Source organism: Ideonella azotifigens, assembly GCF_021043325.1.
Taxonomy (GTDB): Bacteria; Pseudomonadota; Gammaproteobacteria; order Burkholderiales; family Burkholderiaceae_C; genus Ideonella; species Ideonella azotifigens.
The window spans coordinates 55,123-168,539 of record NZ_JAJNKD010000011.1; the positions used below are offsets into that span (position 1 = coordinate 55,123).

Genomic DNA, 113,417 nt, shown 5'->3' on the forward strand with positions numbered 1-113,417 from the left:
TCCACGGTCTGGCTTGCGACCACACCGAGATCGAAGCCCAGCTGGGCCTGGAGGACGCCCGCAAAGTCTGGGGCATGACGCTGGAAGCGCTGGACCTGCTGCGCCAGCGCATGCGCCATCACCAGATTGATTGCGACTGGCGCGACGGTTACCTGGGTGTGGCCACCAGTGCACGCAAAGGCGCGGCGCTGGCCGAATGGGCCGAGCGCATGGCGCGGGTCTACAACGCCAGGTTCACACCGGTGCCGCACGAGCGCATTGGCGACTGGATCGCCAGCCCGCGCTACCACTCCGGCCTGCACGACCCGCACTCCGGCCACCTGCATCCGCTCAAGTACGCGCTGGGCATTGCCCGCGCTGCAGCCGAAGCCGGTGTGCAGATCTTCGAGAACTCACCCGTCACGGCGATGACGCCCGGCGCCACGGTCACGCTGCACACCGCAGGCGGCCAGGTGCGCGCGCCGCAGGTGCTGCTGGCTGGCAATGTCTACCTGCAGGGCGTGGCCCAGGCGCTGGAGCAGCGCATCATGCCGGTCGGCACCTACATCGTCTGCTCAGAGGCGCTGGAACCTGGACTGGCCGCGTCGCTGGTGCCTTCGGGCTCGGCAGTCTGTGACACCAACTTCGTGCTGGACTACTTCCGCCCGACGGCCGACCACCGCATGCTTTACGGCGGCCGCGTCAGCTACAGCACCGTGACGCCGCCCAACCTGGCCGAGACGATGAGGAAGCGCATGGTCGGCACCTTCCCGCAGCTGAAAGACGCCAAGGCCGAGTTCGCCTGGGGCGGCTTCGTGGACATCACGATGAACCGCGCGCCCGACTTCGGCCGCCTGCCGGACGGGCACCAGAACGTGTACTACCTGCAAGGCTTCTCCGGCCACGGCCTGGCGCTGACTGGCCTGGCTGGCCGGCTGGTGGCCGAAGCCATGACCGGCGACGCCAGCCGCTTTGACGTCTTCGCACGCATCAAGCACCATGCCTTCCCGGGCGGGCGCTTGTTGCGCACTCCGGCGCTGGTGCTGGGCATGGCCTGGTACCAGCTGCGGGACTTGCTGGGTTGAACCCCACTCATTCAGGAACATCGGCATGAACGACATGACCTTGCCCTCCTCGATCACCGCCGCCCACGACGCCGCGGCCGCACCGGCACGCAAGCCCGTGGTGCTGGTGCCCGCGTGCAACCGCATGCTGGGCGAGCACCCTTTCCACATCGCCGGCAAGAAGTACCTGGATGCCGTGCGCCTGGCCGGCGGCCAGCCCTTGATCGTGCCGTCTGCCGAGGCCGATGAGATCGACGCGCTGCTGGATCTGGCCGACGGCGTGTTCCTGACCGGCTCGCCATCCAACGTGCACCCCAGCCACTTCGGCGAAGAAGTGCTGAACCCGGCCCTGCCGCTGGACCCGCTGCGCGACAGCTGGACGCTGCCCTTGATCCGCCGCACGCTTGCGCGCGGCATCCCGCTGTTCGCAATCTGCCGCGGTGCGCAGGAGACCAATGTGGCGCTGGGCGGCTCGCTGCACCAGGCCGTGCACGACGTGGCCGGCCACCATGACCACCGCGCGCCCGATGGCGAACCGGCTGCCGTGCAGTACGGCCCGGCGCATGCGGTGCAGGTGCAGGCCGGCGGCGTGCTGGCCAGCCTGTTCGGCAGCGGCGACTTCCCGGTCAACTCGGTGCATGGTCAGGCGGTGAACCGGCTGGCGGACGGCCTGCGGGTCGAAGCCCGCGCGCCGGACGGGCTGGTTGAAGCGTTTTCAGTCGAAGGCGGCGCTGGCTTCAGCCTGTGCGTGCAATGGCACCCGGAGTGGCAGGCTGCGCAAAACCCGCAATCGGTCGTGATGCTGAACGCCTTTGGCGATGCTTGCCGCCAGCATCAGGCTGCACACCATCCGGCCGCCATTCAACCGGGCGCAAACAAGGCCTGACCCAACAGAACCCCGGGGCCCGCGCGGCCCGGCGCCGGGCGCAGCAGTCTGCCAGGCGACATTCCGCGCGCAATGCAAAAGTCAAAGCAGGTGCCACCATGGCCAGCAGAGAACAATTCAATTTCAGCGAGCTGGAGAACTGGCTCAACCAACACCGTGTCACCGAGATCGAGTGCCTCGTGCCCGACCTCACCGGTGTGGCGCGCGGCAAGATCCTGCCACGCCAGAAGTTCACCGAGGACCGCGGCATGCGGCTGCCCGAAGCCATTGTGGCGATGGGCGTGACCGGGGAATTCCCGGAAGAAGGCCCGTACTACGACGTGATCCACCCGACGGACCGCGACATGCACCTGCGGCCTGACCCGGCCACCGTGCGCATCGTGCCCTGGGCCACCGACCCGACCGCGCAAGTCATCCACGACTGCTACGACCGCGACGGCAACCTGGTGCCGTTTGCGCCGCGCTCGGTGCTGCGCCGCGTCTGCGACCTGTTCGCCGCCGAGGGCTGGGAACCCGTCGTGGCGCCGGAGCTGGAGTTCTACCTGGTCGCCCGCAACACCGACCCCGACATGCCGCTGAAGCCGCCGGTCGGCCGCAGCGGTCGCAGCGAAACCTCGCGCCAGGCCTATTCGATCGACGCGGTCAACGAGTTCGACCCGCTGTTCGAAGACGTCTACGACTACTGCGAGAAGATGGAGTTGAACGTGGACACGCTGATCCACGAGGTCGGTGCCGGCCAGATGGAGATCAACTTCTTCCACGCCCACCCGCTGGGCCTGGCCGACGAAGTCTTCTTCTTCAAGCGCACGGTGCGCGAGGCCGCACTGCGGCACGACATGTTCGCCACCTTCATGGCCAAGCCGATTGCCGGTGAGCCCGGCAGCGCAATGCACGTGCACCAAAGCCTGGTCAGCAAAATGACCGGCAAGAACATCTTCAGCAATGAAGACGGAACTGCCAGCGACGAGTTCTATTGGTACATCGGCGGCCTGCAGAAGTACATCCCGGCGGCGATGGCGCTGTTCGCACCGTACGTCAACAGCTACCGCCGCTTGTCGCGCAACACCGCCGCGCCGATCAACATCCAGTGGGGCTCCGACAACCGCACCGTCGGCATCCGCTCACCGGTGGCTTCGCCTTCGGCACGCCGGATCGAGAACCGCGTGATCGGTGCCGATGCCAACCCCTACGTGGCACTGGCCGCCACGCTGGCCTGCGGCTACCTGGGCATCAAGAACAAGATCGCACCGGCCGCGGAATGCAAGGGCGACGCCTATCTGGGCGAATACCAGCTGCCACGCAGCCTGGGCGAAGCGCTGGAGCTGCTGCGCCAAGACACGGACCTGGCCGAAGTGCTGGGCAAGGACTTCATCACCGTCTACACCGAGGTGAAAGAGATCGAGCACGCCGAGTTCATGAAGGTGATCTCGCCGTGGGAACGCGAGCACCTGCTGCTGCACGTCTAAGAAGCTGCAGACGAACCGAACGGGCCCGCTCATGCCGCCAAAACAGACTCACTCGTCGTTGCAAATGCTCGCTGTAGCCCGAGCTACAGCTGCGCTTTGCGCCTAGATTGAGCCCGTTTTGACGACCCGCTCGAACCCGCCCGGTCCGCCCGCAGCTTCTGCCCAAAAACACTGCACGGTCGCCTCACGAGGGCGGCCGTTTTTCAAGGAGCCTCCCATGCAAAACAACATCGTCATCCAGGCGCCCGCCGTGGCGCAAAAGCGCACGACGCGCGAATGGCAGCAAGCCGATTCGGCGCACTTCCTGCACCCGTTCACAGACCACCACGGCCTGAGCAGCAAGGGCTCGCGCATCATCACTAAGGCAGAGAACATCTACCTCTGGGACAGCGAAGGCCACAAGCTGCTGGACGCCATGAGCGGGCTGTGGTGCGTCAACGTCGGCTACGGCCAGCAGGCGCTGATCGACGCGGCCACGCGGCAGCTGAAAGAGCTGCCGTTCTACAACGCGTTTTTCCAGACCGCCACGCCGCCTTCGATCGAAGCGGCCGAGCTGATCTCTTCGGTCACGCCGCCCGGTTTCGAGCATGTGTTCTTCACCGGCTCGGGCTCCGAAGGCAACGACACCGTGGTGCGCATGGTGCGCCGCTACTGGGACATCCTGGGCCAGCCGGAACGCCAGGTGATCATCGGCCGCGTCAACGGCTACCACGGCTCGACGATGGCCGGCGCCTCATTGGGGGGCATGAGCGGCATGCATGCACAAGGTGGGTTGCCGATCCCCAATATCGTGCACATCGACCAGCCCTACCAGTTTGAACACGGCCGTGGCATGGACCGTGACGCCTTCGGCCTGAAGGCCGCAAGCTGGCTGGAAGACAAGATCCTCGCCGTCGGCCCTGAGAAGGTTGCGGCCTTCATTGGCGAGCCGGTGCAAGGCGCTGGCGGCGTGATCATCCCGCCGAAGAGCTACTGGCCCGAGATCCAGCGCATCTGCGACAAGTACGGCATCCTGCTGGTGTCCGACGAAGTCATCTGCGGCTTCGGCCGCACCGGCAACTGGTTTGGCTGCGAAACCATGGGCAGCAAGCCCGACCTGATGACCTTCGCCAAGGGCGTGACCTCGGGTTACATCCCGCTGGGTGGCGTGGCCGTCGGCGGGCGTGTTGCCAAGGCGCTGATCGAGCAAGGCGGCGAGTTCCAGCACGGCTTCACCTACTCGGGCCATCCGGTGGCATGCGCAGTGGCCGTGGCCAACATCAAGCTGATCCAGCAACTCAAGCTGGTCGAGCATGTTCGCGACGACGTCGGCCCGTATCTTGCACAGCAGTTTGCAAGCTTGCGCGACCATCCATTGGTCGGCGAAACGGAGACATGCGGACTGATGGGTGCGATGCTGCTGGTGAAGGACAAATCCACCGGCACGACCTTCCCAGGCGAGGTGGACATTGGCATGGTGTGCCGTGGCCATTGCTTCGCCAACGGCCTGATCATGCGTGCGGTGGGCGACCGCATGATCATCGCGCCACCGCTGGTGATGACCCGCGCTCAGATCGACGAAATGATGGCGCTGATCCGCCGCTGCCTCGACCTGACGCTGGCCGATGCCACGAAGAACGGTTGGATCTAAGGGTGCCCCCAAGCCTGTCGCTTCGCGTCAGGCCCCCCTGCCCCGGGCGTTACCGCGCCCACGTGCTGCGCCAGCTTTTTTCGTGTTCGCCCGGGGCGTCACTGCCCTGTTCGTCTCCTAGACTGCAAGCTGAAGCTTGTGCACCGCTGCCCCACCGGCGTGTGCCCTGAGTTTGACAACCCGCATCTGTGACCCCCGGAGGAATATCTTCATGAAGTTCAAGTCTGTGCGTTCGGTTCTGTCGCTGGCCATGGCCGCGCTCTCGCTCTCATTGGTCGGCGGCGCCGCCATGGCCCAGGAAGAGGAAAAGGTCCTCAACATCTACAACTGGTCCGACTACATCGCCGAAGACACGATTGCGAACTTCGAGAAGGAAACCGGCATCAAGGTTCGCTACGACAATTTCGACAACAACGAAATCGTCCATGCCAAGCTGGTTGCCGGCAAGACGGGTTACGACGTGGTCGTGCCTTCGTCGAACTGGGCCAAGCTGCAGGCCGAAGGCGGCCTGCTGCGCAAGCTCGACAAATCGCTGCTGCCCAACCTGAAGAACCTGGACCCGGCAATCCAGGCCCAGCTGGCCAACATGGACCCGGGCAACCAGTACATGGTCGACTGGCTCTGGGGCTACACCACCGTGGGCATCAACGTCGACAAGGTCAAGGCCGCGCTGGGCAGCACGCCGATGCCGGACAACGTCTGGGACCTGGTCTTCAAGCCCGAGTACATCTCGAAGATGAAGTCCTGCGGCGTGTCCTTCCTGGACTCGGCCACCGAAATCGTGCCGGCCGCGCTGCACTACCTGGGCAAGCCCTCGTTCAGCAAGAACCCTTCGGACTACGCCGCTGCCACCACGCTGCTGAAGTCCGTGCGCCCCTACGTCACGCTGTTCAGCTCCTCGGGCTACATCAATGACATGGCCAACGGCTCGGTCTGCCTGGCGCTGGGCTGGTCGGGTGACATCAACATCGCGCGCCAGCGCGCCATCGAAGGCAAGACCGGCCAGAAGCTCGAGGCCCTGATTCCGAAGACCGGCGGCCTGCTGTTCTTCGACGTGATGGTGATCCCGGCCGACGCAGCCCACCCTGGCAACGCGCACAAGTGGATCAACTACATCATGCGCCCCGAGGTCGACGCCGGCCTGACCAACAAGGTCTTCTACGCCAACCCGAACAAGGAGTCGCTGAAGTTCGTCAAGCCCGAGGTCGCGAACAACCCGACCGTGTTCCTGTCACCTGCCGACCTGCAGAAGATGGCCGCACCGGACTCGTTGAACAACGACCTGCGCCGCCTGATGACGCGCACCTACACCTCGTTCAAGACTGGTCTGTAAGGCGTCCGCCCGCATCATGACGAACTCCCCCGCCAGCGTCTCTCGCCCGACCAGCACCGTCAGCACTTCCGCTGCCGACAGTACCTACCTCCAGATCCAGAATGTGGTGAAGGACTTCGGTGGCTACAAGGCCGTCAACAACGTCAGCCTGGACATTGCCAAGGGCGAGATCTTCGCGCTGCTCGGCTCGTCGGGCTGCGGCAAGACGACCTTGCTGCGCATGCTGGCGGGCTTCGAGACGCCCACGTCCGGCCGCATCATCCTGAACGGCCAGGACCTGGCGGGGCTGCCGCCTTACGAGCGGCCACTGAACATGATGTTCCAGTCCTACGCGCTGTTTCCGCACCTCACGGTGTGGGACAACATTGCCTTCGGGCTGCGGCGCGACGGTCTGCCCAAGGAGCAGGTCGCCGAGCGCGTGGAAGCCATGCTGAAGCTGGTGCAACTGGGCAAGTTCGCCAAGCGCAAGCCGCACCAGCTCTCCGGCGGCCAGCAGCAGCGGGTGGCGCTGGCTCGCAGCCTGGCCAAGCAGCCGCAGATGCTGCTGCTGGACGAGCCGCTGGGCGCACTCGACAAGAAGCTGCGCGAGGAAACGCAGATCGAGCTGGTCAACATCATCGAGCAGGTCGGCGTGACCTGCGTGATGGTGACGCACGACCAGGAAGAAGCCATGACCATGGCCTCGCGCATCGCGGTGATGAGCGAAGGCCGGTTCCTGCAGGTCGGCACGCCGGGCGAAGTCTATGAAACCCCGCAGACCCGCTTCGTCGCCGACTTCATCGGCAACGTGAACCTGATGGACGGCACGGTCGAGGTCGACGAGGCGGACCACGTGATCATCGCCAGCCCCGACTGCAAACACTACGTCGGCCACGGCATCACCGGTACGCTGGGCATGCCGGTCACGGTGGCGCTGCGGCCGGAGAAGATCGTCATCGACCGCAACCCGCCGCCCGATGAGTTCAACCGCGTGCAGGGCACCATCGAGGAAATGTCCTACTTCGGCAGCTTCACTGTCTACCGGCTCAAGCTGGCCAGCGGCGAGATGCTCAAGGTGAGCATGGCCAATACCGTGCGGCAGCGCGAAGACGCGCTGACCTGGGGCGACAGCGTCTGGGCGCACTGGTCGCGTTCGTCCCACGTGGTGCTGACCCAGTGAGCGCCGCCGTGTCGACCCCTGCCGCCGCCCCAACCGCGCCTGCCCGCAAACGGCCCAAGTGGCTAACCGGCCGCTTCGGCGTCATTGCCCTGCCCTACGGCTGGCTGCTGGTCTTTTTCCTGCTGCCCTTCCTGATCCTGGTCAACTTCAGCGTGTCCGAAATGGGCGCGGTGGTGGCCAAGGACCTGGTCAGCTACAAGGACGGCCTGCTGACGCTGACGCTGAAATTCGGCAACTACGTCTTCATCACCGAAGACGAGCTGTACTGGATGACCTACGTCGCCAGCCTGAAGTACGCGGCCATCACCGCCGTGCTGTGCCTGCTGATCGGCTACCCGTTCGCCTACTTCATGGCCCGCGCCAAGAGCACGCTGCAGCCCACGCTGCTGATGCTGGTGATGCTGCCGTTCTGGACCTCGTTCCTGCTGCGCGTCTACGCCTGGAAAGGCCTGCTGAGCGAACACGGCTGGGTCTCGGACTTCCTCATCGGCACCGGGCTCGATCAGGTGCTGGCCTGGGCCCACCTGATCCCCGCGCCGGGCAAGCTGATGAACACGCCGTTCTCGCTGGTGCTGGGCATGGTCTACACCTACGTGCCCTTCATGATCCTGCCGCTGTACTCCAACCTCTCGAAGATGGACGTGCGGCTGCTGGAAGCAGCGGCCGACCTGGGTGCCACCGCCTGGGTCGCGTTCTGGAAGATCACGGTGCCGCTGTCCAAGGCCGGCATCATCGCCGGCACGATGCTGGTGTTCATCCCCTGCGTCGGCGAGTTCGTCATTCCCGAACTGCTGGGCGGCCCCGAGACGCTGATGATCGGCCGCGTGGTGTGGGACGAGTTCTTCTCGAACAACGACTGGCCCATGGCCTCCAGCGTGGCCGTGGTGATGATCCTCTTGATCATCGTGCCGCTGGCCTTCTTCAGCAAATACCAGGCAGAAGCCCAGGAGGCCCGCTGATGCTGCGCACCTCTCCTGCTTTCAACCGCGGCTTCGGCCGCGCCTGGCTGGTCCTCGGCTACGCCTTCCTGTACCTGCCCATCCTGGCGCTGGTGCTGTTCTCGTTCAACGACTCGCCGGTGGCCAACGTCTGGCGCGGCTTCACGCTGAAGTGGTACAGCGCGCTGGCCCGCGACGGCGAGATGCTCAGCGGCCTGTGGCTGTCGGCCAAGATCGCGTTTTTCACCGCCTGCGGCTCGGTCATCCTGGGTACCTTCGCGGCCTTCGCGCTGGTCAAGTACAAGCGCTTCTTCGGCCGCACGCTGTTCTCCGGCATGGTCAACGCGCCACTGGTGATGCCCGAGGTCGTGGTCGGCCTGTCGCTGCTGCTGATGCTGGTTTCGGTGCAGCGCATCACCGGCTTTCCCGAGCGCGGCGCCAGCACCATCTGGCTGGGCCATTTGCTGCTGGGCATGGCCTACGCCACGGTGGTGGTGCAGGCCCGGTTGCAGGAGCTGAACCCCTCGCTGGAAGAGGCTGCGATGGACCTGGGCGCCCGCCCGCGCCAGGTGTTCTTCCTGGTCACGCTGCCGATGATCTCGCAGGCGCTGATGTCGGCCTGGCTGCTGACCTTCACGCTGTCGCTGGACGACGTGGTGCTGTCGGCCTTCCTGTCCGGCCCCGGCTCCACCACCATGCCGCTGGTGATCTTCTCGCGTGCCCGGCTGGGGCTGAACCCCAGCGTCAATGCGGTGGCCACCTTGATCGTGCTGGTGGTCTCCATCGGCGTGATCGCGGCCAGCTACCTGATCGCCCGAGGCGAGCGCCGCCGCCAGCAGGAGATGGCCGCCGCGGCGCGCAACTGAACCTTTGCTTTTTTCGCCGGTTGGCCGCTGCCTGAGGAGGCATGCCAGCGCGGCCCGGATCGGTCCCACCCGGACCTGCAGCTCACGTCGAAAACCCAGATAGAAGGAATCCACGATGAACGTTCTCCGCCCCTCCCTGCTGGTGCTCGCACTGGCCGCTGCCTTCCCGGCAATGGCGCAGTCCAACGAGGAACTGCTGAAGGAACTGCAAGCCCTGAAGGCCCGCATCGGCCAGCTGGAAGCCAAGCTGGGCGCCACGCCGGCGCCGGCTGCGCCTGCCACGCAGCCGCAATGGGGCATGACGCCCGAGCAGGCGGCCGAGTTCAACCGCATTGCCGCCAAGACTGAAGCCATCCAGGACAACCTGCAGGACAAAGGCTTCATGGGCCTGAAGATCTCCGGCTACATCGAGCCCACCTACGTCTGGAATCAGCGCCAGAACCGGGCAGGCTTCCAGTTCCTGAACCAGCAGTCCGACGGCTACGCCTACGACACCTCGTACTTCGGCGCCGCCTCCATCGACTTCCTGAAGGAAACCGACAGCGGCACCATCTGGCACCTGACGCTGGCCCCGAACCGCGGCGTGGGCGCGGCCATCGACGGCGCCAGCATCGTGCAGGAAGCCAGCGTCTCGGTCGCGCTGACCGACCAAAACACCCGCTTCATCGCTGGCCAGATCCCAGACTGGTCCGGCTACGAGTACCAGCAGCCCACGCTGAACCCGCTGACCAGCCACAACCTGCTGTATGACTTCACGCTGCCTGTCGGCTACACCGGTGCCGGCCTGGACTTGAAGGACGGCAAGTGGTGGGTGCGCACCGCCATCGCCAACCTGAACGCGCCTGTCCACCAGGCGGGCGACAAGTCCGCCGTGTGGGCGCTGCGGCTGGACTACGCCAAGGGCGAGTACGACGGTTGGGGCTTTGCCAGCGTGGTCGGCAAGACCCCGAACTTCAACACCGGCACCAACACGATGTCCTTCATCGCCGAGGCGGATGGCTACTTCACCCGCGGCGACCTGACGCTGCAGGGCCAGCTCGCCTATGGCCAGCAGAAGGAAGGCGCCATCACGCCGGCGGCCGATGGCAGCTGGCGCGACTCGCGCTGGTTTGGCGCTTCCGGCCTGGTCGGCTTCATGTTCACGCCGCGCCTGCAGGGCCTGGTGCGCGCCGACTACATCTACAACCGCAAGAACGGCGGCGGCCTGTTCGGCTACAACGGCTACTCCGGTGCCGACGAAAACGGCGACCTGGCCTATGGCAACGACGGCCGCAACGGCCTGGGCCCGGACCTGAGCGGCGACCTGGACAAGGGTGCCAACCGCTACGCTGTGACCATCGGCGGCAAGTACGCGGTCGACACGGCCACCACCGTGAAGCTGGAATACCGCCTGGACGGCGCCGACCGCCCGGTCTTCGAAGACGTGCGCAACGGCACGTTCAAGAAGACCAACAACATGATCGCCACCTCGGTCGTCGTCGCGTTCTAAGCTGCACAGAGCGCAGGGCGAACACACCGCCTCGCGCCTGCAAGCCATACAAAGGCGGACCACCGCCTTGCCTGCAGGGCCGCTGACTTGGCAGAAAGCCGACGGCGGCCCTTTCTTTCTCGACACTCCGGAGACTTCAGATGAGCACCCCCATCAACTGGACCGAACGCGCCACCTCGCTGCAGTTCGACGGCCGCGCCGTGATCAACGGCCAACGGGTCGCCGCTTTGGATGGCCAGACCTTCGCCAAGCACTCGCCCGTGGACAACCGCCTGCTCGGCGCCGTCGCCCGCGGCCAGGCGGCCGACATCGACGCCGCCGTGAAGGCCGCCCGCGCCGCCTTCGACGACCGCCGCTGGGCCGGCCAGCCACCCGCCGCGCGCAAGAAGGTGCTGCAGCGCTTCGCCGAGAAGATCCTGGCCGCCGGTGAAGAACTGGCGCTGCTGGAGACGCTGGACATGGGCAAGCCGGTGCAGTATTCGCTGGGCGTGGACGTGTCGGCCACCGCCCGCTGCATTGCCTGGTACGGCGAAGCCGTGGACAAGGTCTACGACGAGATCGCCCCGACCGGCGACAGCGCGCTGGCCCTCATCACCCGCGAAGCCATGGGCGTGATCGGCGCCATCGTGCCCTGGAACTACCCGATGATCATGGCCGCCTGGAAGCTGGGCCCGGCCCTGGCCGCCGGCAATTCCGTCGTGCTCAAGCCCAGCGAAAAGAGCCCGTACACCGCCGCCCGCCTGGCCGAACTGGCCGTTGAAGCCGGCCTGCCGCCAGGCGTGTTCAACGTCGTGCCTGGCTACGGCCACGAGGCCGGCGAAGCGCTGGCGCTGCACATGGACGTGGACGCCATCGGCTTCACCGGCTCGACCCGCGTGGGCCGCCGCATGCTGGACTACGCAGGCCGTTCCAACCTCAAGCGCGTCTACAACGAGCTGGGCGGCAAGTCCGCCTTCCTGGTGTTCGAAGACTTCAAGGACATCGCCCGCGCCGCGCAAACCGTTGCCGGCAGCATGTTCTTCAACCAGGGCGAAAGCTGCAACGCACCCTCGCGCGTGCTGGTGCACGACAGCGTGGCCGACGAGTTCGTCAAGCTGGTGGCTACCGAGGCGCCGAAGTACGCCGCGGGCGATCCGCTGAGCGGCAAGGCCGAGCTGGGCGCGCTGGTCGATGAAACCCAGATGCGCACCGTGCTCGGCTACATCGACGCCGGCAACACCGAAGGCGCACGCTGCGTGGCCGGCGGCCGCCAGGCGCGCAGCGAAACCGGTGGCTACTACGTCGAGCCCACGGTGTTCGACGGCGTGACCAACGACATGAAGATCGCCCGCGAGGAAATCTTCGGCCCGGTGATGAGCATCATCCGCTTCAAGACCGAAGCCGAGGCCGTGGCCATGGCCAATGCCTCCAGCTACGGCCTGCAGGCCAGCGTGTGGAGCGACAGCCTGAACCGCGCCCACCGCGTGTCCCGTGCGCTGCGAGCCGGCACCGTGCACGTCAACCAGTACGACGAAGACGACATCACCGTGCCCTTCGGTGGCTACAAGCAGAGCGGCAACGGCCGCGACAAGTCGCTGCACGCGTTCGACAAGTACACCGAACTGAAGACGACCTGGATCCGCCTTGACTGACCTCCACCAGCGCCTTGCCACGCAGGGCGTTCACACGCTGATCGCCCAGTTCGCAGACGTGCACGGCACGGCCAAGGGCAAGTACGTGCCCTTGGCGCATCTGGACGATCTGCTCAAGACGGGCGCTGGCTTTGCCGGCCCGTCCATCTGGGGCACGGCCTTGCCGCGCACTGGTGCGCGGGCCGAGTACTACGCGCGGCCGACCGAGGACAACATCCAGGCGCTGCCGTGGATGCCCGGCTACGCGCTGGCCACCAGCAGCGGTTTCGTCGACAACCAGCCTTTCGAGGCCTGCCCACGCCAGGTGTTGCAGCGCGCCACTGGGCGGCTGGCCGAACGCGGTTGGAGGCTGAAGACCGGCATCGAGCCGGAGTTCTTCCTGCTGAAAGCAAAGGACGGCCGCTGGCTGCCGGCAGATGATGCGGACCGTCTGGACAAACCCAGCTACGACCTGAAGTCCATGCCGCGCCAGGCCGCCTTCCTGCAGGCGCTTGGCCAGGCGCTGACCGACGCCGGGCTGGACGTGTTGCAGCTGGACCACGAAGACGCCCACGGCCAGTACGAGGTCAACTTCGCGTTCGACGAAGCGCTGGCCAGTGCCGATCACCTGATGCTGTTCAAGCTCGCCGCGCACACGCTGGCCGAGCAGCACGGCACCGTGTTCTCGATGATGCCCAAGCCGTTTGCGAACCAGCCGGGCAGCGGGCTGCACTTCCATGTGTCGCTGTGGGATGAGGCGAACCGCTGCGTGTTTGCGCCGGTGGCGGACGAGCCCGGCGCGCTGCTCTCGCCGCTGGCGCGCCACTTCATTGGTGGCGTGCTGGCGCATTCGGCAGCGCTGTGCGCGCTGGCCGCCCCCACGGTCAACAGCTACAAGCGGCTGGTGGTCGGCGAGTCGCTTTCAGGCACCAGTTGGGCGCCGGCCTACGTTGCGCACGGGCCGAACAACCGCACCGCGGTCGTCCGCACCCTGCCCGGCCGTTTCGAATGGCGGCTGCCGGACGCCAGCGCGAACCCGTACCTGGCAACGGCTGCGCTGATCGCCGCCGGGCTGGACGGCATCGATCGCCAGCTGGACCCGGGCCCGGACTGCACCGAGGACTTGTTCGCGCTGTCGCTGGGCGAGATCCGCGCGCGTGGCATCGCGCTGCTGCCGCAGTCGCTGGACGAAGCAGCCGACGCGCTGGCGGCAGACGAGATCGTCTGCGCTGCGCTGGGCCCGGTGCTGAGCGCAGAGTTCATCCGGCTGAAGAAAGCCGAGTGGCTGGCCTACGCCCGCCACGTCAGCGACTGGGAACTGCAGCGCTACGCGACGATGTTCTGATCGCCGCGAAGCGCGACGCGATGCAGCCTCACTTGATCGTGCTGAGGTAGGCGATCAGGTCCGCCCGCTCCTTGGCGTCTGGCAAGCCGTCGAACTTCATCTTGCCGCCGGGCACGGCCTTCTTGGGCAGGGTCAGGTAGGCGTCCAGCTGTTCCTGCGTCCAGGCGATGCCGCTGGCTTTCAGCGCGTCCGAATAGGCGAAGTCCGGCAGGGCGGCCGCCTTGCGCTGGAAGCTGCCAAACAGCGACGGGCCCTTCTTGTTGCGCCCTTCCTTCACGCTGTGGCACTCGGCGCAGTTTTCGGCGTACAGCTTGCCGCCCACCGCCATGTCGCCAGCGGCCCGGGCGGCCGGCAGCATGGCGGCCAGCGCCAGCATCGCGGCCGGCGCCGCCCATGAGGAGAGATGTCGGGTCATGTTGGCGGCTCTCACGTCAGAAACTGGTCCAGGCGAACAGGAACAGCGTGTTGTTGTCCGAAGCCTTGCGGCCGCTGCCGTCGTAGTTGCGGGCGGCACCGTTGTACTCGCTGTAGGCGGTGTACTGCGCACCCAGCCGCAGGTTGGCCCACGGCGCCAGCCACGAACCTTCCTTGCCCCAGGGCGTCCAGTCGGCCTGGAAGGTGGTGCCCTGGGTGTTGGGCTTGTTGTGCGCGTTGGCGCTGTACAGCGTGGCGTCGCTGTCGCCCGTGGTCAGGAAGCGGCCGACCGAGAAGCCCCAGGTCTGCAGCCAGGTGTACGAGGCATTGAGCTTGGTTTCGCGCAGGTAGCCACCGGCATGGCTGGCCTCGCCGGCTGCGAGCATCGCGTCGCGGCTCTGGCGCTCCCAGATGTGGCTGCCCTGCACGGTGAAGATGTGGTCCCGCGTGCCCAGGAACTGGTACTGCGCGTCCACGCCCAGGTCGTGATAGCGGTTGGTTGGCCCACCTGACAGGCGGTCAGGCTGGATGCCGGCATTGAAGCCGAACACACCCGCCGACCAGGCCTGGCGCTTCAGGTCCTTGAACCAGGCCAGGCGCCAGTAGGCGGTGTTGCCGGCCACGCGGCCAGGGTCGTCCGCAGTGCCCAGGCTCATGCGCTCCTGCGCAGTGCGCGAGAGGCCGCGGTAGGCGCCCAGCTCGGCATACCAGCTGTTGTCGTAGAAGGCATAGCCGGTGAGGCCCAGCACATGCTGCTCCAGCCCGCCATTGATCAGCGTGCCGGTCTCCACGCCGCCGAAGCCCAGCGGCGAGCCGGCATACGGGAAGCTCCACACCGGCAGGGTGTTGAACGGGTCCTGCACGCCGGGGTTGTTGTTCAACGTGGCGCCCAGGATCAGGTCCTTGCCGCCAATGTCGGTGACGTGTGCAAAGCGCAGGTCCATCTGGTCCAGCGAGCTGCTCTTGCCCACGCCGTCGTAGGTGATCTGCATGAACGAGCCCAGCTGGTCGGCCAGCTTGCCGGCGATGAACAGTGAGGCTTCGTCCAGCGTGCGGTTGTCGTTCAGGCGCGAGCCCGGCGCGGGCGCTTCGGCCTGGTCCTTGCCGGTGTGGGTGAACGAGCCCACCACCATCCCGGACAGCGGCACCTTGCCGGACTGGCCGTCGGTATCCGTGTAGCCGCCCATCTTGAACTTCACGCCAAACGGCGTGAGCTGCGGGCCGAAGCCGCCCACGTGGCAGGCCACGCAGTCCTGCCCGGTCTGGCGGGCATAGCTGGGCACCGCCTGGCTGCTGCCGGCGGCCATCAGCCCTGCAGCCAGGCCCAGCAAGGCCGCGCAGCGGCGAAACGAACTTAACAAGGTCATGGAGACTCCCGGAGGTCAGGCAAAAGATGGGGTGGCCTCGGCCTGCGCCGAGGCATGAAGGTGTGCAGTTCGCGCCGACTGCGCAGCCGGGCGCTCAGCTGCGAGCGCGCGCCCAGGGCCACATGGCGCGCAGCACGCCGTCACGCAGCGCCAGGTGGTGCCACAGCGCCGCGGCAGCATGGGCGCCAACCATGGCGGCCAGGATCCAGGCCAGCGTGCCGTGCCAGTCTTCCAGCGTGTCGGCGAGATCGGGGTCAGGCGCCAGCAAGGTGGGCAGCGTGCCCAGCAGTGGCAGCACCACCGGCTTGCCGGCGGCATTGGTGAGGGCCCAGCCGAGCAGCGGCAAACCCAGCAGGAAGACATAGAGCAAGCCGTGGATGCCCGAGGCCAGCCAGACCTGCCAGCGCGGCCGATCGGGCAGCACTTCCTGCAGTCGCCAACGGCTGCGCATCACCAGCCGAGTCAGTGCGAGGGCCCAGACGAGCAGTCCCATGACCCGGTGCAGTTGCAGCCAGGTCGCGCGCACCGCCTTCTCATCGATCAATTCCCGGCCGAGCACCAGCGCGAAGACGGCCAGCAAGGCCAGCGCGGAAAGCCAATGGGCAGCCGCCAGCGGACGAGGTTGGCGCGCCAGCGGTGCCGCGGCGGCCCGCTGTTCGGAAGACGGAAAGGCCATGCAGGACCCCTGAATCGGACAGAAGCCCTAGGCTAAGAGGGGCCGCCCTTCAAAAGCCTGACAGTCGCGCCTGCCGCAGGAATGACTCAGTCGTGCAGCGGCGGGAATTCCAGCCGCACCCGCAGGCCGCCCGCGGGCCCGGTCTCGCCCAGCGCCAGCGTGGCCCCGTGCCGCAAGGCCACTTCGCGCACGATGGCCAGGCCCAGGCCAGATCCGCCCCGGGCTGCGCCAGGCGCCTGGTAGAAGCGTTCCAGCACCCGCTCGCGTTCCTCGGCGGGGATGCCGGGGCCATCGTCTTCCACCACCAGCCAGGCGCCACCGCCCTGCGCCACGCCGCAGCTGGCGGTGACGCGGCCACCGGCAGGCGCATGGCGGATGGCGTTGTGGACCAGGTTGCCGATCAGCTCGTGCAGCATCCAGGCCGAACCCTGCACGGGCGCCGAAGCGGCGTCGAAGCCCAGGTCGATGCCGGCCTGCAGCGCCGGGTCCAGCCAGATCGAGGCGTCGTCTTCCAGCAGGTCGCGCAAGTCCACGCGATGGAAGGCTTCGGGCACTGCGGCCTCAGGGGCCGAGCGGGCCAGGGCCAGCATCTGCTGGGTGGAACGCGCCATGCGCTGCAGCGCGCCCGTCACCGCGGCGAGCCGGCTGCGTTGTTCCGGTGTTGCCTCCTTGCCGATCAGCTCCACCTGGGTCTGCACGCCAGCCAAGGGCGTGCGCAGCTGATGCGCGGCCTGCGACAGGAAGGCCTGCTGCGCCTGCGCCGCGGCGCGCACATGCGACATCAGCCGGTTCAGCGCCGCCACCAGCGGGCGCAGCTCCGCGGGCAGCGTGGCCTCGGGCAAGGCGCCCAGATCGTCCGGCGAGCGCTGCCCCACGGCCTCGCTGAGCCGGTCCAGCGGCCGCATCGCCGCGTCCACGCCCAGCCACACCAGCGCCAGCGTCAGGCCCAGCAGGACCAGGTTGGGCATCAGCGTGCCGAGCAGCACCTGCCGGGTCTGCGCCTGGCGGCGCTCGGTGGTTTCGGCCACCACCACCATCACCGGCCCCAGCGCCGAAGGGTGAGGAAAGCTGATCACCCGCACATCGTGGTGGTCCCAGCGCCGGTCGGTGTAGCGTGGCTGGTCGCGCTCGTCGCGTTCCACCAGCGCCGCCTGCGCCGGGTCCCCGCTGATCACGCCACCGTGCTCGTCCAGCACCAGCGCATACAGCCTGTCCTGGCCGTCAACCCGCTGCATCGCCTGCACGGTGCGGCTCAGGTGCAGGCCCAGGTCGTCGTCCCGGGCGTCGTCGGCATCCACGTCCAGCCGTGTGGCCAGCGCGATCGCCACGCGGCGCAGTGCCAGGTCCTGGTTGTCGCGCGCCCGGTTCAGGGCGCTTCGATAGTCATATGCCGCGCTGAGCACCAGCACCACCAGCAGCGGCCACCACAGCAGCCTCAGCAGGCGGCCGCGCAGGCTGCGCGGAGAGGCGGGCCGCAGATTCATTCGGTGTCCATGCGGTAGCCCACGCCACGCACGGTGCGGATCGAGACGCCGCTGCCGGCCAGCTTGTTGCGAACGCGCGAGACGTAGATCTCGACCGCGTTGTCGGTGATCTCCTTGTCCCAGCAACTCAGGCTGTCGGCCAGCTTGCGCTTGGGCAACACCCGCGGCATGGCCAGCATCAGCGCCAGCAGCAGGTCCCACTCGCGGCCGGTCAAGGCCAGCGGTGCATCGGCCAGCGTGGCCTCGTGGGTGGCAATGTCCAGCAGCAGCGGCCCGGCGGCCACCCGCGAGCTGGCGGCGGACTGGCTGCGGCGGATCAGCGCCTGCACGCGGGCCAGCAACTCGGGCAGCAGGAAGGGCTTGATCAGGTAGTCGTCGGCCCCATCGTTCAGGCCGCGCACCCGGTCTTCCAGGCCGTCGCGCGCGGTCAGCATCAGGATGGGCACCTTGTTGCCGCTGGCGCGCACCCGGCGCAGCAAGGCCAGGCCGTCCATGCCCGGCAGCCCGATGTCGAGGATGACCAGGTCGTGCACGCCGTGGGCCAGCGCGTCGAGCGCGGGCTCTGCCGCTTCCAGGTGGTCCATCTCCATGCCGGCCTGGCCCAAGGCCTCGCGCAGGCCCGCGGGCAGCAGTTCGTCGTCTTCCACCAGCAAGATGCGCATGCCCGGCATCCTATTCCTCCGGCCGCAGGCGCCGCCTTGGCCTGGGTTAACCTGCCGCGCATGTTCCTGAAGTTACCTGTGCGCGCGCTGGCGTACGCCAGCCTGGCGTCCAGCATGGTCCTGGTGGGCAGCTATGTGGGCCTGTCGAAATCCCTGGTCGCCGTCTTTCCCGTGTTCCTGCTGGCCTGGCTTCGCTTTGGCATTGCCGCCGTGGCCATGGCCGGTTGGGTGCGGCGCCCGCACGCCGAGCAGCGGCTGAGCCGGGGCGACCGCAAGCTGCTGTTCTTCGAGAGCTTCCTGGGCAACTTCCTGTTTTCGATCTGCATGCTGTTCGGCGTGCAGGCCACCTCGGCGGTGGCGGCCGGCGTGGTGATGGCGGGCATCCCGGCAGCGGTGGCGCTGCTGTCGCGCTTCTGGCTGGGCGAGAAGCTGCAGTCGCGGGTGATGGCCGGCATTGCCTGCGCGGTGGCCGGCATTGCGCTGCTGGCGCTGGCGCGCGGCAGCCAGCCGGCGCAGCAGGCGCCCTGGTGGGGCTACGCGCTGCTGCTGGGCGCGGTGTTCTGCGAGGCCTGCTACGTGGTCATCGGCAAGCGGCTGACGGCCCAGGTCTCGCCCAAGCGCATCAGCGCGCTGATCAACCTCTGGGGCCTGGTGCTGGTCACGCCGCTGGGCTTGTGGCAGGCGATGCGTTTTGACTTCGCCGGCGTGGCGGCTTCGGCCTGGGGCCTGCTGCTGTTTTACGCGGTGGCTGCCAGCATGGTCACCGTGTGGCTGTGGATGGTCGGGCTGCGCCATGTGCCGGCCCAGCAGGCGGGGGTGTTCAGCGTGATGCTGCCGCTTGCCGCCACCGCGGTCGGCGTGTTGTGGCTGGGCGAGTCGCTGGGCCTTGCCCAGGCACTGGCCCTGGGCCTGGCGCTGGCTGGCCTGCTGCTGGCGACCTGGCCAGGGTCTTCCCCAGGTAGTCGCCAGCCCGCGGGGTGAGGAAACCTGACTGTCAACATTGACAGCTGTGTTCTCCCAGCATGCTCTGCTGTAATAAGGCATGACTTCTACGGGTGCTAGCGCAACACCCAACACCTTGAACGCCAGGTCCGACCCAAGCCTGCAGCCCACTTCGCTGGCCGGCTGGCTGGCCAGCCACAGGGAGCGCCGCATGGCGCTGTCCCTGCTGTGCATTTGCGCGCTGCTGTTCGCTTGCGCGGTGCCGTTTGCGAAGGAGCCGCTGGGGCAGCTCTGGCCCTTCATCCCGGCCTATGAGGCGGCGCTCGTCGTCACCGACCTGATCACCTTCGTGCTGCTGCTGGGCCAGTTCCGGCTGACCCGCTCGCGTGCACTGCTGGTGCTGGCCTGCGGCTACCTGTTCACTGCCAGCATCACCACGCTGCATGCCTTGACCTACCCCGGCGTGTTCAGCCCCGCCGGCCTGCTCGGTGCGGGGCGCCACACCACGGCCTGGATCTACATGTTCTGGCACGGCGGCTTTCCGCTCTATGTGCTGGCCTACGCGCTGCTGCGCGGCAGCCGGCGGGAGGCCTTGCCGCATGGCCGCTCACCGCTGCTGGCCAGCCTGGCAGGCTCTGGCCTCGCACTGCTGGCGGCCGGCCTGGCTGTTGCATGGACCACGCTGGGCCAGGACAGCCTGCCCGCGCTGATGACCGATCAACACAGCTACCTCTCCAGCCTCACGCTGGTCGTCAGCACCGTCTGGCTGATCTGCCTGGTCACACTGGGCACGCTGATCTGGCAGCGCCGTCCGCTCACCGTGCTGGACCTGTGGCTGGTCGTGGTGATGGCGGTATGGCTGCTGGACGTGGGGCTGTCGGCGCTGTTCAACGCGGCCCGCTTCGACCTGGGCTTTTACGCCGGCCGCATCTTCGGCCTGATGGGGGCCAGCTTCGTGCTGGGCCGGTTGCTGCTTGAAAGCAATGTGCTCTACACCAAGCTGGCCCATGCCCATGACCGCATGCGCAGGCGCAGCGCCGAGCTGAACGCCTTGACCGAGCAGCTGCAGGCGGCCAACGCACAGCTGGCCGCGGGCAACCGGCAGCTGGAAGAACAAAGCCGCTTCAAGTCGGATTTCCTGGCCAACATGGCGCACGAGCTGCGCACGCCGCTGAACGCGGTGATCGGGTTCTCCGAGATGCTGAAGGCCAGCATGGCCGGGCCCTTGAGTGACCGGCAGCGCACCTTCGCCACCCACATCTTCCAGAGCGGCCACCACCTGCTGGCGCTGATCAACGACATCCTGGACCTGTCCAAGATCGAGGCCGGCAAGGTCGACATCGAGCTGGAAGCGGTGCCGCTGCAGGCCTTGCTGACCGAAACCCTGGCGATGGTCGATGAACGCGCCCGCGCCCGCCAGGTCAGGCTGCTGCTGGCCAAGCCCGGCCCGCTGGGCATGCTGCAGGCCGACCGCCGCCGGCTCAAGCAGCTGCTGCTGAACCTGCTGTCCAACGCGATCAAGTTCAGCCCCGATGGTGGCCAGGTCAGCGTGCAGGTGCAGTGGGCCGACGCCGACCGCGCCAGCAGCGCCCTGCCCGGCTTCCGCGAAGGCCTGCGCATGCAGCCGCCGGTGCAGACCGAGGCCGCTCCCGCGCGCCCTGCGCGCTATGTCGAGATCTCGGTCACCGACAGCGGCATCGGCATCAGCGCCGCCGACCTGCACAAACTGTTCAAGCCCTTCACCCAGATCGCCAACTCGGTGACCCGCCAAGCCGAGGGCACCGGCCTGGGCCTGGTGATGGTGCACCGGCTGGTGGAGCTGCACAACGGCATGATCGCCGTGACCAGCGAGGCCGGTCGTGGCAGCTGTTTCACCGTCTGGCTGCCGTTGCGGGACGAGACGGCCCATGCGGCGCAGCAAGCCTGGGCGCCTGGAAGCAATCGGTCCAGCGACACGGTTCACCGGCTGGCACTGGTGGTGGAAGACAACGCCGATGCCGCGGCGCTGATGCGCGTGCAGCTGGAGGAACAGGGCTTCGAGGTGCGCTGGGTCCATTCAGCCGAAGAGGCGCTGACGCTGGCCGCCGAATGCACGCCGGACCTGATCACGCTGGACATCATGCTGCCCGGCATGGACGGCTGGCAATTCCTGGCCCACATGCGCACGCTGCCGGCCTGGGCCAGCGTGCCTGTGGTGGTCGTCTCGGTCGTGGCCGACCATGGCCGCGGCTATTCACTGGGCGCCGCGTTGGTGCTGCAAAAGCCGATTGCGCGTGACGCGCTGGCCCGAGGCCTGGAGCGCATGGGCCTGGCGGTAGACGCCGAGCGCAAGGCCACGGTGCTGGTGGTGGACGACGACCCCATCGCCGTCGAGCGACTGGCTGGACAGCTGCGCCAGCGTGGCTGCGTGGTGCTGCGCGCGCTGGGCGGGCAGGAAGGCATCGAACTGGCGCAGCGCTTCCGGCCGGACCTGATCGCACTGGACCTGGCCATGCCCGAGGTCAGCGGCTTCGACGTGGCCGAGGCATTGAAGAACCACCCGGCCACGCGGCACATCCCGATCGTTGCGGTGACCGCGGGCGACCTGAGCCTGGCCGACCGGCAACAACTCAACGGCCGCATCCAGGGCCTGGTGACCCACGCCGACTTCGCGCATGGCGAGTTTGTCGGGGAAGTGCAGCGGGCCTTGGCCCGGCCGGCACTGTAGAGGTTCTGCCGCGGTTGCTGGGCTTCGACAGGCTCAGCCCGAACGGTGGGTGCTATCCGAACGGGGGACTTTGAACCGTTCGCCCTGAGCCTGTCGAAGGGTAGCGATGAGCATCCACAGCCCCCGCCGCTCAAACAAAACCCAAGGACCTTGCGCTGCCGTAGTTCACCAGGTTCGGCAGGATCTTGTCGAGCTGCGCGTCCTTTGCGCCGAACCAGTGCAGCAAGGTGGCGGCGTACTGGTCCACAGAACTGCTGGGGATCCAGCGGCCTTGCAATTCCCAGCTGTCCACGCCCACGTCGTCCGGTCCGCCCAGCACCAGCTCCGGATACCGGCCATAGGCCTGGCCGCCCTTCACTGCCCCGCCCAGCACCAGCTGATGGTTGCCCCAGGCATGGTCGGTACCCGAACTTGCGTTCGGCGCGAAGGTGCGGCCGAAATCGCTTTGCGTGAAGGTGGTGACCTTGGGGCCCAGGCCGATGGCGGTGATGGCCGTCTGGAAGGCCGCGAGCGCCACGGCCAGCGTCTTCATCAGGCCGGCGTGCGTGCCGTCCAGCGAAGTCTGGCCGATCTGGCCGTTGTGGTTGTCGAAGCCGCCCTGGGTCACGAAGAAGATCTGGCGATTGCCCTGCACCACGGCATTCTGCGCAATCAGCCGGGCCGTCTGGTACAGCTGGGCAGCCAGCGGTTCGCTGACCACGCCGTTGACCATCAGCGCCGCGAATGCGCTGTCCACCGCCGGCACCGAGTTCGCGTCGCCCGGCTTGGAGGCGACCAGCGTGCCCAGTCGCTGCGAAACCTCGAAGGCATCGCGCTGCTGGCTGCTGTAGGCATCGCGCAGGCCCACGCCGCTGGTCTGCGCGTACAGCGCGTCGATGGCCGCCTTGCGCAGCGCGTTGGGCTCCCACGTGAGGTCCGAGGGCTGCAGGCCGTAGGCACCGAAGACGTTGCCTGCCGTGGGCAGCACCAGTGGCGTGCGGGTGTCTTCCACGCCGAAGCGGCCGTTGCTGCCAATGGCAATCACCGGGTTGATGGTCTTCAGGACCTGCGAGCTGCGGCCGCCCCAGCCGGTGCGGTAGTCCGAGTCGCCGGTGCCGGTTTCCCACAGGGCCTGCTGGTCGGAGTGGGAGAACAGGCTGTCGGGAATCAGCGAAGAGCCTTCGGGCTCGGCGCGGTACTGGTCCTTGGTGAGCGGGCCCACCAGCGGGCCGACGTTGACCACAGGCGCCAACTGGCCCTTGGCCCACCAGGGCTGCAGCGCGGCCATGGCTGGGTGCAGGCCGTAGTCGCTGCCGGTCAGCGCCACCAGCTGATCCTTGGGCAGCGCCAGCTTGCCGCGCACGCCAGCGTACTGGTTGTAGCGGCTGGTGTCGCTGGGCACGACCATGTTCATGCCGTCGTTGCCGCCATAGAGGAAGACGCAGACCAGTGCCTTGTAGTCGGCCGCATAGGCCGGGCCCATGCTCAGCAGGTTGGCCACGCTGCCGGCGCCCAGCGATGCAGCCAGCATGCCGCCGGAGCGGCGCAGCCATTGGCGGCGGGCGGGAGAAAAGGAATCGTGATGATCGTGCGACATGGGGATGTTTCCGGATCGTTGACGGGGCCGGCTCACAGGGCCACCTGGTAGTCGGGCGAGGCCATGATCAGGTAGGCGGCAGCGCGCACACGCTTGGACTGCCAGTTCTGGCTGTCGCGCTGCGAGGTCCACCAGCCCACGGCGTCGATCACCTTCTGCCGCGGCGTGGCGGCCAGCGGCTGGCCCAGCATCACCAGCGACATGCGGTCGACCAAGGCGGTGGCATCAGATGCGCTGGTGAGGAAGGCATCGACCTTGATCTTGGTGCCGATGGCGTTCGGGATCGTCGCGTCCGGCGTCGAACCGTCCCAGTCGAACAGGTAGGTCAGGTAGTTCAGGCGGTTCAGTGCGCCATTGGCGTTGTGGATGCCGAACTCCGGGCCGACCAGCTTGCTCGTGCCGGCCACCGGGTAGCGCGGTGGGTAGTAGCTGAACACCGAGGGCGGGTTGAACATGTGCTGCTTGAGCGACTCGCCCCACCACCAACTGAGCGACGCGCCGTCGCTGAAACCGTTCATCACGCGCAGCGCGCTGGTGAAGAACAGCGCGGGCGAGCGCAGCTTGCCGCCATTGGCCGGGTTGACCGTGGTGTCGCGCGCTTCCGGGTCCAGCAGCACCGCGGCCACGGTGGCGGCCAGGTCGCCCTTCACGCCGGCGCCGAAGCTGATGGTCTTGTCGCCATCCACGTACTTGAACTTGCCGTTGTTGAAGGCGGTGGCCACGTGCTGCACGTACAGCGGCGTCGGGTTGCTGCTGACGAGTTGCTGGATCAGCTGCTTGGCCAGGAAGGGGCCGATGTTGGCGTGGCCCATCACGCTGTCGAGCACGCGTTCCAGCGCGGTCGCGGCGTCGGCGCCTGCCGGCACGGCCACACCGCCCAGCAGCGTGCGGGCGCTGCTGTTGCGCAGCGCCGGGGCCGGCACCATGTCGCCGCCGTAGTACTGGCAATTCGCGCCGGTGGGCCAGCAGCCCCAGCTGGCGCTGCCGCCCACCGGGTAGGTCCAGCCGGTCAGGGCAAAGGCGTAGTTGCGCACCATGTCGTTGTCATAGACCGGCTGGCACTTGCCGCCCACGTAGTTGCCGTTTTTCTGCAGCTGGCAGGTGCCCAGCGAAAACAGCTGCAGCATCTCGCGCGCGAAGTTCTCGTTCGGTGCGGTGGGCGAGTTGTTGACGTGGTCCAGGTAGTCACCCATCACCGGCGACAGCACGACCTTGCGCAGCACGTCGCGGTAGTTGCCGAAGGCCAGCGTCAGGAAGTTGTTCTGGTAATTGCGAATGCCGTAGGTGCCGCTGACCTCGTAGCCGCTGACCACCAGGATCTGGTGCAGCGCCAGCGCCACACGCTGGCGCAGCTGGTCCGTCTGGCCGGTGGCGTTGCGGTAGAAGTCCCAGATCAGCGGGTCGGTCGAGTAGTAGTCGCGCCAGCAGTTCGGGTTGCCGGACTGGGCCGGCTGGTCGCAAAAGCTGACCTCGCTGACGTTCTTGTGGATCGCATCGCCGTTGGCAGCACCCGAGGTGTAGCGCGAGCTGGAAAGCGCCATCTGGTCCTTCAACCAGCCCGGCAACCCGCGGCTCTGCAGCGTGGTGATGAGGGCCTCGTTGGCGCCCATCGTCGCCTGCTGGGCGAAGCGCACCGCGTCCAGCTGCGAAGGCGCGGTCAGCTGCGAAACGGCCAGCGCGCTGCGGCGGGCTTCGGCAGCAGCTGCCTCGTTCGAACTGCCCTCGCTGGCACTGCCGCCGCAGCCGGCGAGCCCCCAGCTGATGGCGACGGCACCGAGGACGGCGCTGGCGCGGCGCCATGGCAACTTGGAAAGCGCAGGCGAGCGCCGGCACACGCTGGCGTCTACGCCAGCGTGGCGAACAGGAGTCGGCATGTCAAAGTCCCTTCGGGCCGTGCAAAGCAGCCCGTTGTCAGTGGCAAGGTAGGCGGGTCAGGTCACCGGAAAAGCAAACCCGGGCAACAGACAAAATTCTGCCGGGGTCGCCTTCGGGAAGCTGTGAGCAGTTGATGCGCCGATCGCATCAACTGCCCCGCCAATCAGCAGTTTCTGTGCCGTAAGGAAACTGACGATTTATGTCAGGCCACCAGAACCTCACGGCCCCGTGCTGCCCAGCACGCGGCCTGCAATGCCTTGCAGCTTCGCCACCATCGCCGGGTCGCGCACCGCAGGCGCGGTGATCAGCGCGTGGTCCAGTGCCCGTCGGCAGGCGCATCCCGCGCCGTGGCTGTCGCCGGTGATCTGGCCGGTCAGTGCGGCGACCAGCGAGCGTGCCGTGTCGGCGTTGCCCAGCAGCACCTTGACGATGGCGTCCACCGTCACGCTGTCGTGCTGCGGATGCCAGCAGTCGAAATCCGTCACCATCGCCACCGAGGCATAACAAAGCTCGGCCTCGCGCGCCAGCTTGGCCTCTGGCTGGTTGGTCATGCCGATCACGTCGCAGTTCCAGCTGCGGTACATGCGGCTTTCGGCCAGCGTGGAGAACTGCGGACCTTCCATCGCCAGGTAGGTGCCGCCATCCGCATGCGGCACGCCTTGCGCCGCCAGTTGCGCCAGCACATGCCGGCCCAGCCGGTGGCAGGTCGGCCTGGCCATCGCCACGTGCGCCACCAGGCCGGTGCCGAAGAAGGACGATGCCCGGCCCACGGTGCGGTCGATGAACTGGTCCACCACCACGAAGGTGCCCGGCGGCAGGTCCGCCCGCAGCCCGCCCACCGCGCTGACCGACAGCACGTCGGTCACGCCCAATTGCTTCAGCGCCGCGATGTTGGCCCGGTAGTTGACCTCGCCCGGCGGCACGCGGTGGCCGCGGCCGTGGCGCGGCAGGAAGACGAGTTGCGCGCCGTTCAGGCGGCCGGCCAGCAATTGGTCAGAGGGCGCCCCCCAGGGCGTGTCGACCGTGACCCAAGCGGTGTCCGTCAGGCCAGGCAGCTCGTAGAGCCCGCTGCCACCGAGCACGCCGAGCACCTGAGCGGTCATGCGGCCTCCGTGGCCAATTCCGGATGTGCAATGCGCAGCACTGCCTCTGGCGTTTCGCCCTTGAGCTTGTGGTCCGACCACACCTGCCGCCAGCGGCGCGCGCCCGGCGTGCCGTTCCACAGTCCCAGCATGTGGCGGGCAATGTGCGCCCACGGCGTGCCGGCTTCAGCATGGCGCTCGGCCATGTACAGCGCCATCGCGCGTTCGATGTCGATGCGGTCGCGCTCGGCTGCCGCTTCGCCGAAGAAGCGCCGGTCCCAGTCGGCCATCACCCAGGGGTTGTGATAAGCCTCGCGGCCGATCATCACGCCGTCCACGAACTGCAGCTGATGGGCGATCTCATCCGAGGTTTTCACGCCGCCATTCAGCACGATGGTCAGCTGCGGAAACTCGCGCTTGAGCTGGTGCACCAGTTCATAGCGCAGCGGCGGAATCTCGCGGTTTTCCTTCGGGCTCAGGCCCTTGAGCCAGGCATTGCGCGCATGCACGATGAACACCTCGCAGCCGGCCTCGGCCACGGTGCCCACGAAGTCGCGCACAAACGCATAGCTCTCTTCCTTGTCGATGCCAATGCGGTGCTTGACCGTGACCGGCAGCGCCGCCTCACCCGCCCGCCGCGGCTGGGCCGCCTCCACCATCGCCCGCACGCAGTCCGCAACCAGCGGCGCCTCGGCCATCAGGCAGGCACCAAACGCGCCGCGCTGCACCCGCTCGCTGGGGCAACCACAGTTCAGGTTCACCTCCTGGTAGCCCCACTGCCGCGCCAGCTCGGTGCTGTATGCCAGCTCGCCCGGCTCACTGCCCCCCAGCTGCAAGGCCAGCGGCTGCTCCGCCGCATCAAAGTCCAGGTGCCGCGGCTGGTCCCCATGCCGCAAAGCCCCGGTTGTCACCATCTCGGTGTAGAGCCGGGTGTGGCGGGTCAGCAGCCGATGGAAGACCCGGCAATGCCTATCGGTCCAGTCCATCATGGGCGCCACCGAGAGGCGCCAGGGGCTGTGAGTTGCGCCGGGCTCGGCGCTGGTGTCGCGGTTCGTCATGTGGGTGTGATTATCCAAGCAACGCCTCGGCGCACTCGGCCTGGCTCGACTTGCCCGAGGCGAATGCCCGGTTTCGCGGGCTCGTGGCCCGTGCGTGCGCAGATGACTGCCGCCACAAACCACCCGCGACCGTCACAGTCTGTTCATGCTGGAGGCGGACAGTCGGAGCATGCAATACAGCCCACCCACGCCTGCGGACCTGCGCCGCTTGAAGGAAGAACTCGGCATGACCGGGGTCGAGATGGCCGAGTTGTTTGGCTTGGCCGGCGGCCAGCAATGGCGCAAGTACACCGGCGGCCAGGCGCCGCGCGGCATGGGCCTGCACATGCTGTTCTTTGCCGCGGCCAGGCTGGCGCTCACGCCCGAGGAACTGGAACGGGTGGCCAGCCGCATGCACGCGGCTGGCGCCGAGATCAAGCTGGGTGCCGCGCCAGGCGCTCAAGCCGAGCCGGCCGCACCTGACACGCCACCCACGCTGGCAGCCCAGCTCGCGATGCTCGCCTGCACCGCAGACTGATCGGGATCCGGGTTCAGCCGCTCAGCTCCGCCCTTCCCGGTCGTCCGGGTTGTTCTCGTTGGCCCAGGTCATCGCCGCCTGCAGGCCGGCATCTGCCGCCTCTTCTTCGGTGCCATACAGCATGCCGGTGTCGCCGGTGGCCGAGGCGTCGGCCTCAGGGTCGTCTTCGGTGACGCTGAAGTGGGCCTCGAAACGCCCGTCCGGCTGCGCCTGGCTGAAGCCACGCAACGTGAAGTGGCCGAGGTAGCCAGTCTGCAACTTTTCCATTTGACGCTCCCGTTTTGACTTTGGCAGCCACCAGTATGCGACGCCGGTTGGCCCACCAAGGTGACAGCCTCGGCGCCGGCAGGGACGCGTGCCACCGCATGGCCGGGCGCGCCGATTGCCCGCCTCCGCCACATGCCTACGGGGAGCCGATCAAGCCATGCACTGCCAGCAAGACCTCGCCATTTCCCGCCGTGACCTGCTGATTGCCGGCGCTGCGTCCACGGCCAGCGTGGTGCCCGCGGCAGACGCCGCTGCCGTGCCCACGCCAGCACCCTCGCCGCCCGCCTCCGGCGTGCCCATGTCCAAGGTCAGCTTGCAGGTCAACGGCCAGACGCGCACGCTGGAACTGGACAACCGCACCACGCTGCTGGACGCGCTGCGTGAGCACCTGCAGCTGTTCGGCACCAAGAAAGGCTGCGACCACGGCCAGTGCGGCGCCTGCACGGTGCTGGCGGATGGCCGCCGGCTGAACTCGTGCCTGACGCTGGCGGTCATGCACGATGGCGCCAAGGTCACGACCATCGAAGGCCTGGGCACGCCGGAGCGGCTGCACCCGCTGCAGGCCGCCTTCGTGAAGCACGACGGCTACCAGTGCGGCTACTGCACGCCGGGGCAGATCTGCTCGGCCGTCGGCATGCTGGACGAGGTGGAACGCGGCATACCCAGCCACGTGAGCGCCAGCCTGACCGAGCGCCCGATGCTCTCGGCCGAGGAACTGCGCGAGCGCATGAGCGGCAACATCTGCCGCTGCGGTGCGTACTCGAACATTGCCGATGCGATCACCGAGGTCGCGCAGCAGCAAGGAGGCCAGCCATGAAGCCCTTCACCTACGAACGCGCCCGCACCGCCCCCGAAGCGGCAGCGGCCGCGGCGCACCACCCCAACGCCAAGTTCATCGCCGGTGGCACCAACCTGCTGGACCTGATGAAGCTGCAGATCGAGGTGCCTTCGCACCTGATCGACGTCAACGGCCTGGCGCTGGACCAGATCGATCCGACACCCGAGGGCGGCCTGCGCATTGGCGCGCTGGTGCGCAACACCGACCTCGCGGCCAACGAACGGGTGCGACGCGACTACGCCGTGCTGTCCCGCGCGCTGCTGGCCGGCGCCTCAGGCCAGTTGCGCAACCGCGCGACCACCGCCGGCAACCTGCTGCAGCGCACCCGCTGCCCCTACTTCTACGACGCCGCCCAGCCCTGCAACAAGCGCCAGCCCGGCAGCGGTTGCAGTGCCATTGGCGGCGTGACGCGGCAGCACGCCATCGTGGGCACCAGCGCGGCCTGCATCGCCACGCATCCGAGCGACATGGCCGTGGCCATGCGCGTGCTGGACGCGACGGTCGACACCGTCCGCCCCGACGGCCAGGCCCACCACATACCGATTGCCGACTTTCACCGCCTGCCCGGCGACACGCCGCAGATCGAAACCGCGCTGGTGCCGGGCGAGTTGATCACCAGCGTCACGTTGCCCAAGCCGCTGGGCGGCCTGCACGTCTACCGCAAGGTGCGCGACCGGGCTTCGTATGCGTTTGCGCTGGTCTCGGTCGCTGCGGTGCTGCAGCCGGACGGCAGCGGCCGCGTGGCGCTGGGCGGCGTGGCACACAAGCCCTGGCGCGTGGAAGCCGCCGAAGCCGCACTGCCGCAAGGCGCCAAGGCGGTCACTGCCCAGTTGCTCGCCGGCGCCAAGCCCAGCGACGACAACGCCTACAAGCTGCAGCTCGCCGAGCGCACGCTGGCCGCGGTGCTGGTCCAGGCCAAACAAATGGGAGGCTGAGCGATGAAATTCGACACCCCTGCGGGCACCAACCCGATCGACCAGCTGAAGGTCGTCGGCCGTCCGACCGACCGCATCGACGGCCCGCGCAAGACCACCGGCACCGCGCCGTATGCCTATGAGCGGCCCGACGTGGCCGCCAACCCGGCTTACGGCTACCCCGTCGGCGCCACCATTGCCAAGGGCCGCATCACCGCGATGGACCTGAGTGCCGCGCGGGCCGCGCCCGGCGTCATCACCATCGTCACCGCAGGCAGCGCCGGCCAGCTCGGCAAGGGCAAGCGCAACACGGCCAAGCTGCTGGCCGGGCCCGAGGTGCAGCATTACCACCAGGCTGTGGCGCTGGTCGTTGCGCAAAGCTTCGAGCAGGCCCGCGCTGCAGCGCAGCTGGTCAAGGTCGAATATGAAGCCGCCGAAGGCAGCTTCGACCTGGCCGCCGCCAAGGACTCGGCGAAGAAACCCACGCCCAAGCAGGACCCGGAGCCGGACAGTGCAGTGGGCGACTTCTCTGGCGCCTTCGCCGCCGCGCCGGTCCAGCTGGACGCGACCTACCGCACGCCCGACCATGCCCACGCGATGATGGAGCCACACGCCACGCTGGCCGCCTGGAAGGGCGACGAACTGACCGTGTGGACTTCGAACCAGATGATCGACTGGGGCCGCACCGACCTGGCCGCCACGCTGAAGATGCCCAAGGAAAGAGTGCGCCTCATCTCGCCCTACATCGGCGGCGGCTTTGGCGGCAAGCTGTTCCTGCGGGCAGACGTGCTGCTGGCCGCGCTGGGCGCCAAGGCCGCAGGCCGGCCGGTCAAGGTGATGCTGCCGCGGCCCTTCATGTTCAACAACACCACGCACCGGCCGGCCACCATCCAGCGCATCCGCATCGGTGCCGGGAAGGACGGCAAGATCAACGCCATTGGCCACGAAAGCTGGTCCGGCGACCTGGCCGAAGGCAAGCCCGAAACAGCGGTCAACCAAACCCGCCTGCTCTACGCCGGCGCCCACCGCATGACCGCGATGCGACTGGCCGTGCTGGACCTGCCCGAGGGCAACGCCATGCGCGCGCCCGGCGAGGCGCCGGGCCTGATGGCGCTGGAAATCGCCATGGACGAAATGGCCGAGAAGCTGGGGCTGGACCCGATCGAATTCCGCGTCATCAACGACACCCAGGTCGACCCCGAAAAGCCGGACCGCCGCTTCTCCCAGCGCCGCCTCACCGAATGCCTGCGCACCGGAGCCGAGCGCTTCGGCTGGGCCAGGCGCTCGGCCAAACCCGGCCAGCGGCGCGAAGGCCAATGGCTGATCGGCATGGGCGTGGCCGCGGCGTTTCGCAACAACCTGCTGATGAAGTCCGGCGCCAGGGTGAAACTGGACTCGCGCGGCATCGTCACCGTCGAAACCGACATGACGGACATCGGCACCGGCAGCTACACCATCATTGCGCAGACCGCTGCCGAGATGATGGGCGTGCCGCTGTCGCAGGTGAACGTGCAGCTCGGCGACTCGGCCTTCCCGGTCTCGGCCGGCTCAGGTGGCCAGTGGGGTGCCAACAGTTCCACCGCCGGCGTCTATGCCGCCTGCGCAAAACTGCGCGCCACCCTCGCGGCGCGACACGGCTTCAACCTCGCCGAAGCCGTGTTCACCGACGGCGAGATCCGTGCCGGCAACCGCCGCATGACGCTGGCCGAGGCCGCGGGCAAGGACGGCGCCGTCGCCGAAGACACGATGACCTACGGCGACCTGGACAAGCGCTACCAGCAGTCCACCTTCGGCGGCCATTTCGTCGAAGTGGCCGTGGACGCCGCCACTGCCGAAATCCGCATCCGCCGCATGCTGGCCGTCTGCGCCGCCGGCCGCATCCTGAACCCCAAGTCCGCCCGCAGCCAGGTCATCGGCGCGATGACCATGGGTGCAGGCGCCGCGCTGATGGAAGAACTCGCCATCGACCACCGCAAAGGCTTCTTCGTCAACCACGACCTCGCCGGCTACGAAGTCCCGGTGCATGCCGACATGCCCCACCAGGACGTGATCTTCCTCGACGAAACCGACCCCATCTCATCGCCGATGAAAGCCAAGGGCGTCGGCGAACTCGGCATCTGCGGCGTGGCCGCAGCGATTGCAAACGCGGTCTACAACGCGACGGGTGTGCGGGTGCGGGAGTATCCGGTGACGCTGGACAAGTTGCTGGCGGGCTTGCCGGGGGAGGCATAGTGCGGAGGGCAAGCCAATCTGTCTGGCTGCATGACCTGCGGTCGAATCAGGCCCGCGGCTTTGGCGTAGGCGCCACTCGCTTGCGGGATGCGGGGGCTGGCGTGACCGCCGACGATAGGCAGCGCGCGACATTGGCTGAGACGAGGTCGCCGATGGTCTTGCGGGTGGCGCGGCGGACGCCGTTGCTGTCCAGCAGGGACTCCAGGGATTGGGCGACGCCGCACACCTGGTCGATGGTGCGCAGCGCGAATGCCGCGTCCACGTCGCAGGCCTTGGCCAGTGCAAGCAGCGATGCGCGCGATGGGTGGCGGGCCTCGCCCATCACCGATGTCTGGTGGTAGCCGCCAGGGCCCTGGTTGAACGTCATGTTGGCAGCGCATCGGCAATGAAGCCGGGCAGTTGCAACAGGTACTGCGGGAACCCTGAGTAGGTTTGCGGCGTCAGCGGCACGTTCAGTCTGGAAAACTCGATCCGCTTCTCAAGGGCAGCCCGCGAGTATTCAAACAAAACCTGGGAGCCGTTTTGCGCGAGCGTGCCCAGCGCCCACTCCTGCCCCCAACCGCGGAAGAAGACTTCGACCTTCTTCATTGCGGCCTGGCCTTTCGCACGCGAACACGGGTGGCACCGGCCACCCGCTCCAGCTCGGCAATGGTGACATTTGCCTTCGGCGCAAACGCCTGTGCCAGGTCGCCGATCACACCCAGGGTCTGAGCCACCTTCACCATCGAGGTCATCGTGGTGTTGCCACCCGACTCCAGCGCCTTGACGGCGTTGAGGGCGACGTGAGCCCGCGTGGCGAGCTCTTGCTGGGTCCAGTTCAGGGCCTGGCGCTGCTGCCGCAGCCGCGCGCCAAGCTCATCGAGCACCTGGCCGGCTGAAGCAAGGCGAAAATCGATCATGCTTTGGCCATATATGGGCCCATAAAGAGGCCCTTATCTTCAAAATATGGCCAATTGTAGACCTTATATAGGCTGTATGGCCAAGGCGAGCGACATTGGCACTCGCCTCGGGCTCACAGATACCTGTTGACCAGGTTCTCCATCGCTTCCTGCCGGCCCGAAACCGGCAGCACGTCCTGGTTGCGCGAGAGCACATGTTCGGACAGCGCCTCCAGCGTCACCTTGCCCTCCAGCACCTGTTGGCCAAACGGTTCGCGCCAGCCGGCATAGCGTTGGTCGACGGCGCCGGCCAGGCGGCCTTCCTCAAACATGCGGGCTGCGATTTCCAGTGCGTGGGCGCAGTGGTCCATCGCGCCGACGTGGCCGTGGAACAGGTCGACGGCGTCGATGGACTGGCGGCGGACCTTGGCGTCAAAGTTCAGGCCGCCTGTGGTGAGGCCGCCGCCCTTGAGCACGTGGTAGAGCGCCAGCGAGGTGTCGGGCAGGTTGTTGGGGAACTGGTCGGTGTCCCAACCGAGCTGGGCGTCGCCGCGGTTCATGTCCAGGCTGCCGAAGATACCCAGCGCCTGCGCGGTGGCAATTTCATGCTCGAAGCTGTGGCCGGAGAGCGTGGCGTGGTTGGCTTCGATGTTGACCTTGACCTCTTTCTCCAGCCCGTAGCGGCACAGGAAGCCGTAGACGGTGGCGACGTCGAAGTCGTACTGGTGCTTGGTCGGCTCGCGCGGCTTGGGCTCGATCAGGATGGTGCCTTCGAAGCCGATGCGGTGCTTGTACTCGACCACCAGGTTCAGGAAGCGGCCGAGCTGGTCCAGCTCGCGCGGCAGGTCGGTGTTGAGCAGGGTTTCGTAGCCTTCGCGGCCGCCCCAGAGCACGTAGTTCTCGCCGGCCAGCAGCTTGGTGGCGTCCATCGCGGCCTTCACTTGCGTGGCGGCCATTGCGAAGATTTCCGGGTCCGGGTTGGTGGCGGCGCCAGACATGAAGCGCCGGTGGCTGAACAGGTTGGCCGTGCCCCACAGCAGTTTCACACCGGTGCGCTGCTGGTGCGCCGCGAGCTTCTCGACCATGCGCTCGAAGTTGGCCAGGGTTTCGCGCGGCGTGGCACCTTCGGGGGCCACGTCGCGGTCATGGAAGCAGTAGTACGGCACGCCGAGCTTGCTGAAGAACTCGAAGGCGGCCTCGGCCTTCAGCGCGGCCAGCTCCATCGGGCTGCCGCCGCTGAACCACGGGCGCTGGAAGGTGTCGCCGCCAAACGGGTCCAGCCCGGTCCAGACGAAGCTGTGCCAGTAGCAGGCGGCAAAACGCAGGTGCTCGGCCATGGTCTTGCCCAGCACCAGACGGTCCTTGTCGTACCAGCGGAAGGCCAGCGGGTCTTCGCTGGCAGGGCCTTGGTAACGGACGGGCGCCACGCTGGCGAAGTAGGAGGAATCGGTGCTCATGGTGGCTTGCTTTCTGCCCGCGGGCGGACGTGAAGGAAGAAGGACGAAAAGGGACGGTTCAGTGCGTCGGCACTGCGGCATGCAGCGCCGGGTACAACGAGGTGAATCGCGCGTAGCGGGCCAGCAGGCGCTCGCGTTCTGCCGGGTCCGGCAACCAACGCTGGGCCACGGGCGGCGCGATGCACACCTGCGCCTCATCCCCGCCCGCGGCCAGCCAGCCGAGCCGCGCGGCGCCCAGTGCGCCACCGGCTTCGCTGCCCGCATGGCCGACCAGCGGCAGGTCCAGCGTGGAGGCCAGCATCTGCGCCCACAGCGCACTGCGGGCGCCGCCGCCCACGAGCGACAGCTCACCCACTTCGGTGCCGGCTGCGGCCAGCGCGCGCCAGCCGTCGCGCAGGCCAAAGGCCACGCCTTCCATCACCGCGTGGGCGATGTGGGCCGGGCCGTGTTCATGCGTCAGGCCGGTCAGCGAGCCGCTGGCGTGCGGGTTGTTGTGCGGCGTACGTTCGCCTGACAAGTAAGGCAGGAACAATGGCGCGGCGGCCTTCTCGGCTTCGCTCAAGGTGGCGGCCTGGGCCAGCAGCGTGGCCACGTCGGGCTGCCCGGTGAGCTTGGCGGCCCAGGCCAGGCAGCTTGCGGCAGACAGCATCACGCTCATCTGGTGCCAGCGGCCCGGCAGCGCGTGGCAGAAGGCGTGCACAGCGGAAGACGGGTTGGGCCGGAAGCGGTCATTGCAGACGAACAGCACACCCGAGGTGCCCAGCGACAGGAAGCCCTGCCCTGGCTTGACCGCGCCAATGCCGACCGCGCTGGCCGCGTTGTCGCCACCACCACCGGCCACCAGCACGTCCGCCGGCAGGCCCCAGCGCTGCGCCAGCGAAAGCCTCAGCCGGCCGCTGACTTCGCTTCCTTCCACCAACCGCGGCATGTGGCTGCGGCTCAGTCCACAGGCAGCCAGCAGCTCGTCCGACCAATCCCGCCGCGCCACGTCCAGCCACAGCGTGCCGGCCGCGTCGGACATGTCGCTGACCTTGTCGCCGGTGAGCTGCAGCCGCAGCCAGTCCTTGGGCAACAGCACGCTGGCAATGCGCTCGAACAACGCCGGCTCGTGGCGCGAGAGCCAGACCAGCTTGGGCGCCGTGAAGCCCGGCATCGCCAGGTTGCCGGCGATGGCCGGCAGCTGCGGCTGCGTCTGCATCAGCCATTCGCATTCGGCGCCGCTGCGGCCGTCGTTCCACAGGATGGCCGGGCGCAGCACCATGTCGTTGGCGTCCAGCACCACCGCGCCGTGCATCTGGCCGGACAGGCCGATGGCGCGCACGCGGCGCATGGCCTCGGGCTGCGCAGCGGCCAGGCGCGCCATGGCTGCGTCGGTCGCGGTCCACCAGTCGCCCGGCGCCTGCTCGGACCACAGCGGCTGCGGGCGCGAGACCTGCAGCGGCTCGCTGGCGGTGGCGAGCACCTGGTGGCGCTCATCCAAAAGCAGCAGCTTCAACTCGGACGTGCCGAGGTCCATGCCAATGAACATCGAGGGCTTTCTTGAGGTGCCTGTTTCAAGCCGCAGGCACGGGGTAACGAAGTCGTGGGACTCAGGTTCCAGTCGCCAAAACCGGTTGCAGATCGGGGTTGCGTGCAGTGCGGTGCGCCGGCTGGCGGCCGCCGATGATCATGCCCAGCACCTCGTCCTGCGTGACATCGGCCACCGCCTCGGTGCCGACGACGTGGCCGTTTTTCATCACCGTCACGCGGTCGCAGACCTCGAACACATCCGGCATGTCGTGGCTGATCAGGAAGATGCCGATGCCTTGCGCTTTCAGGCGGTGGATGGTGTCGATCACCATGCGGGTCTCGGCCGGACCGAGGGCGGCGCAGGGCTCGTCCATGATCAGGATGCGGGCGTTGAAATACAGCGCGCGGGCGATCGCCACCGTCTGCCGCTGGCCGCCGCTCATGGCTTTCACCGGCCGGTGCAGCTGCGTGAAATGCGGGTTCAGCTTGGCGATGATCTGCCGCGCCTCGTGCTCCATGCGCGGCGTGTCCAGCGTGCCCCAGCGCGTCATCAGCTCGCGGCCGAGGAAGAGGTTGGCGGCGGCGTCCAGGTTGTCGGCCAGCGCCAGGGTCTGGTGGATGGTCTCGATGCCGGCGGCGCGGGCGTCCCGCGGGCTGGCGAAGGCCACCGGCTTGCCCTCGACCCGGAACTCGCCGCTGTCTGGCGCGTACACGCCTGAGAGCATCTTGATGAGGGTGGATTTGCCGGCGCCGTTGTGCCCCAGCAGGCCAACGACCTCGCCCGGCCGCAGGTCGCAGCTGACGTCGTCCACGGCCATCACCCCGCCGAAATGCTTGCTGACGCGGTCGACCTCGACCAGCCGCGGCAGCCCGGAAAAGTTATCGCGCATCACCGGCTGCTCCTGCGGTTGTAGACCACGTCAAACCACACCGCACCGATCAGCACCAGGCCGATGCAGATCTGCCGCTTGGCGCTGGACACGTCCATCAGCACCATGCCGTTGTCCAGGCTCTGGATCAGCAGCGCACCCACCACCGAACCGGCGATGGAGCCCACGCCGCCGGCCAGCGAAGTGCCACCGATCACTGAGGCGGCAATCACATACAGCTCGGCCATCTGGCCGATCGAATTGGCACCGGCATTCAGTCGAGCGGTGGTGATGACCGCGGCCAGCGCCGCCAGCGCACCCATCAGCATGAACAGCGTGAGCATCACGCGCAGCGTGGGAATGCCCGAGAGCAGCGCAGCGTCAGGGTTGCCGCCCATCGCGAACACATAGCGGCCGAAGCGGGTGCGCGTGGCGACGAAGCTCATCGCCAGCACCACCGCGATCAGGATCAGCACCGGCACCGCAATGCCCTTGCCCACCCGCTCCTGCTGCGCATTGAACGCGGTGTAGCTGTTCATCACCCACACGAAGCCGATGATGGCGCCGCACTGCAGCAGCACGCGCAGGCCGTCGGCCCACAGCGCCAGTTGATCGGCGCCGTAAGCCGTGCGGCTGCGGCGCACTTGCACCCGCTGCCAGACCACGAACACGCAGGCCAGCAGGCCCAGCACGCTGCTCCAAAGCGGGCCAATGGCGCCCGAAAGGCCGCCGCCCAGCAACTGGTAGTCAGGGGCCAGCGGGGCCAGCGTCTGCCCGTCGGCCACCAGGAAGGCGGCGCCGCGGTACATCAGGTAACCCGCCAGCGTGACGACGAACGCCGGCACTTGGCGGTAGGCCACCCACCAGCCCTGGAACGCGCCCACCAGCAGCCCACCGGCCAGGCCGGCGACGATGCTGAGCGGCCAGCCCCAGCCGGCCTCCGGCGGGAACAGCACCACCTGGGTGTAGGCGATCAGCATGCCGCTGAACGCCAGCAGCGAGCCGACCGAGAGGTCGATCTGCCTCGCCACGATCAGGAACACCATGCCGCAGGCCATCACGCCAGTGACGCAGGTCTGGATCGACAGGTTGTACAGGTTGCGTGGCGACAGGAAGGTGCCTTCGGTCAACAGCCCCAGGCCCACCCAGACAGCCAGCAGCACCAGCAGCATCGAGGTGAAGCGCGGGTCGAAGCCGGTCTTCTGGAAAAAGCCCTGCAGCGAAGGCCGCAGGGTGGACGCCGTGGGGCGGCTCAGGGTGGTCATGGTGGGTGCGTCTTGCTTGCTTCGCTCAACCGTTCAACGGCAAGCCTTGGGGCCGCTGGAAGCGTCCACGCCGCCGCAGACCTGGGCCTTGGTCGCCCAGCCGGCCGAGACCACGTAGTCCAGGTTGTCGGTGGTGATGGCCACGGGCTTCAGGAAGACCGACGGAATGGCCAGCTTCTTGGTGCCGCCGCTCCAGATGGCTGCGCCCTGCACCGCCGCAGGGGCCGTGCCCTTGGCCATCGCCACTGCGAAGCGGGCCGCGGCCTCGCCCAGCGTACGCGTGTCCTTGAACACGGTGACCGTCTGCTCGCCACGGGCCACGCGGTTCAGCGCGGCAATATCGGCGTCCTGGCCGGAAACCGGGATGCCACGCAGGTTCTGCGACTTCAGCGCCGCGACCGCGCCGCCGGCCGTGCCGTCGTTCGAGGCGACCACCGCGTCCACCTTGTTGCTGTTGCGCGTGAGGATCTGGTCCATGTTCTTCTGCGCGATCTCGGGCGACCAGCCTTCGGTGTACTGCTCGCCGACAACCTTGATCTTGCCGCCTGCAATGGCCGCCTTCAGCACCTCCAACTGGCCAGCGTGCAGGAAGTCGGCGTTCGGATCGGTGGGCGAGCCCTTGATGAACACGTAGTTGCCAGCCGGCTTGGCCTTCAGCACCTCGCGCGCCTGCATGCGGCCGACCTCGACGTTGTCGAAGGTCAGGTACAGCACGCCGGTGTCCTGGATCAGCCGGTCGTAGGCCAGCACGGGGATGTGCTCTTCCTTGGCCTTGCGCACTGCGGGCAGCACCGCGTCGGCGTCATAGGCCAGCACGATCAGCGCATTCGCACCGCGCGTGATCAGCCCTTCCACGTCCGCCAGCTGCTTCTCGTTCGAGCCCTGCGCGTCCGCACTGATGTACTTCGCGCCCAGCTTCTCCAGCGCCGCCTTGATGGCGCTCTCGTCGCGTTTCCAGCGCTCTTCCTGGAAGTTGGACCAGGACACGCCAACCACAATGTCCTTGGCCTGTGCCAGCGCCGAAGCGCCCAGCAGGCCTGCCAGCAGCAGCCGCGCCGCAAATGTGTTGAGGGTCATCTGTCTGTCTCCTTGACCACCGTCAGCGCGACGGCAGCACGTCTTCGCGAAGCTCCGCAAACGAAGCGCCGATCGGTTCGCTTATTTAGTTTGATCGACGAACAAACAATATCTTCGGATCGTGACCGCGTCAAGACGCGCGGGCTGGGGGTTTTCCGGGGGCATGCCTCGTTCGGGCTTGGCTGCGCAGCGGACCACTCGCAGAATCGAACTTCATGCGCGGCTCGGCTGTCCTGCGAGCAATGCCCTCCCCTCGTTCAACGGAGCCCGACCGATGCACCAAGGCGCTTGCCACTGCGGCGCAGTCCGCTTGACCCTGCCCTCCACGCCGGAGGTGGCCACGGCCTGCAACTGCTCCCTCTGCCGCCGCAGCGGCGGCCCCTGGGTCTACTTCCCGCTAGGCACGGTGAAGATCGAAGGCCACCCCGAGTGCACCACCGAATACATCTGGGGCGACCGCACGCTGCGCAACATCCGCTGCCGCACCTGCGGCGTCGTCACCCACTGGGAACCCATGGACCCGGTTGCCTGCCCCCGCCAAGGCATCAACTTGGGCAACTTCGATCCGGCGTTGATTGCGGCGGTAAGGGTGCGACGGTTTGATGGGGCGGAGACGTGGACGTTTGTTGATGAGTGAATCCGGAAATGAACTCGCGGGGCGGCTGCCCCTCGGCAGGGTCTGAGAAAAATTCTCAGCCACGAGGCCCTTCGACGATGATGCGCCATTCACGACGCAGCTTGAGAGAGGGAAAGATGGGGTCCATCGTTTACAGCTTCTTGAATGACAGTCTGCTGTTTGACCCGGGACTGATTCGGGAGCAATTCAAAAGTCTTTCAGAGGCGGCTCTTGCTGTGGAACTTCTGCGCTACAGGGAGTACTGCCTGCAGCATCGAGACACCCTGGTCGAAGAAGCTGCACCCGAAGACGGCAAGCTCCGGGTCTACGTTGGCGCCGATGTAGATAGACGATTTCTCAAGCAGGCGGCGTTCTACCTTGACACAGTTGTTTGCGCTGATCCTCTATTTGCTCTCACCCATCCCAAACATGAATCGACGGCAGCCTTTACAGCCGCATTTGAAATGCCAGATCCAAGCAGTTTGGATCGGCGGTCAATCGCGGAAGCAGCACAGCAGATGCTGGAGGCCAGGCCCTTGGTCGCAGCAGGCTATGTCCTCTTCTTGCCGACTTCACTCGAAGAGGAGGCTCCCTCGTCTCTTCCGATCTACGCGCCAGACGACGGATTCGAGGGAATCTTACCGCGTCACATCCTTGATTTGTACAAAGCGGCTGCGACGGTACGATCAATGCGCCCCTCGTCCCGAGGTCTGCTCATCCTGAATCATCTGGAGGTGGGCCGGCGCATCCACATTGACTTTGAGCCCGGTCGATCCGGAGGTTCATTCGTCTACAACCTCGTCGAGCAAGAGGTCCTTCAAGTAGACCGCAAAGCTGGTACGGTCCAGGTGGCGATGAGAATGCCCGCGGATCCTCCGACCAAAGAGTCGTTCGATGCATGGGTGGCGCAATCCATCAATAGTTCGGCTCGTAATCACTTCGATGCGCTGGCCCGCACAGTGCGCTGGTCCTCGCAAGTCGGAGCTCAATGTCTCGTTCGTTCGGGCATTTCGGCATCAGTTTTAGAGGCTACCGGCGATGTATCTGGCAGCAGCATTGATTCATCGACGGCAACTGGGGTTCTCAATCTCAACGTTCCGTTTTTCGATGGCGTAAGCATGGCGAACCTGATGGCAGCTCGCGCAGACGAAGAGGTCTTCAGACGATTCAGAAAGCAACTCGAAAAGCACTTTCGAGAACTGAGGCTCGAACTCGATCCTGAGAAGCGCCGCCTTAAAACTGAAAATGCCATGCACGAGCTTGTAGATATTCAGTTGACCGAGGTGGACAGTACGATTCGACGTCTTAAACGTAAAGCCGTGCTCAGCGGCATTGGGGGACTTGCCAGCTTCGCCGCGGCCATCCCTACTTCCGGTACCAGCCTTCTTGGCTCCCTTTGCGCGGGCTACGCTGGGTTCAGAACGTATGAGGAGTACCGCGTCTCGACCAAGGAAAATCCCGCCTACTTCTTGTGGCGAGCAAATGGAAATGCGCCATTTCGCTGAACTGGCTTCTCAGGCCGGACCATCCACCGACGCTGATTTTTCACCCAAGTTGAGGTGAATCAATCGCTCGGAAACCGGCACCCCGTCCTCGCCCAATTCGCATCCACAAACGACGCCGGCGCCGACAAGTCCAACAGCAGCCGCTCGTAGCAAGGATGCCGCTGCAGCAGCACCGTGCCGGCCTGCTGGATCGCCTCCAGATTCCCCGCCGTGATCTTCCAGCTGGTTGGCACGTTCTTGACCTTCTCGCGCAGGGCGCGTTGCTCGGGTGTGGCGACGGGCAACTGGTCGAAGTCGATCATCACCGGGTAGACGCGCAGGCCGGTGAATTTGGGGTCGCCGGTGGCGCCGCCGGATGCGGCGTTGAACTGGGCCATCAGCACTGACATCTGGCTGGCGATGCTGGTGGTGGCGGAGTCGATGGGCTGCGAGGTGACGGCGCTGATCATCGGGATGATGCCGGGGCGCGTGGCTTGCAGTGCGAGGTCGTTGGCCGGTTCGGCACGTGCGTTGATGACGATGACGACGACGGTGCGCAAGGCGCCGCCATTGATGGCGGCGAGCAGGCTGCCGGGGGTCATCGTGGTGCCAGGCAGCGGGTTGGCAATGAGGTGCGGGCCGTCTGGCGCGGAGAGGACTTCCATCAGGCCGTGCACCGCGAGGTTGTCGGCCATGCCGCCGTCCAGCAGGTAGACGTAGGGGATGCGGCGGCGCTGGGCGAAGTCCGGCGGGTCGCTGGGGCCTGCGGTGTCGTTGGAGCGGCGCAGGTCGACGGCGTAGCGGGCGCGCTTGAAGGCTTCGAGGTTGATGAAGGGGCTGTAGGTCTTGCGGACTTCTTTTTCGGGCCAGCTGGACGCGGGCTTGGCGGGGCAGCCGGGGCCGGAGAAGTTGGTCAGCGCGATGGGGGCAACGGCGATGGGCACGGCAGACGAGGCGGCCACGCCGACCGAGAGTTTCTGGTCGTCCAGGCTGGCGCAGATGTCGTCGAAGCGGCCGGGCGTGAAGGCGAAGACTTCGCCGGTGGACATCTCGGTGGCGTTCAGGATCAGGTAGGGCTTGCCGGGCTGGTTGACGGCGGCGAAGGTCTTGCCGTGGAACAGCTCGCGGTCGAACATGTCGCGGATCGCGTCGGTGCGGGACTCGCCTGCAAACGAGCGGCCGAGGATGGCGAACGGGTTCAGGAAATCGGCGGCGATGATTTCCATGTTGTCGGGCACCAGGAAGTTCTGGCGGAAGTCTTCCAGGCCTTCCTTGCCAGCCAGCGCGAAGTGCGCGGCAATGACGCTGCCGCCGGAGACGGAAGAGACCACGCCCACGTCGTCGGCCAGGCTGTGCGGCGCGCCACCGCCGGTGCTGATGGTCTGGTCGCGCAGCTCGCGCAGGATGGTCCAGCCCAGCGCTGCAGCGCGCGAACCGCCGCCGGAAATGGCAATCAGCACCAGCGGGCGCTGTGCGTCTGAAACATCGATGCTGCGTCGCTCGGGGTTGGGCTCGGCGGTGGACAGTGGCGTGTTTTCGAACCGGGTGCTGGCGCAGCCGGTGCAGAGCACAGCCGCGAGCAGCCAGGCGAGGCGATGAGAAGAAGGCAGCAGCATTGCGTCAGGCCTTCTTCGGTGCGGTGGATGCAGTCTTGACGGCGGGCTTGGCCGTGGCGACCGCTGGGGCCGCAGGCTTCGGGGCCGGCGTGGGCACAGGAGCCGACTTGGCGGCGACCGCCGGCGCAGGCGTGGGCGGCGGGACGGGCGAAGGTGCTGGCACAGAGGCTGGTTTGGACACAGGCAGTGGCGCCGGCAAAGGTGCTGCCAGCGTGGCTGGTGCGCGGGTGAAGATCACCACGCAGGGCCGCATCAGCGAGGTCCCGGAGAGCACCACGTCCACACTCTCGGGCACGCAACCCTGCGTGTCGACCGTGACGGTGTATTCGTCGGATGGCAGCAGCAGCGTGTGGTTGGTGAAGCCGACGCCGTTGCCGTCCGCTCGGACCGGACATTGGTCCGGGCAAATGACCAGCATGTACTCGATGGACATGGCCTGCTCCCTGGCACCAGAGTACTGCATCCTGGCACGCGACCCTGGCCATGTCTGCCACCCATGTGGGGGGCTTCGGCAGGAAGGTGTCAGGCGGCTCTCAGGCCAGCAAGGCGTCGTGCAGCACCGCGCCGGCAGCGCCCACCGCGCAGGCGTTCAGCCCGAAGCGGCACAGCCGGACTTCGGTGCTGTGGAAGGCGTAGCGGCCTTGCAGGGCCTGGAAGCTGGCGCGGGCCGTGGCGAGGTACGGTGCGCCGAGTTGGCCCATGGGGCCGCCGAGCACGATGACGGCCGGGTCCAGCGCGTTGCAGATGTTCTGCATCAGCATGCCCAGGTAGCGGCCGGCGCGTTCGGTGGCGGCCACGGCCGCGGGTTCGCCGGCGGTGACCTTCGCCACCAGCTCGGCAATCGGCAGGATGGGCGCGGTGGCGCCGGTCAGGTCCAGGCTCACGGCGCGCTGCGACACGAAAGCCTCGGCGCAGCCGCGGCTGCCGCAGCGGCAGGGCGGGCCGTCCAATTGCAGGATGGTGTGGCCGACTTCGCCGGCGCTGCCGTCATGGCCCAGGTGCAGGCGGTCCCCCAGCACGATGCCGCCGCCCACGCCAATGCCCAGGCTGAGGTAGATCAGCGAATCGGGGTGGATGCCCTCGCCCTCGCCGAAGACGTATTCGGACAGCGCCGCGGCATTCGCCTCGTTGAGCACCTTCACCGGCGCTGCGCGAACCCCCGCCTCGGCCAGCAACGCAGCCAGCGGCGCGGCAATCTCCTGCCCGGCCCAGCCGAGGTTGGGCACCACGCCAATGCGCCGGCCGGCGGCGTCCACCGTGCCCGGAATGCCCACGCCCACGCCCAGCAGCCGCCGGCCTTGCTGGGCCAGTGCCTTGTCCTGCTGGGCCAGCATGGCAGACAGCGCGGCCAGCGTGGCCGGCAGCTCGCCCGGCGCGTAGGGCTGCAGCTGTTCGGCCAGCACGCGGCCCTGCAGGTCGCAGGCGACGACGTTGAGGTAGTCCACGCCAATCTCGGCGCCCAGCAGCGCGAGGCGGCTGTTGTCCATCTCCAGCGGCGTGGGTCGGCGGCCGATGGCGCCGGACACCGGCACCTCGGCCTCGCGGATCCAGCCGTCGTCAATCAGCTCCTGCACCAGCAGGCTGACGGTGGACTTGGTGAGGCCGCTGCGCTTGGCCAGGTCCGCACGTGAAAGGCCGCTGCCGGTCTTGACCAGCCGCAGCAAGGCAGCGCTGTTGATGCGCTTGAGCAGGCTTTGGTCGCCAGTGGCGACACCATCGGAGCGGGGCTGGGAAACGTTGGCCATTAATTAGTTCGAATCATAGACTTATTCGCCGGCAGCAAGTGGCAGCGAATGGGCGGCGTGGCCGCGCGCAACGGTAACCGTCTTGTACACGACACGCTGTTGTCAAACACAAGGCCTAGCCTGCGCGCACTTTGCCAACCCTCAAGGCCAGCCACATGACCGAAACCAATCGTCGCCAGTTCCTGCATTTGCTCGGGGCCACCGGCGCCGCCACCGCTGGCGCGCTGCCGCCCAGCATCGCGCGCGCGCTGGCAATTCCCGCCAACAGCAAGACCGGCACGATCAACGACGTCGAGCACGTCGTGATCCTGATGCAGGAAAACCGCTCCTTCGACCACCACTTCGGCACGCTGCGCGGCGTGCGCGGCTTTGCCGACCCGCGCGCGGTCACGCTGCCCTCGGGCCAGCCGGTCTGGTACCAGAAGGACGCCGACGGCAACCTGGTGATGCCCTTCCGCCCGCCGGTGGACAACCTGGGCCTGACCTTCCTGCCGGACCCGCCGCACGGCTGGAACGACACCCACGCCGCGTGGAACCTCGGCCGCCAGGACCAGTTCGTGCCGAACAAAGGCCTCTCGGCGATGACCTACCACCAACGCGCGGACCTGCCGTACCACTACGCGCTGGCCGATGCCTTCACCGTCTGCGACGCCTACCACTGCTCGCTGATGGGCCCGACCGATCCGAACCGCTACCACCTGTGGAGCGGCTGGGTGGGCAACGACGGCGCGGGTGGCGGCCCGGTCATCACCAATGCCGAGGCCGGCTACGACTGGAAGACCTACCCGGAACGCCTGGAAGCCGCCGGCATCAGCTGGAAGATCTACCAGGACGTGGGCGTGGGCCTGAACGCTGCCGGCTATTGGGGCTGGACCAGCGACCCGTACATCGGCAACTACGGCGACAACTCGCTGCTCTACTTCCACCAGTACCAGAACGCGCAACCGGGCACGCCGCTGGCCGACAAGGCCAAGACCGGCACCAACATCGACGCGCAAAACCGCGACCCGATGCAACTGGTGGTGCAGTTCCGTGACGACGTGGCCAACAACCGGCTGCCGCAAGTGTCGTGGATCGTTGCCCCCGAGGCCTACAGCGAGCACCCGAACCACCCGGCCGATTACGGCGCCTGGTTCATCTCGCAGTTCCTGGACGCGCTGACGGCCAACCCGGACGTTTGGAGCAAGACGGTGCTGTTCATCAACTACGACGAAGAAGGCGGCTTCTTCGATCACATGGTGCCACCCACGCCGCCGATGAACGACAAGCTGGGCGCCTCCACCGTCAGCATCAAGAACGAGATCTTCCACGGCGACGACAGCCACCCCAAGGCGCCTTACGGGCTGGGCATGCGCGTGCCGATGATCGTCGTCTCGCCGTGGAGCAAGGGCGGCTGGGTCGACTCGCAGGTCTTCGACCACACCTCGGTGATCCGCTTCCTCGAAGCCCGCTTCGGCCAGGGCAACCCGGCACTGACCGAAACCAACATCACCCCGTGGCGCCGCACGGTGACCGGCGACCTGACCAGCGCCTTCAACTTCGCCAAGCCCAACGTCAAGCTGCCGGCTCTGCCCAGCACCACCGCCTACCTGCCGCCGGACCTGGTGCGCCACGACAACTACGACGTGGTGGCACCGACCGACCCGACGCTGCCGGTGCAGGAAACCGGCGTGCGCAACGCGCGCCCCCTGCCCTACGTGCTGCATGCCAGCGGCGCCGTGGCGGCCGATGGCAGCTACCAGGTCGGCTTCAACAACCTCGGCAGCCAGGCCGCCGTGTTCCACGTGCGCGACGCGTTGCATGGCAAGGACGCACCCCGCAGCTACACCGTGGGCGCCGGCAAGTCGCTGAGCGGCAGCTGGGCCGCCAAGAACAGCCAGTACAAGCTGGCCGTGCACGGCCCGAACGGCTTCTACCGCGCTTTCCAGGGCAGCACAGGTGGCGACGGCAAGGCGCTGCTGCAGGTCGAGGCGCAGTACACCGCGGCCGATGAACAGCTGCTGACGCTGAACATCACCAACACCAGCCCGCGCTCGGTGGAAGTGCGCTTGGCCGACGCCTACGGCCGCAAGAGCCAGAGCCTGAAGCTGCATGCCGGCGCTTCCGGCACGGTCAGCTGGAACCTGGTGAAGACCTCGGGCTGGTACGACGTGAGCGTGCGCGTGGACGGCGACACCGGCTTCCTGGTGCAACTGGCCGGCCACATCGAAAACGGCAAGCCGAGCATCAGCGATCCGATGATGGGTGGCTTGCAATTGAAAGCTTGATGAAGCTCCCAGCCTTGTGAGAACACAAGGCTGTTCAACAAGCAAAAGGCCTCGCCGCAACGCGAGGCCTTTTTCGTTCCAGATCAGCCCGGCTCTCGGAGCGGATCCGTTCAAAGACCTGGCAAGGTTGGCGCACAAACAAATGGGGTCAGAGTCAATTTATCTTGAGATACCTCATTGCGGCGCCGCTTGAGTGCCCAGATAAATTGACTCTGACCCCATTTGTTTGAACCATGGCGGGGGCCGCTTCAAGGCTCGCCCCCTGCCCGTCAGTCCAGTTCGCGCAGCGGATGCACGTGCGCCGGCCACGGGCTGGCGAAGAACGGGGCGATCAGTTCGGGCGTCACGTCCGCGATGTGCGGCGGGTTCCAGTGCGGGTGATGGTCCTTGTCGACGGCCAGTGCGCGGATGCCTTCGACCGTTTCGCTGGCAGTGCCGGGTCGCAGCTGGAAGCAGTGGCGCACGAGGTCGCGCTCCAGGCGCAGGTCGTCGGCCAGCGTCATGTTGCGGGCGCGGCGCACCAGTTCCAGCGTCACGGCCATCATCATCGGCGAGCGGTGGTGCAGCGTGGCCAGCGTGGCTTTGGCGAACTCGGAGTCGTCTGAGGCCAGCGAGGCTTCGATGGCGGCCAGCGTGGGCAGGCTGAAGTGCAGGTCGATGGCGCTGCGGTGCGCGGCCAGGCTGCCCTCGCCTGCCGTCTGCGCATGCGGCTTCAGCGCGGCGGCAATGCGGGTGGCGATCTCTTCGGTGGTGTGCGGAATGTCGGCCGGGCCGCCCGGCACGGCTGACGGCTGGGCCAGCGCAGCGACCAGGGCCGGCAGTGCGGCGGACGGCACCAGGGCGTCCGCCAAGCCCAGCGAAATCGCGTCCGCCGCAGTCAGCGTCTGGCCCGTCAGCGCCAGGTATTCGCCGGTATGGCCGGGGCAGCGCGCCAGGAACCAGCCGCCGCCCACGTCCGGGAACAGGCCGATGTGGGTCTCGGGCATGGCCAGCTTGCTCAGCTCGGTGACCACGCGCACGCTGGCGCCCTGGCTGATGCCCATGCCGCCGCCCATGCAGATGCCGTCCATCAGCGCGATGTAGGGCTTGGGGTAGCGGTGGATCAGGTGGTTCAGCGCGTACTCCTCGGTAAAGAAGTCTTCGAGCTGCGGGTTGCCGGCAAGGGCCGCCTGGTGGAAAAAGCGGATGTCGCCGCCGGCGCAGAAGGCCGGCGCCTTGCCGGCGCGCCCTGCGCCCTGCACCAGCACGGCGCTGACGCTGCGGTCCTCGCGCCAGTGCAGCAGCAGCGTGGTCAGGTCACGCACCATGCCCAACGACAGCGCGTTCAAAGCGTTGGCCCGGTTCAGCGTGATGACGCCAATGTCGCCCAACTGCTCGGCCAGCACCTGGCCGCCGGAGACCAGCTCGGGCAGAGACGAAGAAGAAGCGGATGCGGTCATGGAACAGTGTCTCCGCGGGCGTCGAGGCCCGTCTTGATGATGCAATGAGGACCCGCCGAGCTGCAGCGGGCAAGGCGGCCATTGTGCCGCCCGCAGGCTCAGGTGCCCCGGCGCGCACGCATTGCCAGTGCCTCGTTGCCGGCGAGCGCCAGCAGCACCATCAGTCCACCGGCCAGCACGCTGGGCGGTGGCTCTTCGGCCCCGCTGGCCCAGGCCCAGGCGACGCCGAAGAGGATTTCCAGCAGCCCCAGCAAAGCAGCTTCCGGCGCGCTCAGCACCCGCCCGGCCGCCACGGCCAGCGCACAGGGAATGGCCAGCTGCACCAGGCCCAGGCCGCCAAGCAGGGCCAGGTCATGCGCACCGGCCTGCAGCGGCCAGGCCCAGGGCAGGCAGACCAGCGCCGAGAGCGTGGCGCCCAGCATCACGGCAGGCCGCATGTCGACCCGCGCGCCGGGGTGCTTGCGCTCGTTGGCCTGCAGCAGCGTCCACATGCTGGCCGCGGCCAGCGGCGGCACCATGGCCAACGCACTGCCCAGCAGGTGGCGCGGCTCGGCGCCGGCCAGCTGCGGGCCGTACATCCAGGCAATGCCGGCGCCCGCCAGCGCGATGGCGCCCCAGGTGCGCCGCGGCAGGCGATGGCCCAGCGTGACACGGCCGATCAGTGCGGCAAACAGCGGCCCCAGCGCTTCGGCCACCAGCACGTTGGCCACCGTGGTCAGCGCCAGCGCGACCATGAAGGCGGTGAACATCACGGCCCAGCACAAGGCTGACGCCCACAAGGCCCAGCCGCCTTGCGTGAGCGAGCGCCGCAGCGCCTCACGCCCCATCAGCCACGGCAACAGCAGCGCCAGCGACGCGGCCGCACCGGCGCTACGCCAGAAGGTCTGCTCGGCCGCCAGCCCGGGCGCGTCGAGCTGGCGCGTGACCACGCCAGCGATGCTCCACATCAAGGTGGCCAGCATCATCGTCGCCACGGCTCGGCCGTGACCCATTGCTTGTCTTGGTTCCATCACTGCTACGCGTCAAAAAGAACAAAGCCGCCCGAAGGCGGCTTTCACAGCGAGACCGCAGAGCGGGGCCGGCGCCGGGCCGCCCCAAGGCGGCACCGCCAACCCGCTCGGCGGGTGGTCTCAGGTATTTCCTGGGACCGGGTGCCCCATTCAGCCCCTGGAGGCGCGCTTGCGGTCGTGTTCGCTGAGGTGGCGTTTGCGCACGCGGATGCTCTTGGGCGTGATCTCGACCAGCTCGTCGTCCTCGATGAACTCGACGCCGTATTCCAGCGTCAGGTCGATCGGGGGCGTGATCTTGATCGCATCTTCCTTGCCCGAGACGCGGAAGTTGGTCAGCTGCTTGGTGCGGGTTGCGTTGACGACCAGGTCGTTGTCGCGGCTGTGGATGCCGACGATCATGCCTTCGTAGACCGGATCGTTCGGCTTGACGAACATGCGGCCGCGGTCGTCCAGCTTGCCCAGCGCGTAGGTGAAGATTTCACCCGCATCCATCGAGATCAGCACGCCGTTCTTGCGGCTGGCGATCTCGCCCTTGTGCGGCTCGTAGCCATCGAAGATGTTGCTGATCAGGCCCGAACCACGGGTCAGGTTCAGGAACTCGTTCGAGAAACCGATCAGGCCACGCGCCGGGATGCGGTATTCCAGGCGCACGCGGCCGCGGCCGTCCGGCTCCATGTTGACCAGCTCGCCCTTGCGCTCGCCCAGTGCCTGCATCACGCCGCCCTGGTGGGTTTCTTCCACGTCGGCGGTGACCAGCTCGATCGGCTCGTGCTTGACGCCGTCCACGTCGTGGAACACCACGCGCGGCTTCGAAACCGCCAGCTCGTAGCCTTCACGGCGCATGTTTTCCAGCAGGATGGTCAGGTGCAGTTCGCCGCGGCCCATCACCTCGAAGATGCCGTCTTCGTCGGTTTCCTTGACGCGCAGCGCCACATTGCTCTGCAGTTCCTTCTGCAGGCGGTCCCAGATCTGGCGGCTGGTGACGTACTTGCCTTCGCGGCCAGCCAGCGGGCTGGTGTTGACGCAGAAGTTCATCGTCAGCGTCGGCTCGTCGACCTTCAGCATCGGCAGCGGAGCCGGGTTGGCCACGCTGGTGACGGTGACGCCGATGCCGATCTCGTCAATGCCGTTGATCAGCACGATGTCGCCCGGGCCGGCTTCGGTGACCTGCACGCGGTCCAGGCCCTGGAAGGTCAGCACGTTGTTGACACGGCCCTTGGTGGCCTTGCCGTCCGGGCCTTCCATCACCAGCACGTCCATCGCCGGCTTGATCGTGCCCTGGCTGATGCGGCCCACGCCGATGCGGCCGACGAAGGTGGAGTAATCCAGTGCCGAGATCTGCAGCTGCAGCGGAGCTTCCGGATCGCCTTCCTGGGCCGGCACGTGACGCAGCACGGTGTTGAACAGGGCCGACATGTCCGGGCCCCACTGTTCACCGGGCGCGCCTTCGGTCAGCGAGGTCCAGCCATTGATGCCGGAGGCGTAGACGACGGGGAAGTCCAGCTGCTCGTCGTTGGCGCCCAGCTTGTCGAACAGGTCGAAAGCAGCGTTGATGACGGCGTCCGGCTTGGCGCCCGGCTTGTCGACCTTGTTGACGACGACGATGGGCTTCAGGCCCAGCGCCAGCGCCTTCTTGGTCACGAAGCGGGTCTGCGGCATCGGGCCTTCCTGGGCGTCGATCAGCAGCACCACGCCGTCGACCATGGACAGCGCACGTTCGACTTCACCGCCGAAGTCCGCGTGGCCCGGGGTGTCGACGATGTTGATGTGCGTGCCTTCCCAGCTGACCGCGCAGTTCTTGGCCAGGATGGTGATGCCACGCTCACGTTCGATGGCATTGCTGTCCATCACGGTGTCGATCACCTTCTCGTGGTCGGCGAAGGTGCCCGACTGACGCAGCAGTTGGTCAACCATGGTGGTCTTGCCATGGTCCACGTGGGCAATGATGGCAATGTTGCGGATCTGTCGGCTCATGGGAGAGGTCTTTCTAAGAAACCAGCAAGGCCTGCACCTCGACGGGGCTGAGCAGGCGGTCGGCGATCAATTCGCCAGCAAGAATGTGGCCACTGCCCAAAAAGGCAGCGGAGCAATCGGGGCCAAGAAACCTCGGGAGCGGCCCCTCGGCTCCTTGAGGGCCGTAAACCCGCACGGCCGGGGTGTCCGGAAGCGCCACGCGACGGCGCAATCCGGTGAGAAAACGGGCCGCTTCGGTGTCCGGCAGGCTCAGGGCCGGCCAGTCAGCGAGCAGCGTATCGGGCCGCTGCAGCCTTGCATCGCGTGCATCGGCATCCTCCTCGGCCAATTGAGTCAGCGTCACGGCCTGCGCCAGGCCCAGCCCGCCGCTGTGTGTGCGGCGCAGTGCAGCCAGGTGGGCACCACAGCCCAGCAGCTCGCCCAGGTCCTGGGCCAGCGTGCGCACGTAGGTGCCTTTGGTGCAGCGCACGTCCAGCGTGAGCAACAACTCGTCAGGCTGCCACGAGACGATGTCCAGCCGATGAATCGTGACCCGGCGCGCTGCACGCTCGACCTCGATGCCGGCGCGGGCGTATTCGTACAGCGCCCGACCATCCTTCTTCAACGCCGACTGCATTGGCGGAATCTGGTCGATCGGGCCCAGGAAACTGGCGACAGCATGAAGCAGTTGCTCGCCGGTGACATTGACCGGGCGCTCGGCGAGGATCTCGCCTTCGCGGTCGCCGCCCACGGTCGTCTGGCCCAGCCGCAGCGTGGCCAGGTAGCCCTTGTCGGCATCCAGGCTGACCTGCGAGAACTTTGTCGCCGCACCGAAGCAGATCGGCAGCAGGCCGGTGGCCAGCGGGTCCAGCGTGCCGGTGTGGCCGGCCTTTTCGGCGCGGTACAGCCACTTGACCTTCTGCAACGCATCGTTGCTCGACAGGCCGATGGGCTTGTCGAGCAACAGCACGCCGTGCAGGGCACGACGTTGGATGCGGGGCTTGGCGGAATTCATCGGCGTTGGCTTGGAAAAAGAGAAAACTCGGTCAGTCCTGCGGACCACCGGGTTCGTCGTCCTTGGCCCGGGTGGCGTTGGCACGGTTGATCAGGCTGCTGAGTTCGGCAGCGCGCGAAGTCGTCTGGTCGAACTTGAAGTGCAGCGTTGGCACGGTGTGGATGGCCAGGCGCTTGAACAAGCCGTTGCGGACAAAGCCGGCAGCCTCGTTCAGCGCGATCTCGGTCTCAACCGGATCGCCCACCAGCAGCGAGAACAGCACCTTGGCATGCGCGTAGTCCGGCGTGACCTCGACCGCATTGATCGTGACCATGCCGATGCGCGGGTCCTTCAGGTCGCGGATCAGCTCGGCCACGTCGCGCTGGATCTGGTCGGCCACGCGGAAGCTGCGGTTGGGGATGTTGCGTTTGTGTCGCATCTGGATGTGCTCCGGAAGTAAAAACCCCGCCGTTTCCGGCGGGGTTCTAGGGTGAAACCCGACCCCGCTTTTACAGCGTGCGTGCCACTTCCTTGACCTCGAAGAATTCCAACTGATCACCTTCCTTGATGTCGTTGTAGTTCTTGAGCTTGATACCGCACTCGAAGCCTTCCTTGACCTCGCGGACATCGTCCTTCTCGCGCCGGACGGATTCGACTTCGCCGGTGTAGACCACGATGTTGTCGCGCAGCAGGCGGAACTTCGCGTTGCGGCGAACCAGGCCGGAAGTGACCATCGAGCCGGCCACGGTGCCGATCTTGGAGGCCACGAAGACCACGCGGATCTCGGCCGTGCCCAGCGCTTCTTCGCGCTGCTCCGGTGCCAGCATGCCGCCCATTGCTGCCTTCACCTCATCCACGGCGTCGTAGATGATGTTGTAGTAGCGCAGGTCGACACCGCTGTGCTCGGCCAGCTTGCGGGCTTGCGCGTCGGCACGGGTGTTGAAGCCGATGATGATGGCCTTGGAGGCGATCGCCAGGTTGACGTCCGACTCGCTGATGCCGCCCACCGCGGCGTGCACGATCTGCACCTTGACCTCGTCGGTCGACAGCTTGAGCAGCGAAGAAGCCAGGGCTTCCTGCGAACCTTGCACGTCGGCCTTGATGATCAGCGGCAGCGCCTGGGCAGCACCTTGGCCCATGGTCTCGAACATGTTCTCCAGCTTTGCAGCCTGGCGCCTGTTCAAGGTCACTTCGCGGTACTTGCCCTGGCGGAAGGTGGCGATTTCACGGGCGCGGCGTTCATCCGACAGCACCATGAAGTCATCACCTGCCTGCGGCACTTCGGTCAGGCCCTGGATTTCCACCGGGATCGACGGGCCGGCTTCGGCCAAGGCCTTGCCGTCTTCGTCCAGCATGGCACGCACGCGGCCGAAGCTGGAGCCTGCCAGGATCACGTCGCCACGCTTGAGCGTGCCGGACTGGATCAGCACGCTGGCGACCGGGCCGCGGCCCTTGTCCAGGCGGGCTTCGATCACGATGCCCTTGGCCATTGCCTGCGCCGGCGCCTTCAGCTCCAGCACTTCGGCCTGCAGCAGCACCTGTTCCAGCAGCTCGTCGATGCCGACGCCGGTCTTGGACGACACGCCCACGAACGGCGATTCGCCACCGAACTCTTCCGGCACGACCTGCTCGGCCACCAGCTCGCCCTTCAGGCGTTCGGTGTTCGAGTCCGGCTTGTCGATCTTGGTCATGGCCACGACGATGGGCACGCCCGCCGCCTTGGCATGGTGGATCGCTTCCTTGGTCTGCGGCATCACGCCATCGTCCGCCGCGACCACCAGGATCACGATGTCGGTGGCCTTGGCGCCACGAGCCCGCATCGCCGTGAAGGCCGCGTGACCCGGGGTGTCCAGGAAGGTGATCATGCCGCGCGGCGTTTCCACGTGGTACGCGCCGATGTGCTGCGTGATGCCACCCGCTTCGCCAGCGGCCACGCGGCTGCGGCGGATGTAGTCCAGCAGCGAGGTCTTGCCGTGGTCGACGTGGCCCATCACCGTCACGACCGGTGCACGCGAGAGCGCCTCGCCGGAGGCTGCGGCTTCTTCCTCTTCCGAGAAAGCTTCCGGGTCATCCAGCTTGGCGGCCAGCGCCTTGTGGCCCATTTCCTCGACCAGGATCATGGCCGTCTCTTGGTCCAGCTGCTGGTTGATGGTGACCATCTGGCCCAGCTTCATCAGGGCCTTGATCAGCTCACCCGCCTTGACCGACATCTTGTGTGCCAGGTCGGCGACCGAAATGGTCTCCGGCACGTGCACTTCCTGGATGGTCGGCTCGATCGGCGCCTGGAAATTCGAGACGTTGCCCATGTCGCGGCTGTCGCCACGGCGGCCGCCGCGCGGTGCACGCCAGCCCGGACGGTTGCTGCCGGCGTCGGTGCGCGGCTTGGCCGCGCCAACGCCACGCTTCTTCGCGTCGTCTGCCCAGCTGGAAGACAGCTTCTCGGACTTGACCGACTTCTTGTCGCCCGGCTTCGCAGCGGTGGCGGCCGTGGTCGCGGGTGCGCCAGGCGCGCCCTTGGCCTTGTGGATCGTGCCCTTGATGCCTTCCTTGGGCACTTCGACCGGCTTGGGCGGCTCCTCCGGCTTCTTCGCGATCATCACCTTGCTCTTGCGATTCATCATGTCGCGAATCGCAGAGGCTTCGGCTTCGGCTTTTTGGCGGCGCGCGGCCAGATCGGCCATGCGCTTTTGCTCTTCGGCCTCGGTGTCGGCCGCCTTCACCACGCGCAGCGCGGGCTTGGGCGGGGCAACCGGCTCGGCAGCCACCGGTGCCGGGGCAGGCGCAGCCACCACGGCAGGTGCGGGAGCAGGTGCTGGCGCGGGGGTACGGGCGGAGCCCTTGCCGGAAGGTGCCGATGCAGACGCTGCGGCCTTGGCCAGGGCTGCAGCAGCCTTGGCTTCAGCGGCGGCCTTGGCAGCGGCTTCTTCGGCGGCCGCGGCAGCTTCGGCGGCGGCCTTAGCGGCAGCGGCTTCAGCGGCGGCCTTGGCCTCGCGCTCCTGGCGCTCCTGCTCTTCACGCAGGCGGCGCTTTTCGGCCAGCTCTTCTTCCTGCCGGCGAATCTGCTCGGCCTGCAGGCGAGCCTCTTCCTCGCGACGCGAGAGGTCGGCTTCCTCGGCAGCAGCGGCGGCCACCCCGTCATCTTCGACACCGCCCGGCATGTCGTCGCGCTTAACGAAGGTGCGCTTCTTGCGCACTTCGACCTGGATGGTGCGGGCCTTGCCACTGGCGTCGGCCTGCTTGATCTCGCTGGTCGACTTGCGGGTCAGCGTGATCTTCTTGCGGTCGGCGCCAGCAGTGGAGCCGTGGGAGATGCGGAGATAGTCGAGCAAGCGCTCCTTGTCCGATTCGTTGAGCGAATCGTCAGGCGAAATCTTGGCGACGCCGGCCGACTTCAGCTGCTCGAGCAGCGTCCCGGCGGGCCGGTTCAGCTCCGCGGCGAGTTGGGCGACGGTAGTCACAGCCATTCTTGAGTTTCCTTGATCTTGGTGCCGTGTGCGGGACGTGCGGGTAGGCTGGGCGCTCAGGCGTTGAACCAGTGTTCACGCGCCTTCATGATCAGCGCCTTGGCCTGCACGTCGTCCACACCGGTCATCTCGACCAGTTCATCGACGGCCAGGTCGGCCAGGTCATCACGGGTGTGCACACCACCATCGGCCAGTTGGCCGATCAGAGCGGGGTTGAGGCCGTCGAGGTCACGCAGATCCTGCGAAACATCGTCGACCTTTTCTTCACGGGCAATTTCCATCGTCAGCAGCGCATCCTTCGCACGATTGCGCAGCTCGCTGACGGTGTCTTCATCGAAGCCTTCGATTTCCAACATTTCCTGCAGCGGCACATAGGCCACTTCCTCGAGGCTGGTGAAACCTTCCCCGATCAGCATGTTGGCGACTTCTTCGTCCACGTCGAGCTTGTCGACGAACAGCGCGCGGATAGAGCCCGACTCTTCCGCCTGCTTGGCGGCCGATTCCTCGGCCGTCATGATGTTGATGCGCCAGCCGGTCAGCTCGGAGGCCAGGCGCACGTTCTGGCCGCCACGGCCAATCGCGATCGCCAGGTTTTCCTCGTCGACCACGACGTCCATCGCGTGCCGCTCTTCGTCGACCACGATGGACTGCACGTTGGCCGGCGCCAGCGCGCCGATGACGAACTGCGCCGGGTCTTCCGACCACAGCACGATGTCGACGCGCTCGCCGGCCAGTTCGTTGGTCACCGCGGTGACGCGCGAACCGCGAACGCCGACGCAGGTGCCGATCGGGTCGACCCGCTTGTCATGCGAAACCACGGCGATCTTGGCGCGCGAGCCGCTGTCGCGGGCGCAGCTCTTGATCTCCAGCAGGCCTTGCTCGATCTCCGGCACTTCCTGGGCGAACAACTCGACCATGAAACCAGGCGCAGAGCGCGACAGCATGATCTGCGGGCCACGGGCGAGCGGGTCGATGCCGGCCATGAAGGCCCGCACGCGGTCGCCGGAGCGCAGGTTCTCCTTGGGGATCATCTCGCCACGCTTGAGCCGGCCTTCGACGCGGCCCGACTCGACGATGATGTCGCCCTTGTCCAGGCGCTTGACGGTGCCGACGAAGATCTTCTCGCCACGGGCGAGGAAATCATTCAGCAACTGCTCACGCTCGGCATCGCGGATCTTCTGCAGGATGACCTGCTTGGCCGCCTGCGCACCGATGCGACCGATGGTCACGGACTCGATCGGCTCCTCGATGTGGTCGTCCACCTCGATGTCGGGAATTTGTTCCAGCGCTTCGAACAGCAGGATTTCGGCATCGGGGATCTGCAGGCCGGCTTCATCCGGGACCACGTGCCAGCGGCGGAAGGTCTCGTAGTCGCCGGTGTCACGGTCAACGGTGACGCGGATGTCCACTTCACCACCGTGCAGCTTCTTGGTCGCAGACGCCAGCGCGGCCTCCACCGCGCCAAACACCACATCGCGCTCCACGCTCTTCTCGCGCGAGATCGCGTCCACCAACATCAGCATTTCGCGGTTCATTCTTGTTGACCTCCGTCGTTCGAGTCGCCGTCCGCCGTCTGCGGCACAGCCGGGGTGGCTTTGCCACGCCGCCCCTTGAAATCCAGCACCGGCACCAGCCGGGCCTCGCGCACTTCGCCCAGGCTGAAGTCCAGTACCTGGTCGACCTTGCCATCGTTGAACACCAGCTGCCAGCCGGCTTCATCCGTGGCGGTGGCCTGCTCGCCAGCCGACGGCGCGACCTGCTCGGCCTCCGCGGCTTTCTGCAGCACACCTTCGTATTTCTTGCGCCCCTGGAACGGCAGCTTGAGCGTGATCTGCACCTGCTCGCCAACAAAGCGCTGGTAGTGCGCGGCCGTCTTCAGCGGCCGGTCAAGCCCGGGGGAAGACACTTCCAGCCGTGCATAGTCGACGTTCTCGACTTCCAGCACATACTGCAGTTGGCGTGTCACCGCCTCACAGTCTTCAACCGTGACAAACTCATGTGGCCCGGTGGGGTAGGCCCGACCGGGCACCCGGTCGATCAAAACGCGCAGCAACCCGCCTGCCGATCGCTCGACATCAACGAGTTCATAGCCCAATCCGGTCACCGTACGATCAACGGCCTGGCTCCAGCTCATCAGGGTGCGAATACCTTCCAGTAAGAAGCAAAAAGGCGCTTGAAACGCCTGACCGCCAGAAACACGCAGCGGAAAACCGCAGCTGAAAACACAAACGCCAAAAAAAATGGGCTGGAAAAATCCGCCCACTCTTTCTAGCGCTTCGGTGCAATTCTAGCGAAGAGTCTGATTGTAGCTCGAAGGCAGACCTTCGGCAAGCCGCGGGCCTGACTGCATGCGAGAATTGCGGCAGCATATCGAAGAACACTGCGGAACAGGCACAGCCTGCCGCAACCTTACCGTCCACGGAGACCGCATGGGATTTCTCGCCGGCAAGCGCCTGCTGATCACGGGCCTGCTTTCGAATCGCTCCATCGCCTATGGCATTGCCAAGGCCTGCCACCGCGAAGGCGCCGAACTCGCGTTCAGCTACGTTGGCGAGCGCTTCAAGGATCGCATCACCGAGTTTGCAGCCGAATTCGGCTCCAGCCTCATATTCGATTGCGACGTGGGCGACGACGCCGCAATCGAGCGCCTGTTCACCGACCTGAAAACCGCCTGGCCCGAAGGCTTTGACGGATTCGTGCATTCGATCGGCTTCGCCCCGCGCGAAGCCATTGCCGGCGATTTCCTCGACGGGCTGACCCGCGAGAACTTCCGCATCGCGCACGACATCTCGGCCTACAGTTTCCCGGCGCTGGCCAAGGCCGCCCTGCCCTCGCTGCGCCCGCAAGCCGCGCTTTTGACCCTGAGCTACCTGGGCGCCATGCGCGTGGTGCCCGCCTACAACACCATGGGCCTGGCCAAGGCCTCGCTGGAAGCCAGCGTGCGTTACCTGGCCGCCAGCCTGGGTCCCAAGGGCATCCGCGTCAACGGCATTTCGGCTGGCCCGATCAAGACGCTGGCCGCTTCCGGCATCAAGGGTTTTGGCAAGCTGCTGGAAATCTTCTCGAAGAACGCCCCGCTGCGCCGCAACGTGACGATCGAGGACGTCGGCAACGTCGCTGCCTTCCTGCTGTCGGACCTGTCAGCCGGCGTGACCAGCGAGATCACCTACGTCGACGGCGGCTTCAGCCACGTGATGAGCGGCATGCCGCTGGACGAATAAGCCGGCGCCCTGCCGGTCCACACGCAAGCCCGGCCGAGGCCGGGCTTTTTCATGCCCGGCCGTCGCCTTCCGCCGATGGCGCATCCTGCTCGGCCCAGTCTTGGGGCGGCAAGGTACTGGGCGGCTGGGTGTCGATGACCTGATCGGCCAGCGCCACCCGGTTGCGGCCGGCCTGCTTGGCACGGTAGAGCGCCTGGTCCGCCCGGGCAATCGCCTGCGCCAGCGGTTCGCCCGGCTGGGCCTGGCAAAGGCCGAAGCTGATGCTGACAGGCAACAGCGTGGCCGCGCCAGGCAGCCGCAGCGAACGTGCCTGCACCAGCGCCCGCAGGCGTTCGGCCACCATGCGTGCGGCCGGCAGCTCGGTGCCCGGCAGCAGCACCAGGAATTCCTCACCGCCCCAGCGCCCGAGCAGGTCGCCTTGCCGCATGCCGCTCTGCAGCGCCTGGCTGATGGTGCGCAGCACCAGGTCACCCACCTCATGACCATGCTGGTCGTTGACGGCCTTGAAGTGGTCCACGTCGCCCAGCAGCACACTGAGCGCGCTCAGCGGCGAGCTGGCATCGTTGAGCCGCGCCAATTGATCGTGGGCCAGTTCGGCTAGGCTGCGGCGGTTCAGCAAGCCGGTCAGCGGGTCGAGACTGGCCATCTCGCGCAGGCCGGACTCGGCCCGCAGCACCAGGTTGTAGTAGATGGCCGACAGGCCGGCCAGCATCGTCAGCGTGGCCGCGGCATTGAACATGCGCAGCGCCTGCAGCCAGCCACCCGGCAGTACCTGCGGCGGCGGTCCGCGGTGCGACAGCAGGTCCAGCCCCAGGTAGAGCAGCACGCAGGCGGCGCAGCCCAGCCACTTGGTGCGCCGCGGCATCAGCGTGCTGACCATCAGCGTGGGCAGCATCAGCAGCAGGTAGTAGTGAAAGCCGCTGTCCCAGCCCAGCCAGTAGCAGGCCACGCAGGCATGCAGCACCACCTCGATGCCGGCCATCGCCTCGCACAGCCTGCGCCAGCGCGGCTGGCGCATCAGCAGCGTCATCAGCAGGTACAACAGACTGCTGATGACGTTGAAGACCGCCAGGCCGGTGACGCCCGCCGCCAGGAACAGGACCACGAAGGCCGCGTGCACAACGGCTGCCATCAGCATGCCCGAGACGATCAGGCGCCCACCCTGTAACAGCGAGGTGACCAGTGCACGCATCACCCGGCCCAGCCCATGCGACCGGTCAGGCCAGCCCGCCCGCACAAAGCGTCAGATCGCTTCCTGGCGCACGCAATCCACGTAATAGCGGCGTTCACCCTTGTCATTGTCTTCCGCGACCAGGCCGTGCACATCGGTGTCAAAGCCAGGGAACTTGGCATTGAAGGCCTGCGTGAAACGCAGGTAGTCGACGATGCGGCGATTGAAGACCTCGCCCGGGATCAGCAGCGGAATGCCGGGCGGGTACGGGGTCAGCAGCGCGGTGGTCACGCGGCCTTCGAGCTGGTTGATCTCGACCCGCTCGGTCGCGCGGCGAGCGATGTAGGCGAAGGCCTCGCTGGGCTTCATTGCCGGCTCCAGGTCCGACAGGTAGACCTCGGTCGTCAGGCGCGCGATGTCGCCTTCGGCATAAGCCTCGTGCACGGACTGGCACAGATCCTTCAGTCCCATCTTCTCGTAGCGCGGATGCGCGGCGCAGAACTCCGGGAGGATCCGCCACAGCGGCTGGTTGCGGTCGTAGTCGTCCTTGAACTGCTGCAGCGCGGTCAGCAGCGTGTTCCAGCGGCCCTTGGTGATGCCGATGGTGAACAGGATGAAGAACGAATACAGGCCGGTCTTCTCGACCACCACACCGTGTTCGGCCAGGAACTTGGTGACGATGGACGCCGGGATGCCGGTCTTGGCGAACTTGCCGGACATGTCCAGCCCCGGCGTGATGATGGTGGACTTGATCGGGTCCAGCATGTTGAAGCCGGCCGCCAGGTTGCCAAAGCCATGCCACTCCTCGTTGGCCTTGAGCACCCAGTCGTCGGGCTTGCCAATGTCGTGTGGCGCGAGCTCGTCGGGGCCCCAGACGGTGAACCACCAGTCGGCCGCGTATTCCTTGTCGACCTTGCGCATCGCGCGGCGGAAGTCCAGCGCCTCGCGGATGCTTTCTTCGACCAGCGCGGTGCCGCCGGGCGGCTCCATCATCGCCGCGGCCACGTCGCACGAAGCGATGATGGCGTACTGCGGCGAGGTCGAGGTGTGCATCAGGTAGGCCTCGTTGAACAGGTGCTTGTCCAGTTGCACCGTCTGCGAGTCCTGCACCAGCACCTGCGAAGCCTGGCTGATGCCGGCCAGCAGCTTGTGCGTGGACTGCGTGGCATAGACCATGGCCTCCTTCGGGCGCGGGCGGTTCTTGCCCATCGCGTGGTAGCTGCCGTAGAACTTGTGGAATGCGGCGTGCGGCAGCCAGGCCTCGTCGAAGTGGATGGTGTCGACCCAGCCGTCCAGGTGCGACTTGATCGACTCGGTGTTGTAGAGCACGCCGTCGTAGGTGCTTTGCGTCACGGTCAGGATCTTGGGCCGCACGCTGGCCGGGTCCACGCCCTTGAGCAGCGGATGGCGGGCGATCTTCTCCTGGATCGAGGCCTTGGTGAACTCGCTCTCGGGGATCGGGCCGATGATGCCGTAGTGATTGCGCGTGGGCGTCAGGAACACCGGCACAGCGCCGGTCATGATGATGCTGTGCAGGATGGACTTGTGGCAGTTGCGGTCCACCAGCACCACGTCGTCCGGCGCCACGGTGTGGTGCCAGACCATCTTGTTGCTGGTGCTGGTGCCGTTGGTGACGAAGAAGCAGTGATCGGCATTGAAGATGCGCGCTGCATTCTTCTCACTGGCCGCGACCGGGCCGGTGTGGTCCAGCAACTGGCCCAGCTCTTCCACTGCGTTGCAGACGTCGGCCCGCAGCATGTTCTCGCCAAAGAACTGGTGGAACATGCGGCCAATCGGGCTCTTCAGGAAGGCCACGCCGCCGGAATGCCCGGGGCAGTGCCAGGAGTAGGAACCGTCCTGCGCATAGTCCATCAGCGCGCGGAAGAACGGCGGCGCCAGGCTGTCGACGTAGCTCTTGGCCTCGCGGATGATGTGGCGGGCCACGAACTCCGGCGTGTCCTCGAACATGTGGATGAAGCCGTGCAGCTCGCGCAGGATGTCGTTCGGAATGTGCTCCGAAGTGCGCGTTTCGCCGTACAGGTAGATCGGGATCTCGGCGTTGCGAAAACGGATCTCGCTGATGAAATTGCGCAGGTTCAACACTGCCGGCACCGGCTCGTCGCCGGTCTGGAACTCTTCATCGTCGATCGACAGGATGAAGGCGCTGGCGCGGCTCTGCTGCTGGGCAAACTGCGAGAGGTCGCCGTAGCTGGTCACGCCGATGACCTCGAAGCCCTCTTTCTGGATCGCGTCGGCCAGCGCGCGAATGCCCAGGCCGGAGGTGTTTTCCGAGCGGAAATCCTCGTCGATGATCACGATGGGAAAGTGAAAGCGCTGCATGGCGGCGGCCCCGGGCGGAACAGGAAAAAAACGAAGGGCGAAGTGTAGGGCTGAACGATGACAGCACACGCGAGTTCACTGTCGCGTCGCGCGCAGACGACTGCTGTCGTCCTGCTCGCCACCGCCCTGCCACCGAAGCAAGCGACGAACCCGCAGCGCCGTGCGGCACCAAAATCCCACACCGTGCTTTTGAAAACGCCCACAAATCCGCTATGATCGTGGGCTGCCCTGCGGAGGGGTGGATGAGCGGTTTAAGTCGCACGCCTGGAAAGCGTGTGTGGGTTAATCCCCACCGCGGGTTCGAATCCCGCCCCCTCCGCCACGCGAACTTGCTTTGAGCCGTCCAAACGGTTCCCGGTCGCCCCTTTGAGGCGCCTGGAAAAGACAATGTTCTACAGATGAACGGCCCTGACGATGTCCAGGGCCGTTTCTTTTTGTGCGCCAGCGCCGCCAGGCCCATCACTGCCATGGCGCCCGGAGCATGACGGCGCCGGACATCAGCAGCAGTTCGAACAGGCCATGGTCTTTTGATCTCAGCCCATCAGCAGCCGCGCGCCGATCGCCAGCAGCAGCGCGGGAGGCATCACCAGCGCCCCCACCTTCAGGAATTGCAGGAAGCCGACATCTTCGCCTTCGCGGCGCAACGCGGAGAGCCAGAGGATGGTCGCGAGCGAGCCGGTGATGGACAGATTGGGGCCCAGGTCGACGCCGATCAGCAATGCGTCAACAACGATCTGCGGCGGGTGGGCGTGGGCAATCGTCGTGCTGGCAATGAGGCCGGCTGGCAGGTTGTTGACCAGGTTCGAGCCCACGGCCAGCAGCACCCCTGCGCCCGCAGCAGCGCCACGTTCCCCGGCCTGGACGCTGTCTTGCAGCGCCGCGGCCAGCATGGGGGTCACACCGGCCTTGTTCAGCGCCTCCACCAGCACGAACAGGCCCGCCACCAGCGGCAGCACGGACCAGGAGATGTCCCTGACCACAGCCCAGGGCGTTGATCGCCCGCGAAGCAATACCGCGGCGGTGGTGAGCACCCCCAGCAGGCAGGTGGGCAGCCCCAGCGGCTTGTCCAGCAGGGAGACGGCCGTGAGCGCCACCGCCGTCGCTGACAGCCCCAGCAGCGCCGTCCAGCCGCCCGGTGAGAGGGCATCTGGCGGGGGCGCCACATCGCAGCGCTGTTCCAGATGCCGGCGCTGGCTGAACCGCAGTGCCACGTAGGTGGCCGAAATCGACAGCAGGGACGGCAAGGCGAAGCTGGCAAGCCATTGCCCGAGCGGAGGCACGTGATCGCCATACATCACCAGGTTGGCCGGGTTGGAGATGGGCAGGACGAAGCTGGCTGCGTTGGCGATGAACGCGCAGATGAACAGATACGGCAGCGGCTCCGCCCTGGCCTTGCGCGCCGCGGCGAAGACGGCCGGGGTCAACACCACCGCGGTGGCATCGTTGGACAGAAACGTCGTCACGACGATCCCGACTCCGTAGACCAGCAGAAACAGCCGGCGTGGCGAACCCGCCGCATGGTGCACGGCATGACCAGCGACCCAGTCGAACAGGCCCTCGCGCCTGGCCGTTTCAGACAACAGCATCATCCCGGTCAGGAAGAGGTAGACATCGTTCCCGTTGGCAATCGCACGCAGCGCATCGGGCACCGGCAGCAGGCCGAACACCACGATCAGCACAGCACCGGCAGCGGCCCAGACGGCTTCCGGCAGCTTGAAGGGTCGGATCAGCACGCCCAGGGTGGCCAGTGCTGCAATGGTCGAGATGGCAAGGTTGGCGTTGTTCATCGGGCCGGAGGTTTGCGCGAGTCGCTGCGCTTAGGCAGCCATGGGGCATGGCTTCAAACGTTCGCCGACGGTTCACCGCACGGCGAAATGAAAAAGCCGCCCGGAGGCGGCCTTGGACTCGGCGGAAGCCGAGATCAGTGGATGACGGCGATCTGTTCGCGCGCTTCACCCTTGTAGGTGTACAGCGTCAGGGCGCCGTTCTTGATGTCGCCCTTCTCGTCGAAGGCGATGGTGCCGGTCACGCCCTTGTAGCCGCTGGTCTTGGCCAGCACCGGCAGGTACTTGGCCGGTTCCGCCGAGCCGGCCTTGACCATCGCGTCGACCATCACCATCGTCGCGTCATAGACGTACGGGGCGTAGATCTGCACGTCCGCGCCGTACTTCTTCTTGAAGTCGACCTTGAACTTCTCCATGCCGACCTTCTGCGAGCCTTCGACGCCGCCGGCTTCCGCGCACACGACCTGGCCGTCAGCCATCGCGCCTGCGGCCAGCTTGGGGAGCTCGCCCGAGCAGATGCCGTCGCCGCCCATGAACTTGGCGGTGATGCCGAGTTGCTTCATCTGGCGGATCATCGGGCCGGCCACGGCGTCCATGCCGCCGTAGAACACGACGTCAGGCTTGGTGGCCTTGATGCTGGTCAGGATGGCGGTGAAGTCGGTTGCCTTGTCGTTGGTGAATTCGCGCTTGGCAATCTTGCCGCCTGCCCCCTTGACACCCTTCTCGAACTCGTCGGCCACGCCCTGGCCGTAGGCCGTGCGGTCGTCGATCACGGCAATCGTCTTGCCCTTGAGTTCCTTGACGGCGTACTTGCCCAGCGTGCCACCCAGGTGCACGTCGTCAGCCACGACGCGGAAGGCGGTCTTGAAGCCTTGGCGGGTGTACTTGGGGTTGGTGGCAGACGGGGAGATCTGCGGAATGCCGGCGTCGGAGTAGACCTTGGACGCGGGGATGGTGGTGCCCGAGTTCAGGTGGCCGATCACGCCGTTGACCTTGGAGTCGACCAGCTTCTGCGCGGCAGCGGTGCCTTGCTTGGGGTCGCCCGCGTCGTCTTCGGCCAGCAGTTCGAACTTGGCCGTCTTGCCGCCGATCTTCACGCCCTTGGCGTTCAACTCGTCGATGGCCATGCGCGCGCCGTTTTCATTGTCCTTGCCCAGGTGGGCAATGCCGCCGCTGGTGGGGCCGACGTGACCGATCTTGACCACCAGGTCTTCGGCGTAGACCGAGCCGGCGAGCAAGGCAGCCGCAGCTGCAACGATCACATTCAGTTTGACTTGCATAGGTTCCAACCTCCGGTATAGAGATATGTCGAGATACGTGAGTTGAGTGCTCCCAACTGGCGAGACACGATACTCCAAAAAGGCCTGGTTTCCGCCCGGCGCAGGCTCCGGGTTGCCCCGGGTCAACCTGGGCGCGCAGCCCTTTGGTCGGCGTTCACTCGCAAGCTGCATGCCAATGCAGCGCAATGTGCAAGGCCAGGGTCACTGAGGGTGATGACTCAGCGTGCAGCCGCTGGTTTCGTAGTGCTTCCAGCGGCGACGGCCGGCCAGGCGTTCGTCGTCTTCGCTGCCCACCAGCTCGGCCACCTTGTCGAAGCCTTGCAGCCACGCCGGTTCGTCGGCGCCGAGGTTGATCGCGCTGTCGCAGCGCAGGCCGGGCACCGGGCGGTCCAGCAGCCAGATCGGCGTGAGCTCCAGCGGCACGTCGGCCGGCGCATCACCGCGCACGCGCAGGTGCGGCAGGAAGGACAAGGCCTCGTCGGCCCACAGCGCCTGGTCCAGCCGGTTGAGCAGCGCGGGTGGGCCGAACACGGCCACCCGCGCGCCTTCGCGGTGCTTCTTGCGCAGCAGGCGCAGCGCCAGGGCCAGCTTGTCGCTGACCCCGGTGAGGAAGGCGACCTGGGTCAAGCCTTGGCAGCCCGCGCCAGCACGAAGTGCGTCAGCAGGCCGACCGGGCGGCCGGTGGCGCCCTTGGCAGCGCCGCTGCGGTGCGACACGCCGGCGATGTCCAGGTGGGCCCACGGGTACTTCGCGGTGTAGCGCTGCAGGAACTTGGCCGCGGTGATGGCACCGCCGGCACGCGAGCCGACGTTGGCCATGTCGGCGAAGTTGCTCTTCAGGCCCTCGTCGTATTCCTCGTCCAGCGGCAGGCGCCAGCACGGGTCCTGCGCGGTGACCGAAGCGGCCAGCAGGTCGGCGGCGAGCGCCTCGTCGGACGCGAACAGGCCGGCGTTGTGGTGGCCCAGCGCGACGACGCAGGCGCCGGTCAGCGTGGCGATGTCGACCACGGCCGCGGGCTTGAAGCGCTCGGCGTAGGTCAGCGCGTCACACAGGATCAGCCGGCCTTCGGCGTCGGTGTTGAGGATCTCGATGGTCTGGCCGGACATGCTGGTGACCACGTCACCCGGCTTGGTGGCCAGGCCGCTGGGCATGTTCTCGCAGGTGGGGATCAGGGCCACGACGTTGATCTTGGGCTTGAGCTCGGCGACGGCGCGCATGGTGCCCAGCACGCTGGCGGCACCGCACATGTCGAACTTCATCTCGTCCATGTCGGCGGCCGGCTTCAGCGAGATGCCGCCGGTGTCGAAGGTGATGCCCTTGCCGACCAGCACGATGGGCGCGTCCTTCTTGGCCGCACCGCTGTATTCCATGACGATGAAGCGCAGCGGCTCCTGCGAGCCCCGCGAAACCGACAGGAACGAGCCCATGCCCAGCTTCTCGACAGCCTTCTGGTCCAGCACCTGGACCTTCAGGCCGTGCTCGCGGCCCAGGCGCTTGGCTTCTTCGCCCAGGTAGGTGGGCGTGCAGATGTTGGCCGGCAGGTTGGCACAGGCCCTGGCCAGGCCGATGCCGGCGGCAATGCCTTCGCCGCGCACCAGGCCGGCCTTCAGTGCAGGCAGCTGGGCCTTGTCGGCCAGCAGCGTGACCTTGGCCGGCGCGGACACCGTTTCGGCGCTGGGCTTGGTCGCGGTGTAGCTGTAGGCGGCCTGCTCCAGCGCCAGCACCAGGGCTTCGGCGTGGGTGTCGGCCACGGTTTCGCCGGCCAGGCTCACGGCCAGGTGCTTGACCGCACGGCCCTTGAGCGCAGCCAGGCCAGCGGCCACGGCGGCGCGGAAAGCCTTGGCGGACGCGTCGCGCGCGCCGGCCAGCACCACGCGCTGCGCCTTCACGCCCGGCACGCCGTGCAGATACAGCGTGCGGCCGGCCTTGCGCTCGAAATCGCCTTGCTTCACGGCGCTTGCCAGCAAGCCATCCAGCGCCTTGTCGCCGCTGCCGCCCTTGCCGTCAACCGGCAGGACCACGATCAGTGCGTCCGCGGCCACGGCACCCGCGCCGCCTTCGGCGATGGCCAGAGCTTGAAAGTTCATAATCGGTTCCGAGAAAAAGGTGAGCTTTTGATGTTATTCGATTCGTCCGTGCGCAAGGAGCTGTCGCGCAGCTTCGGGGCCACGCTGGTGGTCATCCTGACCATCGTCGTCACGATGATGCTGATCCGCACCCTCGGCCTGGCGGCCAACGGGGCGGTTTCGCCGCAGGATGTCGTGATGGTGCTGGGCTACAACGCCATCGGCCAGTTGCCGCTGATCCTGGCGCTGGCGCTGTTCGTCTCGGTGGTGCTGAGCCTGGGGCGCATGTACCGCGAAAGCGAGATGGCGATCTGGTTCTCGGCCGGCATCGGGCTGGCGCGTTTCATTCGCCCGGTCATGCGCATGGGCTTGCCCGGCATGCTGGGCATTGGCGTGCTGGTGCTGGGCGTGTGGCCCTGGGGCAACCGGCAGATGCTGGAACTGAAGGTGCGCTATGAGCAGCGCTCGGATCTGTCGCGCGTGGCCCCGGGAGCTTTCCAGTCATCGTCCGACGGCAGCCGTGTCTTTTTCATCGAGCGCAACGGCGACACCACCAGCATCGCCCGCAATGTCTTCCTGCTGAACAACAAGGACGACATCGAATCGGTCACCACCGCGCACAGCGGCCATGTGGAGCGCACCGGCGATGAACGCGAGCTGGTGCTGGATGTGGGCCACCGCAACGAGCAGAACAGCAAGACCGGTGAACACACCCGCATGAACTTCGACCATTTCCGCACCCAGATCGACAACGGCCGCATGCCGGCGCCGCAAACCCTGCCGCCCAAGGCTGTGGACACGCTGGACCTGCTGCAGGACTTCAACCTGGCCAACCAGGGCGAGCTGGTCTGGCGCCTGGGCCTGCTGCTGGGCTCGGCCAACCTGCTGCTGCTGGGCATTGGCACCGCGACCACCAATCCACGCCGGCCGAACAACTGGAACCTCTTGTTCGCCCTGCTGGCCTTCATGGTCTATTTCAACCTGGTGAACCTGAGCCAGGCCTGGGTCTCGGCCGGCCGCATCCCCTCGGTGCAGGCGCTGATCGTGCTGCACGGGCTGGCGCTGTTCCTGGCGCTGGCACTGATCTGGTGGCGTGACCACGCAACCGTGGTGCACCTGCGCAAGCTGCGCAACGGCAATGCCGGCGGTACCGCGGCCGCAGGGAGCGCCGCATGAAGACGGTCCGCAAGCTGCTGTACCAGGACGTCTTGTGGTCGGTGTTCTTCGTCGCGCTGGCCTTCATGTCGCTGTTCTATTTCATCGACTTCCTCGACGAGCTCGCCCGCGTTGGCCGCAATGGCTACACCATGCCGCGCGCCGCGCTGGCGGCGCTGCTGTCCATGCCGGGCCGCTTCTATGAGTTGTGCCCCATCGCCGTCCTGATCGGCACCATTTACGCGATGGCGCGGCTCGCGCAGTCGTCTGAGTTCACCATCCTGCGCACCGGTGGGCTGGGCCCTGGCCGCGCGCTGACGCTGCTGCTGGTGCTGGGCCTGCTGATGGGCGCGGTGACCTTTGTGGCCGGCGAATACGTCGCGCCCTGGGGCGAACAGCATGCGTCGGACCTACGGGCCAAGCCGCGCGGCGGCGCGCCGGTCGGCAAGGCCGGTGCCTGGCTGAAGGAGCACCGCAACACGCCCGAGGGCGAGCGCAGCTACTCGATCAATGTCGAGTCCAGCGCGCCTGGTGGACGCATGCGCGAGGTGCGCATCTTCGAGCACGACGACGAAGGCCGGCAGATCAGCCGCATCGAGGCCGGCAGCGCCACGGTGCAGACGGTTCGCTCGGGCCGCAGCAGCGGCTCTGTCTGGCACCTGCAGGACGTGCAGATCACGCGCTGGCCCACGGCCTCGGGCATGCCGGTGGTGACCGAACAGAAGGACGCGCTGGACTGGCCGACGACGCTGAGCATCGGCCTGGTGACCGCGGCGATCTCGCCGATCGGCAGCATGTCCACGCTGGACCTGTGGCGCTACAGCCGCCACCTGAGCGACCAGGAGCAGACCTCGCAGCGCTACGAGCTGCAGTTCTGGAAACGCGCCTTCTACCCATTTGCCTGCATCGTGATGGTGGCGCTGGCGCTGCCGTTTGCCTACCTGCACGCGCGGGCCGGCGGCATCAGCCTGAAGGTCTTTGGCGGCATCATGCTGGGCATCAGCTTCGTGCTGCTGAACAACGTCGTCGGCCACCTGGGCCTGCTGCACGACTGGACGCCCTGGCTCGCTGCCGCCGTGCCCAGCCTGATCTACCTCGGCTTGTCCTTGGCCGCCTTCTGGTGGCTGGTGCGCTACCGATGAAAGCGACTGCCATGCATGGCCTGATCCTGATGGCCCACGGTGCGCGCGACGCGAACTGGTCGGCCCCGCTGGAAGCCAGCGCCGCGCGCTGCCGCGAACTGCTGCCCGGCTGGCAGGTGGCCATGGCCTACCTCGAATTCATGGCACCCGACCTGCCGGGCTGTGGCCGCACCCTGGTGGAACAGGGCTGCACCGAAGTGGAGGTGCTGCCGCTCTTTCTGGGTGCTGGCGGCCATGTGCGCAAGGACCTGCCGCTGCAGATTGAGGCGCTGCGCCAGGCCCATCCCGCGGTGCAATGGCGGCTGCATGCCGCCGTTGGCGAATCGCCGCTGGTGGTCGAGGCCATGGCCCAGGCCGCGCTCGCGATGGCACTTGACCCGACCCGCCTGCTTCCGGACGACACGACTGCATGAACCTGCACCAGTTCCGATTCGTCCAGGAGGCGGTGCGCCGCAACCTGAACCTGACCGAGACCGCGAAGGCGCTCTACACCTCGCAGCCCGGCATTTCCAAGGCCATCCTGGAGCTGGAGGAAGAGCTGGGCGTGGACATCTTCGTGCGCCACGGCAAACGCCTCAAGCGCGTGACCGATCCCGGCCAGCAGGTGCTGAAGTCGGTGGAGATCATCCTGCGCGAGGTGGCCAACCTGAAGCGCATTGGCGAGGAGTTCTCCAAGCAGGACGCCGGCCGGCTGTCCATCGCGGCCACGCACACGCAGGCGCGCTACGTGCTGCCCGAGCCCATCATGCTGCTGCGCAAGCGCTTCCCCAAGGTCGTCATCAGCCTGCACCAGGGCTCGCCGGAGCAGGTCGCCCGCATGCTGCTGGACGACTCGGCCGACATTGGCCTGGCAACCGAAACACTGACAGACATCGACGAGCTGGTCACCCTGCCCGCCTACGAATGGCAGCACGTGATCGTGATGCCGCAGGACCATCCGCTGGCCCAGGTCGAACGGCTGACGCTGGAGCAGCTGGCCGAGGTGCCGCTGATCTCCTACCAGCCGGCCTTCACCGGCCGCAAGCGCATCGACCACGCCTTTGCCCAGCGCCGGCTGACGCCCAACATCGCGCTGGAAGCCATCGACTCCGACGTCATCAAGACCTATGTGCGCGCCGGCCTGGGCGTGGGCATCGTGGCCGAGATGGCAATGGCCGGCGAGCCGGCCGGCGGCGAGTTGGTCAGCCGCCCCGCCGGCTACCTGTTCGGCCAGAACACCACCCGTGTCGCCTTCCGCCGTGGCGCCTACCTGCGCGGCTTCGTGCTGAGCTTTGCCGAGCTGCTGTCCGACCGGCTGAGCCGCCCGCTGATCGAGCGGGCCATGAACAGCACCGGCGATTCCTACGAGCTCTGAGCCCTTCCCTCTCACTGCCCATGACCATCACCCGCGACTTCGCCGCTCCGCCCGTCACCACACGCCTGCCCAAGGTCGGCACGACGATCTTCACGGTCATGTCCGCGCTCGCCCAGCAGCATGGCGCGGTCAACCTCGGCCAGGGCTTTCCTGACTTCCAGGGCGACCCGGCGCTGGTGGACGCGGTGGCCGCGGCGATGCGCGCTGGCCACAACCAGTACCCGCCAATGCCCGGCCTGATGTCGCTGCGCGAGGCGGTGGCCGGCAAGATCGAATCGCTGCACGGCGCGTCCTACGACCCGGACCGCGAGATCACCATCACCGCCGGTGCCACCCAGGCCATCCTGACGGCGGTGCTGGCGCTGGTGCACCCGGGCGACGAAGTCATCGTGCTGGAGCCCTGCTACGACAGCTACGAGCCTGCGCTGACCCTTGCCGGCGCGACCACCGTGCGCGTGCCGCTGGACCCGAAGACGCTGCACGTGGACATGGCGCGCGTGGCCGCCGCGCTGACGCCGCGCACCCGGGCCATCATGATCAACACGCCGCACAACCCCAGCGGCACCGTGTGGAACGCCAGCGAGCGGAGCCAGCTGCGTGACCTGCTGCGCGGCACGAATGTGCTGGTCATTTCGGACGAGGTCTACGAGCACATGGTGTTCGACGGCCAGCCGCACATCAGCGTCTGTGGTGACCCGGAACTGGCCGCGCGTTCGCTGCTGATCTCCAGCTTCGGCAAGACCTTCCACGTCACCGGCTGGAAGGTCGGCTACGTGGCCGCGCCGGCCGAGCTGATGGCCGAATTCCGCAAGGTGCACCAGTTCAACGTGTTCACCGTCAACACGCCGATGCAGCAAGGCCTGGCGCAGTACCTGGCCAACCCCGCGCCTTACCTGGACTTGCCGGACTTTTACCAGGCCAAGCGCGACCTGTTCCGCGCCGGCCTGGCGCCGACCAAGTTCAGGCTGCTGCCCTGCGAAGGCACGTATTTCCAGTGCGTGGACTATTCGCGCATCAGCGAGATGGAGGACGATGCCTTCTGCCGCTGGCTGACCGAGGAGATCGGCGTGGCGGCCATCCCGCTGTCGGCCTTCCACGAGCGGCCGACCGACCAGCGCATCATCCGCTTCTGCTTTGCCAAGCAGGAGGCCACACTGCAGGCCGCGCTCACGCGCCTGCAGGGGCTCTAAAACCTCGGCTTGCGAGGGGCAGGCGCGGCAGGCGCCTCGGGCCCATCCAGCGACATCGGCTCGCTGTCCGGCGGCACCGGGTTGAACTCGAAGTGGGTCAGCAGGCTGTCGGGCGCGTCGTCCAGCACCAGGTCGGGCTCTTCGGCCCGGTCACCGTCGCTGCTGCCCGCCGGCCCGCCCACCAGGCCCGCCGGGCCACCAAAGTCGCCCAGCGGCAGCAGCAGGTCCACTTCGTCGGTCTTGCCGCCGCCTTGCTGCAGCAGGTCGCGGGCAATCGCGTACATCAGCAGCAAGTCCTTGTAGGCCGGCAGGTCGAACAAGTCCTGGGTCTCGTCCTTGCGGAACAGCATGCCTTCGAGCACCGCCATCGCGTCCAGCGGTGACGGCCAGGCGGTCTCCAGTTCCTGCACCGCATAGGGGTAGTCTTCCAACACCCGGCCGTACAGCGGGCCCATGTCCCAGTCGGGCGCATAGGCGTTGAAGCGGCGATTGAAGCGGGCACGGATGCGCTCGTAGGCGCTGCGGTCGCCCTGGCGGCGATAGATCTCCAGCAGCTTGGTGTACGGCACCGGGCTTTGCCCGCCGGTGCTGCGCAGGTAGGACATCAGCAGGTCGATGGCGGCATCTTCCTGGCCCAGCGCGATGAAGAAGTCGGCCTGCTGCTCCAGGTCCAGCAGCTCTTCCACCGACACCTCGCGCGGCGCTTCCTCGGCCTGCACCAGCGGTCCAAACGGCGCCGTGCGCCCAGGCTGGAAGGTGGCAGCCACTGCCGCCGCCGTGGCCGTGGCGACCGCAGGTGTGGGCACCGACCAGGGGCTGGGGGCGGTCGGCGGGTTGACGCCCTCGCTCCCGGGCAAGCCGGGCTCGGAGGCCGCATCGGCGTGGCCATCCAGCGCCAGCGCGTGGCCCTGGGCCGGCTCGGCCGTGGGTTCGTCCAGCAATGCAGAAGCTTCGGCTGGCATGGCGGCCGGCGGCACGGGAGCGAGCAAAGGCCCGTCGGCTCGCGAGGGCGACCACCATTCCGGCCCCAGGGCCAAGGCCCGCAAGCGGCGCCACAGCAGCAGCGCACCGCCTGCGCTGAGCAGCAGCAGCCCGGCCAGCCACGGCAACCAGGCGGCCCGCTTCTCCGCACCCTGCAGGCGCTCGCGCAAGGCCTGGTTGTCGGTTGCCATGGCCTTGCTGTTGCCCTGCAGCGCGGCAATGGCGGCTTGCAACTGGGTCAGCTGGGCCGTGCTGTCGCCCGGCGCGCCGCTGGCTGCGGCCCCAGGCATGGCCAATGCCGCAGCGCCCGCAGCCTCGCCCATGAACACGGGTTCTTCGATGTCCATCTTCAGCATCGGGCCGCCGCTGGCCACTTCCAGCTGCAGCCGGGCGCCCCCTTGGTCCATGCCGGGCACCCGCTGGACAGCGGCCGCGCGGCCCTTGCCAGCGCCATCGTTTTGCCGCTCACGCGCCGCAGCCGCACGCTCGCGCCGCGGGCCCTTGGGCGTTTGGACCTTGGCGCCTGGCTCGGCCGCAGCGCCGCGGCTGGTGGACTGGGAACCCGAAGCCGCTGCTGCGGGCGACACGCCTGTGGCGGACACGGCGGAAGGCAGCCGCACAGGCGCCGCGCCGGCAGCGTTTGCGAGGCCCAGCGGCGGATCTGCCAGCGCAGTGAACTGGCGCGTGAAGCGGCTCTTGCAACCGGCCGTGACACGCACCAGCAGCACCGGTTCTTCGACCGGCGAGGTGGTGGTGATGCGGGCCAGCCATTGCTGGCGGCCGGACTGGCCGACAACGGCAGGCTGGGCCTGCACCTGGACCCGCACTTCAGCGTCCGGCAGGCGCCGGTCGCCCGACAAGACTTCGGCACTGATGCAGTCGGCGACGATCGCCTCTTCGTCTTCCAGCGTCAGCGGGAGCAGCAGTTGCAATGGCTGGCCCATCACCGCCTGAAAGGCCGGGGGGCCAAAGCTGGCGCCGTGGGCAGACAGGCTGGCCGACAGCGTGCAAAGGCACAGGAGCGCGGGGACTCTTTTTCTTGTCATGCCTGCTGCGTATCGAGTTGTTTTTGACTCTATCACGCAGGGTTGCCCTCATCTTCTCGGGGCTCGCCCGCACTGTGCTGCACACACCACTGCAACATCACAGATGCCAGAATCTGCGGAACTAGTTGGCATTTACAGCGGCTGGTGTTCGATGGCCGGCCCTTAACAAAATCAGAAATGAGCCGGTCCGGCCTTCCATAGATTCAAAACCTTGCGGGAGATTCCATGCCGTCCGAACTGCTGACACAGTGTGAAGGCCAGACCCTGGTGCTGACGCTGAGCGACCCCGCCACGCGCAACACCTTGTCGCCGCAGGTCTACTCGGCGGGGGTCGAGGCACTCAACGTGGCGGCGGATGACCCGACGCTGCGGGCCGTCATCGTGCGCGGCGATGGCGAGCACTTCTGCGCCGGCGGCGACCTGAACCGGATTGCCGGCGCACGCGAACGGCCGCCGCAGTTGCAGGCCGAATCCATCGACCAGTTCTGCGGCCTGGTCGAGGCGCTGGGACATTTCCCCAAGCCGGTGATCGCCGCGGTAGAGGGCTTTGCGGCCGGTGGCGGCATGGCGCTGGCGCTGGCCTGCGACCTGATCGTCGCGGCCGACGATGCGCGTTTCGTGATGTCCTATGCCAAGCTGGGCCTGTCGCCCGACGGCGGTGCCAGCTGGCACCTGGCGCGGGCACTGCCACGGGCGCTGGCGCTGGAACTGATGTGGCTGGCCGAGCCCATCGGTGCGCAGCGGCTGCATGCGCTGGGACTGGTCAACCGCCTGACCGAAAAAGGCCAGGCGCTGGCCACCGCGCTGGCGCTGGCCCGCCAACTGGCCGACATGGCGCCCAACGCAGTGGCCAGCAGCAAGGAACTGGTGCAACAGGCGCCGGCACGGCGCTTGCGCGAGCAGATGGAAGCCGAGAAGCGCGAGTTCGTTGCCAACCTGTTCCACGACAACGGCGGCGAAGGCATTGCCGCTTTCCAGGCCAAGCGCAAACCTGAATTCCGCTGAGCGTCTACTCGCGCTCGCCACCAACCGCCACCATGCCCACCGCCCTGCCCGATCCCCTGCCCGCTTTCACCCCACCCGCCCGCCGGCGCCTTTACCTGATGCGCCACAGCTCGGTGGACTACTTCCTGCCCGACGGCTCGCCGCTGGACCCGCATAGCGTGCCACTGAGTGCGACCGGCCGAGCCCAGGCGGACGCCGCGGGCCGCTTGTTTGGCGAGGCCGGCGTGCGCTTCGACCGGGTACTGGTCAGCGGCCTGCCGCGCACGCGCGAAACCGCGCAGCGCGTGCTGGCCGCTGCCGGCCAGTCCATCACGCCGGTGGTCGACACGCGGCTGCAGGAAATCCGCCCCGGGCGGCTGGAAAACATTCCACGCGACGAACTGCACGCGGCCTTCACCGAGCTGTTCAACAACGACCCGCAGATCGAGCAGCACCGCTTCCTCGGCGGCGAGACCGTGGGCGAACTGCTGGACCGCATCCTGCCGGCCTTCGATGAACTGCTGGCAGACAGCGGCTGGCAGACCGTGCTGCTGGTGCTGCACGGCGCCGTGAACCGCGGGCTGCTGTCACGCGCCCTGTGTGGCCAGCGCACCTTCTTCGGCCGGCTGGAGCAGGCGCCGGGCTGCATCAACGTGCTGGACATCGGCACCCAGGACATCGTCGTGCGCACCATCAACCTCGCGCCCACCCAATGGCTGCAGGAACGCGAGCGGCTGACGACGATGGAAAAGCTGCTGCTGCAGTACACCGGCAAGCCGGTCTGAAACTCAAGTGCCGTAACCCGGCATTTGACGATCCAGTCGGCGCAACAGTCCGGGCCAGATCAGCTGGCTGCCCATGCCGCGCGTGACCTGCGCGGCCTGCTGGCGCGCGGTCGCGATGATCTCCGGCGCCACGTGCACCAGGCTCCCGCCGCCGGCTTGCGCACGCACCTGGATCGCGCAGGTGGTCTCGAACAGGTACATCGCCTGGAAGGCATCGGCAATCGTCTTGCCCACCGTCAACAGGCCATGGTTGCGCAACATCAGGAAGCTGTTTTCGCCCAGGTCGCGCACCAGCCGCGGCTTCTCGTCGTCGCGCAGCGCCACGCCTTCGTAATCGTGATAACCCAGGCTGCCGAGCACGAAGATGGACTGCTGCGACAGCGGCAGCAAGCCCTCGGCCTGGGCCGAGACTGCAATACCATTCAGGGTATGCGTGTGCAGCACGCAGCCGACCTCATGGCGAACCGCATGCACGGCGCTGTGGATGGTGAAGCCGGCCGGGTTGACCGGGTATGGCGAGTCGCTCAGCTTGTTGCCTTCGTGGTCCACCTTCACGAGGCTGCTGGCGGTGATCTCCTCGAACAGCATGCCGTAGGGGTTGATCAGGAAGGCGCCATCTTCCCCGGGCACGCGGGCGCTGATGTGGGTGAAGACCAGGTCATCCCAGTGGAACAGCGCAACCAGCCGGTAGGCGGCGGCCAGGTCCACGCGGGTTTGCCATTCCGCTTCGCTGCAGCTTGGCCTCAGGGTTTCCAGACGAGCATTCATTGTTTGTCTCCGTGGTGACGCGGTGCCCAGGGGAAACCGCAACATGGACAATACCGACAACGATCATGTCGCCGTTGTCACGTCAGGGACAAATGATGAATACCCCCATTCTTACAATCGAAGAGCGCCACAACATTGATTCAGCTTCATGGTTTTCCTCGCTTTCGCACACCCTGCGCTCTGCCATCATGGCGCGAGCCTTTGTGCGGCGATTGCAGGACGGCACACCGCTCGCCGCGCGCGGCGGGCCGGCCGAAGATTGGGTCGGGGTGGCCAAGGGTGCAGTGCGGGTCAGCACGGTGTCGCTGTCTGGCAAGCAGGTTTCGCTGACCTACGTCGAACCAGGCACCTGGTTTGGCGACATCGCGTTGTTCGATGGCCTGCCGCGCACCCACGACGCGACGGTCCATGGCGCGACCACGCTGGTCGGTGTCACCAAGGCGGATTTCAAGGAGCTGCTGTCGCAGCACACGGAGTTGTACGAGGCGCTGCTGCGCCTGAACTGCCGCCGCCTGCGGCTGATGTTCAACCTGTTCGAGGACCTCAACACCCGGCCGCTCTCCGCACGCCTGGCCAAGCAGTTGCTGCTGCTGGCCAACAGCTACGGCATCGCGCAGGGCGAGGAGATCCGCATCGGGCTGCAGCTGGCGCAGGAAGACCTGGCGCAACTGCTGGGCGCCTCGCGCCAGCGGGTCAACCAGGAACTGAAGGAACTGGAACGCGAGGGCGTGCTGCGGGTGGAACCCACGCGCCTGGTCGTGCTGCACAGGGACAAGCTGCTGGCCGCAGCGCAACGCTGAGCATCCGCCGGGTTCGCCCTGCGGCGCAGGGATGAACAACGCATGGACCTCCAACACAACATCGGCACCAAGCCCGTCGCGGCCAGCCACCAGTTCGACATCGGCGCACTCGAAGCGCACCTGGCGCAGCACCTGCCGGGCTTTGCCGGACCGCTGACGGTCGAGCAGTTCAAGGGCGGCCAGTCCAACCCGACCTACAAGCTGATCACGCCGCAGCGCGCGTATGTGATGCGCTCCAAGCCGGGCCCGGCCGTCAAGCTGCTGCCGCAGGCGCATGCCATCGAACGCGAGTTCCGCGTGATGAAGGCGCTGCACGGCAGCGCGGTGCCGGTCGCCGAGATGCACCTGTTGTGCGAGGACGAAGCGGTGATCGGCCGTGCGTTCTACGTGATGGCGTGCGTGGACGGCCGCGTGATGTGGGACCAGGCCCTGCCCGACCTTTCTCCCGAGCAGCGTGGCGCGGTCTATGACGAGATGAACCGCGTGATCGCCGCGCTGCACAGCGTGGACGTGGGCGCCGTCGGCCTGGCGGATTACGGCAAGCCGGGCAACTATTTCGAGCGCCAGATCGGCCGCTGGAGCAAGCAGTACCAGGCCTCGGTCACGCAGGACATTCCGGCGATGAACCGCTTGCTGGAATGGCTGCCGGCCAACATCCCGGACAGTGCGCGCGACGCGGCGGAAGTGTCCATCGTGCACGGCGACTTCCGGCTCGACAACCTGATCTTCGACGCCGCCGAGCCGCGCGTGAAGGCGGTGCTGGACTGGGAGCTGTCCACCATCGGCCACCCGCTGGCCGATTTCAGCTACCACTGCATGGCCTGGCACATCCCCCCCGGCACCTTCCGCGGCATTGCCGGGCTGGACCATGCCGCTTTGGGCATCCCGTCCGAGCGCGAGTACGTGCGCCGCTACTGCGAGCGCACCGGCCGCGCGGACCCAGAAGCCGTCGTGCGGGACTGGAACTTCTACCTGGCCTACAACCTGTTCCGCCTGGCGGCCATCGTGCAAGGCATTGCCAAGCGGGTCGAGATGGGCACCGCTGCCAGCGAGCAGGCACGGGCCAACGGCGCGGCTGCGCCCCAACTTGCCGCGCTGGCCTGGGGCTTCGCCGCCAAGGCCTGATCCGGCCTCGGCCGCAATCGCCTTCCCTTTCAGTTTTCTCGCATCGCAAAAGCGCCATCGGCGCCATCAAAGGAGACCGCATGGACTTCGCCTATTCCCCGCGCACCCAGGAGCTGAGGGACGCCGTCTCGACGTTCATGGACCAGCACGTCTACCCCAACGAAGCCCGCTACGGGACCGAGCTGGAGGCCAACACGCAGGCAGGCAAGCGCTGGACGCCGTTGCCCGTCATCGAGGAACTCAAACCCAAGGCCCGCGCCGCCGGGCTGTGGAACCTGTTCCTGCCCGAGAGCGAGCTGGGCGCCGGCCTGCTGAACCAGGAATACGCGCCGCTGGCGGAGATCATGGGCCGCGTGCCCTGGGCCAGCGAAGTCTTCAACTGCTCGGCGCCGGACACCGGCAACATGGAAGTGCTGGTGCGCTACGGCAGCGCCGAGCACAAGGAACGCTGGCTCAAGCCGCTGCTGGCCGGCGAGATCCGCTCCGGCTTCGCGATGACCGAGCCGGCGGTGGCCTCGTCGGACGCGACCAACATCGAAGCCCGCATCGAGCGCCAGGGGGACGACTACGTCATCAATGGCCGCAAGTGGTGGACCAGCGGTGCGGGCGATCCGCGCTGCAAGGTGCTGATCTTCATGGGCAAGACCGACCCCGACGCGCCGCGCCATTCGCAGCAGTCCATGGTGCTGGTGCCGATGGACGCGCCAGGGGTCAAGGTCATGCGCGCGCTGAGCGTGATGGGCTATGACGACGCGCCGCACGGCCACATGGAGATCGACTTCCAGAACGTGCGCGTGCCAGCCAGCAGCATCCTGCTGGGCGAAGGCCGCGGCTTCGAGATCGCCCAGGGCCGCCTCGGCCCGGGCCGCATCCATCACTGCATGCGGCTGATCGGCCTGGCAGAGCGTTCGCTGGAACTGATGTGCAAGCGCGCCAGCAGCCGCGTCGCCTTTGGCAAGACGATCGCCCAGCAAGGCGTCACGCAGGAGCGCATTGCCGAGGCCCGCTGCATGATCGAGCAGGCCAGGCTGCTGACGCTGAAAGCTGCGTGGATGATGGACGTGGCCGGCAACAAGACCGCCAAGGCCGAGATCGCGATGATCAAGGTCGTCGCGCCCAGCATGGCCTGCCAGGTCATCGACTGGGCCATGCAGGTGTACGGCGCCGCCGGCATGTCGCAGGACTTCCCGCTGGCCAGCTACTACGCAGGCGCCCGCACGCTGCGCTTTGCCGACGGCCCCGACGAAGTGCACCGCAACGCGATTGCCAAGGTCGAACTGGGCAAGTACCGCGTGTGATGGGGCCACCGGCGGCAGCGTGCCGCCTTGGGCTCAATCCTCCGCTGGCGGATCGCTGGCGGGACCTTGCCGGCTCGCCAGGTCCTGCTGGCTGAGGTCGAGCTGGCTGGCGTTGATCTGGCTGGCACCCATCTGGCTGGAGATGGGCTGCGACGCAAACCCGCGCGCGCCCAGCAGCGCCGCCTGGAACGCCTGCCGCGCCGACGCGATGGCCGCCACGTCCGGCGTCGCCAGGGACTGCCGCCAGACCAGCCGGCCTCGGTGCACCAGCAAGGCCCAGCCCAGCGGCGCCGGTTTCTCGCGCGAGCCCGGCTTGCGAGCCGTTGCGGCCAACCGCTGCAGTTCGGCCTGCGCCCAGCCGTGCAGTGCGTCCCCCGTCGGCCCGGCCAGCCACTCGGCCATCCAGGCCGACTGATTGGCCACGCCGGCAAAGTCGCCGCGCAGCGGCCCGAGCTGCGTCGCATCCAGCCGCTCGCCCATCGCCAGCCAGCGCATTTCCTCCGGCATCTCGCCATCGAAACGGGTCTGCACCGTGCCGGTGGACTGTTCGAACAGCGCGCGTTCCAACGCCTCAAGCAGGGCCTGCGGCATCAAGGCACCGTAGACATGCGGCGCAATGCCGGTCTCGCTGCGCAGGCGCAGCTCCATGCCGCTGAGGTAAGGCCGCTGCGATGGTCCCCATTCGATGCGCAGCGGCAAGCCTTCGCGGGCCGGCTCGATGACGAAGCCGTCTCGCTCGTGCGTGAGCTTGAGCACCAGGCCCTCGCTGGCGCACCATTGTTTGACGGCGCTCTCGGCACCGGAGGCGCCGCCGAGAAGCCATTGCCGAAGCGTCCTGCTCATGCTTTGGATTAGAGTGCGTTCAGGCTGACACCGCCCGAGGAGACGCGCTCATGATTGAAGTGTATTCGTGGCCCACCCCCAACGGGCACAAGGTCCACATCATGCTGGAGGAGTGCGGCCTGAAGTACCGAGCAATCCCGGTCGACATCGGCGCCGGCGACCAGTTCCAGCCCAAGTTCCTGGCCCTCAGCCCGAACAACAAGATCCCCGCACTGGTCGATCCCGATGGCCCGGACGGCAAGCCGATCTCGCTGTTCGAATCCGGTGCCATCCTGCTCTACCTCGCCGGCAAGACCGGCCGCTTCCTGCCAGCCAGCACGCATGGCAAGTACGAGGTGCTGGAGTGGCTGATGTTCCAGATGGGCGGCGTGGGCCCGATGCTGGGCCAGGCCCATCACTTCCGCGTCTACGCGCCCGAGAAGATCGCCTACGCGGTGGACCGCTACACCAACGAGGCCAAGCGGCTCTACGGCGTGATGGACAAGCGGCTGGCCAACTCGCGCTACCTGGGCGGCAATGAATACAGCATTGCCGACATCGCCGTCTTCCCCTGGCTGCGTTCGTGGAAGAACCAGGGCATTGACTGGAACGACTACCCGCACCTCAAGGGTTGGTTCGACGAAGTGGCCAAACGGCCCGCAGTGATGCGTGGTGTCGAGGTGCTGGCGGACCGCCGCAAACCGGTCACCGACGACAAGGCACGCGAGATGCTCTTCGGTGCCACACAGTACAAGCGCAAGTAAGCGCGGCTGACAGGACCTGTGATCTTGCGAACGCAGACCACGCAACACGCGAGGCTGGCGGCGCGACATGAATGTCGATGCGGCGCTCGGCCGGTGCGGCGGCCCATGTCGCTACTTGCCTGCGCCGGATGGCGCCCGCAAGGTACCCGCCTTCCGATAGTGGTTGGCGAGGTAAACGGTGCCAGGGTCCTTGGCAGGAAACTCGAGGCGGTCACGAACCTGGGCCACGAGGGCATGCGCGGCATCGGCCGACCGGGAGCCAACAGCATCGAACCGGCTGTTGATCTCATCGGCAACGTCGATGTGACTCAAAACGACGACACTCAGGTCCCGCGGAATGTGAAGCCTGTGGCGGTCGATGGTCTCGCTCAACGCCAACACGCTGGGACCGAGACCCAGCGCCAACAACGCGGTAGGACGCGAGGCCTTGTCTTCCCAAACCCGGGCGAATGCATCCTCGACCAACTCAGGCGCACCCTCCTGGGGTTTCGGGATGCGGCCCAACTCGATCAACGGCATCTCTCGGTCCTGCCTTCTCAGAGCACGACGAAGGCTGACGAAGTGGTGGCGAAGACCTTCGAGAGGCTGGACCGCACCGGGCCAGGCGAGAAGCGCGATCCGTCTGTGGCCGGCGTCGACAACCTGCTCGATCGCCATGTCCAGTGCCCCGCGCCAATCTGACGCAACAGCATCGAGATCAACCCCGGTCACGCGCGCGCCATCCACGACGACGGCGCCGCAGCGCTCCCTGAGAAACGACAGCAGCCCGAGCGGGATCGCGTCGAAGTAGGACTGGAGCACGCAGGCATCGAACCGGGTACTCAGACGCAGCACCTCCAGCGCTTCTTCAAGCCGCTCATAGACCAGTTGCACGCAGCGCGCTCCTGCCGCTCCCAGTTGCTCCTGGACCCGTCGCGCCACCTGGTGGCTTCGTTCGCTTTGGACACGGGCGGAAAGCACCAAGACCCGCGCACCAGCGAGAGGCGAACCGCGCCCCTGGCCCGGCTTGTGAACGAAGGTGCCGCGCCCGACCTGAAGCTGCAACAGGCCTTGGCGCGCCATTCTGCCCAGAATTTCCTGGACGGCCGCCTGACCCACCTTGTACTCGCGCATCAGCTGGCGCACCGGTGGCAGGCGATCCCCATGGGCCGCCAGGTCGACACGGGTGCGCAAAGCAACTTCAAGATCTTGCACGTTCATGGGCAGGTATATGTTGCGGGTACAAAGTATCGTACCTAATCTATGGCCACACTGGAGACAACAATGATCAAGTCCTTTGAATTTTCCAAATCTGCGGCCGTGCTGGCACTCGTTGGTCTCAGCTCGCTCGCCCATGCCGAGTGGCCGCTCCGCCCGATCCAGATCTACGTCGGCTTTTCGCCCGGTGGAGCAGCGGACATCTTGGGCCGAGCGCTCGCCGAGAGCATGTCGAAGACCCTGGGACAGCCTGTGATCGTCCAGAATCGCGATGGCGCCAGCGGCACCATCGCGACGAACGCAGTGGCGAAGAGCCAGGCCAATGGGTACACGCTCGGTTTCGGTCCGGTGGGCCCGCTGGTCCTCCAGCCTCATCTGAAGCACCTGCCCTATAAGCCGGAGGACTTGACCGGCGTTTGCCAGACCTTCGTCAACAACTATGCATTGGCTGCGCCAGCGAATACGAAGCTGAAGAGCGTCCGTGAGGTCGTGGCAGCCGCCAGCGCCGCACCGGATGGGATTGCCTATGGGACGGGCGGCATCGGCTCGTTTCCTCACCTTGCAACCATCCAACTGGCCCAGAAAGCGAAGGTCGACCTTCGCGCAGTCCCTTACCGAGGTGATCCCCCACTGATCCTGGCGCTGAAGGCTGGGGAAGTTCAGATTGGAACGGTGTCCGTTGGCCAGGCTCAGGCTCAAGGACTCCCCATGCTGGGTGTCTTCTCTCCCAACCGGCTGCCCGAGGCGCCCGGCGTGCCCACGATGACGGAGCAGGGCTTCCCCGTCGTCGCACAGCTCTTCGGCGGCCTGTATGCCCCCAAGGGCACGCCACCCGCCATCCTCAAAGCTCTTGAGAACGCCTGCCAGATCGGTACGAAAGATGAGAAGTACCTCATCTCATCCAAAACGACGCAACAGGACGTCGTCTTCAAGACGGCAGCCGATTTCAGCGCCGCGATCGCCCACGAATCCCAAATCCAGCAGAAGGCCGTCAAGTCCGCAGACCTGAAGATTGAATGAGGCAAGCATGAACCAGCGTCCCAACATCCTTTTCATCATGGCCGACGATCACGCCTCCAAGGCGATCGGCTGCTACGGCCATGGCATCAACGCGACGCCTGGCATCGATCGCCTCGCCCAAGAGGGAATGCGGTTCAATCATTGCTACGTCACCAACTCGATCTGCACCCCCAGCCGCGCGACCATCCTCACCGGCACCCACAACCATGTGAACGACGTCGTCACGCTCGATAGCAAGTTCAACAATCGCTTGCCGCACGTCGCGAAGCATCTGCGATCGAACGGCTACCAAACGGCAATGATCGGCAAGTGGCACCTCGGCGAAGGCAAGGCGCACGAACCCAGCGGCTTCGACCATTGGTCGGTCCTTCCCGGCCAAGGTGAGTACCACGACCCCGTGTTTCTCGAGCCGGCTGGAAAGACATACGAGTCCGGCTATGCCACGGACATCATCACGGAAAAGGCGTCGCGCTTCATTCGCGAGCGTGATCGATCAAAGCCCTTCTTCATGATGTGCCACCACAAGGCACCACACCGCCCCTGGGAGCCGCATCCGCGTCACAAACATCTTTTCCAGGAACGAATTTCCGTACCCGACACCTTCTCCGACGACTACAAGAATCGTGCGCGCGCTGCAGCCGCGGCAAAGATGCGCGTTGCAGATGACATGACCTACCGCGACGTTGGTGTAGTCCAACCGGAAGGGGGACGTGAGGTGGGCGAGCCGCAGTTCCCCGGGGCACAGATGCGCAAGCTTCCGAATCCCCAGAACATTCGCGACGTGCGACTCATCGACAAGGACACCGGTGAGGTGTTCACTTTCCAGAATGAGGCCGCCTACACGGACTGGAAGTTCCAGCGCTACATGCAGCGCTATCTCCGCACGCTGGCTGCCGTGGACGAAAGCGTCGCCACCCTGCTCCAACTGCTTGACGACGAAGGCATCGCAGAGAACACGCTGGTCATCTATACCTCGGATCAGGGATTCTTCCTCGGTGAGCATGGCTGGTTCGACAAACGTTTCATGTATGAGGAATCTTTCCAGATGCCGTTCCTCGTTCGCTACCCGCGTGAGATCCCGCCCGGGACGATCTGCAACGACATTGCATCCAACGTTGATTTCGCTCCCACCTTCCTCGACATCGCCGGCATTCCTGTTCCCACCTACATGCAGGGAAGGAGCCTTCGTCCGCTGCTGAAGGGCGCGACACCCACGGACTGGTCCCAAGTTGCTTATCACCGCTACTGGATGCACCGAGACGCCATTCACAATGCCTATGCGCACTACGGCATCCGAACCCAACAGTACAAACTGGTGTATTGGTACAACCAGGGGCTCGGCGCACCGGGTTCGCAAGGCGGCGGCGAGGCGCCCGAATGGGAACTGTTCGACTGCAACGCGGACCCACTTGAGCTGATCAACGTCTACGACGATCCAGCCTATCGCAGCATCGTGCACGAGATGACGGCCCTGCTCGACCGGACGATGGCAGAGATTGGCGACGAGCCTCGACATGCGGCATCGAGTATCGCGGCCTGAACGATGACCTCACCTGACGCCATTTGCGCGAAGCGCCTGCGCCCACTCGTCGGAGATCTGAGGCAATTTGCGAGCGTTCGCCGAATGACACTCGACGAAGGTGCGGAACGCGGTGTACGCGCCCTTGCGTTCAGCACAGGCGGCGGCCTGGACTTCTGGGCGATGACAGATCGCTCCTTCGATATCGGTCCCTTGTGGTTCAAGGGCATACCGCTGGCCTGGCAATCCCCATCCGGCTTCTCCAATCCTATGCTGACGCGGTCCGAGCATGACGCTGGGCATGGGGTCGGTCGCATGTTGTCGGGACTGCTGATGACTTGCGGACTCGACCACGTCCGCCAGCCGGACTCGCCCCATCCGCTGCACGGACATTTCCCGATGACGCCCGCCCGTTTGCTGACAAGCGCGGAAAGCTGGGATTGCGCAACGCCCACACTGATCGCGGAAGCCGAGGTCATCCAGTACCGGCTGGGAGCCGAATGCTTGCGCCTCAAGCGCTGCATTGCGGCGCCGATTGGCGATACGGCGCTGACCATCCAGGACACCGTGACCAATGACAGCTCGCATGTACAGGTACACGACATCCTGTATCACTTCAACCTCGGGCATCCGCTGGTGACAGACGGCGGCACCGTCGAATTGAATGGCCGCGCCCTTCTCGGGCCGATCCAGATGGCTGATCAGAATGGGACCGGCGAAGCGCGTTGCATCTCGAGTGGCAACGCCTCGACCGCCCAGGTCCGAATTCTGTCTGCAGGCCGTGGGACCAAGGCGATCTGTCTCGATGTTTCGTTCGGGACCGCATCGTTGCCGTATCTCCAAGTATGGCAAGACCTCAGGCCAGCCTGTGGCCTGCTGGCGATCGAGCCGTGCGCAAGTGGCCGCCTGCCTGGTGGCCGCAGCGAGCAAAGCACTCGGCTGGAGCCGGGTGAATCGCGCAACTACAGCATCACGCTGCGCTTCTCCGAAATTGATCAAGTCCGCACGACAAACTGAAACCGGCGGACCCGCTCCACCGCTCTCCGGGACTCCCCATGAAGACCGTCTTTCTCCTTTTCGATTCGCTGAACTACCTGGCCTTGGAGGCATTTGGCGGGACAGAAGTGGCAAGTCCGAACTCCCGTCGGCTGGCCGAACGCGGCATTCGCTTTGACAAGCACTTCGCAGGCAGTCTTCCCTGCATGCCAGCGCGCCGTGATCTTCACACGGGCCGGCTTTCATTCCTCCACCGTTCGTGGGGCCCTCTTGAACCCTTCGACGCATCGATGGCATCAATCCTGCGCGAGGGCGGCGTTTACACGCATCTGATTTCAGACCACTACCATTACTTTGAGGAAGGTGGGGCGACGTATCACACGCAATATTCCACCTTTGACTTCATTCGTGGCCAGGAGTCCGACCAGTGGAAGGCAATGGTCCAGCCGCCCCTCGAGCGCTTCCGCGAGCAATATCACGCAGTGCAGACACGCTTCACTGAGGATGACCGATATCTGCCCAACCTCGTGAATCGGGAGTTCATCAAGGATGAGCGCGACTATCCCATTGCTGGATGCTTCGACTCAGCCTTCGAATTTCTCGATCGCAATCGCACCAGCGAGAACTGGATGCTGCACCTGGAGTGTTTCGATCCCCATGAACCCTTCACTGCACCCGCTCGCTACCGAGAGCATTACCCCACGCGCTACGCCGGCCCGATCCTGGACTGGCCCAAGTATGACCGGCTGAGGGAAACCCAGGAGGAAGTCGCCGAGCTACGCGCCAATTACGCGGCCCTGGTGACGATGTGCGATGCCTACCTGGGTCGGCTGCTGGACTACTTCGACAAGCACGACCTTTGGCGCGACACCGCGCTGGTACTCACCACGGATCACGGCTTCCTGCTGGGAGAGCACGACTGGTGGGCAAAGAACCGCAGTCCGATGTTCAACGAGATTGCGCATTTGCCCTTGATCGTCTACCACCCGGACTATGCCCACAAAGGCGGCACGCGCGTGTCGGCGCTGACCCAGACCACGGACCTGATGCCGACATTGCTGGATTTCCACGGCCAGGCGGCACCGTCGACGGCGCTCGGCCGCTCGCTGCGCCACGTAATGGAAGGCGATACGCAGCACCACGACGCGGTGCTCTACGGGATGTTCGGTGCAGCCACAAACATCACCGATGGACGCTATACCTATTTCCGCTATCCCAGCGACATGCGCAAGCAGGACCTCTTCGAGTACACGCTGATGCCGACGCACTTGCGCGGCTTTTTCTCCGCCGCATGCCTGCAACAGGCGGAACTGGTTCAGCCCTTCAGTTTCACCCGCGAGATACCCGTGCTGAAGGTGCCCGCTCGCAGATTGCCAGATGGACAGGTCAATCCCATGGGGACATACGAGGACTGCACCACGGTGCTCTTCGACCTGGCGCGCGACCCGGGACAACTTCACCCCGTGCAGGACAGCCAAGTCGAGGCACGACTGATGTCGACCATTGCTGAAAAGCTGACCGAACTGGATGCGCCCGAAGAAGCATTCAGCCGCATCGGACTCAAGCCCCCGCGCCGGCCCTCGTAGGCCGGTCGCAAGGCAGTACGGCAAAGAGACACTGGTGATGGCTCGACTTTTTGACAGCAGATGGCGAGGCGAAGGCAAGGATCCCGACTACAGGTACACGCTGGCCAACGAGCGAACCTTTCTCGCCTGGATCCGGACGGCGATGGCCGTTCTTGGCAGTGGCGTGGTTCTTGAACAGTTCTCGTCGCACCTCGGCCCCCGCGCTTGGGTCCTTGCATTGGCGTGCTTCCTCACGGGGCTGGCCGCGGTCATGAGCATCGGCGCTTACTGGCAGTGGCGGCGCAATGAAATCGCCATGCGGCACGAACGCGCCCTTCCCTCCACTCGATCGGTACTCGTGCTCGCAGCAGGCTTCCTCATCACGGCAGGAGTCATCACGTTGATGCTTGCGACGGCATAGGCATGGTTGACTGGCGAGATCCCGGCCTGCAGCCTGAAAGAACCTCACTCGCCTGGCGGAGAACCGCGCTGGCATTGAGCGTCAATGCGCTGCTGATCCTGCGGACCGCATGGTTGGATCATCGCGCGCTTCTGGTCGTCACCGGAATGGTGACGCTTGCGCTCGCCCTCATCGCCCTGATGCTGTCGCAGACGCGCGGACGCCGGCTGCTGCGTGTTGGGATCCGCAGCATGCATCCCGACGGACCGGGCCTGCTGACGTGCGCAGCAGCACTCGCTTGCTCAACCGCTCTGCTTTGCATGTGCACGAGTTCGCATGCCTCTCATCGCCAGGTGAGTTCACAAACACAACAGGTACATGTTGTGAGTACAAGGTATTGCCAAGAAGATTGAACCAGCGTACCCGAGCCCAGGTCAATGGGCCAACTCAAACACTAGGAGACAAGATGAAAAGGACGCTGGCTTTATTGCTTACCGGATGTTCAGGCGCGGCCCCTGTACTGGCCCAATCTGCCGTCACGATCTTCGGCATCGTGGATATGCGCCTGAGCCACATCAAGAACTCGGGGGCCCCGGCGTTCAATGGCGTGAGCCATTCCGGAATCGGCCCGAGCCGTTGGGGCCTGCGCGGCACGGAGGATCTGGGCGGGGGTCTTTATGCGGGTTTCCATTTGGAAGCGCAGATCAAACCGGACACCGGCGAAAGCAATACGACCTATTGGAATCGCCAAGCCACGGTGAGGCTGGGCAGTCGCAGCCTGGGAGAACTGCGTCTGGGTCGCGATGTCGTGCCGAGCTACCGGATCACGACCCAGTACGATCCATTCACTGCGAATGGCATCGGCTCCAACATCAACATTCTGTCGGCGGGACCGAACCCGAACCATGCGCCGGCCGCACTAAGAATCAAGACCTTCAATCAGGCGAGCAACGCCATCGGCTACTTCTTGCCCGGGGAAGCGAAGGAGTATGGCCTGTCCGGGCAGCTGATGTTCGCTCCTGGAGAAGGCGGGACCGCTGACAAATATTCCGGTGCCTATTTGGAATGGAAGCACCAAGGCTTCAGTGTCGGCGGGCACTTTGCACAGATAGATCCCGCGACAGGCGGCTCGATCGTCAAGTACACAACCAAGGGAATTGCAGCCGCTTACCAGTTCTCCACCGGCACGAAGCTGATGGCGATGATTCAGGACGAACGGTCGAAGCGCAGTACTGCCGTCCCCTACGAAGAGCGCTGGTGGCAGATTGGCGCTGTCCAGAACGTCGGTGCCGGAGACATCCGGCTTTCCTTCGTGAGACGCAATGCAACCGGCACCGTGAAGGAAAGTGCAAACGACGCAACCCTGTGGGCGGTCGGCTACGTGCACCGCCTCTCCAAGCGCACGGCGGTTTACACGATGTATGCGAAGCTCGACAACAAGGGCGCGGGCACAACCTTCCTGCCGAATGGAGCGCAGTCGATCGCACCAGGGGGCAACTCGGCTGGACTGGACTTTGGCATCCACCACAAGTTCTGACCCCCATAACTCTGGCCCTGGATCAGGTGACTTTGGAGACGGCAATGAAAAGCATCACCTCGGGCAATTCCCCCCAAACACCCGCTGCCTCCGCAGTTGAGATGCGATGGATACCCGGCGGTTCGTTCACGATGGGGGCCGATGGTTTTTATCCAGAGGAGTCTCCCACCCGCCGGGTCCAAGTTGACGGCTTCTGGATCGACGAGACGCCGGTCACCAATGCGCAGTTCGCCAGATTTGTCGACGCCACCGGTTACATCACGCAGGCCGAGATTGCGCCGCGCCCTGAAGATTTTCCAGACGCTGATCGTGAGCAACTGCGAGCAGGTTCGCTGCTCTTCGTGCCTCCCGGTACCCAGGTTCGCCTTGACGATGTGAGCCAATGGTGGGCCTGGTGCATCGGTGCATCCTGGCGAACACCGTACGGCCCTGACTCCGATCTCCGCGACCTGGGCGATCACCCGGTGGTCCACATCGTTCACGCGGACGCGGTGGCCTATGCCAAGTGGGCTGGCAAGGTTCTTCCGTCCGAGGCGGAGTGGGAATTTGCCGCGCGTGGCGGGCAGGACGGCTTGGCATATGCCTGGGGCAGCGAACTGACTCCAGGCGGAAAGGTCATGGCGAACTACTGGCAGGGACACTTCCCCTGGCTCAACTCTCTCGAGGACGGCTATTTGCGGACTTCGCCGGTGCGTTCCTACCCGGCGAACGGCTACGGGCTCTTCGACATGATCGGCAACGTCTGGGAATGGACCGACGACTGGTATGCCGCCGGTGAAGACCTTCCCTTCAAAGCCTCGGCGTGTTGCGCGACGCGCAATCCGCGCGGAGCGACCGAAGCGCAAAGCATCGACCCTCGCGGCGGGCCCGCACGGATGGGGCGTCGCGTTCTGAAGGGGGGTTCGCACCTCTGTTCAGAAGACTACTGCCAACGATTTCGCCCGGCTGCTCGACATCCCCAGGCCATCGACACGAGTACTTCGCACATCGGATTCCGCTGCATTCGCCGTAGCGCTGTAGCGCTGTAGCGCTGTAGCGCTGTAGCGCCCTGATCGAAACACACAAGGAGACACAGATGCGCAAGCGCGATTTTCTCGCAAGATCGGCAGCCGCTTTCGCAGCAATGCCGCAGGCCGGTATCGCTGCCAAGGGACGCAAAAGGCAGCTCAACCTGCTGTTCATCACGGTAGACGACATGAATTGGTCCCTGCCCGGTTTCATGGGCGGAACGCAAGACCTGACCCCCAATCTGGACCGACTGGCACGACGTTCACATCTGTTCGTCAACAACCGGGCCGCGGCCCCGATCTGCCAGCCGTCAAGACAAGCCATGATGTGCGGCTTGAAGCCGCATCACAGCGGCGGCATCGGCTTTGTTCCCATCAATGAGGGCATCCCGACGCTCACAACCGTGCTGCGCGAGCATGGCTATTTCACGAGCTGTATCCACAAGCTGGAACACATGCAGCCTGCCAGCTGCTTTCCGTGGGACATGAAGGTTCCCGGCAAGGATCGCAATCCGGAGGTCTACGACCGGGCGCTGCGGGAGGCGATGTCCAAGGCAGCAGAAGCGAACAAGCCCTTCTACATCAACTGCAACCTGAACGATCCGCATCGCCCCTTCTATGGCAGCCCGCAGGCAGCGGAGCTGGACCATGGCGAGCAAGGTCCGTACAAAGTGCCGCGGGAGATCAAGGCCGAGCAGGTCACAGTGCCTGTGTGCCTCGAAGATTTGCCGGAGGTTCGCAAGGAGTTGGCCCAGTACTGGAACAACGCCCAGCGACTGGACATCACGATCGGCCGCATTCTGCAGGCCCTGGACGAAAGCGGCCAACGCGACAGCACGGTGATCCTGTTCACATCCGATCACGGCATGCCCTTCCCGTTCGCCAAGGCCACCTGCTGGGATGCGGGCACGCGCACGCCGTTTCTGATCGCCTGGCCTGGCATGGGCACGCCGTCAGTCTTCGAGGACCTGACAAGCAACGTCGATCTGCTTCCCACCCTGCTGGACATCCTGTCCATGCCCAAGCCCCGCACGCTGGACGGCTATTCTTTACTGCCGAGGATGGAAGGACGGGGCGGAGCGCAGCGACGCTTCGTGACGACCGAGGTCAACACGACGGTCACAGGCATGGCCTATCCCAGTCGCGCTGTGCAGGACGAACGCTACGCCCTGGTGTTCTCACCCTGGTCGGACGGCAAGCTGGAGCTCAAGGTCGATGGCATGTTGGGACTCAGCTATCCGGCAATGTCCAAGGCAGCCAAAGGCAATCCCGCCCTGAGCCGCCGGCTCGACGAGTACGTCCTCGGCGTACCTCTCGGTTTCTACGACCTCAAGCTCGATCCGGGCCAGCGCAACAACCTCGTGAAGGCGCCTGAGCATCGGGATCGCATTGCGACCATGGCCCAAGCTTTGGTCGAAGAAATGAAGCGGACCGGGGATCCCCAACTGGACAACGTGTTGGCTCTGCTTGCGGGAAAACCGACGCACGTCCCACAAGAACCCGAACGCTGGCGAAGCAAGGCGTACGGCGGATCGAACGACACCATCAAGCGATAGATGCAATCACGAAGAGACAGGACCGCAGACATATGACGCAAATGACTTCAAGGCGCACCATGCTGGCTGGCTTGGCCTCGACGCTGGCTGCCGGATGGGGCCTTCAGGGCTGCGCCACGAACACGGCCACGCTGCCAGCGCGGCGCCCGAATCTCCTCGTGGTGCTGGCGGACGATCTCGGCTTTGCCGACCTCGGCGCATACGGCAGCGAAATCCCGACGCCCTACCTCGACGCTCTCGCTGCCGAGGGCCGTTTGCTGCCTCACCTGCTCGTCGCGCCGGTCTGTTCGCCCACGCGCGCCAGCCTGCTGAGCGGGGCAGATCATCATCTGGCGGGGGTTGGCGGCATTCAGAACATGCTGGCTCTCGAGCCAGACCTTTTCAAGGAGCCTGGGTATGAGGGCTACCTGAACGAACGCTCGTTCTGTGCCGCTGAACTGCTGCGCGATGCGGGCTACCACACCTACCTGTCAGGCAAGTGGCATCTCGCTCGCAAGCCTGAGCAGGGTCCGGCGCATCGCGGCTTCGAGCGATCGTTCTGTCTGATGACGGGTGCCGCGCCGCACTGGGCGCCTGTGCCAGGCAAGGAGACAGTCCCCGACCACAATGCCATCTACCTGGAGGACGATAAACGCGTCTCGCTGCCGCCGGACTTCTATTCCACGAAGACCTACACCGATCGCATGATCGAGTTCATCGACGCCGGCAAAGCCGATGGCAGGCCCTTCTTCGGCTACCTCGCCTACACAGCACCGCACTGGCCTCTGCACGCTCCAGACGAAGACATCGCGAGGTTCAAGGGAAAGTACGACGTGGGCTATGAAGCGATTCGCGAAGCACGCATCGCACGGCAGCGCAAGCTCGGCCTCTTCCCGCCCCAAGCACCAGCGGCACGCTCACAGCCTGACTCGGCACACGCCCCCCTCTGGGAGAATCTGACGCCCGATCAGCGCCAACTCGAAGCGCGCAAGATGGAGATCTATGCGGCCATGGTGAGCAACCTGGACCGAAATTTCGGCCGACTTGTCGAACACCTCCGCAAGATCGGCGAGTACGAAAACACGATGATCCTGTTCCTCTCCGACAACGGCGCTTGTTCAATGGCGGAGAACATCGTCGCCCAGACGAACATGGACAACAGCCTCCAAAACATCGGACGCCCTCGCTCCAACGTAGCCTATGGCGAACGCTGGGCCGAAGTCAGCTCCGGGCCGCTGCGGTGGTTCAAGTGGGAGACAACCGAAGGCGGGGTGAGATCGCCCGGCATTCTGCACCTGCCCGGCCAGACCCACGCGCTTCCGGCACTTCGCGAGACGGTCCACGTGACGGACATCCTGCCCACCCTGCTCACCCTCGCGAAGGCTCCGAACCCAGGCGACCACTACCATGGCCGCCCTGTCCATCCGCTGAGCGGCGCTTCCTGGCTGCCGGCCCTGCAGTCAGCCCAGGCGCAGGCGATCGCGCCCGAGCGCTTGATCTTCGAGGAGCATCTCGGCGTTCGCAGTGCCCGCCAAGGCCGCTGGAAACTGTTGACGACCTTCACCCAGCCAGCGGATCTGAACCGTTGGGAACTCTACGACCTTGAGGTCGATCCGGGCGAGACGGCGGACATCGCGGCCGTGCACCCGGAAATCGTGCGCAGGCTGCGCGCAGCGTACGAGCAATACGCAACGGCCAACGGCGTGCAGGCAAAGGGGGCAGAGCTGTTGCCGAAGGACAAGAAGATGCGCGAAGGTGCACCGACAGCTTCCGTATCGGCCGGTTCGTGATCCGGCAGGGCGTTCGACACGAAACGCATTGCCATGCAGTTGAACCGGCCCTGATGCCGGGCTCCATTTTGGGCCCGATGTTTGAAGAGAACTTTCGACGCGCGCTGCAAATCAGCAACGGCAGCTTCGCGCCGTTCGTCACGCGCCCTGTCCGTCGATGAAGACGGGGCCATCCCGCGTGCGGGAGAAATCAGAATACAACCAAGCATGTTCAGAAAGTTAAAGACGATTGGCGGCCGTCTGGCCATCGGATTCGGCGCCATCAGCCTGATTGCGTTGGCTCTCGCCACCTTTGGCTCGCTACGTCTCAGACAAACCGCGGACGCGGTCTCCTCTCTCGTTGAAGACGACATTGCGAAGTACGAGCGCGTCGCGAAAGTGCGCGAAGACATCAACTTCGTTGCGCGTACCGTGCGGAACGTGACAATGCCGGGAACCGCCGATGGTCCAGCACGCCCCGATGCGCTCAACCAGCTTCACGATGCGCAGGTGGAGATCAGGGACCTGCTCAAAGAGTTGAAAGGGAGCATTGAAGGCGACAGAGGCAGGTCGCTGGTCATCGCCATTGCTGACGCGCATCAGGCCTGGGACGCGGCGATGGACAACGTGCTCACCTCGACCAAGCAGGGCAAGTTCGAAGATGCCAACGAGGCGTTGCTGACCAAAGTTCGCCCCAAGCAGGTGGCGTTCATCAGGGCACTCGAACAGCTTTCAGGCCTGCAAAAGGAATTGATGCAAGCGTCGTCCGCCAAGGCCCGCGAACTTGCCAGCAGAGCGGCCTCGGCCATGATGGCCATGGCCGCCGCCTCGCTGTTGATCGCATGTGGCGTCGGCTGGGGCCTGCTCAATCTGCTGCGCCGCGAACTTGGTGGCGAGCCCTCAGCCGCACGAAAGGCTGCCCAGGCAATCGGAGCGGGTGAGTTGGACATTCCGATAGACGTCCATTCAGGAGATCAATCCAGTTTGATGGCTGCGATGTCTCAGATGCAGAGGGGCTTGAGCCACATCGTGACGCAAGTTCGCAACAGCAGCGACAGCATCGCCACTGGATCAGCTCAGATTGCCAGCGGCAACGCTGACCTGAGCCAGCGCACGGAGAAGCAAGCGGGCAACCTGCAACAAACGGCCGCTTCGATCGACGAACTCTCTGGGACCGTAAGGAACAGCGCGGTCGCGGCTGGGCAAGCCAATGAACTGGCGCGGGAGGCAGCCTCCACGGCCACCAAAGGAGGCGCCTTGGTCAGTGAAGTGGTGGCCGCGATGCAAGGCATCAAGGAGTCCTCACGCGAGATTTCCGAGATCATCGCTGTCATCGACGAAATCGCGTCTCAGACCAATATCTTGGCGTTGAATGCCGCCGTCGAAGCCGCTCGCGCCGGTGAACATGGCAGAGGATTCGCCGTTGTGGCCGGCGAAGTCCGAGCCTTGGCTGGGAATTCAGCGAATGCCGCGCGGCAAATCAAGGCGCTCATCGAGTCCAGCGCAGATCGCGTGGAAGCTGGCACTCGTCAGGCTGACGAAGCGGGCGCAGCGATGAACGTCATCGTGACACAGGTCCAGAGAGTCAGCGTCATGATCGGCGAGATCACGGACGCAGTTGGACAGCAATCGGCAGGCATCAGCGAGATTGGCGATGCGCTGAGCCAGATCGATCAAGCAACGCAGCAAAACGCCGCACTCGTCGAGCAAAGCGCTGCGGCCGCTGACAGCCTGAGCATGCAGGCAACCCGACTGTCCGACTTGATGTCGGCCTTTCGCCTGGCGGCCTGAAGGCCCGGCCAGCAATGTCTCCCGCGTGTCCTGTGAATCGCAGGAGCGGGGATCCACGCGACGGCCGCACAGGAAGGAAGCTGCGGCTTCCAGCGTCTCGCGAAGCACATTGGCGACGTCGGCATTGGCTCGCCGAAGTTGGGCCGAAATATACTGACCTTGCCACCGGAAACCGTCTCCCTTGCTGAGTGATTCAATCCGAGCAAGGAGAACGGAAATGACGAAGAAAAAGCCGATGCCCAGGGCGCGCTACACGTTGGAATTCAAGCAAGAGGCGGTGCGCCTGGTCGAGGGCGGCCAGAGCATCGCCGCGGTAGGCAGAACACTGGGCGTGGTGGACCAGACGCTGCACAACTGGGTCAAGGCCCGACGCGAGGGCAAGCTCAAGCGCGCGGACGCCAAGCCCGTGAGCGCAGAGCAGATGGAAATTGCCCGGCTGCGCGCTGAGCTGGCACGGGTCAAGATGGAGCGCGACATCCTGGAAAAAGCGACGGCGTACTTCGCAACAGCATCGAAGTGAAGTACGCCTTCATCCAACGCAACCGGCGGGTGTGGCCGATCTCGGTGCAGTGTCGGGTCCTCAAGGTGAGCGTGGCCGGGTACCACGAGCACTTCGTGCGCCGTGCCAGCGAGGCCCAACGCCGCCACCTCAGCGACGAAGCGCTGCTGGTGCACATCAAGGCCATCCCCGCCGAGACCCGGGGCGGCTACGGCTGGCCACGCACGTGGAAGGAACTGCTGGCCCGGGGCATCCGGGTGGGCAAGGACCGGGTGCAGAAGCTGATGCAACTGCACGGTATCCGAGCCAAGGGCAAGCGGCGCTTCAAGGTGACCACCGACAGCCAGCACGACCTGCCCATCGCACCGAACCTGCTCAACCGAGCGTTCGAGGTGGCCGAGCCCGACAAGGTGTGGGCGGGCGACATCACCTACATCGCCACCGACGAGGGGTGGTTGTTCCTGGCCGTGGTGATCGACCTGTTCAGCCGCCAGATGGTGGGCTGGTCGCTGCGCCAGGACATGACACGCGAGATCGTCATCAATGCGCTGCGCATGGCCTGGTTCAAGCGCCATCCGAGCAAGGATGCGGGACTGATCTTCCACAGTGACCGCGGCAGCCAATACGCCAGCCAGGACTTCCGGGATGTGCTGGCCGAGTACGGCATCACAGCCTCGATGAGCCGGCGGGGCAACTGCTGGGACAACGCTTGCAGCGAGACGCTGTTCGGGTCGTTGAAGGTAGAGCGGCTGCATGGCCAGCGGTTCAAGACAAGACGCCAGGCCAAGGATGAAGTGCTGGCCTGGATGCTCTGGTACAACCGAAGCCGTCTGCACTCCACGCTGGCCCATGTCAGCCCGATGCAGTTCGAAGAAAACTGGCTGGCCCATCAATCACGGCAAGCCAGCGCGTAGAACAGTTATGGGAGACGGAATCCAGGGGCAAGGTCGGGCGACACGAGTGTCTATAAGTCGTTGACTTTTAAGGGACTATGACTTAACAAGGTGATTTGTGACGACCACATTTGGCCTGCCCGGAGGGACTCGAACCCCCGACCTGCTGCTTAGAAGGCAGCTGCTCTATCCAGTTGAGCTACGGGCAGTGTGAAGCCGCGCATTCTAAGGCGGGGGGCGGCGGCCCGCGACTTGCGAGCAATGGATGAACGACAACCCGGGACATGGTCCCGCTGACCGGAGACCTGCCCTTGGCCAAGATTCATCCTGGTGTCGGCCCGCAATTCGGGCAGGTGGTGGTGCTGTTTGGCGCCAGCGGTGACCTGGCGCGGCGCAAGCTGCTGCCGGGGCTGTACCACCTGTGCAATGCCGGCTTCATTCCGAGCTGCCGCATCGTCGGCGTGTCGCTGGACGACATGGACGCCGATGGCTTTCGCCAGTTGGCCCGCAAGGCGCTCGACGAATTTGGCAGCCGGCGCGTGAGCGATGCCGACTGGCAGGCCTTCGCTGGCAACCTGGACTACGTGGCGCTGGCCGACGGCGCGGCCGCGCTGCAGGCCGCGGTGGCGCGAGCCGAAGAGGCCATGGGCGTGGAGTCCCGCAGGCTGCATTACCTCAGCGTGCCGCCAAGTGCCGCGCTGTCGGCCGTGCGCATGCTAGGCCAGGCCGGGCTGGTGGAGCGCTCGCGCATCGTGATGGAAAAGCCGTTTGGCGTGGACCTGGCCAGTGCCGTCTCGCTGAACAGCCAGCTGCACGAGGTCTTCGCCGAAGAGCAGATCTTCCGCATCGACCATTTCCTGGGCAAGGAGCCGGCACAGAACATCCTTGCCTTCCGCTTTGCCAACGGCTTGTTCGAGCCGATCTGGAACCGCAATTTCATCGACCACGTACAGATCGACGTGCCCGAGACGCTGGGCCTGGGCCCGCGCTCGGGCTTCTACGAGCAAACCGGCGCCTACCGCGACATGGTGGTCACCCACCTCTTCCAGATCCTGGCCTTCATGGCGATGGAGCCGCCTACCGCGCTGGAACCGGCACCCATCAGCGAGGAGAAGAACAAGGTCTTCCGCAGCATGCTGCCCATCCAGCCCGAGCACGTGGTGCGTGGCCAGTACGCTGGCTACCGCCAGGAAGAAGGCGTGGACCCGACCAGCGAGACCGAGACCTTCATCGCGCTGAAGTGCTTCATCGACAACTGGCGCTGGGCCGGCGTGCCGTTTTTCCTGCGCACCGGCAAGCGCATGGCCGAGGGCCAGCGCATCATCTCGATCGCCTTTCGCGAACCGCCCAAGAGCATGTTCCCGCCCGGCTCGGGCGTGGGCGCGCAGGGCCCGGACCACCTGACTTTCGACCTGGCCGACGCGTCGAAGATGTCGCTGTCGTTCTACGGCAAGCGCCCCGGCCCGGGCATGCGACTGGACAAGCTGAGCCTGCAGTTCGCGATGCACGACACCGGCATGCTGGGCGACGTGCTGGAGGCCTACGAACGGCTGATCCTGGACGCGATGCGCGGCGACCACACGCTGTTCAACACCGCAGAAGGCATCGAGCGGCTGTGGCAGGTTTCCACCCATTTGCTGGAAGCGCCGCCGCCGGTGCGGCTCTATCCGCCCGGCTCCTGGGGCCCGAAGTCCATCCACCAGCTGATTGCGCCGCATGCCTGGCGGCTGCCTTTCGAGCGCGCCTGGCGCGACCCGAACAAGGCGGGCAGCTGAGGCTGCACGAAGCAGCCCAAAGCAGCCGTTACCATCGATGCTCAACTTCACAGGAATGTCATGGCTGAGACTTTCAAGCCGGGCGACGTGGTTCGCCTGAAGGCCGGCGGGCCCAAGATGGTCGTCGAGTATGTGCAGGACGACAGGAAGCTCGCTTGCGTATGGTTCCTGGAGGGCAACACGAAGCGCGACCTGTTCCCGGGCGAATGCGTGGAAACGCCGCCAGCGAAGGAAGCCTGAATCGCAGGAAAACTGAGGACCTGAAAGCGGTTCAACGCATCCCGCGCTGAACCGGCAAGCCTTGCAAAGAAGATGCAAGGCTGAAGAAGAAATGGTCGGGGCGGCGGGATTCGAACTCGCGACCCTCTGGTCCCAAACCAGATGCGCTACCAGGCTGCGCTACGCCCCGACAAGCTCATCAGTATAGCCCAGAAATCAAGCTTTCAGGCCGCACTTCGTTTCACGACGATGCCGTCTTCATCGGCATATAACCACTCGCCCGGCCTCAGCCACTCGCCGGCGATCTGCACCGGCACATCGCGCAGGCCCTGGTCGCGGCGCTCGGTGGGCATCGGAATCAACCCCAGCGCGCGGATGCCGACCTGGCAGGCGCGCATCTCGGCTGCATCCCTCACGGCGCCGAACACCAGCACGCCGGCCCAGCCGTTTTTCTCGGCCGCCTGCGCCAGGTTGCCGCCCAGCAGCGAGCGCTTCAGCGAGCCGCCGCCGTCCACCACCAGCACCCGCCCCTCGCCAGGCGACATCACCGCCTCGCGCACCCGGGAGTTGTCTTCCAGGCATTGCACGGTGCTGATGGGGCCGGCGAAGCGCGTCAGGCCCCCAAAGTCGCGGAACAGCGGCGGCAGCACACGCAGCTCGCCATTGCTCGGGTCCTTGTCGGCGTCGCACAGGTCACAGGTCGAAAACGCGGGCGTCTCAGTGGGCATGGCGGGTCCTTTGGGAGATGGAAAAGGCTCAGGCGTTGTGAATCTTGCGAATGGGTGGCTTCACGTCCTCGCCGCGGGCTGGCAGCATGGTCTGGTGCTCGCGGGCGGCATTCAGGATGATGGAGGTGCTGGTTTCGGTGAGCATGCAGAAGCGGGTCACCACCGCGTCCAGGTGGGCCACGTCGATCACCGCAATCTCCAGCACCCAGCTGTCCTCGCCAGTCACGTTGTAGGCATTGACGACCTCGGGCGTCTGCTGGATCAGCTTGACCACCCGCGCGTACTCGGCGCGCCCCACGCGGATGACCGCGCGAATGCCATAGCCCAGCGCCTTCAGGTCCACCGTGGCGCGGTAGCCGGTGATCACCCCGGCGGCTTCCAGCTTGCGCACACGCTCGGTCACCGCCGGCTGGGACAGGTGCACGCGCCGGCCCAGCTCGGTCATGCTGAGCCGCGCATCGGCCTGCAGTTCGGCCAGGATGCGGGTGTCGTAGGCGTCCAGCGCGAGCGGTGCGACGACGACGGGCTGGGTCAGGGGTGCGTTCATGGTGTTCAAAGCCTAGCATGCGAAACACCTTGAAAACCAAACCCCACCCGGCATCAGACCTTGGCTTTCCCATCGAATGCGGCACGCGGCCTCGCTACGATGAGCGCATGTCGACCACCACCGTCACCCCCGCCCGCTCGGCCGGTGCCACCTTCAGCCCGCTGATCCTCGCCTGCCTCGCCGCCACCTGGCTGGTCTGGGGCTCGACCTACCTGGTCATCAAATACGCGCTGCTGAGCTTCCCGCCGTATTTCCAGATGGGCACGCGCTTCCTGGTGGCTGGCGGCCTGCTGCTGGCCTGGACCCGCTGGCGCGGCACGCCGCTGCCAAGCGCCAGGCAATGGCGCAATGCCTTGATCGTCGGCGCGCTGATGCTGGGCGGCGGCATGGGCGGCACGGCGGTGGCCGAGGTCTCTGTCGGCTCAGGGCTGGTGGTGGCCTTCATCGCGGTGGTGCCGATGATGATTGCCCTGGTGAACCTGGTGTTCGGCATCCGGCCCGGCAAGCTGGAGCTGGCCGGCATCGCGGTGGGCCTGGTCGGTGTGCTGATGCTCACGCAAGGGGCGGGCTTCCAGTCGTCCACCGCAGGGCTGATCGCCATCACGGTGGCGTGTGTGACCTGGTCCATCGGCAGCGTGCTGAGCCAGCACAGGCTGCCGCTGGCGCCGGGCGCAAGCGGTTTTGCCAGCGAGATGATCTGCGGTGGCGCTGTGCTGCTGCTGCTCTCGCTGCTGACCGGCGAGCAGCCGCAGTGGCCGCCGCAGCCAGTCGCCATCGCCGCCTGGGCCTACCTGGTGGTGTTCGGCTCGCTGATCGCCTTCAATGCCTACATGGTGCTGCTGGCCCGGGCGCCTGCCGGGCTGGCGTCCAGCTACACCTTCGTGAACCCGGTGATTGCCATGCTGCTGGGCGTGGCCATTGGCGGCGAGACGGTGACCGGCTTCGAGTGGTCGGCCGTGGCCGTGGTGCTGGCCGGCGTGGTGCTGCTGGTGGGTGCGCGCCGGTAGCAAGTCTTGCCGAGGCCGTGCGCCTCGGGAATGAAACCTGCATGCCCAGAGGTACCGGATTTCCGGTGCCTACGTGGGAGCCACGCATGCCAGATCAGCCCGAGATCAGCAGCCCAGCCACCGCCTTCTCACACGTGAGGCCGCCCGACACGGCTTTCCGAGGCGACGGCCTGCGGGACTTCTTCCTTTACCGCGACCTCGGCATTGCAGAAGCCACCCGCGGCAAGGTCATTGCGCAACTGGTCATTGCCCACAACGCCCCGGAAAAGGGCACTGGCTGGCACCGACATGAGGCGGAGTTCCACATCGTGCTCATGTTGCGCGGCTGGGCCCGCTTCATGTACGAGGACAAGGAAACCCTGGTCAGCGCGGGCGACTGCGTGCACCAGCGGCCCGGCGTGCGCCACTACCTGTTCGACTACTCGCCGGACATGGAATACCTGGAAGTGGTCGGACCTGCAGACTTCACGACCATCGACGTGGCACCGGTCTGCGATGTGCCCGAGTCCAAGGGCTGGGGCGTCTGAGCTTCAGAACTCCACTTCCAGCTCATCGATGGCCTCCGGCTCCAGCAGCGCTGCGGCCGTCCATTCCTTCATCTCGGGCAGGCTCGCAATGGTGTCGCAATACGCGGCGCAGGCGGCGTTCTTGACCTTCACGTCGTAAGTGCGCAGCCGCGTGACCACCGGCGCATACATCGCGTCGGCCATGCAGGGCTGCTCGCCGAACAGGAACGGGCCGCCGTAGCGGCCCAGGCAGTCCTGCCAGATGGCCAGCACATGGTCGATGTCCGCCTGGGCGCGGCTCCACACCTTGTAGCCCTTGAAGTGACCTTTCAGGTTCATCGGCAGCGCCGAGCGCAACGAGGTGAAGCCCGAATGCATCTCGCCGCAGATCGCGCGGCAGTGCGCCCGCGCCGCGCGGTCTGCCGGCAGCAAGCCGGCCTTGGGCTTGACCTCGTTCAGATACTCGGCAATGGCCAGCGTGTCCCACACCTGCACGCCCTGATGCCGCAGGCAGGGCACGAGGATGGACGGCGCCAGCAGCAGCATCTCGGCCTTGGCGCCCGGGTCATCCGGCGACAGCAGCACTTCCTCGAACGGCAGGCCGGCGAAACGCGCAAGCAGCCAGCCGCGCAGCGACCAGGACGAGTAGTTCTTGCTGCTGAGCGTCAGCGTGGTCGTCACCGGGGCATTGGGCATGAATGCAGCTCCTGTTGTGTGCACAGGTTCTCGCAAGCGTTGTGCCCGCCCCACCTCGCAAACACCCGCTTGGCGCCCGCAACACTGTCACGCAGGCGACAGGCGAGTGGCCCGTTCCTTGCCTCGGAGCTGCCTCTGCCTTGCTCGCTTCCAGTGGCCTCTCACCGCGGCCCCACAACACCATGATGTATTCCGCCTACCAAGCGCAGACCGACTGCCTGGCGCCGCTGCAGACGGCCGCTCGCGCGGCCACGTCCTGGTTGAATCAGCCGCACTTCCAGAACCCCTGGTCCGAGATGCTGACCAAGCCGCTGGCGGCCAGCCTCGATGTGTTTGCCCGGCTCAGGCTGACCCACCACCGGCCGGGCTTTGACATCGCCAAGGTCATGGTGGGTGCGCCCGGCCATGAGCAGCCGGTGGCGGTGACCGAAGAGGTGGTGCTGAAGCGCCCGTTTGGCAGCCTGCTGCACTTCCGCCGCGCGGACCTTGGCAGCAACGGCAGCGAGCTGCCGCGCGTGCTGGTCGTTGCACCGCTCTCAGGCCACTTCGCCACGCTGCTGGCCGATACCGTGCGCACGCTGCTGGCCGACCACGACGTGTTCATCACCGATTGGCACAACGCACGCCATGTGCCGCTGTCCGAAGGCGCTTTTGGGCTGGACGACTATGTCGAGCAGGTGATCGAGTTCGTCGCCACGCTGGGCCCGGGTGCGCACGTGCTGGCCGTTTGCCAGCCCTGCGTGCCGGCGCTGGCCGCCGTGGCCTTGATGGCCCAGCGCGAGCACATTGCCCAGCCGCGCAGCCTCACGCTGATGGCCGGCCCTGTGGACTGCCGCATCAACCCGACCGGTGTCAACGAGCTGGCGATCAGCAAGCCCATCGAGTGGTTCGAGAAGAACCTGATCGCCCGCGTGCCGTGGCGCTACCCGGGTGCAATGCGCAAGGTCTACCCTGGCTTCGTGCAGCTGACCGCCTTCATGAGCATGAACCCGGACCGGCATCGCCAGGCCTTCATCGACCTGTACAAGAACCTGCTGGCCGGCGACCTGCCCCGCGCCACCCACACCCAGGCCTTCTACGAGGAATATTTCGCTGTTAACGACCTGCCGGCCGAGTTCTACCTGGAAACCGTCGAGCGCGTGTTCCAGACCTACGACCTGGCCAGGGGCGAGATGGTGGTCAAGGGCCAGAAGGTGGAGCCCGCTGCCATCCGCCGAACCGCGCTCTTCACGGTCGAAGGCGAGCGCGACGACATCTGCGCCATCGGCCAGACCGTTGCCGCACACGACCTCTGCACCGGCATCAAGCCTTACATGAAGCAGCACCACGTGCAGCTCGGCGTGGGCCACTACGGCGTGTTCAGCGGCAAGCGCTGGCAGCAGCAGATCTACCCCCGCGTGCGCGAGATGATCCACAGCATGAATTGACGGCGCATGATGGCTCTTCCATGAGCACGGGGGCGCCAGATGCACATCACCGTTTTCAGCAGCCGCGCCTACGACCGCAGGTTTCTGGACCAGGCCAATGCCAGCCACGGGTTCACGCTGACCTACTTGGAACCGCGGTTGGAGGCGGCCACGGCCGTGCTGGCCGATGGCGCAGACGCCGTGTGTGTCTTTGTCAACGACAAGCTGGACGCCACCGTGCTGCAGCGCCTGGCAACACTCAAGGTGCGCCTGGTGGCATTGCGCTGCGCCGGCTTCAACAATGTGGACCTGGCTGCAGCGAAGGTACTGGGCCTGAGCGTTGGCCGCGTGCCGGCCTATTCGCCGCACGCCGTGGCCGAGCACACGCTGGCGCTGCTGCTGGCGCTCAACCGCCGCCTGCACCGCGCCTACAACCGCGTGCGCGAAGGCAACTTCATGCTCGACGGGCTGATGGGCTTCGACCTACACGGCAAGACGGTCGGCGTGGTCGGCACCGGCCGAATCGGCGTGAACGTGGTGCGCATCCTGCGCGGCTTCGGCTGCCGAGTGCTGACCCACGACCCGCTGCCCAGCCCGGAATGCCTGGCGCTGGGCGCCGAGGAGGCAGACCGCGCCACGCTGCTCGCGCAGTCCGACCTCATCACGCTGCACTGCCCCTTGACGCCCGACACCCGCCACTGGATTAATGTCGGCAGCATTGCCGCGATGCGGCCGGGCGTGATGCTCATCAACACCAGCCGTGGCGCGCTTGTCGACACTCTCGCGGTGATCGACGCGCTGAAGACCGGCCAGATCGGCGCGCTGGGGCTGGACGTGTACGAAGAAGAGGCGGACCTGTTCTTCGAAGACCTGTCGGACCAGCCGCTGCAGGACGATGTGTTCGCCCGGCTGCTGACCTTCCCGAACGTGCTGATCACCGGCCACCAGGGCTTTTTCACCCACGAGGCCTTGACGGCGATTGCCGAGACCACGCTGGCCAATGTCGCCAGCTTCGCCCGCGACGGCCGGCCGCTGCACCCGGTGAACTGAGGCTCAGCGCCGCCGGGTGACGCCGACCAGCCCGGCCGCGCCCACGCCCAGCATCAGCGCAATGGCCGCGCCAAAGAAGATGCCCCGCGGGTGGCCGCCGTCCATCAGCGCGCCGAAGATGGGCGCAGCGACAGCGAAGCCGGTGTCCAGGCCCGAATACACGGTGCCGTAGACGCGCCCAGTGGCGCCGGGAGGCGAGGCGCGCTTGATCAGCATGTCGCGCGACGGGCCGGCAATGCCGGTGCCAAAACCTGCAAACGCCGCCGCGCAGGCCGCGGCCACCGGTGGCAGCCAGCCAATGCCGGCCAGCAGCAACAGCACGGCCGCGCCGCTCATCGCCAGGCTGATCTGCCGCTCCAGCCGCTCCGAGCGGTTGACCAGGAAACCGCCCAGCACCATGCCGGCCGCGCCGCACAGCATGTAGCCGGTGACGACAAAAGCCGTGGCACCCAGCGGCAGCCCGTACAGCGTGGACAGCGCCGGGCTGGCGAAACTCTGGATCGCTGCCAACGCCGCGGTCGTGAAGAAGAAGAACGAGAAGCACAGCCACACCGAAGGCAGCTTCAGGAAGGCCATCGGATGCTCGACCGGCGCCGCGGCCGCACCAGCCTTCTCATGGCCCCAACTCCCTTGGCGGTCATCCAGCGCATCGCGGTTCAGGTACAGGATGGCCATGACGGCCAGCGCCAGCAACGCCGTGCCGGCATAGGCCGCACGCACCGAGCCGAAGGCCTCCGTCAGGCCGATCAGGAACACCGGCGATACCGCCCAGCCCAGGTTGCCGCTGATGCCGTGCACCGAGAACGCATGGCCCAACCTCGCCGACGAAACGCGCTTGTTCAGGATCGTGAAGTCCACCGGATGGAACGGCGCGTTGCCCAGGCCGGCCAGCGCCGCAGCGGCCATCAGCCCGCCAAAGCCGCCGGCAAATCCGGCCAGCACCGAGGCCAGGAAAAAACAGCCAATGGCCGCGAACAGGATGGGCCGCGCGCCGGTGCGGTCCACCAGGAAGCCCGACAGCGCCTGGCCCACGCCGGAGATGACGAAGAACACCGTCACCAGCAGGCCGACTTCCGAATAGCTCAGGCCGAACTCGCGGATGAAATGTGGGAACAGCGGTGGCAGCAGCAGGTGGAAGAAGTGCGAGGTGCCGTGCGCCAGGCCGATCAGGCTGATGGTGCGCACGTCGGCGCTGCGTCGGGCCGTCTCCTCGGCCGACAGCGGCAGGCGGGTGTTCGTCGTGGTCGTCGTCATGGCGGCACTGTAGGCAGGGTGCTGGCGTCAGGGTTACGATAGTTCGCCAACGTCTGTCGAATTCATGCCAAACCAGGCCGCCCCGCCCGTTCGTGCCAGCGTGCCGCCGCTGGACCCGCGCCGCTACGCGCCCAGCCCCGAGCGCCCGCTGCGCGCCAAGGCGCGCCGCATGGCACACCACATGGACATCCAGCCGCATTCGCACACCTGGGGCCAGCTGGTGTTTTCGGTCGACGGCGCGGTGCGCATCGGCGCCCGTGGACATGCCAGCGACAGCACCTATTTGCTGCCACCTTCGCGCGCGGTGTGGATTCCGCCGGGCACGGTTCACAGCGTGACTGCCGTGCAGCAGGCCGACCTGCGCACCGTCTACATGGACCCGAGCGCCATTGCCCGGTTGCACAAAAGCGCCGTTGACTCACCCTGGCACGGCTGCCGGGTGCTGGAAGTCACGCCGCTGCTACGCGAGTTGGTGCTGCAACTGGCGGTGGAAGCGGACCCGCTGCGTCCAGGCGAACCACCGCCGCGCCCGCCAGACGACGTGGCACGCGAACACGCCATTGCCACACTGCTGCTGGACGAACTGCGCCGCGCGCCCGCCGTGCCGCTGGGCCTGCCGTTGCCGCAGGACAAGCGTTTGCGCCAGCTCTGCGAAGCCATGCTGGCCGAGCCGATGCGCCATGCCGACCTCGAAGGCTGGGCTAGGCAAGCCGCCATCAGCCCACGCACGCTGGCCCGGCTGTTCAAGGACCAGCTCGGCAGCAGCTATTCGCAATGGCGCCAGCAGTTGCTGCTGGGCCACGCGCTTTCGCTGGCGGCGCGCAAGCACCCGATGCGCCTGATTGCCGCCGAGCTGGGTTACGCCAGTCCCAGCGCGTTCACAGCGATGGTGAAACGCGCGGTCGGCATGCCTCCCAGCCAATTCTTTGCCTTCGCCTGACCTGAAGCGGCTCTTGGCAAAACGGCATGTCCCCACATGCCTTGCCGGCAAAGCCACGTACTAAAATGCAAAAATGAACGAAGTACTCTTCGACTACACCCGGCAAGACGCCAAGGGTGACAGCTGCACCATGCACGCCTGGGCCAAGGTGCCGCCGCCGCTGACGGCGTCACAGCGCGCCGAGCGCAAGGCCCACGCCGCCGCACTGCTGAAAGCGCACAACGCGGTGCTGGTCGCCCACTACTACGTGGACGGCGACCTGCAGGACCTGGCGCTCGAAACCGGCGGCTGCGTGGCCGACTCCTTGGAAATGGCCCGCTTCGGCCGTGACCATGCGAGCCAGACCCTGGTCGTCGCCGGTGTGCGCTTCATGGGCGAATCGGCCAAGATCCTGTCGCCCGGCAAACGCGTGCTGATGCCCGACCTGGACGCCACCTGCTCGCTGGACCTCGGCTGCCCACCAGACGATTTCGCCGCCTTCTGCGACGTGCACCCGGACCGGCAAGTCGTCGTCTACGCCAATACCAGCGCCGCAGTGAAGGCCCGCGCCGACTGGATGGTCACCAGCTCCTGCGCGCTGGCCATCGTCAAGCACCTGAAGGACCAGGGCCAGAAGATCATCTGGGCACCGGACCGCCACCTCGGCGGCTACATCCAGAAGGAAACCGGCGCCGACATGCTGCTGTGGAACGGCGCCTGCATCGTGCACGACGAGTTCCGCGCCACCGAGCTTGAACTGCTGAAGGCCGAGCATCCGGATGCGATGGTGCTGGTGCACCCCGAGTCGCCCGAAGCCGTGGTCAAGCTGGCCGACGTGATCGGCTCGACCTCGCAGATGCTGAGCGCGGTGATCAACGGCAAGGCCAGCGAATACATCGTCGCGACCGACAACCTGATCATGCACCGCATGCGCCAGCTGGCGCCCGGCAAGACGCTGATCGAAGCCCCCACCGCCGGCAACTCCGCCACCTGCAAGAGCTGCGCACACTGCCCGTGGATGGCGATGAACGGGCTGGACGGAGTGATCGCCTGCCTGGAACAAGGCCAGGGGGAAATCCACGTCGAACCCGCGCTGGGCCTGCAAGCCAAGCGCTGCATCGACCGCATGCTGGACTTCGTCGCGGCCAACCCTTCCGCCCTCGCGCCCAAGGTGCAGGGGCTCGTCAAAGGCATCGGCGCCGCCTGAGGCACGTCACTTCAACCACGAGGGGCGGGCCGAGCGCCGGGCCGCTCCCAAGCCGGCCCGCAATCCCCTCGGGAGATCGGGCGGCGTACTCGCCGAGCGAGGGGCACACATGACTTTCGATCACAACGAGACCTTGGACGAGGCCCGTGCCCGCAATGTGCGCGATGCCCTGTTCGAAGACATTGGCACCAAAGACTGGACCAGCCTGCTCGTGCCCGCAGGCCGCCGCGTCGAAGCGCGTGTCACCGTGCGCGAAGAAGCTGTGCTCTGCGGCCGCGACTGGTTCGACGCCTGCTTCCACGCGCTGGACCCGCAGGCCACGCTGCAGTGGCACTACGCCGAAGGCGCACGCATGGCCGCCAACACGCCGGTCGTCGAGATCGCCGCCGACGCCCGTGCCCTGCTCTCTGCCGAGCGCCCTGCCCTGAACTTCCTGCAGCTGCTCTCGGCCGTGGCCACCACCACGCGCCGGCATGCCGACGCCATCGAAGGCGCCTCGCCCAATCCGCGCGGCTGCGTGGTGCTGGACACCCGCAAGACCCTGCCCGGCCTGCGCCAAGCGCAGAAATACGCCGTGCGCGTGGGCGGCGGTGCCAACCAGCGCCTGGCGCTGTGGCACGGCATCCTGATCAAGGAAAACCACATCGCCGCGGCCGGCGGCATCGGCCCGGTGCTGGCCGACGCCAAGGCCTTGAACGCGGGGGTGGACATCCAGATCGAAGTCGAAACCCTGGCCCAGCTCGCAGAAGCGCTGGCAGCCGGCGCCACCAGCGTGCTGCTGGACAACTTCACCCCCAGCCAGATGCGCGAAGCCGTGGCCCTCACCGCCGGCCGCGCCCTGCTCGAAGCCTCCGGCGGCATCACCCTCGAAGGCCTGCGCGACATCGCCACCACAGGCGTCGACCGCATCTCCATCGGCAAGCTGACCAAGGACGTGCAGGCGACGGACTATTCGATGCGGGTATTGGGGAGCTTGGGAGGCTGAGAGCCTACGGCGCGCTACATAACGGGGGCCTTTGTGGCCTCTTTTTCGTTGGCGCTTGGCCTTGTTCGGCTGCTGGATGCCGGCATCTTCCGGTGGCAGAATGCCACAAACTGCCACGGATCTGACGATGAACTCCAACTCCATCCGCATCGGCGCCGAGCTTTTCCGTACCGCACAGGAAGAGGGCGCGCTGATGTCGCGCTCTGCCGCACAGCAGGTCGAACATTGGGCGCGCATCGGTGCTGCGTTAGAGGCGTCTGGCATGTCCGTGGCACAGTTGAGCGAACTGCTGCAGGCCGGCATGGCAAAACAGGGAAAAGCGGAGGCTGGCGACGCAGCACTGTGGGCGTTCAAACGATCCAGGCAGGCACTCGACCTGGAGAACGTCCGATCAGGTCGGCTGTCAGGTGATCAACTGAGCTGGTTCGCCGGCGGCAAAGCCAAAGACCTGCGCCTCATCGACTCACCCTATTGACTCCCCCAGGGTGAGCACCGATCCGCAGCTTCCGCCGGACGAGGCACCACTCGATCAGGCCACCATCGACCTTTTCCTGTCCAGCATGGGGACCGCGCTGGTCCTTGTCGGTGGGCAGGCACTGGCCTTCTGGATGGACCGGTTCAAGATCCCTTCCGAAGGCGCCATGGTCTCCAACGACGGCGATGCGCTCGGCAAGCTTGCGCTGGCGCTTGACCTGGCGCTGGCGATGAAAGCGCGGGTGGAACTGCCAAAGAAGACCAGCCGCACCGCCATCGTGGCGCAGCTGCGGCTGCCCGTGGGCGAAGGCAAGGAGCGGAACATCGATGTCCTGCACCAGCTCTACACCATCAGCGGCCTGAAGAAATCCAGCGAGTTCACAGCCAACGTGATCAAGAACAGCGTGCAGGTCGAGTGGCGCCAGGACAAGTTCATTAAGGTGATGGAACCGTTCGATGTGCTGGAGTCGAGGGTTCAAAACGCCGTCGGCCTGTTCGACGAGAAAGGGTCGCATGTGCTGACCCAGGCCACCTGGGCCATCCAGGTGGCCAAGGCCGCGTTGATGAAACTCGCCCGCGACCCCGCATCGGAAGACAGGTTGGGCCGCAAGCTTCAGCGCATCTACAAGCTGGCCCATAGCCAGGTCGGAAAGCGTCTGTTGGCCGAGCACCAGATCGAGATCCTGGACGCTGTCGACGTGGCGTCGCTCCGATCGGCCGCTCCAGCACAAGGCCCGCAACTCGACGCAGTGGCAAGAGCCAAGGCAAAACGCGCAAGCCCCCTCGCTGCCTGATCCAACCCAGCAACCGCCGCGGATCCGGCTCCGCCGGTCCGCTGGTGGTGCCCCTGGAGGGGCGCGCGAATCGCGTAGGGGTGGTCGTCAATAAGGTCCTTTTTCCAACCACCGCTCCAGTTGCGGCAAGCGGTCCACACCCCAGAAGCGCTCACCTTCGACGATGAAGAACGGCGAGCCGAAAACGCCGCGGGCCTGGGCCACGTCGATCTCGGCCTTCAGGCGCGTCTTGGTCGTGCCGTCGGTCTGCACCGTGTGGAAGTCCGCCTCGGACATGCCGGCCTTGGTGGCCAGTTCCTGCAGCACCGCAGCGTCGGCAATGTTGCGGTCCTCGGTGAACAGCGCGCGGAACACGCCGTGCGCGAAGTCGCGTGCCTGCTGCGGCTGGCGGTCGCCCAGCCACTGGAACACACGGGCTGCAAGCTCGGTATGCAGGCTGGGGTGCGCCGGCGCCTTGTACGGCAGGCCGTAGTAGCCGGCCGAGCGCTCCACGTCGCGCATCACGTACTCGCTGCGCATCATGTGCGTGGGGATGCGGATGCGGTCCTGCGACTGGTAGGTCGCGTCGAGCACGATGGCATGCCAGATCGCATTGCGGCCGTGGCGCTCGGCAATCGCATCGATCAACTCGGACGCGAGGTAGCCGTAAGGCGAGGAAAAGTCGAAATAGAACTCGATCGGCGCGGGCATCGGGTCTCCGTGAAACGCTGTGGCGAAGCCATGAGGAAGAAGGCCAGGCAGGGCACCGGCCGGATGCGCGCACTATAGGGGCGCGACTGGGGCGTGGCCGTGAAATGCTGCGTCAATCCGGCATCTGGTACAGCGGAGCCCCCCTCCACCGGTGCGAACCCGGCGGCACACTGGGCGCATTGCAGTCTGCTCGCCCGGCCATGCCGCCGGCGCACTGGTCATGGACATCGCGTCGATCCACAACTTCTACGAAAAAGCCGTGTTCTCGACGGTGCGGGAACAGTCCCAACACTTCCCCCACCTGCAGGACAACGACGACGTGCTCGCCGACATCGCCTGCGTCGCCCTGAACCGCCTGCCCCCACGCTACATCCGCCACGACGTGGACCTGGCGTTCTTCCAGACCGAGCACGAGCGGACGGAATCCGAGCGCGCGGTGATGGAAGCCGTGGAGTTCGCCTACGGCTTCGTGCAAGCCCGCAACGCCATGCGGGCGCGGCGCTGACCTCTCAGGACCGGCTCTTCGCCTTTCTCGTCAGCACCGTCGGAAAACTCACCGGCAGCGTCGCCGGGAAATCGCGGCTGTAGTGCAGGCCGCGGCTTTCGTGGCGCATCAGCGCGGAGCGCACGATGAGTTCGGCGCAAACGACGAGGTTGCGCAGTTCCAGCAGGTCGCGGTTGACACGGAAGTTGGCGTAGTAGTCCTCGATCTCGTCCTTCAGCAGCTTGATGCGGTGCAGTGCCCGCTCCAGCCGCTTGGTGGTGCGGACGATGCCGACGTAGTTCCACATCAACAGGCGCAGCTCGTCCCAGTTGTGGGAGATGACGACCTGCTCGTCGGCGTTTTCGACCAGGCTCTCGTCCCAGGCGGGCAGCTTGGGGACTCGCGGCACGGCATCCTCCAGGATGGCCCTGGCGCAGGTCTGGCCGATGACCACGCATTCCAGCAGCGAGTTGCTGGCCAGGCGGTTGGCGCCGTGCAGGCCGGTGTAGGTGGCTTCGCCGACGGCGAACAGGCCTGGCACGTCGGCCCGGCCGGACAGGTCCGTCACCACGCCGCCGCAGGTGTAGTGCGCGGCCGGCACGACAGGGATGGGCTGCTTCGCAATGTCGATGCCCAGCGTCAGGCAGCGGGCGTGGATGTTGGGGAAGTGCTCTTTCAGGAAGGCCTCGCCGAGGTGGGTCGCGTCCAGCCAGACGTGGTCCACGCCGTGTTTCTTCATCTCGAAGTCGATCGCGCGGGCGACGATGTCGCGCGGCGCGAGTTCCAGCCGCTCGTCGTGCGCCGCCATGAAGCGTGCGCCCCAGGGTGATTCTTCCGACGGCACGCCCGGCAG

General features: G+C 66.2%; 100 protein-coding genes, 3 tRNA genes and 1 pseudogene (2 of these 104 only partly in view). 57 read left to right on the top strand and 47 right to left on the bottom strand.

The window, feature by feature from the left end; translation table 11 throughout:
• From LRH25_RS21185 to glnT, 11 genes are all read left to right on the top strand, one after another.
• Positions 1–1,064: the 3' portion of an NAD(P)/FAD-dependent oxidoreductase gene (locus LRH25_RS21185; protein WP_141285498.1), read on the top strand. It extends 241 nt beyond the left edge of the window; 1,064 of the gene's 1,305 nt are visible here — the last part of the coding sequence; its start codon lies beyond the left edge, outside the window; it ends in the stop codon at positions 1,062–1,064.
• A gap of 34 nt (positions 1,065–1,098) precedes the next feature.
• Positions 1,099–1,929, top strand: coding sequence for a gamma-glutamyl-gamma-aminobutyrate hydrolase family protein (locus LRH25_RS21190; RefSeq protein WP_141285512.1), 831 nt, complete (start codon positions 1,099–1,101; stop codon positions 1,927–1,929).
• Between the two features lie 98 nt (positions 1,930–2,027).
• Positions 2,028–3,395 (top strand): glutamine synthetase family protein, encoded by a 1,368-nt coding sequence (locus tag LRH25_RS21195; RefSeq protein ID WP_141285500.1) that lies wholly within the window; start codon positions 2,028–2,030, stop codon positions 3,393–3,395.
• 217 nt (positions 3,396–3,612) lie between these two features.
• The gene (locus tag LRH25_RS21200) at positions 3,613–5,025 is read left to right on the top strand and encodes an aspartate aminotransferase family protein (RefSeq protein WP_211361300.1); all 1,413 of its coding nucleotides are present in this window, start codon (positions 3,613–3,615) and stop codon (positions 5,023–5,025) included.
• Positions 5,026–5,275: 250 nt separating this feature from the next.
• Positions 5,276–6,358, top strand: coding sequence for a polyamine ABC transporter substrate-binding protein (locus LRH25_RS21205; protein ID WP_231012204.1), 1,083 nt, complete (start codon positions 5,276–5,278; stop codon positions 6,356–6,358).
• 16 nt (positions 6,359–6,374) lie between these two features.
• Entirely contained in the window at positions 6,375–7,517 is a 1,143-nt protein-coding gene (locus LRH25_RS21210) for an ABC transporter ATP-binding protein (RefSeq protein ID WP_141285504.1), read from the top strand.
• 8 nt (positions 7,518–7,525) lie between these two features.
• Positions 7,526–8,476, top strand: coding sequence for an ABC transporter permease (locus LRH25_RS21215; RefSeq protein ID WP_141285506.1), 951 nt, complete (start codon positions 7,526–7,528; stop codon positions 8,474–8,476).
• Entirely contained in the window at positions 8,476–9,321 is an 846-nt protein-coding gene (locus tag LRH25_RS21220; RefSeq protein WP_141285508.1) for an ABC transporter permease, read from the top strand. Before LRH25_RS21215 ends, LRH25_RS21220 begins: the two co-directional genes overlap by 1 nt.
• A gap of 115 nt (positions 9,322–9,436) precedes the next feature.
• Positions 9,437–10,810 carry a DUF3138 family protein gene (locus LRH25_RS21225; RefSeq protein ID WP_141285510.1) on the top strand — a complete coding sequence of 458 codons (1,374 nt, stop codon included), beginning with the start codon at positions 9,437–9,439 and terminating at the stop codon, positions 10,808–10,810.
• Between the two features lie 140 nt (positions 10,811–10,950).
• A complete protein-coding gene (locus tag LRH25_RS21230) occupies positions 10,951–12,441 on the top strand; it encodes an aldehyde dehydrogenase (protein ID WP_231012167.1) in 1,491 nt (496 codons plus the stop codon).
• Positions 12,434–13,765, top strand: a complete 1,332-nt coding sequence (glnT, locus tag LRH25_RS21235; RefSeq protein WP_141289258.1) for a type III glutamate--ammonia ligase — start codon at positions 12,434–12,436, stop codon at positions 13,763–13,765. Before LRH25_RS21230 ends, glnT begins: the two co-directional genes overlap by 8 nt.
• Positions 13,766–13,793: 28 nt before the next feature.
• Here glnT and LRH25_RS21240 read toward each other — a convergent pair whose 3' ends face one another.
• From LRH25_RS21240 to LRH25_RS21260, 5 genes are all read right to left on the bottom strand, one after another.
• Positions 13,794–14,180 carry a c-type cytochrome gene (locus LRH25_RS21240; protein ID WP_141289257.1) on the bottom strand — a complete coding sequence of 129 codons (387 nt, stop codon included), beginning with the start codon at positions 14,178–14,180 and terminating at the stop codon, positions 13,794–13,796.
• Positions 14,181–14,196: 16 nt separating this feature from the next.
• On the bottom strand, positions 14,197–15,546 hold the full coding sequence (locus LRH25_RS21245; protein ID WP_141289256.1) for a cytochrome C: 1,350 nt from the start codon (positions 15,544–15,546) through the stop codon (positions 14,197–14,199).
• A 94-nt stretch (positions 15,547–15,640) separates the two neighbouring features.
• Positions 15,641–16,222 (bottom strand): cytochrome b, encoded by a 582-nt coding sequence (locus tag LRH25_RS21250; RefSeq protein ID WP_141289255.1) that lies wholly within the window; start codon positions 16,220–16,222, stop codon positions 15,641–15,643.
• A gap of 86 nt (positions 16,223–16,308) precedes the next feature.
• Complete coding sequence (locus LRH25_RS21255) at positions 16,309–17,706, bottom strand: sensor histidine kinase (protein WP_231012169.1); 1,398 nt, start codon at positions 17,704–17,706, stop codon at positions 16,309–16,311.
• Positions 17,703–18,368, bottom strand: a complete 666-nt coding sequence (locus LRH25_RS21260; protein WP_141291784.1) for a response regulator — start codon at positions 18,366–18,368, stop codon at positions 17,703–17,705. Before LRH25_RS21260 ends, LRH25_RS21255 begins: the two co-directional genes overlap by 4 nt.
• 60 nt (positions 18,369–18,428) lie before the next feature.
• Here LRH25_RS21260 and LRH25_RS21265 point away from each other — a divergent pair, with 60 nt between their 5' ends.
• Positions 18,429–19,349, top strand: a complete 921-nt coding sequence (locus LRH25_RS21265; protein ID WP_231012171.1) for a DMT family transporter — start codon at positions 18,429–18,431, stop codon at positions 19,347–19,349.
• 97 nt (positions 19,350–19,446) lie between these two features.
• The gene (locus tag LRH25_RS21270; protein ID WP_170200770.1) at positions 19,447–22,017 is read left to right on the top strand and encodes a response regulator; all 2,571 of its coding nucleotides are present in this window, start codon (positions 19,447–19,449) and stop codon (positions 22,015–22,017) included.
• 130 nt (positions 22,018–22,147) lie between these two features.
• On the opposite strand, the gene LRH25_RS21275 is transcribed toward LRH25_RS21270, so the two are convergent.
• The 4 genes from LRH25_RS21275 to dusA form a co-directional block, all read right to left on the bottom strand.
• The gene (locus LRH25_RS21275; protein ID WP_141286169.1) at positions 22,148–23,593 is read right to left on the bottom strand and encodes a DUF1501 domain-containing protein; all 1,446 of its coding nucleotides are present in this window, start codon (positions 23,591–23,593) and stop codon (positions 22,148–22,150) included.
• A gap of 32 nt (positions 23,594–23,625) precedes the next feature.
• Complete coding sequence (locus LRH25_RS21280) at positions 23,626–25,467, bottom strand: DUF1800 domain-containing protein (protein ID WP_141286171.1); 1,842 nt, start codon at positions 25,465–25,467, stop codon at positions 23,626–23,628.
• Positions 25,468–25,686: 219 nt separating this feature from the next.
• On the bottom strand, positions 25,687–26,571 hold the full coding sequence (locus LRH25_RS21285; RefSeq protein WP_141286173.1) for an S-methyl-5'-thioadenosine phosphorylase: 885 nt from the start codon (positions 26,569–26,571) through the stop codon (positions 25,687–25,689).
• A complete protein-coding gene (dusA, locus tag LRH25_RS21290; RefSeq protein WP_141286175.1) occupies positions 26,568–27,608 on the bottom strand; it encodes a tRNA dihydrouridine(20/20a) synthase DusA in 1,041 nt (346 codons plus the stop codon). Before dusA ends, LRH25_RS21285 begins: the two co-directional genes overlap by 4 nt.
• A gap of 169 nt (positions 27,609–27,777) precedes the next feature.
• Here dusA and LRH25_RS21295 point away from each other — a divergent pair, with 169 nt between their 5' ends.
• Positions 27,778–28,125 carry a hypothetical protein gene (locus tag LRH25_RS21295; RefSeq protein ID WP_310733306.1) on the top strand — a complete coding sequence of 116 codons (348 nt, stop codon included), beginning with the start codon at positions 27,778–27,780 and terminating at the stop codon, positions 28,123–28,125.
• Positions 28,126–28,146: 21 nt separating this feature from the next.
• Here LRH25_RS21295 and LRH25_RS21300 read toward each other — a convergent pair whose 3' ends face one another.
• Positions 28,147–28,392: a hypothetical protein gene (locus tag LRH25_RS21300; protein ID WP_141286177.1), complete on the bottom strand. Its 246-nt coding sequence runs from the start codon at positions 28,390–28,392 to the stop codon at positions 28,147–28,149.
• Between the two features lie 157 nt (positions 28,393–28,549).
• On the opposite strand from LRH25_RS21300, the gene paoA reads away from it, so the two are divergent.
• The 3 genes from paoA to paoC are packed head-to-tail and all read left to right on the top strand — an operon-like array spanning position 28,550 to position 32,376.
• The gene (gene paoA / locus LRH25_RS21305; protein WP_141286179.1) at positions 28,550–29,209 is read left to right on the top strand and encodes an aldehyde dehydrogenase iron-sulfur subunit PaoA; all 660 of its coding nucleotides are present in this window, start codon (positions 28,550–28,552) and stop codon (positions 29,207–29,209) included.
• Positions 29,206–30,165 carry an FAD binding domain-containing protein gene (locus LRH25_RS21310; protein ID WP_141286181.1) on the top strand — a complete coding sequence of 320 codons (960 nt, stop codon included), beginning with the start codon at positions 29,206–29,208 and terminating at the stop codon, positions 30,163–30,165. Before paoA ends, LRH25_RS21310 begins: the two co-directional genes overlap by 4 nt.
• A 3-nt stretch (positions 30,166–30,168) precedes the next feature.
• The gene (gene paoC / locus LRH25_RS21315; RefSeq protein ID WP_141286183.1) at positions 30,169–32,376 is read left to right on the top strand and encodes an aldehyde oxidoreductase molybdenum-binding subunit PaoC; all 2,208 of its coding nucleotides are present in this window, start codon (positions 30,169–30,171) and stop codon (positions 32,374–32,376) included.
• A 46-nt stretch (positions 32,377–32,422) separates the two neighbouring features.
• Here the strand turns inward: paoC and LRH25_RS21320 are convergent, their stop codons facing one another.
• The 8 genes from LRH25_RS21320 to xylF all read right to left on the bottom strand — a co-directional run bounded on the left by LRH25_RS21320 (position 32,423) and on the right by xylF (position 39,431).
• Positions 32,423–32,743 (bottom strand): hypothetical protein, encoded by a 321-nt coding sequence (locus LRH25_RS21320; protein ID WP_141286185.1) that lies wholly within the window; start codon positions 32,741–32,743, stop codon positions 32,423–32,425.
• Entirely contained in the window at positions 32,740–32,964 is a 225-nt protein-coding gene (locus LRH25_RS21325; RefSeq protein WP_141286187.1) for a HipA N-terminal domain-containing protein, read from the bottom strand. The genes LRH25_RS21320 and LRH25_RS21325 overlap by 4 nt, the downstream gene beginning before the upstream one ends.
• Positions 32,961–33,275 carry a helix-turn-helix domain-containing protein gene (locus LRH25_RS21330; protein ID WP_141286188.1) on the bottom strand — a complete coding sequence of 105 codons (315 nt, stop codon included), beginning with the start codon at positions 33,273–33,275 and terminating at the stop codon, positions 32,961–32,963. The genes LRH25_RS21325 and LRH25_RS21330 overlap by 4 nt, the downstream gene beginning before the upstream one ends.
• 113 nt (positions 33,276–33,388) lie before the next feature.
• On the bottom strand, positions 33,389–34,711 hold the full coding sequence (gene xylA, locus LRH25_RS21335; RefSeq protein ID WP_141286190.1) for a xylose isomerase: 1,323 nt from the start codon (positions 34,709–34,711) through the stop codon (positions 33,389–33,391).
• 58 nt (positions 34,712–34,769) lie between these two features.
• A complete protein-coding gene (gene xylB, locus LRH25_RS21340; protein WP_231012172.1) occupies positions 34,770–36,239 on the bottom strand; it encodes a xylulokinase in 1,470 nt (489 codons plus the stop codon).
• 61 nt (positions 36,240–36,300) lie between these two features.
• Positions 36,301–37,110 (bottom strand): ATP-binding cassette domain-containing protein, encoded by an 810-nt coding sequence (locus tag LRH25_RS21345; RefSeq protein ID WP_141288284.1) that lies wholly within the window; start codon positions 37,108–37,110, stop codon positions 36,301–36,303.
• Positions 37,110–38,354, bottom strand: a complete 1,245-nt coding sequence (locus LRH25_RS21350; RefSeq protein WP_211361415.1) for a sugar ABC transporter permease — start codon at positions 38,352–38,354, stop codon at positions 37,110–37,112. Before LRH25_RS21350 ends, LRH25_RS21345 begins: the two co-directional genes overlap by 1 nt.
• A gap of 33 nt (positions 38,355–38,387) precedes the next feature.
• Positions 38,388–39,431: a D-xylose ABC transporter substrate-binding protein gene (xylF, locus tag LRH25_RS21355; RefSeq protein ID WP_141288285.1), complete on the bottom strand. Its 1,044-nt coding sequence runs from the start codon at positions 39,429–39,431 to the stop codon at positions 38,388–38,390.
• 274 nt (positions 39,432–39,705) lie between these two features.
• Here xylF and LRH25_RS21360 point away from each other — a divergent pair, with 274 nt between their 5' ends.
• Together LRH25_RS21360 and LRH25_RS21365 are read left to right on the top strand one after the other, a co-directional pair.
• Positions 39,706–40,068, top strand: a complete 363-nt coding sequence (locus LRH25_RS21360; RefSeq protein WP_141288286.1) for a GFA family protein — start codon at positions 39,706–39,708, stop codon at positions 40,066–40,068.
• 116 nt (positions 40,069–40,184) lie between these two features.
• The gene (locus LRH25_RS21365; RefSeq protein WP_141288287.1) at positions 40,185–41,552 is read left to right on the top strand and encodes a hypothetical protein; all 1,368 of its coding nucleotides are present in this window, start codon (positions 40,185–40,187) and stop codon (positions 41,550–41,552) included.
• Positions 41,553–41,611: 59 nt separating this feature from the next.
• Here LRH25_RS21365 and LRH25_RS21370 read toward each other — a convergent pair whose 3' ends face one another.
• The 3 genes from LRH25_RS21370 to LRH25_RS21380 form a co-directional block, all read right to left on the bottom strand.
• Positions 41,612–43,147 carry a patatin-like phospholipase family protein gene (locus LRH25_RS21370; protein ID WP_141288288.1) on the bottom strand — a complete coding sequence of 512 codons (1,536 nt, stop codon included), beginning with the start codon at positions 43,145–43,147 and terminating at the stop codon, positions 41,612–41,614.
• 4 nt (positions 43,148–43,151) lie between these two features.
• A complete protein-coding gene (locus LRH25_RS21375) occupies positions 43,152–43,580 on the bottom strand; it encodes a hypothetical protein (RefSeq protein WP_231012173.1) in 429 nt (142 codons plus the stop codon).
• A gap of 100 nt (positions 43,581–43,680) precedes the next feature.
• Positions 43,681–44,892 carry an ROK family transcriptional regulator gene (locus tag LRH25_RS21380; RefSeq protein WP_231012174.1) on the bottom strand — a complete coding sequence of 404 codons (1,212 nt, stop codon included), beginning with the start codon at positions 44,890–44,892 and terminating at the stop codon, positions 43,681–43,683.
• A 155-nt stretch (positions 44,893–45,047) separates the two neighbouring features.
• On the opposite strand from LRH25_RS21380, the gene LRH25_RS21385 reads away from it, so the two are divergent.
• Entirely contained in the window at positions 45,048–47,159 is a 2,112-nt protein-coding gene (locus LRH25_RS21385; protein ID WP_141289888.1) for a phosphocholine-specific phospholipase C, read from the top strand.
• 269 nt (positions 47,160–47,428) lie between these two features.
• Here LRH25_RS21385 and LRH25_RS21390 read toward each other — a convergent pair whose 3' ends face one another.
• The 8 genes from LRH25_RS21390 to rimP all read right to left on the bottom strand — a co-directional run bounded on the left by LRH25_RS21390 (position 47,429) and on the right by rimP (position 58,153).
• On the bottom strand, positions 47,429–48,598 hold the full coding sequence (locus tag LRH25_RS21390; protein WP_141289887.1) for an enoyl-CoA hydratase/isomerase family protein: 1,170 nt from the start codon (positions 48,596–48,598) through the stop codon (positions 47,429–47,431).
• Positions 48,599–48,696: 98 nt separating this feature from the next.
• A complete protein-coding gene (locus LRH25_RS21395) occupies positions 48,697–49,590 on the bottom strand; it encodes a DMT family transporter (RefSeq protein WP_231012175.1) in 894 nt (297 codons plus the stop codon).
• Positions 49,591–49,758: 168 nt separating this feature from the next.
• Positions 49,759–51,582 carry a translational GTPase TypA gene (gene typA, locus LRH25_RS21400; protein ID WP_141289441.1) on the bottom strand — a complete coding sequence of 608 codons (1,824 nt, stop codon included), beginning with the start codon at positions 51,580–51,582 and terminating at the stop codon, positions 49,759–49,761.
• A 13-nt stretch (positions 51,583–51,595) separates the two neighbouring features.
• The gene (gene truB / locus LRH25_RS21405; protein ID WP_141289440.1) at positions 51,596–52,576 is read right to left on the bottom strand and encodes a tRNA pseudouridine(55) synthase TruB; all 981 of its coding nucleotides are present in this window, start codon (positions 52,574–52,576) and stop codon (positions 51,596–51,598) included.
• A 31-nt stretch (positions 52,577–52,607) separates the two neighbouring features.
• Entirely contained in the window at positions 52,608–52,994 is a 387-nt protein-coding gene (gene rbfA / locus LRH25_RS21410) for a 30S ribosome-binding factor RbfA (RefSeq protein ID WP_141289439.1), read from the bottom strand.
• Positions 52,995–53,064: 70 nt separating this feature from the next.
• Complete coding sequence (infB, locus tag LRH25_RS21415; RefSeq protein WP_231012176.1) at positions 53,065–56,019, bottom strand: translation initiation factor IF-2; 2,955 nt, start codon at positions 56,017–56,019, stop codon at positions 53,065–53,067.
• Between the two features lie 56 nt (positions 56,020–56,075).
• Complete coding sequence (nusA, locus tag LRH25_RS21420) at positions 56,076–57,554, bottom strand: transcription termination factor NusA (RefSeq protein ID WP_141287613.1); 1,479 nt, start codon at positions 57,552–57,554, stop codon at positions 56,076–56,078.
• Positions 57,551–58,153, bottom strand: a complete 603-nt coding sequence (gene rimP, locus LRH25_RS21425) for a ribosome maturation factor RimP (protein WP_141287614.1) — start codon at positions 58,151–58,153, stop codon at positions 57,551–57,553. Before rimP ends, nusA begins: the two co-directional genes overlap by 4 nt.
• A gap of 295 nt (positions 58,154–58,448) precedes the next feature.
• Here rimP and fabI point away from each other — a divergent pair, with 295 nt between their 5' ends.
• A complete protein-coding gene (gene fabI, locus LRH25_RS21430; protein WP_141287612.1) occupies positions 58,449–59,240 on the top strand; it encodes an enoyl-ACP reductase FabI in 792 nt (263 codons plus the stop codon).
• Between the two features lie 49 nt (positions 59,241–59,289).
• On the opposite strand, the gene LRH25_RS21435 is transcribed toward fabI, so the two are convergent.
• Complete coding sequence (locus LRH25_RS21435; protein WP_141287611.1) at positions 59,290–60,432, bottom strand: GGDEF domain-containing protein; 1,143 nt, start codon at positions 60,430–60,432, stop codon at positions 59,290–59,292.
• 51 nt (positions 60,433–60,483) lie between these two features.
• On the bottom strand, positions 60,484–62,751 hold the full coding sequence (locus LRH25_RS21440; RefSeq protein ID WP_141287610.1) for an arginine/lysine/ornithine decarboxylase: 2,268 nt from the start codon (positions 62,749–62,751) through the stop codon (positions 60,484–60,486).
• A 232-nt stretch (positions 62,752–62,983) separates the two neighbouring features.
• On the opposite strand from LRH25_RS21440, the gene LRH25_RS21445 reads away from it, so the two are divergent.
• Positions 62,984–63,073 (top strand) — tRNA-Ser (locus tag LRH25_RS21445).
• A 211-nt stretch (positions 63,074–63,284) separates the two neighbouring features.
• Here LRH25_RS21445 and LRH25_RS21450 read toward each other — a convergent pair.
• From LRH25_RS21450 to LRH25_RS21465, 4 genes and pseudogenes are all read right to left on the bottom strand, one after another.
• Positions 63,285–64,544 (bottom strand): annotated as a pseudogene (locus LRH25_RS21450) (arsenic transporter); the annotation flags it as partial.
• A gap of 128 nt (positions 64,545–64,672) precedes the next feature.
• The gene (locus LRH25_RS21455; protein ID WP_231012177.1) at positions 64,673–65,815 is read right to left on the bottom strand and encodes a branched-chain amino acid ABC transporter substrate-binding protein; all 1,143 of its coding nucleotides are present in this window, start codon (positions 65,813–65,815) and stop codon (positions 64,673–64,675) included.
• A 201-nt stretch (positions 65,816–66,016) separates the two neighbouring features.
• Entirely contained in the window at positions 66,017–66,442 is a 426-nt protein-coding gene (locus LRH25_RS21460; protein WP_231012178.1) for a DNA polymerase III subunit chi, read from the bottom strand.
• Positions 66,439–67,902 (bottom strand): leucyl aminopeptidase, encoded by a 1,464-nt coding sequence (locus LRH25_RS21465; protein ID WP_231012179.1) that lies wholly within the window; start codon positions 67,900–67,902, stop codon positions 66,439–66,441. Before LRH25_RS21465 ends, LRH25_RS21460 begins: the two co-directional genes overlap by 4 nt.
• A 30-nt stretch (positions 67,903–67,932) precedes the next feature.
• Here LRH25_RS21465 and lptF point away from each other — a divergent pair, with 30 nt between their 5' ends.
• The 5 genes from lptF to LRH25_RS21490 are packed head-to-tail and all read left to right on the top strand — an operon-like array spanning position 67,933 to position 72,722.
• Positions 67,933–69,057, top strand: a complete 1,125-nt coding sequence (lptF, locus tag LRH25_RS21470) for an LPS export ABC transporter permease LptF (RefSeq protein ID WP_141289298.1) — start codon at positions 67,933–67,935, stop codon at positions 69,055–69,057.
• A complete protein-coding gene (gene lptG / locus LRH25_RS21475; protein WP_141289299.1) occupies positions 69,054–70,178 on the top strand; it encodes an LPS export ABC transporter permease LptG in 1,125 nt (374 codons plus the stop codon). Before lptF ends, lptG begins: the two co-directional genes overlap by 4 nt.
• Complete coding sequence (locus LRH25_RS21480) at positions 70,175–70,591, top strand: sirohydrochlorin chelatase (protein WP_231012180.1); 417 nt, start codon at positions 70,175–70,177, stop codon at positions 70,589–70,591. Before lptG ends, LRH25_RS21480 begins: the two co-directional genes overlap by 4 nt.
• A complete protein-coding gene (locus LRH25_RS21485) occupies positions 70,588–71,532 on the top strand; it encodes a CysB family HTH-type transcriptional regulator (RefSeq protein WP_141289300.1) in 945 nt (314 codons plus the stop codon). The genes LRH25_RS21480 and LRH25_RS21485 overlap by 4 nt, the downstream gene beginning before the upstream one ends.
• Before the next feature lie 20 nt (positions 71,533–71,552).
• On the top strand, positions 71,553–72,722 hold the full coding sequence (locus LRH25_RS21490; protein WP_141289301.1) for a pyridoxal phosphate-dependent aminotransferase: 1,170 nt from the start codon (positions 71,553–71,555) through the stop codon (positions 72,720–72,722).
• On the opposite strand, the gene LRH25_RS21495 is transcribed toward LRH25_RS21490, so the two are convergent.
• Positions 72,719–74,749: a type IV pilus assembly protein FimV gene (locus tag LRH25_RS21495; protein WP_231012183.1), complete on the bottom strand. Its 2,031-nt coding sequence runs from the start codon at positions 74,747–74,749 to the stop codon at positions 72,719–72,721. The genes LRH25_RS21490 and LRH25_RS21495 overlap by 4 nt on opposite strands.
• Positions 74,750–74,974: 225 nt before the next feature.
• Between LRH25_RS21495 and LRH25_RS21500 the strand changes: the two genes are divergently transcribed.
• Both LRH25_RS21500 and LRH25_RS21505 read left to right on the top strand, forming a co-directional pair.
• Complete coding sequence (locus LRH25_RS21500; RefSeq protein ID WP_141288872.1) at positions 74,975–75,754, top strand: oxepin-CoA hydrolase, alternative type; 780 nt, start codon at positions 74,975–74,977, stop codon at positions 75,752–75,754.
• 56 nt (positions 75,755–75,810) lie between these two features.
• Entirely contained in the window at positions 75,811–76,518 is a 708-nt protein-coding gene (locus LRH25_RS21505) for a histidine phosphatase family protein (RefSeq protein ID WP_141288874.1), read from the top strand.
• Positions 76,519–76,521: 3 nt separating this feature from the next.
• On the opposite strand, the gene LRH25_RS21510 is transcribed toward LRH25_RS21505, so the two are convergent.
• Positions 76,522–77,286, bottom strand: a complete 765-nt coding sequence (locus LRH25_RS21510) for a class II aldolase/adducin family protein (RefSeq protein ID WP_141288870.1) — start codon at positions 77,284–77,286, stop codon at positions 76,522–76,524.
• Between the two features lie 95 nt (positions 77,287–77,381).
• On the opposite strand from LRH25_RS21510, the gene LRH25_RS21515 reads away from it, so the two are divergent.
• The 3 genes from LRH25_RS21515 to LRH25_RS21525 all read left to right on the top strand — a co-directional run bounded on the left by LRH25_RS21515 (position 77,382) and on the right by LRH25_RS21525 (position 80,509).
• Complete coding sequence (locus tag LRH25_RS21515) at positions 77,382–78,086, top strand: Crp/Fnr family transcriptional regulator (protein ID WP_141288868.1); 705 nt, start codon at positions 77,382–77,384, stop codon at positions 78,084–78,086.
• Positions 78,087–78,128: 42 nt separating this feature from the next.
• On the top strand, positions 78,129–79,211 hold the full coding sequence (locus LRH25_RS21520; RefSeq protein ID WP_141288866.1) for a phosphotransferase family protein: 1,083 nt from the start codon (positions 78,129–78,131) through the stop codon (positions 79,209–79,211).
• An 80-nt stretch (positions 79,212–79,291) separates the two neighbouring features.
• On the top strand, positions 79,292–80,509 hold the full coding sequence (locus LRH25_RS21525) for an acyl-CoA dehydrogenase family protein (protein WP_141288864.1): 1,218 nt from the start codon (positions 79,292–79,294) through the stop codon (positions 80,507–80,509).
• 33 nt (positions 80,510–80,542) lie between these two features.
• On the opposite strand, the gene LRH25_RS21530 is transcribed toward LRH25_RS21525, so the two are convergent.
• Positions 80,543–81,352, bottom strand: coding sequence for a hypothetical protein (locus LRH25_RS21530; RefSeq protein WP_231012184.1), 810 nt, complete (start codon positions 81,350–81,352; stop codon positions 80,543–80,545).
• A gap of 50 nt (positions 81,353–81,402) precedes the next feature.
• Between LRH25_RS21530 and LRH25_RS21535 the strand changes: the two genes are divergently transcribed.
• The gene (locus tag LRH25_RS21535) at positions 81,403–82,095 is read left to right on the top strand and encodes a glutathione binding-like protein (protein ID WP_141284751.1); all 693 of its coding nucleotides are present in this window, start codon (positions 81,403–81,405) and stop codon (positions 82,093–82,095) included.
• A 111-nt stretch (positions 82,096–82,206) separates the two neighbouring features.
• Here LRH25_RS21535 and LRH25_RS21540 read toward each other — a convergent pair whose 3' ends face one another.
• A complete protein-coding gene (locus LRH25_RS21540) occupies positions 82,207–83,295 on the bottom strand; it encodes a GntR family transcriptional regulator (RefSeq protein WP_170200714.1) in 1,089 nt (362 codons plus the stop codon).
• A 63-nt stretch (positions 83,296–83,358) separates the two neighbouring features.
• On the opposite strand from LRH25_RS21540, the gene LRH25_RS21545 reads away from it, so the two are divergent.
• From LRH25_RS21545 to LRH25_RS21600, 12 genes are all read left to right on the top strand, one after another.
• A complete protein-coding gene (locus LRH25_RS21545) occupies positions 83,359–84,312 on the top strand; it encodes a Bug family tripartite tricarboxylate transporter substrate binding protein (protein WP_170200715.1) in 954 nt (317 codons plus the stop codon).
• A gap of 7 nt (positions 84,313–84,319) precedes the next feature.
• Positions 84,320–85,852 carry a sulfatase family protein gene (locus tag LRH25_RS21550; RefSeq protein WP_141284757.1) on the top strand — a complete coding sequence of 511 codons (1,533 nt, stop codon included), beginning with the start codon at positions 84,320–84,322 and terminating at the stop codon, positions 85,850–85,852.
• Positions 85,853–85,936: 84 nt separating this feature from the next.
• Positions 85,937–86,848, top strand: a complete 912-nt coding sequence (locus LRH25_RS21555; RefSeq protein WP_170200716.1) for a DUF4432 family protein — start codon at positions 85,937–85,939, stop codon at positions 86,846–86,848.
• A 38-nt stretch (positions 86,849–86,886) separates the two neighbouring features.
• Positions 86,887–88,413 (top strand): sulfatase, encoded by a 1,527-nt coding sequence (locus LRH25_RS21560; protein ID WP_141284761.1) that lies wholly within the window; start codon positions 86,887–86,889, stop codon positions 88,411–88,413.
• 37 nt (positions 88,414–88,450) lie between these two features.
• On the top strand, positions 88,451–88,813 hold the full coding sequence (locus tag LRH25_RS21565) for a YidH family protein (protein ID WP_141284789.1): 363 nt from the start codon (positions 88,451–88,453) through the stop codon (positions 88,811–88,813).
• 2 nt (positions 88,814–88,815) lie between these two features.
• Positions 88,816–89,205, top strand: coding sequence for a DUF202 domain-containing protein (locus tag LRH25_RS21570; RefSeq protein WP_141284763.1), 390 nt, complete (start codon positions 88,816–88,818; stop codon positions 89,203–89,205).
• A gap of 53 nt (positions 89,206–89,258) precedes the next feature.
• Entirely contained in the window at positions 89,259–90,329 is a 1,071-nt protein-coding gene (locus tag LRH25_RS21575; RefSeq protein ID WP_170200717.1) for a porin, read from the top strand.
• Positions 90,330–90,373: 44 nt separating this feature from the next.
• Positions 90,374–91,357: a formylglycine-generating enzyme family protein gene (locus LRH25_RS21580; RefSeq protein ID WP_211361278.1), complete on the top strand. Its 984-nt coding sequence runs from the start codon at positions 90,374–90,376 to the stop codon at positions 91,355–91,357.
• A gap of 47 nt (positions 91,358–91,404) precedes the next feature.
• On the top strand, positions 91,405–92,892 hold the full coding sequence (locus LRH25_RS21585) for a sulfatase family protein (RefSeq protein WP_141284767.1): 1,488 nt from the start codon (positions 91,405–91,407) through the stop codon (positions 92,890–92,892).
• 32 nt (positions 92,893–92,924) lie between these two features.
• Positions 92,925–94,661, top strand: a complete 1,737-nt coding sequence (locus LRH25_RS21590) for a sulfatase family protein (protein ID WP_141284769.1) — start codon at positions 92,925–92,927, stop codon at positions 94,659–94,661.
• A 207-nt stretch (positions 94,662–94,868) separates the two neighbouring features.
• Entirely contained in the window at positions 94,869–96,431 is a 1,563-nt protein-coding gene (locus tag LRH25_RS21595) for a methyl-accepting chemotaxis protein (RefSeq protein WP_141284771.1), read from the top strand.
• 217 nt (positions 96,432–96,648) lie between these two features.
• Positions 96,649–97,844, top strand: a protein-coding gene (locus LRH25_RS21600; RefSeq protein ID WP_170200719.1) for an IS3 family transposase whose coding sequence is annotated in 2 segments (ribosomal slippage) — positions 96,649–96,913 and positions 96,913–97,844 — 1,197 coding nt in all. Because the reading frame shifts where the segments join, the coding sequence is not laid out codon by codon here.
• Between the two features lie 111 nt (positions 97,845–97,955).
• On the opposite strand, the gene LRH25_RS21605 is transcribed toward LRH25_RS21600, so the two are convergent.
• Positions 97,956–98,032: transfer RNA gene (locus LRH25_RS21605), tRNA-Arg, on the bottom strand.
• Between the two features lie 102 nt (positions 98,033–98,134).
• On the opposite strand from LRH25_RS21605, the gene zwf reads away from it, so the two are divergent.
• A complete protein-coding gene (zwf, locus tag LRH25_RS21610) occupies positions 98,135–99,598 on the top strand; it encodes a glucose-6-phosphate dehydrogenase (protein ID WP_211361279.1) in 1,464 nt (487 codons plus the stop codon).
• Between the two features lie 60 nt (positions 99,599–99,658).
• Entirely contained in the window at positions 99,659–99,838 is a 180-nt protein-coding gene (locus LRH25_RS21615; RefSeq protein WP_141284775.1) for a YodC family protein, read from the top strand.
• 92 nt (positions 99,839–99,930) lie between these two features.
• On the opposite strand, the gene LRH25_RS21620 is transcribed toward LRH25_RS21615, so the two are convergent.
• The 3 genes from LRH25_RS21620 to LRH25_RS21630 form a co-directional block, all read right to left on the bottom strand.
• Positions 99,931–100,007: transfer RNA gene (locus tag LRH25_RS21620), tRNA-Pro, on the bottom strand.
• A gap of 34 nt (positions 100,008–100,041) precedes the next feature.
• Positions 100,042–100,545: a ribonuclease E activity regulator RraA gene (gene rraA / locus LRH25_RS21625; protein ID WP_141284777.1), complete on the bottom strand. Its 504-nt coding sequence runs from the start codon at positions 100,543–100,545 to the stop codon at positions 100,042–100,044.
• A 28-nt stretch (positions 100,546–100,573) separates the two neighbouring features.
• Positions 100,574–101,092, bottom strand: a complete 519-nt coding sequence (locus tag LRH25_RS21630) for an Lrp/AsnC family transcriptional regulator (protein ID WP_141284779.1) — start codon at positions 101,090–101,092, stop codon at positions 100,574–100,576.
• Between the two features lie 107 nt (positions 101,093–101,199).
• Here LRH25_RS21630 and yedA point away from each other — a divergent pair, with 107 nt between their 5' ends.
• Together yedA and LRH25_RS21640 are read left to right on the top strand one after the other, a co-directional pair.
• The gene (gene yedA / locus LRH25_RS21635; RefSeq protein ID WP_141284781.1) at positions 101,200–102,099 is read left to right on the top strand and encodes a drug/metabolite exporter YedA; all 900 of its coding nucleotides are present in this window, start codon (positions 101,200–101,202) and stop codon (positions 102,097–102,099) included.
• Positions 102,100–102,203: 104 nt separating this feature from the next.
• Positions 102,204–102,626 (top strand): cupin domain-containing protein, encoded by a 423-nt coding sequence (locus tag LRH25_RS21640; RefSeq protein WP_141284793.1) that lies wholly within the window; start codon positions 102,204–102,206, stop codon positions 102,624–102,626.
• Between the two features lie 3 nt (positions 102,627–102,629).
• Here LRH25_RS21640 and LRH25_RS21645 read toward each other — a convergent pair whose 3' ends face one another.
• Positions 102,630–103,301 (bottom strand): glutathione S-transferase family protein, encoded by a 672-nt coding sequence (locus LRH25_RS21645; RefSeq protein WP_141284783.1) that lies wholly within the window; start codon positions 103,299–103,301, stop codon positions 102,630–102,632.
• A 182-nt stretch (positions 103,302–103,483) separates the two neighbouring features.
• On the opposite strand from LRH25_RS21645, the gene LRH25_RS21650 reads away from it, so the two are divergent.
• Both LRH25_RS21650 and LRH25_RS21655 read left to right on the top strand, forming a co-directional pair.
• Complete coding sequence (locus tag LRH25_RS21650) at positions 103,484–104,728, top strand: polyhydroxyalkanoate depolymerase (RefSeq protein WP_141284785.1); 1,245 nt, start codon at positions 103,484–103,486, stop codon at positions 104,726–104,728.
• Between the two features lie 39 nt (positions 104,729–104,767).
• On the top strand, positions 104,768–105,757 hold the full coding sequence (locus LRH25_RS21655) for a 2-hydroxyacid dehydrogenase (RefSeq protein WP_141284787.1): 990 nt from the start codon (positions 104,768–104,770) through the stop codon (positions 105,755–105,757).
• A gap of 3 nt (positions 105,758–105,760) precedes the next feature.
• Here the strand turns inward: LRH25_RS21655 and LRH25_RS21660 are convergent, their stop codons facing one another.
• Positions 105,761–107,011, bottom strand: a complete 1,251-nt coding sequence (locus tag LRH25_RS21660; protein WP_231012185.1) for an MFS transporter — start codon at positions 107,009–107,011, stop codon at positions 105,761–105,763.
• A gap of 64 nt (positions 107,012–107,075) precedes the next feature.
• Between LRH25_RS21660 and LRH25_RS21665 the strand changes: the two genes are divergently transcribed.
• The 5 genes from LRH25_RS21665 (at position 107,076) to LRH25_RS21685 (ending at position 111,390) form a co-directional block, all read left to right on the top strand.
• Positions 107,076–107,951: an AraC family transcriptional regulator gene (locus LRH25_RS21665; protein WP_231012186.1), complete on the top strand. Its 876-nt coding sequence runs from the start codon at positions 107,076–107,078 to the stop codon at positions 107,949–107,951.
• 73 nt (positions 107,952–108,024) lie between these two features.
• Entirely contained in the window at positions 108,025–109,137 is a 1,113-nt protein-coding gene (gene nadA / locus LRH25_RS21670) for a quinolinate synthase NadA (protein WP_141288701.1), read from the top strand.
• Between the two features lie 109 nt (positions 109,138–109,246).
• Positions 109,247–110,122, top strand: a complete 876-nt coding sequence (gene nadC, locus LRH25_RS21675) for a carboxylating nicotinate-nucleotide diphosphorylase (protein WP_141288699.1) — start codon at positions 109,247–109,249, stop codon at positions 110,120–110,122.
• Positions 110,123–110,249: 127 nt separating this feature from the next.
• The gene (locus LRH25_RS21680) at positions 110,250–110,597 is read left to right on the top strand and encodes a TA system antitoxin ParD family protein (RefSeq protein ID WP_170200938.1); all 348 of its coding nucleotides are present in this window, start codon (positions 110,250–110,252) and stop codon (positions 110,595–110,597) included.
• A gap of 10 nt (positions 110,598–110,607) precedes the next feature.
• A complete protein-coding gene (locus LRH25_RS21685; RefSeq protein ID WP_141288695.1) occupies positions 110,608–111,390 on the top strand; it encodes a hypothetical protein in 783 nt (260 codons plus the stop codon).
• Positions 111,391–111,477: 87 nt separating this feature from the next.
• Here the strand turns inward: LRH25_RS21685 and LRH25_RS21690 are convergent, their stop codons facing one another.
• Positions 111,478–112,080 (bottom strand): 2-hydroxychromene-2-carboxylate isomerase, encoded by a 603-nt coding sequence (locus LRH25_RS21690; RefSeq protein ID WP_141288693.1) that lies wholly within the window; start codon positions 112,078–112,080, stop codon positions 111,478–111,480.
• Between the two features lie 220 nt (positions 112,081–112,300).
• Between LRH25_RS21690 and LRH25_RS21695 the strand changes: the two genes are divergently transcribed.
• Positions 112,301–112,585 carry a late competence development ComFB family protein gene (locus LRH25_RS21695; protein ID WP_310733343.1) on the top strand — a complete coding sequence of 95 codons (285 nt, stop codon included), beginning with the start codon at positions 112,301–112,303 and terminating at the stop codon, positions 112,583–112,585.
• A 4-nt stretch (positions 112,586–112,589) separates the two neighbouring features.
• On the opposite strand, the gene nadB is transcribed toward LRH25_RS21695, so the two are convergent.
• Positions 112,590–113,417 carry the 3' end of an L-aspartate oxidase gene (nadB, locus tag LRH25_RS21700; RefSeq protein ID WP_231012187.1) on the bottom strand. It continues 846 nt past the right edge of the window, so the window shows 828 of its 1,674 coding nt (coding positions 847–1,674); its start codon lies off the right edge, out of view; the stop codon is at positions 112,590–112,592.

Excerpts from the sequence above, each read along its gene's own strand:
- xylA (WP_141286190.1), bottom strand. The coding sequence starts at position 34,711 with ATGAGCACCGATTCCTCCTACTTCGCCAGCGTGGCGCCCGTCCGTTAC.
- LRH25_RS21490 (WP_141289301.1), top strand. The coding sequence starts at position 71,553 with ATGACCATCACCCGCGACTTCGCCGCTCCGCCCGTCACCACACGCCTG.
- yedA (WP_141284781.1), top strand. The coding sequence starts at position 101,200 with ATGTCGACCACCACCGTCACCCCCGCCCGCTCGGCCGGTGCCACCTTC.
- LRH25_RS21545 (WP_170200715.1), top strand. The coding sequence starts at position 83,359 with ATGATCAAGTCCTTTGAATTTTCCAAATCTGCGGCCGTGCTGGCACTC.
- LRH25_RS21310 (WP_141286181.1), top strand. The coding sequence starts at position 29,206 with ATGAAGCCCTTCACCTACGAACGCGCCCGCACCGCCCCCGAAGCGGCA.
- LRH25_RS21385 (WP_141289888.1), top strand. The coding sequence starts at position 45,048 with ATGACCGAAACCAATCGTCGCCAGTTCCTGCATTTGCTCGGGGCCACC.
- LRH25_RS21585 (WP_141284767.1), top strand. The coding sequence starts at position 91,405 with ATGCGCAAGCGCGATTTTCTCGCAAGATCGGCAGCCGCTTTCGCAGCA.
- LRH25_RS21465 (WP_231012179.1), bottom strand. The coding sequence starts at position 67,902 with ATGAACTTTCAAGCTCTGGCCATCGCCGAAGGCGGCGCGGGTGCCGTG.
- LRH25_RS21395 (WP_231012175.1), bottom strand. The coding sequence starts at position 49,590 with ATGGGTCACGGCCGAGCCGTGGCGACGATGATGCTGGCCACCTTGATG.
- LRH25_RS21485 (WP_141289300.1), top strand. The coding sequence starts at position 70,588 with ATGAACCTGCACCAGTTCCGATTCGTCCAGGAGGCGGTGCGCCGCAAC.
- LRH25_RS21280 (WP_141286171.1), bottom strand. The coding sequence starts at position 25,467 with ATGCCGACTCCTGTTCGCCACGCTGGCGTAGACGCCAGCGTGTGCCGG.
- LRH25_RS21495 (WP_231012183.1), bottom strand. The coding sequence starts at position 74,749 with ATGACAAGAAAAAGAGTCCCCGCGCTCCTGTGCCTTTGCACGCTGTCG.
- LRH25_RS21690 (WP_141288693.1), bottom strand. The coding sequence starts at position 112,080 with ATGCCCGCGCCGATCGAGTTCTATTTCGACTTTTCCTCGCCTTACGGC.
- LRH25_RS21320 (WP_141286185.1), bottom strand. The coding sequence starts at position 32,743 with ATGACGTTCAACCAGGGCCCTGGCGGCTACCACCAGACATCGGTGATG.
- LRH25_RS21510 (WP_141288870.1), bottom strand. The coding sequence starts at position 77,286 with ATGAATGCTCGTCTGGAAACCCTGAGGCCAAGCTGCAGCGAAGCGGAA.
- LRH25_RS21660 (WP_231012185.1), bottom strand. The coding sequence starts at position 107,011 with ATGACGACGACCACGACGAACACCCGCCTGCCGCTGTCGGCCGAGGAG.
- LRH25_RS21550 (WP_141284757.1), top strand. The coding sequence starts at position 84,320 with ATGAACCAGCGTCCCAACATCCTTTTCATCATGGCCGACGATCACGCC.
- LRH25_RS21455 (WP_231012177.1), bottom strand. The coding sequence starts at position 65,815 with ATGCAAGTCAAACTGAATGTGATCGTTGCAGCTGCGGCTGCCTTGCTC.
- LRH25_RS21200 (WP_211361300.1), top strand. The coding sequence starts at position 3,613 with ATGCAAAACAACATCGTCATCCAGGCGCCCGCCGTGGCGCAAAAGCGC.
- LRH25_RS21370 (WP_141288288.1), bottom strand. The coding sequence starts at position 43,147 with ATGCTGCTGCCTTCTTCTCATCGCCTCGCCTGGCTGCTCGCGGCTGTG.
- paoC (WP_141286183.1), top strand. The coding sequence starts at position 30,169 with ATGAAATTCGACACCCCTGCGGGCACCAACCCGATCGACCAGCTGAAG.
- paoA (WP_141286179.1), top strand. The coding sequence starts at position 28,550 with ATGCACTGCCAGCAAGACCTCGCCATTTCCCGCCGTGACCTGCTGATT.
- LRH25_RS21535 (WP_141284751.1), top strand. The coding sequence starts at position 81,403 with ATGATTGAAGTGTATTCGTGGCCCACCCCCAACGGGCACAAGGTCCAC.
- LRH25_RS21275 (WP_141286169.1), bottom strand. The coding sequence starts at position 23,593 with ATGTCGCACGATCATCACGATTCCTTTTCTCCCGCCCGCCGCCAATGG.
- lptF (WP_141289298.1), top strand. The coding sequence starts at position 67,933 with ATGTTATTCGATTCGTCCGTGCGCAAGGAGCTGTCGCGCAGCTTCGGG.
- LRH25_RS21560 (WP_141284761.1), top strand. The coding sequence starts at position 86,887 with ATGAAGACCGTCTTTCTCCTTTTCGATTCGCTGAACTACCTGGCCTTG.
- LRH25_RS21265 (WP_231012171.1), top strand. The coding sequence starts at position 18,429 with ATGTTCCTGAAGTTACCTGTGCGCGCGCTGGCGTACGCCAGCCTGGCG.
- LRH25_RS21580 (WP_211361278.1), top strand. The coding sequence starts at position 90,374 with ATGAAAAGCATCACCTCGGGCAATTCCCCCCAAACACCCGCTGCCTCC.
- rbfA (WP_141289439.1), bottom strand. The coding sequence starts at position 52,994 with ATGCGACACAAACGCAACATCCCCAACCGCAGCTTCCGCGTGGCCGAC.
- LRH25_RS21380 (WP_231012174.1), bottom strand. The coding sequence starts at position 44,892 with ATGGCCAACGTTTCCCAGCCCCGCTCCGATGGTGTCGCCACTGGCGAC.
- infB (WP_231012176.1), bottom strand. The coding sequence starts at position 56,019 with ATGGCTGTGACTACCGTCGCCCAACTCGCCGCGGAGCTGAACCGGCCC.
- typA (WP_141289441.1), bottom strand. The coding sequence starts at position 51,582 with ATGAGCCGACAGATCCGCAACATTGCCATCATTGCCCACGTGGACCAT.
- LRH25_RS21360 (WP_141288286.1), top strand. The coding sequence starts at position 39,706 with ATGCACCAAGGCGCTTGCCACTGCGGCGCAGTCCGCTTGACCCTGCCC.
- LRH25_RS21680 (WP_170200938.1), top strand. The coding sequence starts at position 110,250 with ATGAACTCCAACTCCATCCGCATCGGCGCCGAGCTTTTCCGTACCGCA.
- LRH25_RS21195 (WP_141285500.1), top strand. The coding sequence starts at position 2,028 with ATGGCCAGCAGAGAACAATTCAATTTCAGCGAGCTGGAGAACTGGCTC.
- rraA (WP_141284777.1), bottom strand. The coding sequence starts at position 100,545 with ATGCCCACTGAGACGCCCGCGTTTTCGACCTGTGACCTGTGCGACGCC.
- LRH25_RS21190 (WP_141285512.1), top strand. The coding sequence starts at position 1,099 with ATGACCTTGCCCTCCTCGATCACCGCCGCCCACGACGCCGCGGCCGCA.
- xylF (WP_141288285.1), bottom strand. The coding sequence starts at position 39,431 with ATGACCCTCAACACATTTGCGGCGCGGCTGCTGCTGGCAGGCCTGCTG.
- dusA (WP_141286175.1), bottom strand. The coding sequence starts at position 27,608 with ATGACGAACCGCGACACCAGCGCCGAGCCCGGCGCAACTCACAGCCCC.
- fabI (WP_141287612.1), top strand. The coding sequence starts at position 58,449 with ATGGGATTTCTCGCCGGCAAGCGCCTGCTGATCACGGGCCTGCTTTCG.
- lptG (WP_141289299.1), top strand. The coding sequence starts at position 69,054 with ATGAAGACGGTCCGCAAGCTGCTGTACCAGGACGTCTTGTGGTCGGTG.
- LRH25_RS21440 (WP_141287610.1), bottom strand. The coding sequence starts at position 62,751 with ATGCAGCGCTTTCACTTTCCCATCGTGATCATCGACGAGGATTTCCGC.
- LRH25_RS21325 (WP_141286187.1), bottom strand. The coding sequence starts at position 32,964 with ATGAAGAAGGTCGAAGTCTTCTTCCGCGGTTGGGGGCAGGAGTGGGCG.
- LRH25_RS21220 (WP_141285508.1), top strand. The coding sequence starts at position 8,476 with ATGCTGCGCACCTCTCCTGCTTTCAACCGCGGCTTCGGCCGCGCCTGG.
- LRH25_RS21650 (WP_141284785.1), top strand. The coding sequence starts at position 103,484 with ATGATGTATTCCGCCTACCAAGCGCAGACCGACTGCCTGGCGCCGCTG.
- LRH25_RS21655 (WP_141284787.1), top strand. The coding sequence starts at position 104,768 with ATGCACATCACCGTTTTCAGCAGCCGCGCCTACGACCGCAGGTTTCTG.
- LRH25_RS21695 (WP_310733343.1), top strand. The coding sequence starts at position 112,301 with ATGGACATCGCGTCGATCCACAACTTCTACGAAAAAGCCGTGTTCTCG.
- LRH25_RS21590 (WP_141284769.1), top strand. The coding sequence starts at position 92,925 with ATGACGCAAATGACTTCAAGGCGCACCATGCTGGCTGGCTTGGCCTCG.
- LRH25_RS21230 (WP_231012167.1), top strand. The coding sequence starts at position 10,951 with ATGAGCACCCCCATCAACTGGACCGAACGCGCCACCTCGCTGCAGTTC.
- nusA (WP_141287613.1), bottom strand. The coding sequence starts at position 57,554 with ATGAACCGCGAAATGCTGATGTTGGTGGACGCGATCTCGCGCGAGAAG.
- LRH25_RS21255 (WP_231012169.1), bottom strand. The coding sequence starts at position 17,706 with ATGAATCTGCGGCCCGCCTCTCCGCGCAGCCTGCGCGGCCGCCTGCTG.
- LRH25_RS21530 (WP_231012184.1), bottom strand. The coding sequence starts at position 81,352 with ATGAGCAGGACGCTTCGGCAATGGCTTCTCGGCGGCGCCTCCGGTGCC.
- LRH25_RS21645 (WP_141284783.1), bottom strand. The coding sequence starts at position 103,301 with ATGCCCAATGCCCCGGTGACGACCACGCTGACGCTCAGCAGCAAGAAC.
- LRH25_RS21520 (WP_141288866.1), top strand. The coding sequence starts at position 78,129 with ATGGACCTCCAACACAACATCGGCACCAAGCCCGTCGCGGCCAGCCAC.
- LRH25_RS21240 (WP_141289257.1), bottom strand. The coding sequence starts at position 14,180 with ATGACCCGACATCTCTCCTCATGGGCGGCGCCGGCCGCGATGCTGGCG.
- LRH25_RS21565 (WP_141284789.1), top strand. The coding sequence starts at position 88,451 with ATGGCTCGACTTTTTGACAGCAGATGGCGAGGCGAAGGCAAGGATCCC.
- LRH25_RS21540 (WP_170200714.1), bottom strand. The coding sequence starts at position 83,295 with ATGAACGTGCAAGATCTTGAAGTTGCTTTGCGCACCCGTGTCGACCTG.
- LRH25_RS21570 (WP_141284763.1), top strand. The coding sequence starts at position 88,816 with ATGGTTGACTGGCGAGATCCCGGCCTGCAGCCTGAAAGAACCTCACTC.
- LRH25_RS21375 (WP_231012173.1), bottom strand. The coding sequence starts at position 43,580 with ATGTCCATCGAGTACATGCTGGTCATTTGCCCGGACCAATGTCCGGTC.
- LRH25_RS21295 (WP_310733306.1), top strand. The coding sequence starts at position 27,778 with ATGCAATACAGCCCACCCACGCCTGCGGACCTGCGCCGCTTGAAGGAA.
- LRH25_RS21350 (WP_211361415.1), bottom strand. The coding sequence starts at position 38,354 with ATGACCACCCTGAGCCGCCCCACGGCGTCCACCCTGCGGCCTTCGCTG.
- nadA (WP_141288701.1), top strand. The coding sequence starts at position 108,025 with ATGAACGAAGTACTCTTCGACTACACCCGGCAAGACGCCAAGGGTGAC.
- LRH25_RS21260 (WP_141291784.1), bottom strand. The coding sequence starts at position 18,368 with ATGCGCATCTTGCTGGTGGAAGACGACGAACTGCTGCCCGCGGGCCTG.
- LRH25_RS21555 (WP_170200716.1), top strand. The coding sequence starts at position 85,937 with ATGACACTCGACGAAGGTGCGGAACGCGGTGTACGCGCCCTTGCGTTC.
- LRH25_RS21300 (WP_141286177.1), bottom strand. The coding sequence starts at position 28,392 with ATGGAAAAGTTGCAGACTGGCTACCTCGGCCACTTCACGTTGCGTGGC.
- LRH25_RS21205 (WP_231012204.1), top strand. The coding sequence starts at position 5,276 with ATGGCCGCGCTCTCGCTCTCATTGGTCGGCGGCGCCGCCATGGCCCAG.
- LRH25_RS21525 (WP_141288864.1), top strand. The coding sequence starts at position 79,292 with ATGGACTTCGCCTATTCCCCGCGCACCCAGGAGCTGAGGGACGCCGTC.
- LRH25_RS21665 (WP_231012186.1), top strand. The coding sequence starts at position 107,076 with ATGCCAAACCAGGCCGCCCCGCCCGTTCGTGCCAGCGTGCCGCCGCTG.
- LRH25_RS21250 (WP_141289255.1), bottom strand. The coding sequence starts at position 16,222 with ATGGCCTTTCCGTCTTCCGAACAGCGGGCCGCCGCGGCACCGCTGGCG.
- nadC (WP_141288699.1), top strand. The coding sequence starts at position 109,247 with ATGACTTTCGATCACAACGAGACCTTGGACGAGGCCCGTGCCCGCAAT.
- LRH25_RS21285 (WP_141286173.1), bottom strand. The coding sequence starts at position 26,571 with ATGACCGCTCAGGTGCTCGGCGTGCTCGGTGGCAGCGGGCTCTACGAG.
- truB (WP_141289440.1), bottom strand. The coding sequence starts at position 52,576 with ATGAATTCCGCCAAGCCCCGCATCCAACGTCGTGCCCTGCACGGCGTG.
- xylB (WP_231012172.1), bottom strand. The coding sequence starts at position 36,239 with ATGTTCATTGGCATGGACCTCGGCACGTCCGAGTTGAAGCTGCTGCTT.
- LRH25_RS21245 (WP_141289256.1), bottom strand. The coding sequence starts at position 15,546 with ATGACCTTGTTAAGTTCGTTTCGCCGCTGCGCGGCCTTGCTGGGCCTG.
- LRH25_RS21435 (WP_141287611.1), bottom strand. The coding sequence starts at position 60,432 with ATGCGTGCACTGGTCACCTCGCTGTTACAGGGTGGGCGCCTGATCGTC.
- LRH25_RS21365 (WP_141288287.1), top strand. The coding sequence starts at position 40,185 with ATGGGGTCCATCGTTTACAGCTTCTTGAATGACAGTCTGCTGTTTGAC.
- LRH25_RS21515 (WP_141288868.1), top strand. The coding sequence starts at position 77,382 with ATGAATACCCCCATTCTTACAATCGAAGAGCGCCACAACATTGATTCA.
- LRH25_RS21330 (WP_141286188.1), bottom strand. The coding sequence starts at position 33,275 with ATGATCGATTTTCGCCTTGCTTCAGCCGGCCAGGTGCTCGATGAGCTT.
- LRH25_RS21210 (WP_141285504.1), top strand. The coding sequence starts at position 6,375 with ATGACGAACTCCCCCGCCAGCGTCTCTCGCCCGACCAGCACCGTCAGC.
- LRH25_RS21595 (WP_141284771.1), top strand. The coding sequence starts at position 94,869 with ATGTTCAGAAAGTTAAAGACGATTGGCGGCCGTCTGGCCATCGGATTC.
- LRH25_RS21500 (WP_141288872.1), top strand. The coding sequence starts at position 74,975 with ATGCCGTCCGAACTGCTGACACAGTGTGAAGGCCAGACCCTGGTGCTG.
- LRH25_RS21390 (WP_141289887.1), bottom strand. The coding sequence starts at position 48,598 with ATGACCGCATCCGCTTCTTCTTCGTCTCTGCCCGAGCTGGTCTCCGGC.
- rimP (WP_141287614.1), bottom strand. The coding sequence starts at position 58,153 with ATGAGCTGGAGCCAGGCCGTTGATCGTACGGTGACCGGATTGGGCTAT.
- LRH25_RS21345 (WP_141288284.1), bottom strand. The coding sequence starts at position 37,110 with ATGCGCGATAACTTTTCCGGGCTGCCGCGGCTGGTCGAGGTCGACCGC.
- LRH25_RS21630 (WP_141284779.1), bottom strand. The coding sequence starts at position 101,092 with ATGAACGCACCCCTGACCCAGCCCGTCGTCGTCGCACCGCTCGCGCTG.
- LRH25_RS21225 (WP_141285510.1), top strand. The coding sequence starts at position 9,437 with ATGAACGTTCTCCGCCCCTCCCTGCTGGTGCTCGCACTGGCCGCTGCC.
- LRH25_RS21615 (WP_141284775.1), top strand. The coding sequence starts at position 99,659 with ATGGCTGAGACTTTCAAGCCGGGCGACGTGGTTCGCCTGAAGGCCGGC.
- LRH25_RS21575 (WP_170200717.1), top strand. The coding sequence starts at position 89,259 with ATGAAAAGGACGCTGGCTTTATTGCTTACCGGATGTTCAGGCGCGGCC.
- LRH25_RS21480 (WP_231012180.1), top strand. The coding sequence starts at position 70,175 with ATGAAAGCGACTGCCATGCATGGCCTGATCCTGATGGCCCACGGTGCG.